The 115343-nt window shown below is 57.1% G+C and carries 105 protein-coding genes, 2 tRNA genes, 3 rRNA genes and 2 pseudogenes (1 of these 112 cut by a window edge); 61 read left to right on the forward strand and 51 right to left on the reverse strand.

Annotation, left to right across the window (positions count from 1 at the left end; translation table 11 throughout):
- A protein-coding gene (locus DG357_RS01375) for a TRAP transporter small permease (RefSeq protein WP_045260961.1) crosses the window boundary here: on the forward strand, positions 1-266 show its 3' portion. The gene continues 244 nt to the left of window position 1, outside the view; the window shows 266 of its 510 coding nt (coding positions 245-510); the start codon falls outside the window, past its left edge; it ends in the stop codon at positions 264-266.
- A gap of 10 nt (positions 267-276) precedes the next feature.
- Positions 277-1563 (forward strand): TRAP transporter large permease, encoded by a 1287-nt coding sequence (locus DG357_RS01380; protein ID WP_063438211.1) that lies wholly within the window; start codon positions 277-279, stop codon positions 1561-1563.
- A gap of 93 nt (positions 1564-1656) precedes the next feature.
- Here DG357_RS01380 and zntA read toward each other — a convergent pair whose 3' ends face one another.
- Positions 1657-3828, reverse strand: coding sequence for a Zn(II)/Cd(II)/Pb(II) translocating P-type ATPase ZntA (gene zntA / locus DG357_RS01385; RefSeq protein ID WP_088204526.1), 2172 nt, complete (start codon positions 3826-3828; stop codon positions 1657-1659).
- 76 nt (positions 3829-3904) lie between these two features.
- Positions 3905-4531 carry a lysoplasmalogenase gene (locus tag DG357_RS01390; protein WP_028015138.1) on the reverse strand — a complete coding sequence of 209 codons (627 nt, stop codon included), beginning with the start codon at positions 4529-4531 and terminating at the stop codon, positions 3905-3907.
- A 129-nt stretch (positions 4532-4660) separates the two neighbouring features.
- Between DG357_RS01390 and DG357_RS01395 the strand changes: the two genes are divergently transcribed.
- The gene (locus DG357_RS01395) at positions 4661-5017 is read left to right on the forward strand and encodes a DUF2500 domain-containing protein (protein WP_028015139.1); all 357 of its coding nucleotides are present in this window, start codon (positions 4661-4663) and stop codon (positions 5015-5017) included.
- 59 nt (positions 5018-5076) lie between these two features.
- On the opposite strand, the gene DG357_RS01400 is transcribed toward DG357_RS01395, so the two are convergent.
- A complete protein-coding gene (locus tag DG357_RS01400) occupies positions 5077-5358 on the reverse strand; it encodes a DUF1145 family protein (RefSeq protein ID WP_014882110.1) in 282 nt (93 codons plus the stop codon).
- A complete protein-coding gene (gene rsmD / locus DG357_RS01405; RefSeq protein ID WP_088204525.1) occupies positions 5342-5944 on the reverse strand; it encodes a 16S rRNA (guanine(966)-N(2))-methyltransferase in 603 nt (200 codons plus the stop codon). The genes DG357_RS01400 and rsmD overlap by 17 nt, the downstream gene beginning before the upstream one ends.
- A 127-nt stretch (positions 5945-6071) precedes the next feature.
- Here rsmD and ftsY point away from each other — a divergent pair, with 127 nt between their 5' ends.
- The 6 genes from ftsY to livJ all read left to right on the forward strand — a co-directional run bounded on the left by ftsY (position 6072) and on the right by livJ (position 13057).
- Positions 6072-7532: a signal recognition particle-docking protein FtsY gene (ftsY, locus tag DG357_RS01410; RefSeq protein WP_063943953.1), complete on the forward strand. Its 1461-nt coding sequence runs from the start codon at positions 6072-6074 to the stop codon at positions 7530-7532.
- 2 nt (positions 7533-7534) lie between these two features.
- On the forward strand, positions 7535-8206 hold the full coding sequence (gene ftsE, locus DG357_RS01415; RefSeq protein WP_003861525.1) for a cell division ATP-binding protein FtsE: 672 nt from the start codon (positions 7535-7537) through the stop codon (positions 8204-8206).
- Positions 8193-9248, forward strand: coding sequence for a permease-like cell division protein FtsX (gene ftsX / locus DG357_RS01420; protein ID WP_088204524.1), 1056 nt, complete (start codon positions 8193-8195; stop codon positions 9246-9248). Before ftsE ends, ftsX begins: the two co-directional genes overlap by 14 nt.
- Before the next feature lie 251 nt (positions 9249-9499).
- The gene (gene rpoH, locus DG357_RS01425) at positions 9500-10357 is read left to right on the forward strand and encodes an RNA polymerase sigma factor RpoH (RefSeq protein WP_028015143.1); all 858 of its coding nucleotides are present in this window, start codon (positions 9500-9502) and stop codon (positions 10355-10357) included.
- Between the two features lie 136 nt (positions 10358-10493).
- Complete coding sequence (locus DG357_RS01430; RefSeq protein WP_088204523.1) at positions 10494-11759, forward strand: 4-aminobutyrate--2-oxoglutarate transaminase; 1266 nt, start codon at positions 10494-10496, stop codon at positions 11757-11759.
- 197 nt (positions 11760-11956) lie between these two features.
- Entirely contained in the window at positions 11957-13057 is a 1101-nt protein-coding gene (livJ, locus tag DG357_RS01435; protein ID WP_072201786.1) for a branched chain amino acid ABC transporter substrate-binding protein LivJ, read from the forward strand.
- Between the two features lie 63 nt (positions 13058-13120).
- On the opposite strand, the gene panM is transcribed toward livJ, so the two are convergent.
- On the reverse strand, positions 13121-13504 hold the full coding sequence (gene panM, locus DG357_RS01440; RefSeq protein ID WP_088204522.1) for an aspartate 1-decarboxylase autocleavage activator PanM: 384 nt from the start codon (positions 13502-13504) through the stop codon (positions 13121-13123).
- A 424-nt stretch (positions 13505-13928) separates the two neighbouring features.
- On the opposite strand from panM, the gene livK reads away from it, so the two are divergent.
- From livK to ugpQ, 10 genes are all read left to right on the forward strand, one after another.
- On the forward strand, positions 13929-15038 hold the full coding sequence (gene livK, locus DG357_RS01445) for a high-affinity branched-chain amino acid ABC transporter substrate-binding protein LivK (RefSeq protein ID WP_088204521.1): 1110 nt from the start codon (positions 13929-13931) through the stop codon (positions 15036-15038).
- Between the two features lie 46 nt (positions 15039-15084).
- Positions 15085-16011 (forward strand): high-affinity branched-chain amino acid ABC transporter permease LivH, encoded by a 927-nt coding sequence (gene livH, locus DG357_RS01450; protein WP_028015147.1) that lies wholly within the window; start codon positions 15085-15087, stop codon positions 16009-16011.
- The gene (locus tag DG357_RS01455) at positions 16008-17285 is read left to right on the forward strand and encodes a high-affinity branched-chain amino acid ABC transporter permease LivM (protein WP_045631383.1); all 1278 of its coding nucleotides are present in this window, start codon (positions 16008-16010) and stop codon (positions 17283-17285) included. Before livH ends, DG357_RS01455 begins: the two co-directional genes overlap by 4 nt.
- Positions 17282-18049, forward strand: a complete 768-nt coding sequence (gene livG / locus DG357_RS01460) for a high-affinity branched-chain amino acid ABC transporter ATP-binding protein LivG (protein ID WP_028015149.1) — start codon at positions 17282-17284, stop codon at positions 18047-18049. Before DG357_RS01455 ends, livG begins: the two co-directional genes overlap by 4 nt.
- A 1-nt stretch (position 18050) precedes the next feature.
- Complete coding sequence (gene livF, locus DG357_RS01465; RefSeq protein ID WP_008500102.1) at positions 18051-18764, forward strand: high-affinity branched-chain amino acid ABC transporter ATP-binding protein LivF; 714 nt, start codon at positions 18051-18053, stop codon at positions 18762-18764.
- A 256-nt stretch (positions 18765-19020) separates the two neighbouring features.
- Positions 19021-20337, forward strand: coding sequence for a sn-glycerol-3-phosphate ABC transporter substrate-binding protein UgpB (gene ugpB, locus DG357_RS01470; protein ID WP_041911554.1), 1317 nt, complete (start codon positions 19021-19023; stop codon positions 20335-20337).
- 106 nt (positions 20338-20443) lie between these two features.
- On the forward strand, positions 20444-21331 hold the full coding sequence (gene ugpA / locus DG357_RS01475) for a sn-glycerol-3-phosphate ABC transporter permease UgpA (RefSeq protein ID WP_023618241.1): 888 nt from the start codon (positions 20444-20446) through the stop codon (positions 21329-21331).
- Entirely contained in the window at positions 21328-22173 is an 846-nt protein-coding gene (gene ugpE, locus DG357_RS01480; protein WP_088204520.1) for a sn-glycerol-3-phosphate ABC transporter permease UgpE, read from the forward strand. The genes ugpA and ugpE overlap by 4 nt, the downstream gene beginning before the upstream one ends.
- A 1-nt stretch (position 22174) precedes the next feature.
- Positions 22175-23245, forward strand: coding sequence for a sn-glycerol-3-phosphate import ATP-binding protein UgpC (locus DG357_RS01485; RefSeq protein ID WP_047362620.1), 1071 nt, complete (start codon positions 22175-22177; stop codon positions 23243-23245).
- The gene (gene ugpQ, locus DG357_RS01490; protein ID WP_088204519.1) at positions 23242-23982 is read left to right on the forward strand and encodes a glycerophosphodiester phosphodiesterase; all 741 of its coding nucleotides are present in this window, start codon (positions 23242-23244) and stop codon (positions 23980-23982) included. The genes DG357_RS01485 and ugpQ overlap by 4 nt, the downstream gene beginning before the upstream one ends.
- On the opposite strand, the gene DG357_RS01495 is transcribed toward ugpQ, so the two are convergent.
- Positions 23972-24343 carry a DUF2756 family protein gene (locus DG357_RS01495; RefSeq protein ID WP_045260950.1) on the reverse strand — a complete coding sequence of 124 codons (372 nt, stop codon included), beginning with the start codon at positions 24341-24343 and terminating at the stop codon, positions 23972-23974. The two genes, ugpQ and DG357_RS01495, sit on opposite strands and share 11 nt — an antisense overlap.
- Positions 24344-24466: 123 nt before the next feature.
- Here DG357_RS01495 and ggt point away from each other — a divergent pair, with 123 nt between their 5' ends.
- Positions 24467-26212 (forward strand): gamma-glutamyltransferase, encoded by a 1746-nt coding sequence (ggt, locus tag DG357_RS01500; RefSeq protein ID WP_074171895.1) that lies wholly within the window; start codon positions 24467-24469, stop codon positions 26210-26212.
- A gap of 48 nt (positions 26213-26260) precedes the next feature.
- Here ggt and yhhY read toward each other — a convergent pair whose 3' ends face one another.
- Positions 26261-26749 carry an N-acetyltransferase gene (gene yhhY / locus DG357_RS01505; protein ID WP_028015158.1) on the reverse strand — a complete coding sequence of 163 codons (489 nt, stop codon included), beginning with the start codon at positions 26747-26749 and terminating at the stop codon, positions 26261-26263.
- A gap of 256 nt (positions 26750-27005) precedes the next feature.
- Here yhhY and DG357_RS01510 point away from each other — a divergent pair, with 256 nt between their 5' ends.
- The 5 genes from DG357_RS01510 (at position 27006) to gntU (ending at position 31947) form a co-directional block, all read left to right on the forward strand.
- Entirely contained in the window at positions 27006-28043 is a 1038-nt protein-coding gene (locus DG357_RS01510) for an oxidoreductase (protein WP_028015159.1), read from the forward strand.
- Between the two features lie 123 nt (positions 28044-28166).
- Entirely contained in the window at positions 28167-28862 is a 696-nt protein-coding gene (locus tag DG357_RS01515) for a pirin family protein (protein WP_003861565.1), read from the forward strand.
- Between the two features lie 91 nt (positions 28863-28953).
- Complete coding sequence (gene gntR, locus DG357_RS01520) at positions 28954-29949, forward strand: gluconate operon transcriptional repressor GntR (RefSeq protein ID WP_014882133.1); 996 nt, start codon at positions 28954-28956, stop codon at positions 29947-29949.
- A gap of 126 nt (positions 29950-30075) precedes the next feature.
- On the forward strand, positions 30076-30603 hold the full coding sequence (gene gntK, locus DG357_RS01525) for a gluconokinase (RefSeq protein ID WP_045260947.1): 528 nt from the start codon (positions 30076-30078) through the stop codon (positions 30601-30603).
- A 3-nt stretch (positions 30604-30606) separates the two neighbouring features.
- Positions 30607-31947, forward strand: coding sequence for a gluconate transporter (gene gntU / locus DG357_RS01530; RefSeq protein ID WP_047366855.1), 1341 nt, complete (start codon positions 30607-30609; stop codon positions 31945-31947).
- A 102-nt stretch (positions 31948-32049) separates the two neighbouring features.
- On the opposite strand, the gene plsB is transcribed toward gntU, so the two are convergent.
- Positions 32050-34470 carry a glycerol-3-phosphate 1-O-acyltransferase PlsB gene (gene plsB, locus DG357_RS01535; RefSeq protein WP_028015161.1) on the reverse strand — a complete coding sequence of 807 codons (2421 nt, stop codon included), beginning with the start codon at positions 34468-34470 and terminating at the stop codon, positions 32050-32052.
- A 154-nt stretch (positions 34471-34624) separates the two neighbouring features.
- Between plsB and DG357_RS01540 the strand changes: the two genes are divergently transcribed.
- The 5 genes and pseudogenes from DG357_RS01540 to DG357_RS01555 all read left to right on the forward strand — a co-directional run bounded on the left by DG357_RS01540 (position 34625) and on the right by DG357_RS01555 (position 37441).
- On the forward strand, positions 34625-34993 hold the full coding sequence (locus DG357_RS01540; protein WP_014830281.1) for a diacylglycerol kinase: 369 nt from the start codon (positions 34625-34627) through the stop codon (positions 34991-34993).
- 108 nt (positions 34994-35101) lie between these two features.
- Positions 35102-35710, forward strand: coding sequence for a transcriptional repressor LexA (lexA, locus tag DG357_RS01545; protein ID WP_028015162.1), 609 nt, complete (start codon positions 35102-35104; stop codon positions 35708-35710).
- A gap of 63 nt (positions 35711-35773) precedes the next feature.
- On the forward strand, positions 35774-37111 hold the full coding sequence (gene dinF, locus DG357_RS01550) for an MATE family efflux transporter DinF (RefSeq protein WP_088204518.1): 1338 nt from the start codon (positions 35774-35776) through the stop codon (positions 37109-37111).
- Positions 37108-37182: pseudogene (locus DG357_RS23280) on the forward strand (hypothetical protein); the annotation flags it as partial. The gene dinF and the pseudogene DG357_RS23280, both read left to right, overlap by 4 nt.
- A 49-nt stretch (positions 37183-37231) precedes the next feature.
- Positions 37232-37441 (forward strand): CsbD family protein, encoded by a 210-nt coding sequence (locus DG357_RS01555; RefSeq protein ID WP_014882139.1) that lies wholly within the window; start codon positions 37232-37234, stop codon positions 37439-37441.
- 48 nt (positions 37442-37489) lie between these two features.
- Here DG357_RS01555 and zur read toward each other — a convergent pair whose 3' ends face one another.
- Positions 37490-38002 (reverse strand): zinc uptake transcriptional repressor Zur, encoded by a 513-nt coding sequence (gene zur, locus DG357_RS01560; protein ID WP_028015164.1) that lies wholly within the window; start codon positions 38000-38002, stop codon positions 37490-37492.
- A 115-nt stretch (positions 38003-38117) separates the two neighbouring features.
- On the opposite strand from zur, the gene DG357_RS01565 reads away from it, so the two are divergent.
- From DG357_RS01565 to pspG, 4 genes are all read left to right on the forward strand, one after another.
- The gene (locus DG357_RS01565; protein WP_088204517.1) at positions 38118-38606 is read left to right on the forward strand and encodes a cupin domain-containing protein; all 489 of its coding nucleotides are present in this window, start codon (positions 38118-38120) and stop codon (positions 38604-38606) included.
- A gap of 225 nt (positions 38607-38831) precedes the next feature.
- On the forward strand, positions 38832-40091 hold the full coding sequence (gene traF / locus DG357_RS01570; RefSeq protein ID WP_408608537.1) for a conjugal transfer protein TraF: 1260 nt from the start codon (positions 38832-38834) through the stop codon (positions 40089-40091).
- An 82-nt stretch (positions 40092-40173) separates the two neighbouring features.
- Complete coding sequence (gene dusA / locus DG357_RS01575) at positions 40174-41169, forward strand: tRNA dihydrouridine(20/20a) synthase DusA (protein ID WP_049137649.1); 996 nt, start codon at positions 40174-40176, stop codon at positions 41167-41169.
- Between the two features lie 135 nt (positions 41170-41304).
- The gene (pspG, locus tag DG357_RS01580; RefSeq protein ID WP_028015168.1) at positions 41305-41547 is read left to right on the forward strand and encodes an envelope stress response protein PspG; all 243 of its coding nucleotides are present in this window, start codon (positions 41305-41307) and stop codon (positions 41545-41547) included.
- Positions 41548-41731: 184 nt separating this feature from the next.
- Here the strand turns inward: pspG and DG357_RS01585 are convergent, their stop codons facing one another.
- Positions 41732-42715 (reverse strand): quinone oxidoreductase, encoded by a 984-nt coding sequence (locus DG357_RS01585; RefSeq protein ID WP_049137647.1) that lies wholly within the window; start codon positions 42713-42715, stop codon positions 41732-41734.
- A gap of 66 nt (positions 42716-42781) precedes the next feature.
- On the opposite strand from DG357_RS01585, the gene dnaB reads away from it, so the two are divergent.
- The 6 genes from dnaB (at position 42782) to DG357_RS01615 (ending at position 48410) form a co-directional block, all read left to right on the forward strand.
- Entirely contained in the window at positions 42782-44194 is a 1413-nt protein-coding gene (dnaB, locus tag DG357_RS01590) for a replicative DNA helicase (RefSeq protein WP_008503375.1), read from the forward strand.
- 16 nt (positions 44195-44210) lie between these two features.
- Entirely contained in the window at positions 44211-45290 is a 1080-nt protein-coding gene (gene alr / locus DG357_RS01595) for an alanine racemase (RefSeq protein ID WP_028015170.1), read from the forward strand.
- Between the two features lie 109 nt (positions 45291-45399).
- Positions 45400-46593: an aromatic amino acid transaminase gene (tyrB, locus tag DG357_RS01600; RefSeq protein WP_045260940.1), complete on the forward strand. Its 1194-nt coding sequence runs from the start codon at positions 45400-45402 to the stop codon at positions 46591-46593.
- 218 nt (positions 46594-46811) lie between these two features.
- On the forward strand, positions 46812-47525 hold the full coding sequence (gene aphA / locus DG357_RS01605; RefSeq protein WP_041911537.1) for an acid phosphatase AphA: 714 nt from the start codon (positions 46812-46814) through the stop codon (positions 47523-47525).
- A 112-nt stretch (positions 47526-47637) separates the two neighbouring features.
- Positions 47638-48054, forward strand: a complete 417-nt coding sequence (locus DG357_RS01610) for a secondary thiamine-phosphate synthase enzyme YjbQ (RefSeq protein ID WP_041911536.1) — start codon at positions 47638-47640, stop codon at positions 48052-48054.
- A gap of 2 nt (positions 48055-48056) precedes the next feature.
- On the forward strand, positions 48057-48410 hold the full coding sequence (locus tag DG357_RS01615; RefSeq protein WP_028015174.1) for an MmcQ/YjbR family DNA-binding protein: 354 nt from the start codon (positions 48057-48059) through the stop codon (positions 48408-48410).
- A gap of 3 nt (positions 48411-48413) precedes the next feature.
- On the opposite strand, the gene uvrA is transcribed toward DG357_RS01615, so the two are convergent.
- Positions 48414-51236 carry an excinuclease ABC subunit UvrA gene (gene uvrA, locus DG357_RS01620; protein WP_041911534.1) on the reverse strand — a complete coding sequence of 941 codons (2823 nt, stop codon included), beginning with the start codon at positions 51234-51236 and terminating at the stop codon, positions 48414-48416.
- A gap of 251 nt (positions 51237-51487) precedes the next feature.
- Here uvrA and ssb1 point away from each other — a divergent pair, with 251 nt between their 5' ends.
- Positions 51488-52018, forward strand: coding sequence for a single-stranded DNA-binding protein SSB1 (gene ssb1, locus DG357_RS01630; protein ID WP_006810470.1), 531 nt, complete (start codon positions 51488-51490; stop codon positions 52016-52018).
- Between the two features lie 60 nt (positions 52019-52078).
- Here ssb1 and DG357_RS01635 read toward each other — a convergent pair whose 3' ends face one another.
- A complete protein-coding gene (locus DG357_RS01635) occupies positions 52079-52360 on the reverse strand; it encodes a YjcB family protein (RefSeq protein WP_028015176.1) in 282 nt (93 codons plus the stop codon).
- 657 nt (positions 52361-53017) lie between these two features.
- Between DG357_RS01635 and DG357_RS01640 the strand changes: the two genes are divergently transcribed.
- The gene (locus DG357_RS01640) at positions 53018-54583 is read left to right on the forward strand and encodes an EAL domain-containing protein (RefSeq protein ID WP_028015177.1); all 1566 of its coding nucleotides are present in this window, start codon (positions 53018-53020) and stop codon (positions 54581-54583) included.
- Between the two features lie 6 nt (positions 54584-54589).
- On the opposite strand, the gene soxS is transcribed toward DG357_RS01640, so the two are convergent.
- Positions 54590-54916, reverse strand: a complete 327-nt coding sequence (gene soxS / locus DG357_RS01645) for a superoxide response transcriptional regulator SoxS (protein ID WP_008503387.1) — start codon at positions 54914-54916, stop codon at positions 54590-54592.
- A gap of 98 nt (positions 54917-55014) precedes the next feature.
- Here soxS and soxR point away from each other — a divergent pair, with 98 nt between their 5' ends.
- The 4 genes from soxR to DG357_RS01665 all read left to right on the forward strand — a co-directional run bounded on the left by soxR (position 55015) and on the right by DG357_RS01665 (position 59879).
- Positions 55015-55473: a redox-sensitive transcriptional activator SoxR gene (soxR, locus tag DG357_RS01650; protein WP_023331806.1), complete on the forward strand. Its 459-nt coding sequence runs from the start codon at positions 55015-55017 to the stop codon at positions 55471-55473.
- Between the two features lie 287 nt (positions 55474-55760).
- On the forward strand, positions 55761-56432 hold the full coding sequence (locus tag DG357_RS01655; protein WP_049137624.1) for a glutathione S-transferase family protein: 672 nt from the start codon (positions 55761-55763) through the stop codon (positions 56430-56432).
- Between the two features lie 297 nt (positions 56433-56729).
- Entirely contained in the window at positions 56730-58079 is a 1350-nt protein-coding gene (gene ghxP, locus DG357_RS01660; protein ID WP_028015179.1) for a guanine/hypoxanthine transporter GhxP, read from the forward strand.
- 153 nt (positions 58080-58232) lie between these two features.
- Positions 58233-59879, forward strand: coding sequence for a Na+/H+ antiporter (locus DG357_RS01665; protein ID WP_028015180.1), 1647 nt, complete (start codon positions 58233-58235; stop codon positions 59877-59879).
- An 81-nt stretch (positions 59880-59960) separates the two neighbouring features.
- On the opposite strand, the gene DG357_RS01670 is transcribed toward DG357_RS01665, so the two are convergent.
- Entirely contained in the window at positions 59961-60848 is an 888-nt protein-coding gene (locus tag DG357_RS01670; protein ID WP_041911529.1) for a LysR family transcriptional regulator, read from the reverse strand.
- 102 nt (positions 60849-60950) lie between these two features.
- Between DG357_RS01670 and DG357_RS01675 the strand changes: the two genes are divergently transcribed.
- Both DG357_RS01675 and DG357_RS01680 read left to right on the forward strand, forming a co-directional pair.
- On the forward strand, positions 60951-61361 hold the full coding sequence (locus tag DG357_RS01675; RefSeq protein WP_048959362.1) for a CidA/LrgA family protein: 411 nt from the start codon (positions 60951-60953) through the stop codon (positions 61359-61361).
- Positions 61354-62043 (forward strand): LrgB family protein, encoded by a 690-nt coding sequence (locus DG357_RS01680; protein WP_045261052.1) that lies wholly within the window; start codon positions 61354-61356, stop codon positions 62041-62043. The genes DG357_RS01675 and DG357_RS01680 overlap by 8 nt, the downstream gene beginning before the upstream one ends.
- A 32-nt stretch (positions 62044-62075) precedes the next feature.
- Here DG357_RS01680 and actP read toward each other — a convergent pair whose 3' ends face one another.
- The 3 genes from actP to acs form a co-directional block, all read right to left on the reverse strand.
- Positions 62076-63725 carry a cation/acetate symporter ActP gene (actP, locus tag DG357_RS01685; RefSeq protein WP_069733676.1) on the reverse strand — a complete coding sequence of 550 codons (1650 nt, stop codon included), beginning with the start codon at positions 63723-63725 and terminating at the stop codon, positions 62076-62078.
- A complete protein-coding gene (locus tag DG357_RS01690; RefSeq protein ID WP_028015185.1) occupies positions 63722-64036 on the reverse strand; it encodes a DUF485 domain-containing protein in 315 nt (104 codons plus the stop codon). The genes actP and DG357_RS01690 overlap by 4 nt, the downstream gene beginning before the upstream one ends.
- Before the next feature lie 82 nt (positions 64037-64118).
- Complete coding sequence (gene acs, locus DG357_RS01695; protein WP_041911526.1) at positions 64119-66077, reverse strand: acetate--CoA ligase; 1959 nt, start codon at positions 66075-66077, stop codon at positions 64119-64121.
- Between the two features lie 423 nt (positions 66078-66500).
- On the opposite strand from acs, the gene gltP reads away from it, so the two are divergent.
- On the forward strand, positions 66501-67814 hold the full coding sequence (gene gltP, locus DG357_RS01700) for a glutamate/aspartate:proton symporter GltP (protein WP_028015187.1): 1314 nt from the start codon (positions 66501-66503) through the stop codon (positions 67812-67814).
- Between the two features lie 80 nt (positions 67815-67894).
- Here the strand turns inward: gltP and DG357_RS01705 are convergent, their stop codons facing one another.
- The 3 genes from DG357_RS01705 to fdhF form a co-directional block, all read right to left on the reverse strand.
- The gene (locus DG357_RS01705) at positions 67895-68569 is read right to left on the reverse strand and encodes a tetratricopeptide repeat protein (protein WP_045261055.1); all 675 of its coding nucleotides are present in this window, start codon (positions 68567-68569) and stop codon (positions 67895-67897) included.
- A 121-nt stretch (positions 68570-68690) separates the two neighbouring features.
- On the reverse strand, positions 68691-68843 hold the full coding sequence (locus tag DG357_RS01710; RefSeq protein ID WP_028015189.1) for a Hok/Gef family protein: 153 nt from the start codon (positions 68841-68843) through the stop codon (positions 68691-68693).
- A 320-nt stretch (positions 68844-69163) separates the two neighbouring features.
- The gene (fdhF, locus tag DG357_RS01715) at positions 69164-71311 is read right to left on the reverse strand and encodes a formate dehydrogenase subunit alpha (RefSeq protein ID WP_080350978.1); all 2148 of its coding nucleotides are present in this window, start codon (positions 71309-71311) and stop codon (positions 69164-69166) included.
- A 257-nt stretch (positions 71312-71568) separates the two neighbouring features.
- Between fdhF and DG357_RS01720 the strand changes: the two genes are divergently transcribed.
- Positions 71569-72300 carry a response regulator gene (locus DG357_RS01720; protein WP_048960190.1) on the forward strand — a complete coding sequence of 244 codons (732 nt, stop codon included), beginning with the start codon at positions 71569-71571 and terminating at the stop codon, positions 72298-72300.
- Here the strand turns inward: DG357_RS01720 and DG357_RS01725 are convergent.
- The 6 genes from DG357_RS01725 to DG357_RS01750 are packed head-to-tail and all read right to left on the reverse strand — an operon-like array spanning position 72297 to position 78392.
- Positions 72297-73304 (reverse strand): carbohydrate kinase family protein, encoded by a 1008-nt coding sequence (locus DG357_RS01725; protein WP_088204513.1) that lies wholly within the window; start codon positions 73302-73304, stop codon positions 72297-72299. The genes DG357_RS01720 and DG357_RS01725 overlap by 4 nt on opposite strands.
- Positions 73301-74161: a ketose 1,6-bisphosphate aldolase gene (locus tag DG357_RS01730; protein WP_028015195.1), complete on the reverse strand. Its 861-nt coding sequence runs from the start codon at positions 74159-74161 to the stop codon at positions 73301-73303. The genes DG357_RS01725 and DG357_RS01730 overlap by 4 nt, the downstream gene beginning before the upstream one ends.
- Before the next feature lie 10 nt (positions 74162-74171).
- A complete protein-coding gene (locus tag DG357_RS01735) occupies positions 74172-74858 on the reverse strand; it encodes a D-lyxose/D-mannose isomerase (RefSeq protein WP_088204512.1) in 687 nt (228 codons plus the stop codon).
- 49 nt (positions 74859-74907) lie between these two features.
- Positions 74908-75849, reverse strand: coding sequence for an ABC transporter substrate-binding protein (locus DG357_RS01740; protein WP_028015197.1), 942 nt, complete (start codon positions 75847-75849; stop codon positions 74908-74910).
- A gap of 30 nt (positions 75850-75879) precedes the next feature.
- Complete coding sequence (locus tag DG357_RS01745; protein ID WP_088204511.1) at positions 75880-76875, reverse strand: ABC transporter permease subunit; 996 nt, start codon at positions 76873-76875, stop codon at positions 75880-75882.
- Complete coding sequence (locus tag DG357_RS01750) at positions 76872-78392, reverse strand: sugar ABC transporter ATP-binding protein (RefSeq protein WP_028015199.1); 1521 nt, start codon at positions 78390-78392, stop codon at positions 76872-76874. The genes DG357_RS01745 and DG357_RS01750 overlap by 4 nt, the downstream gene beginning before the upstream one ends.
- Positions 78393-78517: 125 nt before the next feature.
- Between DG357_RS01750 and DG357_RS01755 the strand changes: the two genes are divergently transcribed.
- Together DG357_RS01755 and yjdP are read left to right on the forward strand one after the other, a co-directional pair.
- The gene (locus DG357_RS01755) at positions 78518-80797 is read left to right on the forward strand and encodes a hybrid sensor histidine kinase/response regulator (protein WP_088204510.1); all 2280 of its coding nucleotides are present in this window, start codon (positions 78518-78520) and stop codon (positions 80795-80797) included.
- Between the two features lie 69 nt (positions 80798-80866).
- Positions 80867-81190 carry a DDRRRQL repeat protein YjdP gene (gene yjdP / locus DG357_RS01760; RefSeq protein ID WP_028015201.1) on the forward strand — a complete coding sequence of 108 codons (324 nt, stop codon included), beginning with the start codon at positions 80867-80869 and terminating at the stop codon, positions 81188-81190.
- A gap of 52 nt (positions 81191-81242) precedes the next feature.
- Here the strand turns inward: yjdP and phnP are convergent, their stop codons facing one another.
- The 16 genes from phnP to DG357_RS01840 all read right to left on the reverse strand — a co-directional run bounded on the left by phnP (position 81243) and on the right by DG357_RS01840 (position 92894).
- Complete coding sequence (gene phnP / locus DG357_RS01765) at positions 81243-82001, reverse strand: phosphonate metabolism protein PhnP (RefSeq protein ID WP_047366872.1); 759 nt, start codon at positions 81999-82001, stop codon at positions 81243-81245.
- Between the two features lie 9 nt (positions 82002-82010).
- Positions 82011-82445 (reverse strand): aminoalkylphosphonate N-acetyltransferase, encoded by a 435-nt coding sequence (phnO, locus tag DG357_RS01770; protein WP_088204509.1) that lies wholly within the window; start codon positions 82443-82445, stop codon positions 82011-82013.
- Complete coding sequence (gene phnN, locus DG357_RS01775) at positions 82438-82989, reverse strand: ribose 1,5-bisphosphokinase (protein WP_028015204.1); 552 nt, start codon at positions 82987-82989, stop codon at positions 82438-82440. The genes phnO and phnN overlap by 8 nt, the downstream gene beginning before the upstream one ends.
- Complete coding sequence (gene phnM, locus DG357_RS01780; RefSeq protein WP_088204508.1) at positions 82986-84122, reverse strand: alpha-D-ribose 1-methylphosphonate 5-triphosphate diphosphatase; 1137 nt, start codon at positions 84120-84122, stop codon at positions 82986-82988. The genes phnN and phnM overlap by 4 nt, the downstream gene beginning before the upstream one ends.
- Positions 84119-84799 carry a phosphonate C-P lyase system protein PhnL gene (gene phnL / locus DG357_RS01785; RefSeq protein ID WP_047366876.1) on the reverse strand — a complete coding sequence of 227 codons (681 nt, stop codon included), beginning with the start codon at positions 84797-84799 and terminating at the stop codon, positions 84119-84121. Before phnL ends, phnM begins: the two co-directional genes overlap by 4 nt.
- A 9-nt stretch (positions 84800-84808) precedes the next feature.
- Positions 84809-85564 (reverse strand): phosphonate C-P lyase system protein PhnK, encoded by a 756-nt coding sequence (gene phnK, locus DG357_RS01790; protein ID WP_088204507.1) that lies wholly within the window; start codon positions 85562-85564, stop codon positions 84809-84811.
- Complete coding sequence (gene phnJ, locus DG357_RS01795; RefSeq protein ID WP_041911512.1) at positions 85561-86406, reverse strand: alpha-D-ribose 1-methylphosphonate 5-phosphate C-P-lyase PhnJ; 846 nt, start codon at positions 86404-86406, stop codon at positions 85561-85563. Before phnJ ends, phnK begins: the two co-directional genes overlap by 4 nt.
- A complete protein-coding gene (locus DG357_RS01800; protein WP_028015209.1) occupies positions 86399-87463 on the reverse strand; it encodes a carbon-phosphorus lyase complex subunit PhnI in 1065 nt (354 codons plus the stop codon). Before DG357_RS01800 ends, phnJ begins: the two co-directional genes overlap by 8 nt.
- A complete protein-coding gene (gene phnH / locus DG357_RS01805; protein WP_028015210.1) occupies positions 87463-88047 on the reverse strand; it encodes a phosphonate C-P lyase system protein PhnH in 585 nt (194 codons plus the stop codon). The genes DG357_RS01800 and phnH overlap by 1 nt, the downstream gene beginning before the upstream one ends.
- Positions 88044-88496, reverse strand: coding sequence for a phosphonate C-P lyase system protein PhnG (phnG, locus tag DG357_RS01810; protein ID WP_028015211.1), 453 nt, complete (start codon positions 88494-88496; stop codon positions 88044-88046). Before phnG ends, phnH begins: the two co-directional genes overlap by 4 nt.
- The gene (gene phnF / locus DG357_RS01815) at positions 88497-89222 is read right to left on the reverse strand and encodes a phosphonate metabolism transcriptional regulator PhnF (RefSeq protein WP_041911508.1); all 726 of its coding nucleotides are present in this window, start codon (positions 89220-89222) and stop codon (positions 88497-88499) included. It lies immediately after the preceding gene.
- A 20-nt stretch (positions 89223-89242) separates the two neighbouring features.
- Entirely contained in the window at positions 89243-90022 is a 780-nt protein-coding gene (gene phnE / locus DG357_RS01820) for a phosphonate ABC transporter, permease protein PhnE (protein WP_028015213.1), read from the reverse strand.
- 51 nt (positions 90023-90073) lie between these two features.
- Entirely contained in the window at positions 90074-91090 is a 1017-nt protein-coding gene (phnD, locus tag DG357_RS01825; RefSeq protein ID WP_028015214.1) for a phosphonate ABC transporter substrate-binding protein, read from the reverse strand.
- A 23-nt stretch (positions 91091-91113) separates the two neighbouring features.
- Positions 91114-91902 (reverse strand): phosphonate ABC transporter ATP-binding protein, encoded by a 789-nt coding sequence (gene phnC, locus DG357_RS01830; RefSeq protein ID WP_047366880.1) that lies wholly within the window; start codon positions 91900-91902, stop codon positions 91114-91116.
- A gap of 137 nt (positions 91903-92039) precedes the next feature.
- Positions 92040-92477, reverse strand: coding sequence for a VOC family metalloprotein YjdN (gene yjdN, locus DG357_RS01835; protein ID WP_028015216.1), 438 nt, complete (start codon positions 92475-92477; stop codon positions 92040-92042).
- A gap of 81 nt (positions 92478-92558) precedes the next feature.
- A complete protein-coding gene (locus DG357_RS01840; protein WP_028015217.1) occupies positions 92559-92894 on the reverse strand; it encodes a zinc ribbon domain-containing protein YjdM in 336 nt (111 codons plus the stop codon).
- 593 nt (positions 92895-93487) lie between these two features.
- Between DG357_RS01840 and crfC the strand changes: the two genes are divergently transcribed.
- On the forward strand, positions 93488-95842 hold the full coding sequence (crfC, locus tag DG357_RS01845) for a clamp-binding protein CrfC (protein ID WP_088204506.1): 2355 nt from the start codon (positions 93488-93490) through the stop codon (positions 95840-95842).
- Entirely contained in the window at positions 95839-96714 is an 876-nt protein-coding gene (locus DG357_RS01850) for a diguanylate cyclase regulator RdcB family protein (RefSeq protein ID WP_028015219.1), read from the forward strand. Before crfC ends, DG357_RS01850 begins: the two co-directional genes overlap by 4 nt.
- A gap of 77 nt (positions 96715-96791) precedes the next feature.
- Here DG357_RS01850 and DG357_RS01855 read toward each other — a convergent pair.
- Positions 96792-97935: pseudogene (locus DG357_RS01855) on the reverse strand (IS481 family transposase).
- 124 nt (positions 97936-98059) lie between these two features.
- A complete protein-coding gene (gene kdgT, locus DG357_RS01860) occupies positions 98060-99052 on the reverse strand; it encodes a 2-keto-3-deoxygluconate transporter (RefSeq protein WP_088204575.1) in 993 nt (330 codons plus the stop codon).
- 649 nt (positions 99053-99701) lie between these two features.
- Here kdgT and proP point away from each other — a divergent pair.
- Complete coding sequence (gene proP, locus DG357_RS01865) at positions 99702-101204, forward strand: glycine betaine/L-proline transporter ProP (RefSeq protein ID WP_041911505.1); 1503 nt, start codon at positions 99702-99704, stop codon at positions 101202-101204.
- A 33-nt stretch (positions 101205-101237) separates the two neighbouring features.
- On the opposite strand, the gene DG357_RS01870 is transcribed toward proP, so the two are convergent.
- On the reverse strand, positions 101238-102191 hold the full coding sequence (locus DG357_RS01870) for a nickel/cobalt transporter (protein ID WP_088204574.1): 954 nt from the start codon (positions 102189-102191) through the stop codon (positions 101238-101240).
- Positions 102192-102688: 497 nt separating this feature from the next.
- On the opposite strand from DG357_RS01870, the gene DG357_RS01875 reads away from it, so the two are divergent.
- The 4 genes from DG357_RS01875 to rrf all read left to right on the forward strand — a co-directional run bounded on the left by DG357_RS01875 (position 102689) and on the right by rrf (position 107656).
- Positions 102689-104228, forward strand: a 16S ribosomal RNA gene (locus tag DG357_RS01875).
- Between the two features lie 85 nt (positions 104229-104313).
- Positions 104314-104389: transfer RNA gene (locus DG357_RS01880), tRNA-Glu, on the forward strand.
- Positions 104390-104571: 182 nt separating this feature from the next.
- A 23S ribosomal RNA gene (locus DG357_RS01885) occupies positions 104572-107475 on the forward strand.
- Between the two features lie 65 nt (positions 107476-107540).
- Positions 107541-107656, forward strand: a 5S ribosomal RNA gene (rrf, locus tag DG357_RS01890).
- The 16S, 23S and 5S rRNA genes sit together here with 1 tRNA gene alongside, the layout of an rRNA operon.
- Before the next feature lie 242 nt (positions 107657-107898).
- Here the strand turns inward: rrf and DG357_RS01895 are convergent.
- A tRNA-Phe gene (locus DG357_RS01895) sits at positions 107899-107974 on the reverse strand.
- A gap of 168 nt (positions 107975-108142) precedes the next feature.
- Between DG357_RS01895 and DG357_RS01900 the strand changes: the two genes are divergently transcribed.
- Both DG357_RS01900 and DG357_RS01905 read left to right on the forward strand, forming a co-directional pair.
- A complete protein-coding gene (locus DG357_RS01900) occupies positions 108143-108988 on the forward strand; it encodes an AraC family transcriptional regulator (protein ID WP_041911503.1) in 846 nt (281 codons plus the stop codon).
- 37 nt (positions 108989-109025) lie between these two features.
- Positions 109026-109616 carry a LysE family translocator gene (locus DG357_RS01905; protein WP_028015224.1) on the forward strand — a complete coding sequence of 197 codons (591 nt, stop codon included), beginning with the start codon at positions 109026-109028 and terminating at the stop codon, positions 109614-109616.
- Here the strand turns inward: DG357_RS01905 and DG357_RS01910 are convergent.
- The 5 genes from DG357_RS01910 to aspA all read right to left on the reverse strand — a co-directional run bounded on the left by DG357_RS01910 (position 109613) and on the right by aspA (position 115208).
- Positions 109613-110188: a transcriptional regulator gene (locus DG357_RS01910; RefSeq protein ID WP_028015225.1), complete on the reverse strand. Its 576-nt coding sequence runs from the start codon at positions 110186-110188 to the stop codon at positions 109613-109615. The two genes, DG357_RS01905 and DG357_RS01910, sit on opposite strands and share 4 nt — an antisense overlap.
- Before the next feature lie 49 nt (positions 110189-110237).
- Positions 110238-111941, reverse strand: a complete 1704-nt coding sequence (locus DG357_RS01915) for a protein-disulfide reductase DsbD (protein WP_088204402.1) — start codon at positions 111939-111941, stop codon at positions 110238-110240.
- Positions 111917-112240 carry a divalent cation tolerance protein CutA gene (cutA, locus tag DG357_RS01920; RefSeq protein WP_028015227.1) on the reverse strand — a complete coding sequence of 108 codons (324 nt, stop codon included), beginning with the start codon at positions 112238-112240 and terminating at the stop codon, positions 111917-111919. The genes DG357_RS01915 and cutA overlap by 25 nt, the downstream gene beginning before the upstream one ends.
- 113 nt (positions 112241-112353) lie before the next feature.
- Entirely contained in the window at positions 112354-113655 is a 1302-nt protein-coding gene (locus tag DG357_RS01925; RefSeq protein WP_008502949.1) for an anaerobic C4-dicarboxylate transporter, read from the reverse strand.
- A 116-nt stretch (positions 113656-113771) separates the two neighbouring features.
- Positions 113772-115208, reverse strand: coding sequence for an aspartate ammonia-lyase (aspA, locus tag DG357_RS01930; protein ID WP_003855923.1), 1437 nt, complete (start codon positions 115206-115208; stop codon positions 113772-113774).
- Positions 115209-115343: the final 135 nt, after the last annotated feature.

A 115343-nucleotide genomic window follows, 5' to 3' on the forward strand; every position in this document is an offset into this window, starting at 1 on the left:
GTCTGCCCGCGTCGCTGCAAAAGTTGTGTGTACGTGTGGTTGATCTGCTGATGCTGCTGATTTCCGGTCTGATGTGCTGGTACAGCTACTGGCTGTGCGTCGAGCTCTGGGAGCAGCCGGTGGCGGAGTTCCCGATCCTGACTTCCGGCGAAAGCTACCTGCCGCTGCCGATCGGGTCGGCGATTTTGATTCTGTTTGTGCTTGAACGCCTGCTCTTTGGCGCGCAGGAAAACCGTCCGGTCGTGCTGATCGGCAATCACAGTTAAGGGGTGAACAATGGATGCTTTTGTTTTGTTATTCACCCTCGCCATTTTGCTGGCGCTGGGGATGCCGGTGGCCTTCGCCGTGGGGCTGAGCGCCGTGGCAGGTGCGCTGTGGATTGATTTACCGCTGGAGGCGCTGATGATCCAGATCACCAGTGGGGTGAACAAATTTACCCTGCTGGCGATCCCGTTTTTCATCCTCGCCGGAGCGATCATGGCGGAAGGGGGCATTGCCCGACGGCTGGTTAACTTCGCCTATGTGTTTGTCGGCTTTATCCGCGGCGGGCTGTCGCTGGTGAACATCGTCGCCTCGACGTTCTTCGGCGCGATTTCTGGCTCGTCGGTGGCGGATACAGCGTCCATCGGCAGCGTGATGATCCCGGAGATGGAGAAGAAGGGCTATCCGCGCGAATACGCGGCGGCGGTCACGGCGAGCGGGTCGGTGCAGGCGATTCTGATCCCGCCCAGCCACAACTCGGTGATTTATTCCCTGGCGGCGGGGGGAACGGTCTCCATCGCCACGCTGTTTATCGCCGGCGTGCTGCCGGGGCTGCTGCTGGGGCTGTGCCTGATGATCCTCTGTCTCGGATTCGCCCACAAGCGCGGTTACCCGAAGGGTGAGAAAATCCCGTTTAAGCAGGCGGTGAAGATTTTACTTGATGCCCTGTGGGGGCTGATGACGGTGGTGATTATCCTCGGCGGGATCTTGTCCGGGATATTTACGGCGACGGAATCCGCCGCCGTGGCCTGCCTGTGGGCGTTTTTCGTCACCATGTTTATCTACCGCGACTACAAATGGAGCGAACTGCCGAAGCTGATGTGCCGCACGGTGAAAACCGTCACCATCGTGATGATTTTAATCGGCTTTGCCGCGGCGTTTGGCGCGGTGATGACCTACATGCAGCTGCCGATGCGCATCACCGAGTTCTTCACGTCGCTCTCTGATAATAAGTACGTGATCCTGATGTATCTCAACATTATGCTGCTGCTGATCGGCACGCTGATGGACATGGCGCCGATCATCCTGATCCTGACGCCGGTGCTGCTGCCGGTGACCAACGCGCTGGGGATCGACCCGGTGCACTTCGGGATGATCATGATGGTTAACCTGGGGATCGGGCTGATCACCCCGCCGGTCGGATCGGTGCTGTTTGTGGCGAGCGCGGTGAGTAAGCAGAAGATTGAAACCGTGGTGCGGGCGATGCTGCCATTTTACGGCATCCTGCTGGTGGTGCTGGGGATGGTGACGTATATCCCGGCGATATCATTGTGGCTGCCGAGGATGTTAGGGATGCAGTAACGCCGTTTTTTGCCGGGTGGCGGCTGCGCCTTACCCGGCCTACGGTTCAGAGTTGTTATTGGCCCGGTAAGGCGCAGCCGCCACCGGGCGTTTTTATTTCCGCCGTAATAATCTCAACGCGTTCGCCGTGACCAGCACCGTCGCCCCGGTGTCCGCCAGCACCGCCAGCCACAGGCCAGTCATGCCGAGCAGCGTGGTGACGAGAAATATCCCCTTCAGACCCAGCGCAATGGCGATGTTCTGGCGAATATTGGCTCGCGTCGCCCGCGCCAGGCTAATCATCTGCGCCAGCCCGGTCAGGCGGTTATGCGTCAGCGCCGCGTCGGCGGTCTCCAGCGCCACGTCGGTGCCGCTGCCCATGGCAATGCCAATGGTTGAGGCCTTCATCGCCGGGGCATCGTTAATTCCGTCACCGACCATCGCCAGCGGCGCGCGGCTATTCAGTTCGGTTACCGCGCTGACCTTGTCCGCAGGCAGTAATCCGGCCTTAAACGCCAGCCCCAGCTCGTCGGCAATCGCGGCCGCCGCGCGCGGGTTATCGCCGGTGAGGATCACGCCCTGTACGCCCAACTGATGCAGCGCCGCCACGGCGTCTTTGGCGTCATCGCGCAGAGTGTCGCGTAGTGCCAGCATGCCCTTCGACACGCCGTCCTGCATCACGGCAACGACCGTCTGCCCGGCCTGCTCTAACGCCTCAACCTGTGGATGAGAGAACGCGCCCGCCGCAACAATCAGCACTTTTTTGCCGTCGACGACGGCCTCAATCCCTGACCCGACCAGCGCCCGTTGGGCGGTTGCCGAAGGGATAGCCAGCCCGCGTCTCTGCGCTTCACGCACTATCGCCTGCGCCAGCGGGTGAGTGGAGCCCTGCTCAACGGCGGCGGCCATGATCAGCAGTTCGTCTTCGCTGATGTCCTGCGGATAGATGCCGGTGACCTGCGGCTTACCAACCGTCAGCGTGCCGGTTTTATCGAAGGCGATGTGCTGAACCTGGCTCAGCTGTTCCAGCGCCGCGCCGCCCTTAATCAGCGCCCCGCGACGTGCCGCCGCCGCCAGCCCCGAGGTAATCGCCGCGGGCGTAGAGATCACCAGTGCGCACGGGCAGCCAATCAGCAGCAGGGTCAGCCCTTTATAAATCCAGCCCTCCCACGGCGCGCCGAAGAACAGCGGTGGAATCACGGTAACCAGCAGGGCGACCAGCATGATGGCGGGGGTGTAAATCCGGCTGAAGCGGTCAATAAAGCGTTCGACCGGCGCGCGGCGCTCCTCGGCCTCTTCAATCAGCTTCAGGATACGGTCGATGGCGCTGTCACCCGGCTCGGACAGGACTTTGAGCTGCACCAGGCGGTCGACGCTGGTGGCACCGGCAGGGACTTTTTCGCCTGCCGCACGCTCCACCGGAATGGATTCCCCGGTCAGGGCGCTTTCGTCAAAGCTCGCGGTGGCGGTAACGAGAGCCCCATCGGCAGGCAGACGCCCACCCGCGGCGACTTCAATCACGTCGCCCGGTCGCAGCGTGTTGATGGCGACCGTTTCACGTTTGCCTTCATTAACCCGCGTGGCGGTTTCTGGCTTCAGCGCCATCAGCGCGCTCACCCCTTTGCGCGCCCGGCTCGCTGCCCAGCCCTCAAGCCGCTCGCCGATCAAGAACAGCAGCAGCACCATCGCCGCTTCCGCCGTCGCGCCAATGAACAGCGCGCCAATGGCCGCCACGCTCATCAACGTTTCAATGGCAAACCAGCTGCCGCTTCTCATCAGGCGTAGTGCCTGACGGGCAATCGGGAACAGCCCGACCAGGGTAGTGGCAATAAACGCCAGATTACCGAACGGGTGGTTAATCTGCTCCAGACCCCAGCTCAGGGCCATCATGATGATGAGGGTAATAAGCGGCAGGTTTTCTTTCAGGGGAGAGGTTTTTTCGGCAGGTACCGTTTCGCTGCGCAGGGCATAGCCCGCCTTGCTGACGGCGGCTTCAACCTGCTTGCTGACGTCTTTTTCGGCACTAACCAGCAGCTTTTCGGTGGCGAACAGGACCTGAACGTGGTTCACGCCCGGTACCTGCCTCACCGCGTTTTCAACTTTGCGGGCGCAGGCCGCGCAGTCCATACCGTTGACGACCCAGCTGTAGCGGTTGCCGTTTTCAGGAAGCGTTTGGATTGGTGTTTCGTACGTCCCTTCGCAGCAGCAGTCGTCTTTTGCCGGAACCGGGCTGAGCTTAAGCGCCGAGAATTGTGGGACTTTTTTTGGAATTTCTGGAGTCGACATGGCAGTCTCCGGTAATGATAATTTTCTCATTAACCGCAGCATACACTCTGGAGTCGACTCCAGAGTCAAGCGTTATTTAGATATACAATGAACGCACTATCAGGAAGTGCCCGGCGAAGTAGCAGGCGGACGAAATCGCGTTATCCGCGCGGAAGCGGCGGCGATAGTGGCTGCCCAGCCAGACGATATTACCGATTAACAGCAGCGCCGCGCCGAAGAACGCGGACATCGCCTGAGATGTCGGGCGGAAGAACCATAGTTCACCGGCCAGCCAAACCATCACCAGCGTCATGGCGATAAACGTGCATACCGGCAGACGCATCTCTTCCAGACGCGACCAGATCACCGCAATCAGCAGGGCGCCAATCACCAGCAGCACCAGCGGCAGCGGCCAGAAGAAGGAGAGCGTCATCTGGCTGGCAAAGTAGATGGTATACAGCAGATGGGAGAGGAAAAATGCCCCCACGGCATACAGCAGGCGCTGACGCGGCAGCAGGGTTAAGGCATCACCAATCAGGGAGGCACACAGCCCGGCGAGCACCAGATAGCTGATGGCGTTAAACATCGGAGCCTGCCAGGCAAGCAGCAGAAGCAACAGCAGCGTGACGGGTTTAAACAACCAGCGCTGCCAGGCTGGACCGCGATAGGACGCATCGACATAAAGCCATGCGGAAAAACAGACAGCGATAAATGACCAAAGCATATTAACTCCCTGTAACTGTTGAGGCTGAATAATCAGTTTCTGATCCAGTGTAGTGACGCGAGCGGGCGTTTGGCAATGCCGGGGCAGGCGAGGTATCCTGAATTCCGCATAATCTGATGGGATTTTTCAATGAGCAAGATGCCGCTGTTTTTCATTATCGTGGTGGCGATTATCGTCATTGCCGCCTCGTTTCGCTTCGTGCAGCAGCGCCGCGAAAAGGCGGACAACGACGCCGCGCCGCTGATGCAAAAGCGCGTAGTGGTGGCGAACAAACGCGAGAAACCGCTTAACGACCGCCGCTCTCGCCAGCAGCAGGTGACGCCTGCGGGCACCGGCATGCGCTATGAAGCCAGCTTTAAGCCGGAAACCGGCGGTCTGGAGATGACCTTCCGCCTGGAGGCGCAGCAGTACCATCAACTGACGGTGGGAGAGAAAGGCACGCTGAGCTATAAAGGGTCGCGTTTTGTAGGTTTTAGGGCTGAATAATGCGCGATCGGTCCCCTCTCCCGTGGGAGAGGGTTAGGGTGAGGGCATCACACCGCACCTTACTTCTTCACCTGCGCCTTAAACTTCTTCATCCACACCAGCAGTTCAAACACGCCGAAAATAAACACCCGCAGCTGCTGCCAGCCGGTCATCGGCGGGCCATCTTTCGGCAGGCCGTTTTTCAGCATCACCATCTGCAGGGCGTGCATGAACGAGGTGAAAATCAGCGCCACGTTAACGAAGATGTTCAACGGGCGCGGGAACGGGTGCACCAGATTCAAAATCAAAAATGCCCAGACGCCCAGCATCAGCAAGCGCCCCAGGTTAATCAGTACCGGCATCGGATCCTCCTTGTGCCTGACGGTGATACAGACGATAAGCCACCTGGCCTGCGACCTTCTCGCGGTGCAGATCCCAGTGAACGGGAACGGGTGGCAGGCCGTTTTCCACTTCGCTTTCTACATAAATCAGCGCGTCATCCGCCAGCCAGCCATTGTGCTCCAGCAGGGATAACGTCTCTTCCAGCAACCCCTTGCGGAACGGCGGGTCGACAAAGACCACGTTATGCGGCGTACCCCGCTGCGCGAGGAAGCTCAGCGTATTGGTGTTGACCACTTTCGCGTTCGTCGCCTTCAGCGTCGCCAGATTTTGCTGCAGCGTCTGCGCAACGCCGCGCTCCATCTCCAGCAGCGTGGCGCTGGCGGCGTAGCGTGACAGCGCTTCCAGCCCTAAGGCACCGCTTCCGGCGAAGCAGTCCAGGCAGTGGGCGTCTACCATTGATGGGGCAAGCCAGTTAAACAGCGTCTCGCGAACGCGGTCGGTTGTAGGGCGTAAACCGGGGCTGTCCGGCACCGGTAATTTCCGGCCTCGCCACTGGCCGCCGATAATGCGAATTTGACCGGCCGGGGCGCGGGTGGGTTTCTTCATCTCTGGAAAGCTCTGTTAACCATAGCCCTGCGATTGCGGGCGGTGATGTCAATTAAGTAAAGTGTTAGACTATTTCATCATTTTTTTAGCTTCCCTGTATATAGCGCCGCGAGGAGTGTAGTCGCAGATGGCAAAACAAAAAAAACGTGGCTTCTTTTCCTGGTTGGGTTTCGGTGAAAAAGAGCAAGAAACAGAACAGAAAACCGAAGAGCAACAGGTTGTAGAAGAGCAGTCACAGCCTGAAACGCCTGTCGAAACCGCTGCGGTTGTCGAAGCGGAAGAACCAGCGCACAGCAAAGAAGAGATTGAATCCTTTGCTGAAGAGGTGGTTGAGGTCACTGAGCAGGTTCAGGAGAGCGAGAAGCCAGAGCCGGTTATCGTAGAAACCCTTACCGAAGCGCCGCAGGCCGCTATCGAACACGAAACGCTGCCGCTGCCCGAAGAGGTTAAAGCTGAAGAGGTTTCTGCCGAAGAGTGGCAGGCTGAAGCGGAAACCGTTGAAATCGTTGAGGCGGTGGAAGAAGAGGCGGCACTTGAGCCAGAGCTGACCGACGAAGAGCTGGAAGCTCAGGCGCTGGCGGCGGAAGCGGCTGAAGAAGCGGTAATCGTCGTGCCGGTGGAAGAGCAGGCCGAAGAAGAGATCGTTCAGGAGCAGGAAAAACCGACCAAAGAAGGTTTCTTCGCGCGCCTGAAGCGCAGCCTGTTAAAAACCAAAGAAAACTTAGGTTCCGGATTTATCAGTCTTTTCCGCGGCAAGAAGATCGACGACGATCTGTTTGAAGAGCTGGAAGAGCAGCTGCTGATTGCGGACGTGGGCGTGGAAACTACCCGTAAGATCATCGCCAACCTGACCGAAGGGGCGAGCCGCAAACAGCTGCGCGACGCCGAGGCGCTGTACGGCCTGCTGAAAGACGAGATGGGTGAAATTCTCGCAAAAGTTGACGAACCGCTTAATATTGAAGGCAAAACGCCATTTGTTATTCTGATGGTTGGCGTTAACGGCGTGGGTAAAACCACCACCATCGGCAAGCTGGCGCGCCAGTTTGAGCAGCAGGGCAAATCGGTGATGCTGGCGGCGGGCGATACCTTCCGTGCGGCAGCGGTTGAGCAGCTCCAGGTGTGGGGCCAGCGCAACAACATTCCGGTGATTGCCCAGCACACCGGCGCGGATTCCGCATCCGTGATTTTCGATGCCATCCAGGCGGCGAAGTCGCGCAACGTGGACGTGCTGATTGCTGACACCGCAGGGCGTTTGCAAAACAAATCGCACCTGATGGAAGAGCTGAAGAAAATCGTCCGCGTCATGAAGAAGCTGGACGAAGATGCACCGCATGAAATTATGCTGACTATCGACGCCAGCACCGGGCAGAACGCCATTAGCCAGGCGAAGCTGTTCCATGAAGCGGTAGGGCTGACAGGGATCACGCTGACCAAACTGGACGGCACCGCGAAAGGCGGGGTGATCTTCTCCGTGGCCGACCAGTTCGGCATTCCTATCCGCTACATCGGTGTGGGCGAGCGTATTGAGGATTTGCGTCCGTTTAAGGCGGACGACTTTATTGAGGCATTATTTGCCCGAGAGGACTAACAATGATTCGCTTTGAACACGTCAGCAAGGCCTATCTCGGTGGGAGACAAGCGCTGCAGGGGGTGACGTTCCACCTGCAGCCAGGCGAGATGGCATTCCTGACCGGCCATTCCGGCGCGGGGAAAAGTACCCTGCTCAAGCTTATCTGTGGGATCGAACGGCCAAGCGCCGGGAAAATCTGGTTCAGCGGCCACGAAATTAGCCGTCTGAAAAATCGTGAAGTGCCGTTTCTGCGTCGTCAGATCGGCATGATTTTCCAGGATCACCACCTGCTGATGGATCGCACCGTTTTCGATAACGTGGCGATCCCGCTGATTATTGCCGGCGCCAGCTATGACGATATCCGCCGTCGCGTCTCTGCGGCGCTGGACAAGGTCGGGCTGCTGGACAAAGCGAAGAACTTCCCGATCCAGCTTTCCGGCGGTGAACAGCAGCGCGTGGGCATCGCCCGTGCGGTGGTGAACAAGCCTGCCGTACTGCTGGCGGATGAACCGACCGGTAACCTGGACGATGCCCTGTCCGAAGGGATTTTGCGTCTGTTTGAGGAATTCAACCGCGTAGGGGTAACGGTACTGATGGCGACGCACGACATGGGACTGATTTCCCGTCGTTCGTACCGCATGCTGACCCTGAGCGACGGGCATTTGCACGGAGGCCACGGTGAACAAGCGTGATGCAATGAACCAGATTCGGCAGTTCGGGAACCGGTTCGACCGTTTCCGTAAGCCGCAGGGCGGCGGTGACGGCAATCGTAATGCGCCTAAGCGCCAGAAAGCGGCGCCGAAACCGGCCTCCCGCAAGACCAACGTGTTTAACGAACAGGTGCGCTACGCCTTCCACGGCGCGCTGCAGGACCTGAAAAGCAAACCGCTGGCGACGTTCCTGACGGTGATGGTGATTGCCATCTCCCTGACGCTGCCAAGCGTCTGCTACATGGTCTATAAGAACGTCAACCAGGCGGCTTCGCAGTATTACCCGTCACCGCAGATCACCGTTTATCTGGATAAAGCGCTCGACGATAACGCGGCGGCGCAGGTGGTCGGGCAAATCCAGGCCGAGCAGGGCGTGGAGAAGGTGAATTATCTCTCCCGTGAAGAAGCGTTGGGCGAGTTCCGTAACTGGTCAGGCTTTGGCGGCGCGCTGGACATGCTGGAAGAGAACCCGCTGCCCGCCGTGGCGGTGGTGATCCCGAAGCTGGATTTCCAGGGTACCGATTCTCTGAATACCCTGCGCGACCGCATCACACGCATCAACGGGATTGATGAAGTGCGCATGGACGACAGCTGGTTTGCCCGTCTTGCGGCGCTGACCGGGCTGGTGGGGCGCGTGTCGGCGATGATCGGCGTGCTGATGGTGGCGGCGGTGTTCCTCGTCATCGGTAACAGCGTGCGTCTGAGCATCTTTGCGCGTCGCGATACCATCAACGTGCAAAAACTGATTGGAGCAACGGATGGTTTCATCCTGCGTCCGTTCCTCTACGGTGGCGCACTGCTCGGTTTCTCCGGTGCATTTCTTTCACTGATATTGTCAGAAATTTTAGTGATGCGGCTTTCGTCTGCCGTCACAGAAGTGGCGCAGGTTTTCGGAACTAAGTTTGATATCAGTGGCTTAGGCTTAGATGAGTGCCTGCTGTTGCTGCTGGTGTGCTCCATGATCGGCTGGATTGCCGCATGGCTGGCAACGGTTCAACATTTACGCCACTTTACTCCCGACTAATAAAAGCGTGATATAATCTTTCCCTGCACCGAGATGTTCGCTCTGCAGGGAAAGCGTCCCTGTTGTCTCTTCCCCTGTTATCATCTCCATGTCACATTTTGTGCGTAATTTATTCACTGTTGCACCTGGAACTTGTGGATAAAATCACTGTCTGATAAAAGAGTGAATGCTAATCTCGTTGCTCAAACGCTTTGGCATGGTTGTTGCCTGACGGGGACAGCCTGGACCAGAAGAAACATTGAGAGGAATGAATGACCAAAGAAATGCAAACTTTAGCTTTAGCCCCTGTTGGTAACCTGGAATCTTACATCCGGGCTGCGAACACCTGGCCGATGTTAACGGCCGAGGAAGAAAAGGAGCTTGCTGAAAAGCTGCATTACCAGGGCGATCTGGAAGCAGCGAAAAAGCTGATCCTGTCTCACCTGCGCTTTGTTGTTCACATTGCTCGTAACTATGCGGGCTATGGCCTGCCGCAGGCGGACTTGATTCAGGAAGGTAACATCGGCCTGATGAAGGCTGTACGTCGCTTTAACCCGGAAGTGGGCGTGCGACTGGTCTCCTTCGCCGTACACTGGATCAAAGCAGAAATTCATGAATACGTGCTGCGCAACTGGCGTATCGTGAAAGTCGCCACGACAAAAGCGCAACGTAAGCTGTTCTTCAACCTGCGTAAAACCAAGCAGCGTCTGGGCTGGTTCAATCAGGATGAAGTGGAAATGGTGGCGCGCGAGCTGGGTGTATCCAGCAAAGACGTCCGTGAGATGGAATCCCGTATGGCCGCGCAGGACATGACCTTTGATATGTCCTCCGACGACGACGCATCTGACAGCCAGCCGATGGCACCGGTTCTGTATCTGCAGGATAAAACCTCTAACTTTGCCGACGGCATTGAAGAGGACAACTGGGAAGATCAGGCTGCGAACAAGCTGACCCATGCGATGGAAGGCCTCGACGAGCGTAGCCAGGACATTATCCGCGCCCGCTGGCTGGACGAAGACAACAAGTCCACGCTGCAGGAGCTGGCCGACCGCTACGGCGTTTCTGCGGAACGTGTCCGTCAGCTTGAAAAGAACGCCATGAAAAAACTTCGCGCTGCTATCGAAGCGTAATTACCGCGAAGTACACCGAGAGCCCTCGAATGCAAATTCGGGGGTTTTGTTTTTTTAGCGCCCGCTCTGGCGAATTTCTCCCCCCTGGCAAACACTTACTGATGCGCTAAGCAGGCGATTTTCTCAGGGGGTCAGGGTGAAAAATAACGAACTGAATGACCGGCGTTTACAGGCGACGCCGCGCGGCATCGGCGTGATGTGTAACTTCTATGCTGATAAAGCCGAAAACGCCACGGTGTGGGACGTGGAAGGCAATGAGTACATCGATTTCGCCGCCGGGATCGCGGTGCTGAATACTGGCCATCGCCATCCCAAAGTTATCTCCGCTATCGAAAAACAACTCCACGCTTTTACCCACACGGCCTACCAGATTGTGCCGTATGAGGGCTATGTGGCGCTTGCCGAGCGCATCAACCAGCGCGTGCCGATTGACGGCCCGGCCAAAACCGCCTTCTTCTCGACGGGTGCTGAAGCGGTCGAAAACGCGGTCAAAATTGCCCGCGCGTATACCAGACGCCCCGGCCTTATCACCTTCGGCGGCGCGTTCCACGGGCGCACCTTTATGACCATGGCGCTGACCGGTAAAGTCGCGCCGTACAAGCTGGGTTTTGGCCCGTTCCCCGGTTCGGTATACCACGCTCAATTCCCTGACGATCTGCACGGCATCAGCACGGCGGAAGCATTAAAAAGCCTGGAGCGCATCTTTAAGGCGGATATCGCCCCAGACCAGGTGGCGGCCATTATTCTCGAACCGGTTCAGGGGGAGGGCGGGTTCAACATTGCGTCCGCTGATTTTATGCAGGCGCTGCGCGCCCTGTGCGATACCCACGGAATTTTGCTGATTGCCGACGAGGTGCAAAGCGGCTTCGCCCGCACCGGCAAGCTGTTCTCGATGGAACACCACTGCGTGAAGCCGGACCTGATCACCATGGCAAAAAGCCTCGCGGGCGGGATGCCGCTCTCAGCGGTATCGGGCCGCGCCGAGGTGATGGACGCGCCTGCACCTGGCGGTCTGGGCGGTACCTACGCAGGTAACCCGCTGGCGATTGCCGCGGCGCACGCGGTACTGGACGTGATTGACGAGGAAGATCTCTGCACGCGCTCGGCGCATCTCGGCCATCATCTGGTAGAAGTGCTCAACAAAGCGAAGGAAAACTGCCCGTTCATCGCCGACATCCGTGCCCAGGGCTCGATGGTCGCGGTAGAGTTTAACGATCCGCAATCCGGGCAACCGTCGCCGGAATTTACCCGTCAGGTGCAGGAGCGCGCGTTGAACGAAGGGCTGCTGCTCCTGAGCTGCGGCGTTTACGGCAACGTGATCCGCTTCCTTTATCCGCTTACCATCCCAGAAGCGCAGTTCCGCAAAGCGCTGGACATTATCTTCGCGTCGCTGACACGTTAAAGCCACCAGCCCGGCGGTAAATCCTGTCGGGCTTATCATATATTCATTTCAAATTAGCTATTCCAAAATCATAAAAATGGGGTATGTTTTAGCAGAGTATGCTGAAAAAGCGCGAACAGCACACCAATAACTGAAATAAAGCGCTGCACAACAACATCACAACAATCGTAATAACCATAATAATGGGGAATCTCAGGATGAACATGAAGGGTAAAGCGTTACTGGCAGGATGTATCGCGTTGGCATTCAGCACCATGGCGCAGGCAGATATTAAAGTGGCCGTGGTGGGCGCAATGTCCGGTCCGGTAGCACAGTACGGCGACCAGGAATTTACGGGCGCAGAACAGGCAGTTGCAGACATTAATGCTAAGGGCGGCATCAAGGGCGAAAAACTGCAGATCGTAAAATACGACGATGCCTGTGACCCGAAGCAAGCGGTCGCGGTGGCGAACAAAGTGGTCAACGACGGCATCAAATACGTTATCGGTCACCTGTGCTCCTCTTCTACTCAGCCCGCGTCTGACATCTACGAAGACGAAGGTATTCTGATGATCACCCCAGCTGCGACCGCACCGGAGCTGACCGCGCGCGGCTACAAGCTGACCCTGCGTACCACCGGTCTGGACTCCGATCAGGGCCCAACGGCGGCTAAGTACATTCTGGAAAAAGTGAAGCCGCAGCGTATCGCGATTGTTCACGACAAACAGCAGTATGGTGAAGGTCTGGCCCGTGCGGTGCAGGACGGTCTGAAAAAAGGCAATGCCAACGTGGTCTTCTTTGATGGGATCACCGCTGGCGAGAAAGACTTCTCCACCCTGGTGGCGCGTCTGAAGAAAGAGAATATCGATTTCGTTTACTACGGCGGCTACCACCCGGAAATGGGCCAGATCCTGCGCCAGGCGCGCGCGGCGGGTCTGAAAACCCAGTTCATGGGCCCGGAAGGCGTGGCGAACGTTTCCCTGTCTAACATCGCGGGTGAATCTGCCGAAGGTCTGCTGGTGACCAAGCCGAAGAACTACGACCAGGTGCCAGCGAACAAACCTATCGTAGATGCCATCAAGGCGAAGAAGCAGGATCCAAGCGGCGCGTTCGTCTGGACCACCTACGCAGCGCTGCAGTCTCTGCAGGCGGGTCTGAACCAGTCAGCCGATCCGGCTGAGATTGCCACCTGGCTGAAAGCCAACACGGTGGAAACCGTGATGGGGCCGCTCTCCTGGGACGCAAAGGGCGATCTGAAGGGCTTTGAGTTCGGCGTGTTTGACTGGCATGCGAACGGAACGGCAACTGACGCCAAATAATGCCTGGGAAAATGCGGTAGAAATTGTAGGCCGGGTAAGGCGCAACCGCCACCCGGCTTTCTTTTAGCGCTTCTCCCACCCGCTCTCCTGCGCCGTAAACCCTAACGCCTGCATAAACGCTGCCATCACGCTGCGGTCTTCCACGCCCACGTCGGCCATCCACCATGAGTTTACGTTCGGGTTTTCGCGGATCACTTCTTCAATTAAATACTGTCCCACACCGCGACGACGGGTCACGTCACGCACGCGCAGCGAGTCCAGCGCTCCCTCCGTGCCGCTCAGGGTCACGCGAACCGCGGCCAGCAGGCGCTCGTTGAAGCGCGCGGCATAAATGCGATGGTTCTCGTCGACATGCAGCGACGAAGGGGAATATTCCGGCCAGATCTTGCCCAGGTCGATATGATCCTGGTCGCTAAAGGTCACCAGACGCACGATAGTCAGTTTCATTAGCAGCTTGTCCAAATCAAATTGAGTAGAGGCAGTGTACTCAATTTATTCACTCAGCGGCTTCCTCTTTTTATTCTCATTAACCAGGTGATTAGTTTTTTAGCCATGCAATGGGCAGTGTGAAAACACATGGATCGAAAAATAAGCAGAATTTTAACCTGAATGGCAGCGATTTATTCGGCGCTTTGTACCGTTATTTTATGCTGCAAACTGCACTTTTATTTGTTTATCTCTGCCTGATTTCAGAATATTATCTTTCCTTAATCGCCTGAAAAATAGAGATTTTAGTCTGGTTTTTGACAAAAAACTGCGCTAAACCATTAAAGGCACTGGTAAAAATAGCGTTGTTCATTAAAAGTACAGAATGCTTTTTAACCATAATAAAACAAAATATAAACACGACATCACGAATGGGGATTCTGAGATGAAAAGGAACGCGAAGACATTTATCGCGGGAATGGTTGCACTGGCGATCTCGCATGCGGCCATGGCGGAAGAGATTAAAGTTGCGGTAGTCGGTGCGATGTCCGGCCCTGTTGCCCAGTGGGGTGACATGGAGTTTAACGGCGCGCGTCAGGCCATCAAAGACATCAACGACAAAGGCGGCATCAAGGGCGACAAGCTGGTAGGCGTGGAGTATGACGACGCCTGCGATCCGAAACAGGCCGTTGCGGTCGCCAACAAAATCGTCAACGACGGGATTCAGTACGTCATCGGCCACCTGTGCTCATCCTCCACCCAGCCCGCGTCCGATATCTACGAAGACGAAGGTATTTTGATGATCACTCCGGGTGCCACCAACCCGGAGCTGACCCAGCGCGGCTATCAGCACATCATGCGTACCGCCGGCCTGGACTCTTCCCAGGGACCGACCGCGGCCAAATACATCCTCGACACCGTTAAGCCACAGCGTATCGCCATCATTCATGACAAGCAGCAGTACGGCGAAGGCCTGGCGCGCTCCGTGCAGGACGGCCTGAAAAAAGGCGGCGCGAACATCGTCTTCTTCGACGGCATTACCGCAGGCGAAAAAGACTTCTCCGCGCTGATCGCCCGTCTGCAAAAAGAGAACATCGACTTCGTCTACTACGGCGGCTACTACCCGGAAATGGGCCAGATGCTGCGCCAGGCGCGCGCCACCGGTCTGAAAACCCAGTTTATGGGGCCAGAGGGCGTGGGCAACGCCTCACTGTCAAACATCGCAGGGGATTCTGCCGAAGGCATGCTGGTGACGATGCCAAAACGCTATGACCAGGATCCGGCCAACAAGGCTATCGTGGATGCGCTCAAGGCGCAGAAGAAAGATCCGAGTGGTCCATACGTCTGGATCACCTACGCGGCTGTGCAGTCTCTGGCAACCGCGCTGGAGCGTACCGGCAGCAAAGAGCCGCTGGATCTGGTGAAAGATTTAAAAGCACACGGGGCGAACACCGTGATTGGGCCGCTGAACTGGGATGAGAAAGGCGATCTGAAGGGATTTGAGTTTGGTGTCTTTAAGTGGCACGCCGACGGTTCGTCCTCGGTCGCCAAATAATTATCCCACCGCCCGGCTCACCGGGCGGGTATAAAAAGGTTTGCATATGTCCGAGCAGTTTCTCTACTTTTTGCAGCAGATGTTTAACGGCGTCACGCTGGGAAGCACCTACGCGCTGATCGCCATCGGCTATACGATGGTTTACGGCATTATCGGCATGATCAACTTCGCCCACGGCGAGGTGTACATGATCGGTAGCTACGTCTCCTTTATGATTATCGCCGCGCTGATGATGATGGGCATCGACAGCAGCTGGCTGCTGGTCGCCGCCGGGTTTGTTGGCGCGATCGTGATCGCCAGCGCCTACGGCTGGAGCATCGAACGCGTGGCCTACCGGCCGGTGCGCAGCTCCAAGCGTCTTATTGCGCTGATTTCCGCGATTGGGATGTCGATCTTCCTGCAAAACTACGTCAGCCTGACCGAAGGTTCGCGCGACGTGGCGCTGCCAAGCCTGTTTAACGGCCAGTGGATTGTGGGGGCCAGCGAAAACTTCTCTGCCTCTATTACCACGATGCAGCTGGTGATCTGGGTCGTGACCTTTGTCGCCATGCTCGCCCTGACCCTGTTCATCCGCTACTCCCGCATGGGGCGCGCCTGCCGCGCGTGCGCGGAAGACCTGAAGATGGCGAGCCTGCTCGGCATCAACACCGACCGCGTAATCGCCCTGACCTTCGTGATTGGCGCGGCGATGGCGGCGGTGGCTGGCGTGCTGCTCGGCCAGTTCTACGGCGTAATTAACCCGTACATCGGCTTTATGGCCGGGATGAAAGCCTTCACCGCGGCGGTACTGGGCGGCATCGGCAGCATTCCGGGCGCGATGATTGGCGGCCTGATCCTGGGCGTGGCGGAAGCGCTCTCCTCGGCGTACCTGAGCACCGAATATAAAGACGTGGTGTCGTTTGCCCTGCTGATTCTGGTTCTGCTGGTGATGCCTACCGGTATTCTGGGCCGTCCGGAGGTAGAGAAAGTATGAAACCGATGCATTTTGCAATGGCGCTGCTCTCTGCCGCCATGTTCTTCGTGCTGGCCAGCGTCTTTATGGGCGTCCAGCTTGAGCTGAATGGCACCAAACTCGTTGTCGATACTGCAGCTGATATTCGCTGGCAGTGGGTCTTTATCGGCACCGCCGTGGTGTTCCTGTTCCAGCTGCTGCGCCCGCTGTTCCAGAAAACGCTGAAAAATGTCTCCGGACCGAAATTCGTCCTGCCGGCGATCGACGGTACAACGGTAAAACAGAAGCTGTTCCTCGTGGCGCTGCTGGTGGCTGCCGTGGCGTGGCCGTTTATGGTGTCGCGCGGCACGGTGGACATCGCCACCCTGACCATGATTTACGTGATCCTCGGCCTCGGTCTGAACGTGGTGGTCGGTCTCTCTGGCCTGCTGGTGCTGGGCTACGGCGGGTTCTACGCCATCGGCGCGTACACCTTTGCGCTGCTGAACCACTATTACGGCCTCGGCTTCTGGACCTGCCTGCCGCTGGCGGGGCTGGTCTCTGCCGCCGCAGGCTTCCTGCTCGGCTTCCCGGTGCTGCGCCTGCGCGGTGACTACTTGGCGATTGTGACCTTAGGCTTCGGTGAAATTGTCCGTATCCTGCTGCTCAACAACACCGAAGTGACCGGTGGCCCGAACGGCATCAGCCAGATCCCAAAACCGACCTTCTTTGGCCTGGAGTTCAGCCGTACCGCCCGCGAAGGCGGCTGGGATACCTTCAGCAACTTCTTCGGCATCAAATATGACCCATCTGACCGCGTGATCTGGCTCTATCTGGTGGCGCTGCTGCTGGTGGTCATCACCCTGTTTGTGATCAACCGCCTGCTGCGCATGCCGCTGGGCCGAGCGTGGGAAGCGCTGCGCGAAGATGAGATCGCCTGCCGCTCTCTGGGCCTGAACCCGACCCGCATCAAGCTGACCGCGTTCACCATCAGCGCCGCGTTTGCCGGTTTCGCCGGCACGCTGTTCGCCGCGCGCCAGGGCTTCGTCAGCCCCGAGTCGTTCACCTTTGCCGAATCGGCCTTTGTGCTGGCGATTGTGGTACTCGGCGGGATGGGCTCGCAGTTCGCCGTTATCCTCGCGGCCATCCTGCTGGTGGTCTCTCGCGAGCTGATGCGCGACTTTAACGAATACAGCATGCTGATGCTGGGTGGTTTGATGGTGCTGATGATGATCTGGCGTCCGCAGGGTCTGCTGCCGATGACGCGTCCACAGCTGAAGCTTAAGAATGTGGAAGCGAAAGGAGAGCAGGCATGAGTCAGCCATTATTATCCGTAAACGGTCTGATGATGCGTTTTGGCGGCCTGCTGGCGGTCAACAACGTGAACCTTGACCTGCATAAAAAAGAGATCGTCTCCCTGATTGGCCCGAACGGCGCGGGGAAAACCACGGTCTTTAACTGTCTGACCGGCTTCTACAAGCCGACGGGCGGCACCATCATGCTGCGCGACCAGCACCTGGAAGGGCTACCGGGCCAGCAGATTGCCCGCATGGGCGTGGTACGTACCTTCCAGCACGTGCGTTTGTTCCGCGAGATGACGGTGATTGAGAACCTGCTGGTGGCACAGCATCAGCAGCTGAAAACCGGCCTGTTCTCCGGCCTGCTGAAAACCCCGGCCTTCCGCCGCGCGCAGGAGGAGGCGCTCGATCGTGCCGCCACCTGGCTCGACCGCATCGGCCTGCTGCAGCACGCCAACCGTCAGGCGAGCAACCTGGCCTACGGCGACCAGCGTCGACTGGAGATTGTGCGCTGCATGGTGACCCAGCCGGAGATCCTGATGCTCGACGAACCGGCGGCGGGCCTCAACCCGAAAGAGACCAAAGAGCTGGACGAGCTGATTGCCGAGTTGCGCGATCATCACGATACCACCATCCTGCTGATTGAGCACGACATGAAGCTGGTGATGGGCATATCGGACCGTATCTACGTGGTAAACCAGGGCACGCCGCTGGCAAACGGCACGCCGGAAGAGATCCGCAACAACCCGGACGTGATCCGCGCATACCTTGGTGAGGCATAAGATGGAAAAAGCGATGTTAACGTTCGACAAGGTCAATGCGCACTACGGCAAGATCCAGGCGCTGCACGACGTCAGCCTGCACATCAATCAGGGTGAAATCGTCACCCTGATTGGCGCCAACGGCGCGGGTAAAACTACGCTGCTCGGCACCCTGTGCGGCGACCCGCGCGCCACCAGCGGGCGGATTGTGTTCGATGGTAAAGACATTACCGACTGGCAGACCGCCAGAATCATGCGTGAGGCGGTGGCGATTGTCCCGGAAGGGCGCCGCGTCTTCTCCCGCATGACGGTGGAAGAGAACCTGGCGATGGGCGGGTTCTTCGCTCACCGCGATGAATACCAGACCCGCATCAAGTGGGTGTACGAACTCTTCCCGCGCCTGTGGGAGCGCCGCATCCAGCGTGCGGGCACCATGTCCGGCGGTGAACAGCAGATGCTGGCGATTGGCCGCGCGCTGATGAGCCAGCCGCGTCTGCTGCTTCTGGATGAACCGTCGCTCGGTCTGGCACCGATCATCATCCAGCAGATCTTCGACACCATCGAACAGCTGCGCAAAGAGGGGATGACCATCTTCCTCGTCGAGCAGAACGCCAACCAGGCGCTGAAGCTCGCTGACCGTGGCTACGTGCTGGAGAACGGCCGCGTGGTGCTGGAAGACACTGGCGACGCGCTGCTGGCGAACGAAGCGGTGCGGAGCGCGTATTTAGGCGGATAGGTAAAAGCAAAAAGGCAACGCAAGTTGCCTTTTTTAGTGTTTTCTCCCTCTCCCACAGGGAGAGGGCCGGGGTGAGGGCACCAGACCGCACCCAATCATGCACCTAATTCCCTTCACACAACCATCATCCCCCTGACCTTTTACTGTCACTTATCTGTAAACAAACAGTTATTTTTCTGTCATTCGAGCATGTCATGTTACCTCGCGAGCATAAAACGCGTGATATCGCGCATCCGGCACAATAAGAGAGATGACAATGACATCGTTACGACACACAGCTTTGGGTCTGGCACTGGGTCTGGCTTTTGCGACGAACGCAATGGCTGTGACCACCATTCCGTTCTGGCATTCCATGGAAGGGGAGTTGGGTAAAGAGGTTGACTCCCTGGCGCAGCGTTTCAACGACACCCACCCGGATTACAAAATTGTGCCGGTGTACAAAGGTAACTACGAGCAGAGCCTGAGCGCGGGCATCGCCGCCTTCCGTACCGGTAACGCGCCTGCGCTGTTACAGGTTTATGAAGTGGGCACCGCCACCATGATGGCCTCCAAAGCTATCAAGCCGGTGTATGAAGTGTTCAAAGAAGCGGGCATCAACTTCGATGAATCCCGGTTCGTGCCGACCGTAGCGGGTTACTATACCGATTCCAAAACTGGTCACCTGCTGTCCCAGCCGTTTAACAGCTCCACGCCAGTGCTGTACTACAACAAAGACGCCTTCAAAAAAGCCGGTTTAGATCCGGAGCAGCCGCCAAAAACCTGGCAGGACCTGGCCGAATACACCGCGAAGCTGAAAGCAGCGGGGATGAAGTGCGGCTACGCCAGCGGCTGGCAGGGCTGGATCCAGATTGAAAACTTCAGCGCCTGGCACGGCCTGCCTGTTGCCACCAAAAACAATGGCTTCGACGGCACTGACGCGGTACTCGAGTTCAACAAGCCGGAGCAGGTGAAGCACATTGCGCTGCTTGCCGATCTGAACAAGAAGGGCGACTTCAGCTACTTCGGGCGTAAAGACGAATCCACCGAGAAGTTCTACAACGGCGACTGCGCCATTACCACCGCCTCGTCCGGCTCGCTGGCGGATATCCGCCACTACGCCAAATTCAACTACGGCGTGGGCATGATGCCGTACGACGCTGACGTGAAGGGCGCGCCGCAGAACGCCATCATCGGCGGGGCGAGCCTGTGGGTGATGCAGGGTAAAGATAAGGGCACCTATAAAGGCGTCGCCGAGTTCCTCGACTTCCTGGCGAAGCCGGAAAATGCCGCCGAGTGGCACCAGAAGACCGGCTACCTGCCGATCACCAAAGCCGCGTATGACCTGACCCGCGAGCAGGGCTTCTACAGCAAAAACCCGGGCGCGGACATCGCGACGCGTCAGATGCTGAACAAGCCGCCGTTGCCGTTCACTAAAGGCCTGCGTCTGGGCAACATGCCGCAGATCCGCACCATCGTGGATGAAGAGCTGGAAAGCGTGTGGACCGGGAAGAAAACGCCACAGCAGGCGCTGGATTCCGCAGTAGAGCGCGGGAATCAGCTGCTGCGCCGCTTTGAGCAGTCGACGAAATCGTAATCTGTGATTCGCCCGGTGGCGCTGCGCTTACCGGGCCTACGACGTGCCCCATCCAGGCCGGGTAAGGCGCAGCCGCCACCCGGCATTGTTCAGGAACCCAATCTCCATGTCCTCATCTCGTCCGGTGTTTCGCTCCCGCTGGCTGCCGTACCTGTTGGTCGCGCCTCAGCTGGTCATCACCGTTATCTTCTTTATCTGGCCTGCGGGCGAAGCGCTGTGGTACTCGGTACAAAGCGTCGATCCGTTCGGGCTCTCCAGCCAGTTCGTCGGGCTGGACAACTTTACCGCGCTATTCCATGACAGCTACTACCTGGACTCCTTCTGGACGACGATGAAGTTCAGCGCGCTGGTCACCGTGAGCGGTCTTGTTGCCTCGCTGTTTTTCGCCGCGCTGGTGGATTACGTGGTGCGCGGCAGCCGCCTGTATCAGACCCTGATGCTGCTGCCTTACGCCGTGGCCCCCGCCGTTGCCGCTGTGCTGTGGATCTTCCTGTTTAACCCCGGACGCGGGCTGATTACTCACTTCCTGGCAGAGTTCGGCTACGACTGGAACCACGCCCAGAACAGCGGTCAGGCGATGTTCCTGGTGGTGTTCGCCTCGGTGTGGAAGCAGATCAGCTATAACTTCCTGTTCTTCTTTGCCGCGCTGCAGTCCATCCCGCGTTCACTGGTGGAGGCCGCCGCGATTGACGGCGCAGGGCCGATTCGGCGCTTCTTCAGGCTGTCCCTGCCGCTGATTGCCCCGGTGAGCTTCTTCCTGCTGGTGGTTAACCTCGTGTACGCCTTCTTCGACACCTTCCCGGTGATCGACGCCGCCACCGCGGGCGGCCCGGTGCAGGCGACAACGACGCTTATTTATAAGATCTACCGCGAAGGTTTTGCGGGGCTGGATCTCTCTGCTTCTGCCGCCCAGTCCGTCGTGCTGATGTTCCTCGTCATCATCCTCACGGTGGTGCAGTTCCGCTATGTTGAAAGTAAGGTGCGCTACCAATGATTGAGAACCGTCGAGGGCTGACGATTTTCAGCCATACCATGCTGATTTTAGGGAATATCGTCATCCTGTTCCCGCTGTACGTGGCCTTTGTCGCCGCCACGCTGGACACCAAAGCGGTGTTCGACACGCCGATGACGCTGATCCCGGGCGGGCATCTTTTCGAGAACATGAAAACCATCTGGACCCAGGGCGTGGGCGCCAACAGCGCGCCGTTCTGGCTGATGATGCTCAACAGCTTCATCATGGCGTTCGGCATTACGGTGGGCAAAATTACGGTGTCGATGCTCTCGGCCTTCGCCATCGTCTGGTTTCGCTTTCCGCTGCGTAACCTGTTCTTCTGGATGATTTTCATCACCCTGATGCTGCCGGTGGAGGTGCGTATCTTCCCGACGGTGGAGGTGATTGCCAACCTGAAGATGCTGGACAGCTACGCGGGCTTAACCCTGCCGCTGATGGCCTCGGCGACCGCCACCTTCCTGTTCCGCCAGTTCTTTATGACCCTGCCGGACGAGCTGATTGAGGCCGCGCGCATCGACGGTGCCTCCCCGATGCGCTTCTTCCGCGACATCGTGCTGCCGCTGTCGAAAACCAACCTTGCGGCGCTGTTTGTGATCACCTTTATCTACGGCTGGAACCAGTACCTGTGGCCGCTGCTGATTATTCAGGACGTCAACCTTGGCACCGCCGTGGCGGGCATCAAAGGCATGATTGCCACCGGTGAAGGCACCACCCTCTGGAACCAGGTGATGGCGGCGATGCTGCTCACCCTAATCCCACCCGTAGTCATTGTTTTAGCCATGCAGCGCGCGTTTGTCCGCGGCCTGGTCGATAGCGAGAAATAAGATGGCAGGTTTAAAACTTCAGGCAGTTACCAAAAGCTGGGACGGTAAAACCCAGGTCATTCAGCCGCTGACGCTCGACGTGGCGGACGGTGAATTTATCGTGATGGTCGGCCCGTCCGGCTGCGGGAAGTCCACGCTGCTGCGCATGGTGGCGGGGCTGGAGCGCGTCACGTCCGGGGATATCTGGATTGACCGCCAGCGCGTCACCGAGATGGAGCCGAAAGACAGGGGCATCGCGATGGTGTTCCAGAACTACGCCCTCTATCCGCACATGAGCGTGGAAGAGAACATGGCCTGGGGGCTGAAAATCCGCGGCATGGGCAAAGGCCATATTGACGAGCGCGTGAAAGAAGCCGCGCGCATTCTGGAGCTGGACGGCCTGCTCAAGCGCCGTCCGCGCGAGCTCTCCGGCGGCCAGCGCCAGCGCGTGGCAATGGGGCGCGCTATCGTGCGTGACCCGGCGGTATTCCTGTTCGACGAGCCGCTGTCTAACCTCGACGCCAAGCTGCGCGTACAGATGCGCCTTGAGCTGCAGCAGCTGCACCGTCGTCTGAAAACCACGTCACTGTACGTGACCCACGATCAGGTCGAAGCCATGACCCTCGCCCAGCGCGTAATGGTGATGAACAAAGGCGTTGCCGAGCAGATTGGCACCCCGGTGGAAGTGTACGAAAAACCGGCCACCCGCTTTGTGGCGAGCTTTATCGGCAGCCCGGCGATGAACCTGCTGGAAGGGCGCATCAGCAGCGCGGGCACCCACTTTGAACTGGAAAGCGGGATGGCGCTGCCGATCAACTGGTACTATCGTGGCTACGCCGGGCGTAAGATGACGCTCGGTATCCGCCCCGAGCATATTGGTTTAACCTCTCAGGCGGACGGCGGCGTGCCGCTGGTGATGGACACGCTGGAGATGTTGGGTGCAGATAACCTGGCGCACGGGCGCTGGGGCGAGCAAAAAATGGTGGTGCGCCTGGCGCATCAGGAGCGCCCGAAAGCGGGCAGCACGCTGTGGCTCCACCTGCCGGAAAACCATCTGCACCTTTTTGACGGTGAAACAGGACAACGAGTATGAGCAACTGGCCTTACCCCCACATCGTCGCCCACCGTGGCGGCGGTAAGCTGGCCCCGGAAAACACCCTGGCGGCGATCGATGTCGGCGCGCGCTACGGCCACACGATGATCGAGTTCGACGCCAAGCTGTCGAAGGACGGCGAAATTTTCCTGCTGCATGACGACAACCTTGAACGCACCAGCAACGGCTGGGGCGTGGCGGGTGAACTGCCGTGGCGCGATCTGCTGAAGGTGGACGCCGGAAGCTGGTACAGCGGCGAATTCAAAGGCGAACCGCTGCCCCTGCTGGCGGAAGTGGCCGATCGCTGTCGCCAGCACGGCATGATGGCCAACATTGAAATTAAGCCGACCACCGGCACCGGGCCGCTGACGGGCAAAGTGATTGCCCTTGCCGCGCGCGAGCTGTGGGAAGGCATGACCGCGCCGCTGCTGTCGTCGTTTGACATCGACGCGCTGGAGGCCGCACAGGCAGCTGTACCGGAGCTGCCGCGCGGGCTGCTGCTGGACGAGTGGCGTGAGGACTGGCGTGAACTGACGGGCCGCTTAGGCTGCGTCTCTATCCATCTGAACCACAAGCTGCTGGATGAGTCGCGGGTGAAAATGCTGAAAGACGCGGGTCTGCATATCCTGGTCTACACCGTCAACAAACCCCAGCGCGCAGCCGAACTGCTGCGCTGGGGCGTAGACAGCATCTGTACCGATGCGATTGACCAGATCGGCCCGAAATTTATTTATTGAGCATACTGCCGTTCTGCTGGGTCGGCAGCATATGCTGCTGACCGCTGCTTTGCGACATCCCGCCCCCTAACATCCCGCCGTTTTTATTTGGCAGCGGCTGCTCGCGCACCTGTCCCTGCTGCACGCGCTGGGTGTTGGCGTTCATCTGGTTTTGCAGGCTCTGCTGCTGCATCTGGGTCTGCGTTCTCAGCTGCTGATTGAGCATCCCTTTCTGCTGCTGTTGCTGGCTCATCATCTCGGTCTGCATGCGCTGCTGGCTCGGGATAACGTAACCCTGCTGGTTCGGGTTATTCATGGTGTTGAGTGGCTGTGCGAGCGCGGCAAACGGGATCAGCGCCGCAATAATCATCAAGCGTTTCATTGTCATTTCCTCCTCTTGAGGCCTCTCTTAAGTTTACCCTGATTTCACCATGACGATGATTTTTTAGGAGTTGTGAACCAGGCTTAAGCGGGGAATATGGATCCCTTCACCTGGAGAACAATAATGATGAAACCAACCTTCTTGCGCTGGGTCGCCATCGCCGCGCTGATGGCAGGCGGCACATTTACCGTGGCGGCCAACCCGCCCGCCGCTCCTCCCGTCTCTTACGGCGTGGAGGAGGATGTTTTTCACCCCGTGCGGGCCACGCACGGCATGGTGGCCTCGGTTGACGCGCTGGCGACCCAAGTGGGCGTCGATATTCTTAAGCAGGGCGGTAACGCGGTGGATGCAGCGGTCGCGGTCGGCTATGCGCTGGCGGTAACGCATCCGCAGGCGGGGAATCTGGGCGGCGGCGGCTTTATGATGCTGCGCACCAAAGACGGCAAAACCACGGCCATCGACTTCCGCGAAATGGCGCCTTCTCAGGCGTCCCGCGATATGTTCCTCGACGACCAGGGGAACCCGGACAGTAAAAAATCTCTGACCTCGCACCTCGCCTCCGGCACGCCGGGCACCGTTGCGGGCTTCTCGCTGGCGCTGGAAAAATACGGCACGATGCCGCTGAACAAGGTGGTGCAGCCTGCCATCAGGCTGGCGCGGGAGGGTTTTGTGGTCAATGACGCCCTGGCGGACGACCTCAAGACCTACGGCAGTGAAGTCATTCCCAATCACGAAAACAGCAAGGCGATCTTCTGGAAAGACGGTGAACCGCTGAAGAAGGGCGATAAGCTGGTGCAGAAGAATCTCGCCAAAAGCCTGGAGCTGATTGCGGAGCACGGCCCGGACGCGTTCTACAAAGGGGCGATTGCCGACCAGATTGCCGAAGAGATGCAGAAGAACGGCGGGCTTATCACCAAAGCGGACCTGGCGGAATACAGGGCGGTGGAGCGCGAGCCGATTAGCGGCACCTATCGCGGCTACGAGGTGTTCTCCATGCCGCCGCCGTCCTCCGGGGGCATTCACATCGTGCAGATCCTCAATATTCTTGAAAACTTTGATATGCACAAGTTCGGCTTCGGCAGCGCGGATGCCATGCAGGTGATGGCGGAGGCGGAAAAACGCGCCTATGCCGACCGCTCGGAATATCTCGGCGATCCGGACTTCGTGAAGGTGCCGTGGCAGGCGCTGACCAACAAGGCGTATGCAAAATCCATTGCCGATCAGATCGACATCAACAAGGCTAAGCCGTCGAGCGAGATCCGCCCCGGCAAGCTGGCGCCGTATGAAAGCAACCAGACCACGCACTTCTCGGTGGTGGATAAAGACGGCAATGCGGTGGCGGTGACCTACACGCTCAACACTACCTTTGGTACCGGGATCGTAGCGGGCAACAGCGGCATTCTGCTGAACAACGAGATGGATGACTTCTCCGCCAAGCCGGGCGTGCCAAACGTCTACGGGCTGGTCGGCGGCGATGCGAATGCGGTGGGGCCGAAGAAGCGTCCGCTGTCGTCCATGTCGCCAACCATCGTGGTGAAAGACGGGAAAACCTGGCTGGTGACCGGCAGCCCTGGCGGGAGCCGCATCATAACTACCGTGCTACAGATGGTGGTGAACAGCATCGACTTTGGCATGAACGTCGCCGAGGCGACCAATGCGCCGCGTTTCCATCATCAGTGGCTGCCGGACGAGCTGCGCGTGGAGAAGGGCTTTAGCCCGGATACCATCAAGCTGCTGGAGCAGCGCGGACAGAAGGTTGCGGTGAAAGAGGCGATGGGCAGCACCCAGAGCATTATGGTGGGGCCAGACGGCGCGCTGTTTGGCGCGTCGGATCCGCGTTCGGTGGATGATTTGACGGCGGGGTATTGATTATTCCCCTCACTCTAACCCTCTCCCCATAGGGGAGAGGGGAGTGTGTCACTTCATTCTCGCCATGAAGTACGCGTCCACATATTCGCCGTTGCGCAGGGCGTAGCGCTTGCCGGTGCCTTCAATTTCGAACCCGTGCTTTTTGTACACCGCGATTGCCGGTTCGTTATCAACAAATACCGTTAACTCAATGCGATCGACGCGCAGCCAGTTGTCGCACATATCAATCATGGTTCGCATCAGCGCGCTGGCAACGCCCCGATTTTGCCATTGCGCACCCACACAAATACCGAAATCGGCAACGTGGCTGCGACGCGGGCGTTGTGCGACGGCAATGCACAGGTGCCCGGCGACGGTCCCGTCGATACAAGCTACCAGCTGTTTAATGCCGGGCTGATCGGTTAGCCGGTCATGCCACATCTGCTCTGAGGGATGAGGAACCTGTAGCGTGTTGTGGTACACCTCCGGCTGGGCGTGGATCTGACGAATGGCATCGTAATCTCTCGGTTCAGCGTGGCGTATCACTATCTCACTCATTCCTTGTTCCTCAGTCGGTTAAAAGTCCCCTCCAACATCAATGACTTTAAAATTTGAGTCAACCGCTATTTTTTGCAAAAAGTATTGGACAAGTGCGAATGAGAATGATTATTATTGCTTTGCATTCAGGAGGACCCCTACGGGAACCTGAAAGCACGACATTGCTCACATTGCTTCCAGTATTACTTTAGCCAGCTTCTCGCTGGCTTTTTTTTTGTTATGGTTAAACTCAGTAACCTTCCAAAAGGACTGAGCCATGACACTACATTGCGCATTTATTGGATTTGGCAAAAGCACCACGCGTTACCACCTTCCGTATGTCCTCCACCGTAAAGACACCTGGCATGTGGCCCATATCTACCGCCGCCGCGCGAAGCCGGAAGAGCAATCCCCGCAGTACTCCCACATTCACTTCACCAGCGATCTCGATGAAGTATTGAATGACCCGCAGGTAAAGCTGGTGGTTGTCTGCACCCACGCCGACAGCCATTTTGACTATGCGAAACGCGCGCTCGAAGCGGGGAAGAACGTGCTGGTGGAAAAGCCGTTCACCCCGACCATTGCCGAAGCGAAAGCGCTGTTTACGCTGGCGAAAAGCAAAGGGCTGACCGTCACACCGTATCAGAACCGTCGCTTTGACAGCTGTTTCCTGACGGCGAAAAAGGCGATTGAGAGCGGCAAGCTTGGCGACATTGTGGAAATCGAAAGCCACTTCGATTACTACCGCCCGGTGGCGGAAACCCAGCCCGGCCTGCCGCAGGACGGCTCGTTCTATGGTCTGGGCGTGCATACCATGGACCAGATCATCTCCCTGTTTGGCCGCCCGGACCACGTGGCTTACGACATCCGCAGCCTGCGCAATAAAGCCAACCCGGACGACACCTTCGAGGCGCAGCTGTTCTACGGCGACCTTAAGGCTATCGTTAAAACCAGTCATCTGGTGAAAATCGACTACCCAAAATTTATCGTTCATGGCACCAAAGGTTCGTTCATTAAGTACGGCATTGACCAGCAGGAGACCAGCCTGAAGGCCAACATCATGCCGGGCGAACCGGGCTTTGCGGCGGACGATTCCGTGGGCGTGCTGGAGTATGTGAACGATGAGGGCGTAACGGTCAAAGAAGAGCTGAAACCGGAAACCGGCGACTATGGCCGCGTCTACGATGCGCTGTATGAAACCCTTACCAGCGGCGCGCCGAATTACGTCAAGGAATCTGACGTTCTGACCAACCTTGAAATCCTTGAACGGGCCTTCGAGCAGGCTTCTCCTGCCACGGTAACCCTCGCGAAATAAGCAAAAACGGCTCCTCTGGGCTTGTTCATAATTTTTGAACAGAGGAGTCAATTTTCACCCTCTATGATCCCCGACCGTTTGAGTCCACACTTACTCCATCGAAACGAACTGAGGGTGAAAACAATGATCTACTTACGCAAAGCAAACGAACGCGGTCACGCAAATCATGGCTGGCTGGACTCATGGCATTCATTCTCGTTTGCCGACTACTACGACCCGAACTTCATGGGCTTCTCCGCGCTGCGCGTGATTAACGACGACGTGATTGATGCAGGCCAGGGCTTCGGTACCCACCCGCACAAAGACATGGAAATCCTGACTTATGTGCTGGAAGGGGCGGTTGAGCACCAGGACAGCATGGGCAACAAAGAGCAGGTGCCGGCGGGCGAGTTCCAGATTATGAGCGCGGGTACCGGGGTGCGTCACTCTGAGTACAACCCGAGCAAAACGGAAAAACTGCACCTGTATCAAATCTGGATCATTCCAGAAGAGACCGGCATCACGCCACGCTACGAGCAGCGCCGCTTCGACGCGAAACAGGGCAAACAGCTGGTGCTGTCCCCGGACGCGCGTGAAGGTTCCCTGAAAGTGCATCAGGATATGGAGCTGTACCGCTGGGCGCTGGCGAAAGACGAGCAGTCCGTGCACCAGATTGCCGCCAACCGCCGCGTCTGGATCCAGGTGGTGAAAGGGGAAGTGTCTATCAACGGCACCAAAGCCACCACCGCCGATGGTCTGGCCGTCTGGGATGAGCAGGCGCTCTCCGTGCACGCCGACAGCGAAAGCGAAATCCTGCTGTTTGACCTGCCTCCGGTCTAAATAATTTCTCAACCTTCCCTTTAAACGGGGAAGGTTGAGCTTTGTCCGTGATAAACTGAGCAAATCTCTCACTTCAAGATTTCTCAGGACGATGAAAAAGAAACGCCCCGTACTTCAGGATGTCGCCGATCGCGTCGGTGTGACCAAAATGACGGTCAGCCGTTTTTTACGTAACCCGGAACAGGTTTCCGTGGCGTTGCGTGGCAAGATTGCCGCCGCCCTTGATGAACTGGGTTATATTCCCAACCGCGCCCCCGATATTCTCTCCAATGCGACCAGCCGTGCGGTGGGCGTTCTGCTTCCTTCCCTGACCAACCAGGTTTTCGCTGAAGTTCTGCGCGGCATTGAAAGCGTCACCGATGCGTTTGGCTACCAGACCATGCTCGCTCACTATGGGTACAAGCCGGAACTGGAAGAGGAACGTCTTGAATCAATGCTTTCCTGGAACATTGACGGCCTGATTTTAACCGAACGTACCCACACTGCCCGCACGCTCAAAATGATTGAAGTCGCCGGTATTCCGGTGGTGGAGCTCATGGACAGCCAGTCGCCATGCCTCGACATCGCCGTTGGGTTCGATAACTTTGAAGCGGCTCGTCAGATGACAGCGGCGATCATCGCCCGCGGTCATCGTCATATTGCCTATCTGGGTGCGCGTCTTGATGAACGTACTATCATCAAACAGAAGGGATACGAGCAGGCGATGCTCGACGCAAATTTAACCCCGTACAGCGTGATGGTGGAGCAGTCCTCATCTTACACCTCGGGTATTGAGCTGATGCGTCAGGCACGACGCGAGTATCCGCAACTGGACGGTATTTTCTGTACCAACGATGACCTTGCGGTCGGTGCAGCGTTCGAATGCCAGCGTCTGGGGTTGAAGATCCCTGAGGATATGGCGATTGCCGGCTTCCACGGCCACGATATTGGTCAGGTGATGGAGCCGCGTCTGGCGAGCGTTCTGACACCGCGTGAACGCATGGGCCGCATTGGCGCAGAACGCCTGCTGGCGCGCATTCGTGGAGAGACGGTTACCCCTAAAATGTTAGATTTAGGTTTCACCTTGTCACCGGGTGGATCTATTTGAACTGACAAATTTGAAGTAGCTCACACTTATTCACTTCGCGCACGTTTGGATATTGCTTCTCTTTTGCCCCAGCAGGACAATGTTACCGATAACTGTTACCCGTAACAATTGACTGAGGGACACCCTTTGAGCACGACTAATCACGATCACCACGTTTACGTCCTGATGGGCGTGTCCGGTAGCGGTAAATCTGCCGTGGCGAGCGAAGTGGCGCATCAACTTCAGGCTGCGTTTCTTGATGGTGACTTCCTCCATCCGCGCAGCAACATCATGAAAATGGCTTCCGGCGAGCCGCTGAACGACGACGACCGCAAACCGTGGTTGCAGGCGCTGAATGACGCCGCGTTCGCGATGCAGCGCACCAACAAAGTTTCCCTGATCGTCTGCTCCGCGCTGAAAAAAACCTACCGCGACCTGCTGCGCGACGGCAATCCGAACCTCTCGTTCATCTACCTGAAAGGCGATTTCGGGGTGATTGAAAGCCGTCTGAAAGCGCGTAAAGGCCACTTCTTTAAAACCCAGATGCTGGTGACGCAGTTCGAAGCGCTTCAGGAGCCGGGTGAAGATGAAAAAGACGTCTTAGTGGTTGATATCGATCAGCCGCTGGAAGGTGTTGTAGCCAGCACCATCGAGGTCATTAACAAAAGGCAGTAAGTTTTGAGTACATTAACGCTAGTTTTGACAGCAGTGGGTTCGGTATTGCTGCTGCTGTTTTTAGTGATGAAGGCGCGTATGCACGCCTTCGTTGCTTTGATGGTGGTTTCTATTGGTGCAGGTCTCTTTTCCGGTATGCCGCTCGACAAGATCGCCGCGACGATGGAAAAAGGGATGGGAGGCACGCTGGGCTTCCTGGCGATTGTGGTCGCGCTGGGCGCGATGTTTGGCAAGATTCTGCATGAGACGGGCGCGGTCGACCAGATTGCCGTCAAAATGCTCAAATCCTTCGGGCACAGCCGCGCGCACTACGCGATTGGCCTGGCCGGTCTGATTTGCGCACTGCCGCTGTTCTTCGAAGTGGCGGTGGTGCTGCTCATCAGCGTCGCCTTCTCCATGGCGCGCCATACCGGCACTAACCTCGTGAAGCTGGTCATTCCCCTGTTTGCGGGCGTGGCGGCGGCTGCGGCGTTTCTGCTGCCCGGGCCTGCCCCTATGCTGTTGGCCTCCCAGATGCACGCGGACTTTGGCTGGATGATCCTGATTGGCCTGTGTGCGGCCATCCCGGGGATGATTATCGCCGGTCCGCTGTGGGGCAATTTCATCAGCCGTTACGTTGAGCTGCACATTCCGGACGACATCACCGAGCCGCACCTGGGCGAAGGCAAAATGCCGTCATTCGGCTTTAGCCTTTCTTTGATCCTGCTCCCGCTGGTGCTGGTGGGCCTGAAAACCATCGCCGCGCGCTTTGTGCCGGTCGGTTCTGCCGCGTACGAATGGTTTGAGTTCATCGGTCACCCGTTCACGGCGATTCTGGTGGCGTGTCTGGTGGCGATTTACGGCCTGGCGATGCGCCAGGGTATGCCGAAAGACCGCGTGATGGAGATCTGTGGTGCCGCGCTGCAGCCTGCGGGTATTATCCTGCTGGTGATCGGTGCCGGCGGCGTGTTCAAGCAGGTGCTGGTGGATTCCGGCGTGGGCCCGGCTCTGGGTGAAGCACTGACCGGAATGGGCCTGCCGATTGCGGTAACCTGCTTCGTGCTGGCTGCGGCGGTGCGTATCATTCAGGGGTCTGCAACCGTGGCGTGCTTAACCGCCGTGGGTCTGGTGATGCCGGTAATTGAACAGCTCAACTACTCCGGTGCGCAGATGGCCGCGCTGTCTATCTGCATCGCGGGCGGTTCGATTGTCGTCTCGCACGTTAACGACGCTGGCTTCTGGCTGTTCGGCAAGTTTACCGGTGCGACCGAAGCGCAAACGCTGAAAACCTGGACGCTGATGGAAACCATCCTCGGCACCACCGGGGCCATTGTCGGGATGATTGCCTTTACGCTGCTCAGCTAAATGCAATGATTTAACAAGGCAAAAAAGGCCCGGTAGCGTCATCGCTTACCGGGCCTTTTTTATTATCCAGGGCATCAGGCCGGGCCATAACCCGGCATTGTGTTACTCGCCCTGCGTCGCGCTCTCAATCGTCAAGCGCACATCCGACGTAATCAGTTCAGCCAGCATCTGGTAAACCTTCAGCGTCTCTTCTGGCTCGGCATCGCCCGTATCGCTGATGAAGCCTTCGTCACGCAGCGTCAGCACCAGCGAGCTGAAGACCGCTTTGTCGAAGAATTCCGGGGCGTTAATGCCGTGCAGAACGGACAGGCGCTGCGCCAGCGTCCGGCTCTCTTTCTCCAGCGTGCCGCGGTTGATCGACGGGTTCGCGCTCAGCAGCCAGAACGTAATGGCGTAGCGCTGCAGCGTTTCGCGCGCACCGGCCGCCAGCAGTTGCAGGGTACGGGAGCGTGACGGATTGATGTGCAACTCGTCGTTCGCAACGGTGATCAGCCCCTGACGGCGCAGCTCTTCCGTCAGTTTATCCAGCTCAACGGCCAGTTCTTCCTTGCTCCAGCGCAGGAATAGCTCCGCTTTAAGCATTGGGTAGAGCGTCTCAACGTGGCGCAACAGCTCCTGACGTGAAATACGGCGATGCTGGGTGATAATGGCCGCCATGAGCGACGGCAGCATCAGCATATGAGCGATGTTGTTGCGGTAGTACGTCATCAGTACGGCCTGCTCGCGCGGCAGAATGATGATATCGCCGATCGTATCTTTCTCGACTTCGAACTTGTTCATCTGCAGCGCGTGATCGATAAGCTCGCTGGCGGTAGCAGAAGGGGCTGTCGAATCAACCGAGTATGGCACGTTGCGCATCATGTCCAGATAGCAGTCCAGCTGCTCCGTGAGCTGTTCACGGGTCAGGGAACGCTGACGTGAAGCCAGCAGCGCCGTACAGCACAGGTTCATCGCATTGGCCGCACCGGCGTTGTTAATGCGCACCATCAGTTCGGACGCGATACCGTTCACCGTTGGCGTCAGCCAGGCCGGACGCACCGCTTCGATAGGATCGATAGACTCGCGCCAATCCGGAACATGATGGTTCAGATACGTCATCAGCGGCATCGGCTCGCCAAAGTTTACGTAGCCCTGACCCAGGTTGCGTAACTTGCTCAGGCCGCGCAGCATCTGCGGCAGGCTCTCTTTTTCTTTGGTCGCACCGCGCAGCTCTTTGGCGTACGTGCCAACTTCCATCACGTGCTCATAGCCAATGTAAATTGGCACAAGCGTGATTGGACGCGTACCGCCGCGCAGCATCGCCTGAATGGTCATCGACAGCGTGCCGGTCTTCGGATCGAGCAGACGACCGGTACGGGAGCGCCCGCCCTCAACGAAGTACTCTACGGAGTAGCCGCGGCTGAACAGCTCGCCTAGATACTCGCGGAACACGGTGGAGTAGAGCTTGTTGCCCTTGAAGGTACGACGAATAAAGAACGCGCCCAGGCGGCGGAAAATCGGGCCTGCTGGCCAGAAGTTCAGGTTAATACCGGCGGCAATGTGCGGCGGTACCAGTCCCTGGTGATAGAGCACGTAGGAGAGAAGCAGGTAGTCCATGTGGCTGCGGTGGCAGGGGACATAGACAATCTCATGACCATCGTGCGCCAGCTGACGTACACGCTCAGCGTTATGCACGTTGATGCCCTGATACAGGCGGTTCCAGGTAAAGCCGAGAATACGATCGGACAGGCGAATCATCTCGTAGGAGAAGTTCGCTGCGATCTCTTCCATCAGCGCAATGGCGTTCTGCTGGGCTTTCTCATGGGAAATTTTCTTGCTGCGCGCTTCGTCTTCAACGGCGCGGGCGATCGCTTTGGAGGCCAGCAGCTTGTTGAACAGGTCCTGACGCGCCGGAAGACGTGGCCCTACGGCCGCCAGGCGCTGACGGGCGAAGTGCATACGTGCCACGCGCGCCAGTTTTTGCGCGATGATCTTGTCAGTGCCGTGCTCGTCCGCCATTCGGCGAAGGGAGACGGAAGGGGAGAAGCGCACAAAGCTGTCGCGTCCCAGCCAGGAGACCGCGAAGAATTTCTGGATGCCGTTAAGCATGCGCAGCGGCGGGTTCTCTTCGCCTTTTTCGCGGCCCGGACGGCGACCAAACATCACCGATACCGGCACCATCTGTACATCCAGGTCAGGATTGCTGCGGTGCAGGTCGAGATAGTCGTGGAACAGCTTGATGGACTCTTCTTTCGGTGTGTAATAGGTAAACACGCGCGGCCCGCCGTGAATGAACACGTAGCGCGGCAGCAAAGTGCCGTCAACTTCCAGTGGTTCAAGTGGATCGGGTAAATCATGCGCCAGACACTGGGCACGGAGCGTTAGCAGGTCTGCCTTAGAGTTATAAGGCAAAACGTACATAATAGGGCGCGACGTATCGAGCCCCAGTTCCAGCGCGGGTTCTGCTGGGATAGACTTGCTTTTTACCAGTATGCTTAATGGTAAATTAAGTAATTTGTAGTAAATTCGTGGCCAGCCGGACATAAACGATGTAAAGCCTCTGGTTAATAATGCAATTGCGGCGCAAGGATAACAGAAAGCGCGCAAAATTTCTGTTGTTACCCGTCATACTTCAGGCGGCAGCGAAACGCGCTGCAGCTCCTGTTACTGACGCTCTTTTTTAAAAAAGGTTCTTTTAATGGCCAATAATACCACTGGGTTGACGCGTATCATCAAAGCCGCCGGCTATTCATGGAAAGGTTTCCGTGCCGCGTGGGTCAATGAAGCTGCTTTTCGCCAGGAAGGTGTCGCCGCTATCGTCGCGGTTATCATCGCCTGTTTCCTTGATGTAGATGCCATTACCCGCGTGCTTCTCATCGGTTCCGTACTTCTGGTGATGATAGTGGAAATTCTCAATAGCGCTATTGAGGCCGTGGTCGACCGGATCGGCTCTGATTTTCACGAGCTCTCTGGCCGCGCGAAAGATATGGGCTCCGCCGCTGTCCTGCTGGCGATTATCACCGCAGCCATTACCTGGGTCACGCTGCTTTGGTCACATTTCCGATGATGCTCGAGGAATAATTAAGTCCCTGGTTTTTTGTGCAGTTTTTGGTTCCAAAATCGCCTTTGACTGTATATACTCACAGCATAACTGTATATACACCCAGGGGGCGGAATGAAAGCATTAACGACCAGGCAGCAAGAGGTGTTTGATCTCATTCGGGATCATATCGGCCAGACGGGTATGCCACCCACGCGTGCGGAAATCGCGCAGCGTCTGGGTTTCCGTTCTCCGAATGCTGCCGAGGAACACCTGAAAGCGCTGGCGCGTAAGGGTGTGATTGAGATTGTGTCAGGCGCGTCGCGTGGTATCCGCCTGCTGGTGGAAGAAGAGACGGGCATTCCGCTGATAGGCCGCGTTGCTGCAGGTGAACCGCTGCTGGCACAACAGCATATTGAAGGTCACTACCAGGTCGATCCTGGTATGTTCAAGCCGAGCGCTGATTTTCTGCTGCGCGTTAGCGGGATGTCGATGAAAGACATCGGCATTCTTGATGGCGACCTTCTGGCCGTTCACAAAACGCAGGATGTGCGAAACGGCCAGGTGGTGGTTGCGCGCATTGATGACGAAGTGACCGTTAAGCGCCTGAAAAAACAGGGTAACACTGTTCAGCTGTTGCCCGAAAACAACGAGTTCACCCCGATTGTGGTCGACCTCCGCGAACAGAGTTTCTCTATTGAAGGTCTGGCTGTTGGCGTGATTCGTAACGGCGAATGGCTGTAATCTCTTCCTGACAGGCTACGCTTCCGCTGTAGCCTGCTTCATTTACCCTTCCCGGTATCTCTCATGTCACTGCTGACGGCATCTGATAAGGCATTGTGGCGTCTTGCCCTGCCGATGATTTTCTCCAATATCACCGTGCCCTTGCTGGGTCTGGTCGATACGGCCGTTATTGGTCATCTCGATTCCCCTGTTTATCTTGGCGGCGTGGCGATTGGCGCGACGGCAACCAGCTTCCTGTTTATGCTGCTGCTCTTTTTGCGTATGAGTACTACCGGGCTCACGGCACAGGCGTATGGTGCGAAAGATCCGTTACGTCTGGCGCGTGCGCTGGTGCAGCCGCTGATCCTGGCGCTTGGCGCGGGGGTACTCATTGTTTTACTGCGCACGCCCCTGATAGACTTTGCGCTCCATGTTGTTGGTGGCAGCGAGGCGGTACTGGAGCAGGCGCGTCGCTTCCTGGAAATCCGCTGGCTCAGCGCGCCCGCTTCGCTGGCAAACCTGGTTCTGCTGGGTTGGTTACTGGGTGTGCAATACGCCCGTGCGCCAGTGATTTTGCTGGTCGTGGGAAACCTTCTCAACATTGTGCTCGATCTCTGGCTGGTGATGGGCCTGCATATGGACGTGCGCGGGGCGGCACTGGCGACGGCGATTGCCGAATACGGAACCTTACTCATTGGGCTGTGGATGGTCTGGCGCGTGATGGCCCTGCGCGGGATATCCCTCGTAATGCTGAAAACCGCATGGCGCGGCAATATCCGTAAACTGCTGGCGCTCAACCGTGACATCATGCTGCGCTCGCTTCTGCTACAACTCTGTTTTGGCGCATTGACGGTTTTTGGTGCCCGTCTTGGGCCTGAGATCGTCGCGGTGAATGCGGTCCTGATGACATTGCTGACGTTTACCGCCTACGCGCTGGATGGCTTCGCCTACGCCGTTGAGGCGCATTCCGGGCAGGCGTACGGCGCGCGGGAAAGTGGCCAGCTTAGGGATGTCTGGCGGGCAGCCTGTCGACAAGCGGGACTGGTCGCGCTGGCGTTTGCACTGATTTATGCCTGTTTTGGCCGTGACATTATTGCATTACTCACTTCGATCCCGGCTTTACGTGAACTGGCGGACCACTACATCGTCTGGCAGGTGATCTTGCCGGTGGTGGGGGTGTGGTGTTATCTGCTGGACGGCATGTTTATCGGTGCGACGCGCGGAGCGGAAATGCGCAACAGTATGGCGGTTGCGGCGGCGGGGTTTGGTTTGACGCTGCTGACGCTTCCGTGGCTGGGTAATCACGGTTTGTGGCTGGCGCTTGCGGTCTTTCTCTCCCTGCGCGGCCTCTCGCTTGCCTTTATCTGGCATCGCCACTGGCAAAATAATACCTGGCTTCCTTCCCGTCACGATATATCGTGACGGTTAAAGATTCCGAATATGAAATCAACTGCCGAATCCTCAACTACAATTATTATCACGTCCAGCAGAAAAGAACGTAACGGACGTTACGACCCGACGCTTAACTAAGAGGACACGATGATGAATAAAGACGAAATCGGCGGCAACTGGAAGCAGTTCAAAGGTAAAGCGAAAGAACAGTGGGGTAAGCTGACTGATGACGATATGACCGTCATTGAAGGCAAGCGCGATCAGCTTGTCGGTAAAATTCAGGAACGTTACGGCTACGCGAAAGATCAGGCGGAAAACGAAGTCAAAGACTGGGAAACCCGTAACGACTACCGCTGGTAACGCTGAATAACCCACAGAGGCGGCTTAAGAGCCGCCTTTCTTTTGCTGCTAACGCGGCTTTTTCTTTATCAGAATTGAGTGGTCGTGCTGACACGCATCCTGATGTCGACAGGCTTCCACCTCAACGCATGCAGAACACAGCCCGTGCGCTTCAATCACGTTATGACGCAGGGCAAAACCCATTTTTGCCGCCAGCGTGTGCATAATGTCCTCTACGCCTTCCGCTCCCTCTTCTTTCACTACGCCGCAACGATCGCAGATAAACATGGCCGATGTATGCGTTGGCTGATCGAAAAGATGGCACAGGACATAGCTGTTTGTGGATTCAACTTTATGCACAAACCCTTGTTCCAGCAGGAAATCCAGCGCGCGATACACCGTGGGCGGTTTAGCCTGCGGCTCGCTTTCGCGGAGCAGGTCGAGTAGATCGTAGGCGCTGATCGCCCCCTGTTGCAGGCTCATCAGGCGCAAGACTTCAAGGCGCTGCGGGGTCAGGCGCACATTGCGTTGCGCGCACAGCTTTTCGGCCTGCGCTAACAGCTCTTTTGTGGACTTATCCATTTAGCACCTCGGATGTTCTGGGAGATAAAACCCTCACTTTATCATGTTCTGGCAAAAACACCGATATCCGCCAGGCTGTGCTATACCTGACGCATCGCAAACCGGGAATGTAACAATGAAAAAACCAGACTGTATCAAGCACTGGCGCGACGTAGAAAGGCCAGATGACGCCACCTACCCCGACAGTAACGAGCTTTTTTCCATCGGATCGCCGCTGGCGCGCAGCCTGGGCCTCAGGCGTATAGGCATTCATCATGAACGTTTACCACCGGGACGTCGGACGTCCTATCCCCATGCGGAAAGTGACGAAGAAGAGTTTATCTACGTGCTTGAGGGCTATCCTGAAGCCTGGATTAATGGCTATTTGTGGAAACTCGAACCCGGAGACAGCGTGGGCTTTCCCGCCGGAACGGGGGTGTGCCACACCTTTATCAACAACACAGAGGAAGAGGTTCGGCTACTGGTGGTGGGGGAGGCCAACAAGAAGCACAACCGCATCTACTATCCGCTCAATCCGGTTTATGCCGCCACGCGGGAAGATCGCTGGGTAGACCATCCGCCACAGTTTTTTGGGCCGCACGATGGAAAACCTGGGAAAAAATAATTTCCTCTTCTATAAATATTGAGGGCCGTCACAAATTACAACAGGCCGTAAGGAAGTTTTACTTAGGGAATGAATTAGCGGGTCTTTTTATCTTTATTCACAGCAATAGTTCGCGCCTGTTTGGGGGATAACAGACAGGGGTTATTTCATAACAGACTATAAGACGGGCATACTGTGAAAAAACATTTTAAATTTTCGGTGGTTAGCATCGCTGTCTCCTTGTTTATGGCAAATCAGGCGGGAGCAGCCAATACCTGGACAGAATCACGTAGCGACGCGATGGGGGGCACCGGCGTTGCTTCGGGCAGTTATGGCAGTGGGGCGTTAATCAACCCCGCGCTGCTGGCAAAGGCAAAGCCGGACGATGACGTGACGGTCATTTTGCCGTCCGTTGGGGTGCAGGTAACGGATGAGGACAATCTTCAGGATGAGATTGATACCATCAACGACAAAATCAATCACTACAAGGATGTGGTTGATAATCTTACGCCAATTCAGGTCATCACTAATCCTTTAGGCTCCATCAACCAGTTCCAGGGCGCGGCCAAAGATTTGGCTGATGAGCTGGACTATCTCAAGGGCAAAACCGCTCGCGCGACGGCAGGGGCAGGGCTTGCGGTGAGTATACCTAACGATGTGCTTTCCGTGGCCTTTATGGCGAAAGGGTACGCCCATGGCCGGGTAAGTTCGTCTATCGACCAGCAGGATATTGATTATCTGCGCGGTATTCAAAGAAGCAATCTGGTGGCTGCCGGCGTTGCCCTGGACGCTGCGCTGAACGGCACGGACCAGATCACTAAAAACCTCAACTCAACGGCGTCCGGTCGGGCGGCGATTATCTCCGACTACGGTATTGCCGTTGCCCGCCAGTTTGACCTTGGCGGCGTTCCGGTTTCCGTGGGCGTGACGCCAAAACTGCAAAAAAGCTGGATCTATAACTACACCACCTCGATCTACGATTACGACAGTAATAAGTGGAACGATAGCCGCTACCGTACAGACGATACCGGCTTTAACGTCGATGCCGGTATTGCCGCTGATTTTGGCGAAAACTGGACGGTCGGCGTGAGCGGGCAAAACCTGATGTCGCGCGATATCGACACCAAAGATATCCGCATCCGCAACGGGCGTACGGGGGAAGTGGTGAGCTATAAAGACACCTACCAGATCCGTCCGCTGGTGACCGCGGGCGCTGCCTGGCACAACGATCTGGTGACCCTGACCGCCGATGGCGATCTGACCGAAACCAAAGGATTTAAGAGCGAAGATACGTCGCAGTATGTTGGGGTCGGTGCTGAAGTGACTCCGCTGAGCTGGCTGGCGGTGCGTGCCGGTTATCGTGCGGATATGAAAGGGAACGACAGCAACGTCTTTACCGGCGGTGTCGGTTTCGCGCCGTTCAATACCGTTCATGTTGACCTGATGGGCCTGTATGGCGAGGACGAAACCTGGGGCGCAGGAGCTCAGCTGAGCATGACGTTCTAAAGTACACCGGAGGCGCTGCGCCTCCGGCTTTTCTTTGTGCTATAGTAGCGCCCCTTTTCCACCAGATGCTTAAAACTTCGCCATGTCGTCAGAACACCAGACCGCTTTTCCTGCACACCGTTTCTCTATTGCGCCGATGCTCGACTGGACGGACAGACACTGCCGCTATTTCCTGCGCCAGCTCTCCCGCCATACGCTGCTGTACACCGAAATGGTGACCACGGGCGCAATTATTCACGGTAAGGGCGACTACCTGGCATACAGTGAAGAAGAGCATCCGGTTGCGCTGCAGTTGGGGGGCAGCGATCCGGTCGCGCTGGCCCAGTGTGCAAAGCTGGCGGAAGAGCGCGGCTACGACGAGATCAACCTGAACGTTGGCTGCCCTTCCGACCGCGTGCAAAACGGCATGTTCGGCGCCTGTCTGATGGGCAACGCACAGCTGGTGGCGGACTGCATCAAAGCGATGCGCGATGTGGTCTCCATTCCGGTGACGGTCAAAACCCGTATCGGCATCGACGACCAGGACAGCTACGAATTCCTGTGCGATTTCATCAATACGGTGTCAGGGAAAGGCGAGTGTGAGATGTTTATCATCCACGCCCGCAAAGCCTGGCTTTCAGGCCTTAGCCCGAAAGAGAACCGTGAGATCCCGCCGCTGGACTACCCGCGCGTGTACCAGCTGAAACGTGATTTCCCGCACCTGACGATGTCAATCAACGGCGGCATCAAGTCTCTGGAAGAGGCCAAAGCGCACCTTGAACATATGGATGGCGTGATGGTCGGGCGCGAGGCGTATCAAAATCCGGGCATTCTGGCGACCGTCGACCGCGAAATCTTTGGCGTTGCAGGCGCAGACACCGACCCGGTTGCCGTCGTGCGTGCCATGTACCCTTACATTGAGCGCGAGCTGAGCAATGGCACCTATCTTGGCCACATCACCCGCCATATGCTTGGCCTGTTCCAGGGTATTCCGGGCGCGCGCCAGTGGCGTCGCTACCTCAGTGAGAACGCGCATAAAGCCGGTGCCGATATTGAGGTGCTGGAACATGCGCTGCGGCTGGTGGCGGATAAGCGATAATTTCGCTAAAAGATCGTCAAATTCACCACGCTCTGCGGATCCTCGCGGGGCGTTTTGCTTTAAGAACAATAGGTTAGCTTTGGCATGATTCTTGTAATGATTGCAGCATCATTCGGGAACTCGTGGGAGAGCACCATGCTTGAACTACTTTTTGTGATTGGCTTTTTTGTCATGCTGATGGTCACGGGCGTGTCGCTGCTCGGCATTCTGGCCGCGCTCGTTGTGGCTACGGTAGTTATGTTTATCGGCGGATTATTTGCCCTGACGATCAAACTGCTGCCGTGGCTGCTGCTGGCTATCGCCGTGGTGTGGGTAATACGGGCGATTAAAGCGCCAAAACTGCCGACTTATCAGCGCAATAACCGCTTCCGTTACTAAGGTATTGAGGGGTTCGTCACATACTTGTAACTTTTCCGGCAGCATGGCTTAGAACAGAATAGGATTTACTTATCGAATCTGTCACTATGGCTGCCGCTACAGAATTCATCGAGCTGTACCCTACATACAGCCGAACTAAAAAAAGAAAGGGCTTCCCACGGGAAGCCCAATTTCTTTTTGGGGGTCAGGGAATTAGCAAACTTGAACCCTGCGTCGCCCGGCTTTCCAGCACCTCATGCGCGCGCTGCGCATCGGTTAGCGGGTATTTCTGCGCATCCGCCACATCCACCTTAATCACGCCGCTGGCTATTAGCGAGAACAGCTCGTTGCTGGCTTCCTCCAGTTCTTCCCGGTTGGTGATGTAACCCTGCAAAGAAGGGCGCGTCACGTACAGCGACCCTTTCTGATTCAGAATGCCGAGATTGACGCCGGTGACAGCGCCTGAGGCGTTACCAAAGCTCACCATCAGCCCGCGACGCTGCAGGCAGTCCAGCGACGCTTCCCAGGTGTCTTTCCCCACCGAGTCATACACGACGCGTACTTTTTTGCCGCCGGTGATCTCTTTTAGCCGCTCGACGATGCTCTCTTCCCGATAGTTGATCACCTGCCACGCGCCCGCGTCCAGCGCACGCTGGGCTTTTTGCGCACTGCCTGTGGTGCCGATCAGCTTCGCGCCTAAGGCTTTCGCCCACTGGCAGGCAATCAGCCCCACGCCACCGGCGGCAGCATGAAACAGGAACTGCTCATCGGGCTTAATTTCGTAGGTTTTGCGCAGCAGGTAATAGACCGTCAGCCCTTTCAGGAAGGAGGCCGCCGCCTGCTCAAAGGAGATGGCGTTAGGCAGCAGGGCGGCTTTATCCGCCGGGACGTTGTGGATGGAGCTGTAAGCGCCCAGGGCAGACTGTGCATACACCACACGATCGCCTTCTTTAATGTGCTTAACCGCACTGCCCACTTTGCTGACGATGCCGGCCGCTTCAGTGCCCAGGCCGCTCGGCATTGACGGAGGCGGGTAGAGCCCGCCGCGAATATAGGTATCAATGTAGTTAATGCCGATGGCTTTGTTTTCAACCTGAATTTCGTTCTCGCCAGGCGCAGCGGGGGTAAACTCCACCGCTTTCAGCACTTCAGGACCGCCGTGTTTCTGGAACTCAATGCGCGTTGCCATGCTCCCTCCGTAAGAAAAATATGGTAATCTTTCGACCCACTCTTTATCTCGGTAACTCCATTCACTATGGCAGGAAACAAACCCTTCAACAAACAGACTGAACCTCGCGAGCGTGATTTCCAGGTCGCAGGGTTAAAAGTCCCGCCGCACTCGATTGAAGCGGAACAGTCGGTGTTGGGCGGTTTAATGCTGGATAACGAACGCTGGGACGACGTCGCCGAGCGTGTAGTGTCTGAAGATTTCTACACCCGTCCGCACCGCCATATCTTTACCGAAATGGCGCGCCTGCAGGAGTCCGGCAGCCCGATTGACCTGATCACGCTCGCGGAATCGCTGGAGCGTCAGGGGCAGCTGGACAGCGTCGGCGGCTTTGCCTACCTGGCAGAGCTGTCAAAAAACACGCCAAGTGCGGCGAACATCAGCGCTTACGCCGACATCGTGCGCGAACGTGCCGTCGTCCGCGAGATGATCTCGGTAGCGAACGAAATCGCCGAAGCCGGATTCGACCCGCAGGGCCGCACCAGCGAAGACCTGCTCGACCTTGCTGAGTCCCGCGTCTTTAAAATCGCCGAAAGCCGTGCCAACAAAGATGAAGGCCCGAAAAACATCGCCGACGTGCTCGACGCCACCGTTGCGCGTATAGAGCAGCTTTTCCAGCAGCCGCACGACGGCGTGACCGGGGTGAACACAGGCTATGACGATCTCAACAAAAAAACGGCGGGTCTTCAGCCGTCGGATTTGATTATCGTCGCGGCGCGTCCGTCGATGGGTAAAACGACATTTGCGATGAACCTCGTCGAAAACGCGGCGATGTTGCAGGATAAGCCGGTGCTTATTTTCAGTCTCGAGATGCCCTCGGAGCAGATTATGATGCGTTCTCTGGCATCCCTGTCGCGCGTGGATCAGACCCGCATCCGTACCGGCCAGCTCGACGACGAGGACTGGGCGCGCATCTCCGGCACCATGGGCATTTTGCTGGAAAAACGGAACATCTATATCGATGACTCCTCCGGCCTGACGCCGACGGAAGTGCGCTCCCGCGCGCGCCGCATCGCCCGTGAACACGGCGGCATCGGCCTTATCATGATCGACTACCTTCAGCTGATGCGCGTCCCGTCGCTCTCCGACAACCGTACGCTGGAAATTGCAGAGATTTCCCGCTCGCTCAAGGCGTTAGCTAAAGAGCTTCACGTGCCGGTAGTGGCGCTGTCGCAGCTTAACCGCTCCCTGGAACAGCGTGCAGACAAACGCCCGGTCAACTCCGACCTGCGTGAATCCGGCTCCATTGAGCAGGATGCCGACTTAATCATGTTCATCTACCGTGATGAGGTCTATCACGAGAACAGCGACCTGAAAGGGATCGCCGAAATTATTATTGGTAAGCAACGTAACGGCCCCATCGGTACGGTACGTCTGACCTTTAACGGACAGTGGTCGCGTTTCGACAACTATGCCGGTCCTCAATATGATGATGAGTAATTTCTAAGGAATTCAAATGCAAGCGGCAACTGTTGTTATTAACCGCCGCGCTCTGCGACACAACCTGCAACGTCTGCGTGAACTGGCGCCCGCCAGCAGGCTCGTTGCAGTCGTGAAAGCGAACGCTTACGGACACGGTCTTCTTGAGACCGCGCGAACGCTCCCCGATGCCGACGCCTTTGGCGTCGCCCGTCTCGAAGAAGCTCTCCGCCTGCGCGCAGGCGGCATTACGCAACCGATTCTGCTCCTCGAAGGTTTTTTTGAAGCCTCAGATCTGCCGACCATTGCAGACCAGCAGCTGCATACGGCTGTCCATAACGAAGAACAACTGGCCGCGCTGGAAACGGCTGAACTGAGCGAGCCGGTCACCGTCTGGATGAAGCTCGATACGGGCATGCACAGGCTGGGCGTGCGTCCGGAAAACGCGGAGGCGTTTTATCAGCGTTTGTGCCAGTGCAAAAATGTGCGTCAGCCGGTCAATATCGTCAGCCACTTCGCCCGTGCCGATGAGCCCGAATGTGGCGCAACCGAGCAGCAGCTTGATATCTTCAACACCTTCTGCGAAGGCAAGCCGGGAATGCGCTCCATTGCGGCATCCGGCGGCATTCTGCTGTGGCCGCAATCCCACTTCGACTGGGCGCGTCCGGGGATTATCCTGTATGGCGTTTCCCCGCTTGAGAATAAACCCTGGGGGCCGGACTTAGGCTTTAAGCCGGTGATGTCGCTGGTATCAAAGCTGATTGCCGTGCGGGAGCACAAAGCGGGCGAGCCGGTGGGTTACGGCGGTACCTGGACCAGCGAGCGCGACACGCGGCTTGGCGTGGTGGCGATGGGCTACGGCGACGGCTATCCGCGCGCGGCACCAACGGGCACGCCGGTGCTGGTCAATGGTCGTGAAGTGAAAATTGTCGGCCGCGTGGCGATGGACATGATTTGCGTGGATCTTGGGCCCGGCGCGCAGGATAAAGCGGGCGACGATGCGGTGATGTGGGGTGAAGGTCTGCCCGTCGAGCGCATTGCTGAGATTACAAAAGTAAGTGCTTACGAACTTATTACGCGTCTGACGTCGCGGGTGGCGATGAAATACATCGACTGAGCTTTAACGGGATGCGATGCATCCCGCTTCTGTTAACATCCCCTCGATCTTATTCCGCTTCCGGTTTATTGTTGAAAACCCTGCCTCATAATAATCCGGAGAACATCGCGTGTTTCAGAAAGTAGACGCCTACGCCGGCGACCCTATTCTCTCCTTAATGGAGCGTTTCAAAGAAGATCCTCGCAGCGATAAAGTGAACCTCAGCATTGGTCTGTATTACAACGAGGATGGCATCATTCCTCAACTGAAAGCCGTTGCCGAAGCCGAAGCACGTCTTAACGCAACCCCGCACGGTGCTTCGCTTTATTTGCCGATGGAAGGGTTAAACACCTACCGTAATACGATTGCGCCGCTGCTGTTTGGTGCGGACCACGCGGTGCTCGCGCAAAAGCGCGTGGCGACTATCCAGACGCTGGGCGGCTCGGGTGCGCTGAAGGTAGGCGCAGATTTCCTGAAAAAATATTTCCCGGATTCCGGCGTGTGGGTCAGCGACCCGACGTGGGAAAACCACGTGGCCATCTTTGAAGGTGCGGGCTTTAAGGTCGAGACCTATCCGTGGTTCGACAGCGAAACCAACGGCGTGCGCGTCGAAGCGCTGCTGGAAAAACTGAACACCCTGCCGGCGCGCAGCATCGTGCTGCTGCACCCATGCTGCCATAACCCGACCGGGGCGGACCTCACCAATGCCCAGTGGGATGCGGTGATCGAGGTGCTGAAGGCACGTAATTTGATCCCGTTCCTCGACATCGCCTATCAGGGCTTTGGCGCGGGCATGGAAGAAGATGCTTACGCCATCCGCGCCGTTGCCAGCGCCGGGCTGCCAGCGCTGGTCAGCAACTCCTTCTCAAAGATCTTCTCTCTCTACGGCGAGCGCGTTGGCGGTCTGTCCGTGGTGTGTGAAGACGCCGAAGCCGCGGGGCGCGTTCTCGGCCAACTGAAAGCGACGGTCCGCCGTATTTACTCCAGCCCGCCGAACTTTGGTGCGCAGGTGGTGGCGACCGTTCTGGGCGACGAACAGCTGAAAGCCACCTGGCTTGCGGAAGTGGAAGCGATGCGCAAGCGCATTCTGTCGATGCGTCAGGAACTTGTTAACGTGCTGAAAGAGGCGGTGCCGGGGCATAACTTCGACTATCTGCTCAAGCAGCGCGGGATGTTCAGCTATACCGGACTGAGCGCGGCACAGGTCGATCGCCTGCGTGACGAGTTCGGCGTCTACCTGATCGCCAGCGGCCGTATGTGCGTGGCGGGCCTGAATGCCGGCAACGTCCAGCGCGTGGCGCAGGCGTTTGCTGCTGTAATGTAAATGCTCACTAACCCAGCCCTCTCCCCGTGGGAGGGGGCTGGGGTGAGGGCATCAGACCGCATAAACACGTCCCCCGGCACTTTGTGATCGTCTTCTTTTTATTCATCTTTATAAGTAAAAACTCCTTTCCTTCCCCTCCCGCCGGGGTTATGGTCGGATAGATTTTTGACCATCCACTCAAAATATAAAGATAACAAACTGAATATTCAGGGGAAAATATGCGCAAGATCACACTGGCGCTCAGCGCCGCCTGCTTATTGTTCTCGCTTAATAGCGCCGTCGTCGCGCGAGCTTCCGCACCGACGCCGCTTTACACCGGCACCACCGCCGCCATCCTTGCCGAGCAGGCACCCATTCACTGGGTTTCCGTGGCCCAAATCGAAAACAGCCTGATGGGCCGCCCACCAATGGCCGTGGGCTTCGACATTGACGATACCGTGCTGTTCTCAAGCCCTGGCTTCTGGCGTGGCAAGAAAACATATTCTCCGGACAGCGAAGCGTATCTGAAGAACCCGGAGTTCTGGGAAAAAATGAATAACGGCTGGGATGAGTTCAGCATTCCGAAAGAGGTGGCCCGCGCGCTGATCGCCATGCACGTTAAGCGCGGCGACAGCATTTACTTTGTCACCGGCCGTAGCCAGACCAAAACGGAGACCGTCTCCAAAACCCTGCAGGACGATTTTCAGATCCCGGCAGCCAGCATGAATCCGGTCATTTTTGCCGGTGATAAAGAGGGACAAAACACCAAAACCCAGTGGCTGGAGCAGAAAAACATCAAAGTGTTCTACGGTGATTCGGATAACGACATTACCGCGGCGCAGGATGTGGGGGCCAGAGCGATCCGGGTGCTGCGTGCCTCTAACTCGACCTATCGACCGCTGCCGATGGCAGGCAAGTTTGGCGAGGAGGTGATTGTTAACTCCGAGTATTAGTTCTTGAGCGGCGGGTTTGATTCTTTTTTGAACAAATCCGCCGCTGCGGGTTTTACCTTTCGCCTTCTTGCTGCACACTTAGAAAGATTCATCTTTCAGAACGGAGCAGCTCATGTGGTATCAACAGACCCTGACCTTAAGCGCTAAACCCCGCGGGTTTCACCTTGTGACGGACGAAGTCATCGGGCAACTCCGCGACCTGTCGCGCGTCAAAACGGGTTTACTGCATCTGCTGCTTCAGCACACGTCAGCCTCCCTCACGCTTAATGAAAATTGCGACCCTACCGTCCGGTCTGATATGGAACACCATTTCCTGAAGACGGTTCCGGACAACGCCCCCTACGAGCACGATTATGAAGGCGCAGATGACATGCCTTCGCATATCAAATCTTCTCTGCTGGGCGTATCGCTGATGCTGCCGGTTCATAACGGGCGGCTAATGCTGGGAACGTGGCAAGGGATCTGGCTGGGAGAACATCGCATTCACGGTGGTTCGCGTAAAATTATCGCAACGCTACAAGGGGAATAAAGATGACAATTTCGGAGATACTTCAGTACTGCATGAGCAAGCCTGGCGCGGAACAAAGCGTTCACAGCGACTGGAAAGCCACGCAGATCAAAGTGGGAGACGTGCTGTTTGCGATGGTGAAAGAGGTTGAAGGGCGTCCGGCGGCGTCGCTGAAAACCAGCCCGGAACTGGCGGACCTATTACGTCAGCAGCATGATGATGTGAGGCCGAGCCAGCACCTCAATAAGGCGCACTGGAGTACCGTTTATCTGGACGGCTCGCTGCCCGGCTCGCAAATTTACTATCTGGTGGATGCGTCCTACAAGCAGGCGGTTGAGCTGCTGCCGGAAGCGACCCGACAGCAGCTCTCCGTGTAACAATTACAGCAACGGTTTAAGGAAGCGCGCGGTGTGCGAGGCTTCGCACTCTGCAACGGTCTCTGGCGTACCGGAGACGAGGATTTCACCCCCGCCGCTGCCGCCTTCCGGGCCGAGATCGACAATCCAGTCCGCGGTTTTAATCACGTCAAGATTATGTTCGATGACCACAATCGTGTTGCCCTGATCGCGCAGCTGATGCAGCACCTCAAGCAACTGCTGGATATCCGCAAAGTGCAGGCCGGTGGTCGGCTCATCCAGAATGTAGAGCGTCTGGCCGGTACCACGCTTGGACAGCTCGCGCGCCAGCTTCACGCGCTGCGCCTCACCGCCGGACAGGGTTGTTGCTGACTGCCCCAGGCGAATGTAGGTCAGGCCTACGTCCATCAGCGTCTGCAGCTTACGCGCCAGCGCAGGGACGGCGTCAAAGAACTCGCGCGCCTCTTCGATGGTCATGTCCAGCACTTCGTGGATGGTCTTGCCTTTGTATTTAATCTCCAGCGTTTCGCGGTTATAGCGCTTGCCTTTGCACTGGTCGCACGGCACGTAGATATCCGGCAGGAAGTGCATCTCAACCTTGATCACGCCGTCGCCCTGACACGCTTCACAGCGGCCGCCGCGCACGTTAAAGCTGAAACGTCCTGGCGTATACCCGCGCGAACGCGCTTCCGGTACGCCTGCGAAGAGTTCACGTACGGGCGTGAAGACGCCGGTATAGGTCGCCGGGTTGGAACGCGGCGTACGGCCAATCGGGCTCTGGTCGATGTCGATAACCTTGTCGAAATGCTCCAGCCCCTGAATATCGCGGTACGGTGCAGGCTCGGCCAGCGTCGCGCCGTTCAGCGCCGTCTGCGCAATCGGGAACAGCGTATCGTTGATCAGCGTCGATTTACCGGAACCGGACACGCCGGTAATGCAGGTAAACAGGCCAACCGGCAGCGTCAGGGTGACGTCCTTCAGGTTGTTGCCGCGCGCCCCTGTGAGCTTCAGCACTTTTTCCGGGTTCGCCGCGACGCGCTGTTTTGGCACTTCAATTTTGCGCTTGCCGCTCATGTACTGGCCGGTCAGCGACTCGGGCACCGCCATAATGTCCTTCAGCGTACCTTCCGCCACCACCTGGCCGCCGTGCACGCCCGCGCCCGGGCCGATGTCGATCACGTGGTCTGCGGCGCGAATTGCGTCTTCGTCGTGCTCCACCACGATTACCGTGTTGCCGAGATTGCGCAGGTGGATCAGCGTGCCGAGCAGACGCTCGTTGTCGCGCTGGTGCAGGCCGATGGACGGTTCATCCAGCACGTACATCACGCCGACTAAGCCCGCGCCAATCTGGCTCGCCAGACGGATACGCTGGGCTTCACCGCCGGAGAGCGTTTCTGCCGAGCGGGAAAGCGTCAGGTAGTTCAGGCCAACGTTCACGAGGAACTTGAGGCGATCGCCGATCTCTTTCAGCACTTTTTCGGCGATTTTCGCACGCTGGCCGGAAAGCTTCAGGTTGTTGAAGAAGTCCATTGCGTGGCCGATGCTCATGTCTGAGATGGTCGGCAGCGCCGTGTTTTCCACAAACACGTGACGCGCTTCACGGCGCAGACGCGTGCCTTCGCAGGTGGCGCAGGAGCGGTTGCTGATGAACTTCGCCAGCTCCTCGCGCACCGCGCTGGATTCGGTCTCTTTGTAGCGGCGCTCCATATTGTGCAGCACCCCTTCGAACGGGTGGCGACGCACGGAGGTATCGCCGCGATCGTTCATGTATTTGAACTCGATGTTCTCTTTGCCGGAACCGAACAGGATCACTTTGTGCACGTTCGGGCTCAGGCTCGCCCACGGCGCTTCAACGTCGAATTTGTAGTGCTCCGCCAGCGACTTCAGCATCTGGAAGTAGTAGAAGTTACGCTTATCCCAGCCGCGAATCGCACCGCCCGCGAGCGACAGCTCGGGGTTCTGGATCACGCGATCCGGATCGAAATACTGCTGCACGCCCAGACCGTCACAGGTCGGGCACGCGCCCGCCGGGTTGTTGAACGAGAACAGGCGCGGTTCCAGCTCGCGCATGCTGTAGCCGCAAATCGGGCAGGCGAAGTTGGCGGAGAAGAGCAGCTCTTCCGCTTTCGGGTCGTCCATGTCGGAGACCACGGCCGTGCCGCCAGAGAGTTCCAGCGCGGTTTCAAAGGATTCAGCCAGACGCGTGGCGAGATCGTCACGCACCTTAAAGCGGTCAATCACCACTTCGATGGTGTGTTTCTTTTGCAGCTCAAGCTTTGGCGGATCGGACAGGTCACACACTTCGCCGTCGATACGGGCGCGGATATAGCCCTGGCTTGCCAGGTTCTCCAGAGTTTTGGTGTGCTCGCCTTTACGCTCTTTGATGATCGGTGCCAGCAGCATCAGGCGTTTGCCTTCCGGCTGCGACAGCACGTTATCCACCATCTGGCTCACGGTCTGTGCCGCCAGCGGGACATCGTGGTCCGGGCAGCGCGGCTCACCCACGCGGGCATACAGCAGACGCAGGTAGTCGTGAATTTCGGTAATGGTACCGACCGTTGAACGCGGGTTATGTGAGGTAGACTTCTGCTCAATAGAGATAGCAGGCGATAACCCTTCAATATGATCGACATCCGGTTTTTCCATCAGCGACAGGAACTGACGCGCGTACGCAGAAAGTGATTCGACGTAACGACGCTGTCCTTCGGCATACAAAGTGTCGAAAGCCAGTGAGGATTTGCCAGACCCCGAAAGCCCGGTCACGACGATGAGTTTGTCGCGAGGGATTATGAGGTTGATATTCTTGAGATTATGGGTGCGGGCGCCCCGAACTTCGATCTTATCCATTCACCTTTCCCGGTTGGAACACGGATTGCCTGGTTTGTTTGAAGGACAAACGGCTGTCAGAAACGGCTAATTATGACACAAAATGACCTGTTTGAATATACAGTATTGGAATGCATTTTCTGATTCACTGTGTAACAATGTTGAGTTCGCGGGAGAACTCTGGAACGTGCTACGCAACTATCAAAGTGCAGCATGGAAATGGTACACTCGCGCGTTTACACTATTAAGAAACGTATTCAGGAGACACGAACATGGCCAGCAGAGGCGTAAACAAGGTGATTCTCGTCGGTAATCTGGGCCAGGACCCGGAAGTACGCTACATGCCGAGTGGTGGCGCAGTTGCCAACATTACGCTGGCTACTTCCGAATCCTGGCGTGATAAAGCGACCGGTGAAATGAAAGAGCAGACCGAATGGCACCGCGTTGTGCTGTTTGGCAAACTGGCAGAAGTAGCCGGTGAGTATCTGCGTAAAGGTTCTCAGGTCTATATCGAAGGCCAGCTGCGTACCCGCAAATGGACCGACCAATCCGGTCAGGAAAAATACACCACGGAAGTGGTGGTGAACGTGGGCGGCACCATGCAAATGCTGGGTGGCCGTCAGGGCGGTGGCGCACCGGCAGGTGGCGGTCAGAACCAGCAGCAGGGTGGTTGGGGTCAGCCTCAGCAGCCGCAGGGCGGCAACCAGTTCAGCGGCGGCGCGCAGTCTCGTCCGCAGCAGCAGTCTGCTCCTGCTCCGTCTAACGAACCGCCAATGGACTTCGACGACGATATCCCGTTCTGATCAACGGATGCTAAAACAAAAAACCCAGACATCGTCTGGGTTTTTTTATTGCTGAAGGGATCAGGTAATCACCATCGGCCAGTCTGGTGGGGTGTGGTTCATCGCCTCAACCATCACCACTTTTATATTTTCCCAGACCGCGGCCATATCCAGCAGGGTAATGCCCAGCAGGCCCGTTGCGAACCAGCAGGCCGCGCCAAGCCCTAGCAGGGTACTTATGACGGCAAGACCCGCGTAGTCGGATTTACGAAACTGAATGTTCAGCGTGCTGGCTAAAAACATCAAAACCGCGCTCAACAAGGGCCAGCGCAGGAGAACCATGCTGGTAGTAATGGTTGCCATAAAACCCATCCTCTACAAAACAGACGAACTGAATGAAACAGTGTTTCTCGTTACACAATATGTGTGAACTATATCACATTTGTTGATTTATTCGCCAGTGCCTGCGTAGCCAAAAAAGGGGATTTTATTACCCGGAAAAAAGAGCATGCGGTTCGGGACCGCCTTCGGACAGGGGGGAGGCGGATCCACAACGCGCTGAGGTAATCCCGTCGGGTAAGTAGGGAAGAGCATCTGGAGGCAGAGAGACGGCCAGCCGTGCCGTTTTTAGGGGGCGCATTATTTTCTGATAATATTGTGGTGATGTCTGATTATTTATAAAACAACGAACAAAATATACCCGCAGAAATAGGATAAAACGTCACGTTGGTGTTGTACTTTTTTCATGCCGCCAGAAGTTTTGCTTAATCAGCGATCCTCTGTTGTGTTCTCTTCAAACCTCCCGTACGCGATGGATAATTATTTTCCTTAATTAAAACGGAACGAATACTTACAGTTTAGCTTACGGGAAAATATTATCGTCATAACGAAATTTAAGATTTTTAATACTAAAAGTCAGTTGCTAACTTCGCATGATTCATGCAACGTAATCACCTGTTTAACAAAGCATCCGGCCTTCATTACTACAGGCGTACAACATGCAGGGATATAGGGCGGGAAATGAATCGTAGCGCGCGGCGCAAAATGCTCAGAGTGGTAGGGATCATCATGGTAGTTATGCTGCCGGTGATGCTTGCTTTATGGTTTGCCCAGCTACGAGCCGAGTCGGAAACGAGCGCTCAGCTACGGACATTTGCTGAACTGGCTTTAGACAAAACAGAACTGGTAATTCAACAAGTTGAACTGGCCAGGGGCGAGGCAGAAAAATATCAGGGTGAACGTTGTACGCCGGAACATCGTCAATATATGTTGAACGTTGTTCGTGGCCGCCTGTTTGTCGCCGATTTAATTTATGCGGAAGGTCAGAATTTTCTTTGTTCGACCGTTTTTACACCGGATCAACCCTACGTCATTCCGGTCGCTAATTACACGCGTAAACCTGACGTTGCTATCTATTATTTTCGCGATACGCCATTTTATACTGGCTATAAAATGACATATATGCAGCGCGGAAATTATGTCGTGGTGGTCAATCCGCTTTCTTACAGTGAAGTGATGTCTACCGATCATTCCCTCGCATGGGGGGTATACGACACGGTAACTAATGCCTTCTTTTCCGTCAGCCAGAAAGCCAATGCGACTTTATTAAATTCGATGATTCGGGATAAGGAATCGGTATTTCAAAAAGATAACCGTTTCTATACTGTCGTGAAATCGACAAATCGGCCTATTGCCGCCATCGTGTCGACGTCAGATAAACGTTTTTATGAAACGCTCTATCACCAGGCGACGTTGACGCTACCGCTGGGAATGATCTGCAGCATTATTATTTTGCTGGTGTGGTCCCGCACCCATCGTGAGCTTAATTCGCCGGGGCGCTTACTGCACCGGGCGCTGAACAAGCGCCAGCTTTGTGTGCACTATCAGCCGATTATTGATATCAAGAACAACCAGTGTGTGGGGGCAGAGGCGCTGTTGCGCTGGCCTGGTTTCAATGGGCAGGTAATGAGCCCGGCTGAGTTTATTCCGCTTGCGGAAAAAGAGGGAATGAGCGAGCGGATCACGGATTATGTCGTTGAGGAGGTATTCAGCGATCTGGGCCATTTCCTGGCGGCGCATCCGCATCTCTATATTTCGATCAACCTGTCGGCCACGGACTTCCACTCCTCGCGGCTGATCGCCATGATTTCTGACAAGGCCCGGCACTACGCCGTACGCGCCCAGCAAATTAAAATCGAAGTGACGGAACGCGGCTTTATCGATGTGCCAAAAACCACGCCGGTGATTCAGGCCTTCCGTCAGGCGGGCTATGAAGTGGCGATCGATGATTTCGGGACCGGTTATTCCAACCTGCACAACCTCTACTCGTTGAACGTGGATATTCTGAAAATCGATAAATCGTTTATCGACACCTTAACCACCAACAGCACCAGCCACCTGATCGCCGAGCATATTATCGAGATGGCGCAAAGCCTGCGGCTTAAAACCATTGCGGAAGGGGTTGAGACGGCTGAGCAGGTGAGCTGGCTGTTGAAGCGCGGCGTTGAGTTCTGTCAGGGATGGCACTTCGCGAAAGCGATGCCGCCCCAGGAGTTTATGACCTGGCAGCAGCAACCTTTGCACTGATATGCATTAATTCAACTGGTGGCGATAATCGCTCGGCGTACGGTCAAACTCGCGGCGAAACACGCGGGAAAAGGTTTGTTGCGAGACATAGCCAAGATCCATCGCGATATCAAAAATCGGCCGCTGCGTTGAGCGTAACGCCTGCGCCGCCAGCAGGAGCCTGCGCTGACGAATGTACTCCCCCAGCGTCTGGTGCATGACCGTGCGGAACATTCTCTGTAAATACCATTTCGAATAGCCCGATTTTTTTGCGACCACATCAATGTTCAACGGTTGGTCGATATGATCGTCAATCCATTCAATAAGTGTCTGAATAATTTGCTGATGCGACATAAGGTTGCCCCTCTGTAGATACAACTTTCTCGGTTGATTCGTCGTTTTCTCTGCGGGGGAGTATAATTCCTCAAGTTAACTTGAGGTAAAGAGGTTTTATGGAAAAGAGATTGCCGCGCATTAAAGCGCTTTTAACCCCCGGCGAAGTGGCAAAGCGAAGCGGCGTTGCGGTATCGGCGCTCCACTTCTATGAAAGCAAAGGGTTAATTAAAAGCATCCGTAACGGCGGAAACCAGCGCCGCTACACCCGTGACGTGCTCCGCTACGTGGCGATTATCAAAATTGCGCAACGCATCGGCATTCCCCTGGCGACGATCGGTGAGGCATTCGGCGTGTTGCCGGAAGGGCACACGCTTAGCCCGAAAGAGTGGAAAGAGCTTTCGTCCCAGTGGCGTGAAGAGCTGGACAGGCGTATCCACACGCTGGTGGCGCTGCGTGACGAGCTGGACGGCTGTATCGGCTGCGGCTGCCTGTCCCGTAGCGACTGCCCGCTACGTAACCCTGGCGACAGGCTGGGCGAGCAGGGGACCGGGGCGCGACTGCTGGAGGAGGATTGAGTTCTTGCGGCAAAAAGCATAATAAAGAACTAAAGCGCCACTAAGGGCGCTTTAGTTTTTCCCGGTCTTTGTCTTTCTCTCTATCCCGCTGGTTCACGGGAGGGTTTCCCCCGACATCAGCACCCCTCGTGTCGAGCTGGTTGGGGAGGTTCCGGATTGTGCTGACACTTTAATTCTATGCAAGACCCGTTTTTTCGCCAGCCGCGCTAGCCGTTTTTTAGACGAAATTTTTTCGCGGTGTTGTTCGATTTTCTATAGTTAAAAAGTATGAATAACAGGAGAAAATCATGCTCACGGTACATCACCTTAACCAGTCGCGCTCGCACCGCGTGATCTGGGCGCTGGAAGAGCTCGCCCTGCCTTATGAGATTGTTCACTACCAGCGCGAAAAGAACATGCTGGCACCCGACTCCCTCAAAAAGGTGCATCCGTTGGGCAAATCGCCGGTCATTGAAGATAACGGGCTGATCCTTGCGGAGTCAGGCGCCATTCTGGAGTATCTGCAGGAAACCTATGATGCCGAATCGCGGCTGAAGCCTTTAGACCCCGCGCATAAGGTGCAATACCGCTTCTGGCTGCATTACGCAGAAGGGTCGCTGATGCCGCTGCTGCTCATGAAGCTGGTCTTCAGCAGCCTGGGCAAGCCGCCCGTGCCGTTTGGCATCCGAACGCTGGGCAAGGCGCTGGGGCAGGGGGTACAGAAAGCGTATCTCAACCCCCAGCTGGAGACCCATGCGCGCTTTATTGACTCACATCTTGCTAAAAACAGCTGGTTTGCCGGAGAGACGTTAAGCATGGCCGACATTCAGATGAGCTTCCCCCTCTTTGCCCTGCTGGCGCGCGGCGGCATTGCTAATCTGCCGCATATTCAGGCATGGAAGCAAAAAGTGGAAACGAGTCCTGGCTGGCAAAGAACCCTGCAACAAGGTGGCCCGTTAACGATCCCGGGCGAGGATTGAAATGTAAACAAATTGCGCATAGACGATAACGTTTGCGCATCCTCTGTTTATTTCTTCATCGTCATAAGTGAATTTTAGCGAAAAACGACAAAGTTCAGTTGAAAAGGGCGGGTATTAGGCTGGATAATCGTTTGCCTTAATTTGACCACCCGTTTTATAAGCGCGGAGCTAAACGTTTGCTTTTTTTGTGACGCCCTTTCGTCGCAAACGCAACACACGGATTTGACGTTTTAGCTGGCAGCGGTGTCTCCACCACGCTTATGGACGTTCTATAAAAACTCTCAGGGGATGTTTTCTATGTCTACGCCATCTGCGCGTACCGGCGGTTCACTTGACGCCATGTTTAAAATTTCGGCTCGTGGCAGCACCGTGCGCCAGGAAGTCGTTGCCGGTCTGACCACGTTTCTGGCGATGGTTTACTCCGTCATCGTGGTGCCGGGCATGCTGGGCAAGGCGGGCTTCCCGCCTGCGGCTGTCTTTGTCGCCACCTGCCTGGTGGCCGGCGTGGGCTCCATCGTAATGGGCCTGTGGGCGAACCTGCCGCTGGCGATTGGTTGCGCCATCTCTTTGACCGCCTTTACCGCGTTTAGTCTGGTGCTGGGCCAGCAGATCAGCGTACCGGTTGCCCTCGGCGCCGTGTTCCTGATGGGCGTACTGTTTACCGTTATTTCTGCCACCGGCATCCGTAGCTGGATTTTGCGCAACCTGCCGCAGGGCGTGGCGCACGGCACCGGTATCGGTATCGGCCTGTTCCTGCTGCTGATCGCTGCCAACGGCGTGGGTCTGGTCATCAAGAACCCGCTGGACGGCCTGCCGGTAGCGCTCGGTCATTTCGCGAGCTTCCCGGTCATTATGTCGCTCATCGGTCTGGCGGTGATTATCGGCCTGGAAAAACTGAAGGTGCCGGGCGGCATTTTGCTGACCATTATTGGCATTTCTATTGTCGGCCTGATTTTCGATCCGACCGTTCACTTCTCCGGTATTTTCGCCATGCCGTCGCTGAGCGATGACAAAGGCAACTCCCTGATCGGCAGCCTGGATATCGTCGGCGCGCTGAACCCGGTGATCCTGCCAAGCGTGCTGGCGCTGGTGATGACCGCGGTATTTGACGCCACCGGTACCATTCGCGCGGTGGCCGGTCAGGCCAACCTGCTGGATAAAGACGGTCAGATTATTGATGGCGGCAAAGCGCTGACCACCGACTCCCTGAGCAGCGTCTTCTCTGGTCTGGTGGGTGCGGCGCCTGCGGCGGTGTATATCGAATCTGCAGCGGGTACGGCGGCAGGCGGTAAAACCGGCCTGACGGCCATCACCGTTGGCGTGCTGTTCCTGCTGATCCTGTTCCTCTCTCCGCTCTCCTACCTGGTGCCTGCGTATGCGACCGCGCCAGCGCTGATGTACGTCGGCCTGCTGATGCTGAGCAACGTGGCGAAAATCGATTTTGCGGACTTCGTGGATGCGATGTCCGGCCTGATTACCGCAGTGTTTATCGTCCTGACCTGTAACATCGTGACCGGCATTATGATCGGCTTTGCCTCGCTGGTGATTGGCCGCCTGGTCTCCGGTGAGTGGCGCAAGCTGAACATCGGCACCGTGGTGATCGCCGTTGCGCTGGTGGCGTTCTACGCGGGCGGCTGGGCAATCTAAATTATCCATTGATGCGAAAACGGGTGGCTCAGGCCGCCCGTTTTTATTTTCAGGACTCATCCCGTTGCCTTTTGCGTTACTCTGGAGAGGATAGAATAAGAGGCACGACGCCTCAGGTTTGGCTTAAAAAGAAACACAGCAAACAGGGAACGCATGGAAATTTTCTTCACAATACTCATCATGACCCTTGTGGTCTCATTATCCGGGGTGGTTACACGCGTACTGCCCTTCCAGGTCCCCCTGCCTTTAATGCAAATAGCCATCGGCGCGCTGCTGGCGTGGCCGACGTTCGGTCTGCACGTGGAGTTCGATCCGGAACTGTTCCTCGTGCTGTTTATCCCGCCGCTGCTGTTTGCCGATGGGTGGAAAACGCCGACGCGCGAATTTCTTGAGCACGGGCGAGAGATCTTCGGCCTGGCGCTGGCGCTGGTGGTCGTTACCGTGGTCGGGATTGGTTTCCTGATCTACTGGGCCGTACCGGGTATCCCGTTAATTCCCGCCTTTGCGCTGGCCGCCGTGCTGTCGCCGACCGACGCCGTGGCCCTTTCCGGCATTGTGGGAGAAGGGCGCATTCCGAAGAAAATAATGGGCATTTTGCAGGGCGAGGCGTTGATGAACGACGCTTCCGGCCTGGTGGCTCTGAAGTTTGCCGTGGCGGTAGCCATGGGCACCATGGTCTTTACCATTGGTGGCGCGACCCTGGAATTCTTCAAGGTGGCGATTGGCGGTATTCTCGCGGGCTTCGTGGTGAGCTGGCTGTACGGTCGTTCGCTGCGCTTCCTCAGCCGCTGGGGCGGCGATGAACCGGCGACGCAAATCGTTCTGCTGTTCCTTCTGCCTTTTGCCTCTTACCTTATCGCTGAACATATCGGCGTGTCGGGCATTCTGGCGGCGGTAGCGGCGGGGATGACCATCACCCGTTCCGGCGTGATGCGCCGCGCGCCGCTGGCGATGCGCCTGCGCGCCAACAGCACCTGGGCGATGCTGGAGTTTGTCTTTAACGGCATGGTCTTCCTGCTGCTGGGCCTGCAGCTGCCGGGCATCATGGAATCCTCGCTGATCGCGGCGGAGGCGGATCCAAACGTTGAAGTCTGGATGCTGTTTACCGATATCGTGCTGATCTACATGGCATTAATGCTGGTGCGTTTCGGCTGGCTGTGGACGATGAAAAAGTTCAGCGTCCGCTTCCTGACCAAAAAGCCGATGGAGTTCGGGTCCTGGACCACGCGCGAGCTGCTGATTGCCTCCTTCGCGGGCGTACGCGGGGCGATAACCCTCGCCGGTGTGCTCTCTATTCCGCTGCTGCTGCCGACGGGCGACGTCTTCCCGGCGCGCTACGAGCTGGTGTTCCTGGCGGCGGGCGTGATTCTCTTCTCGCTGTTTGTCGGCGTGATTATGCTGCCGATTTTACTCCAGCACATTGATGCCGGTGACTCGACCCAACAGCACAAAGAGGAGCGGATAGCCCGTGCGGCGACGGCAGAAGTCGCGATTGTCGCCATTGAGAAGATGGAGGAGCGTCTGGCTGCCGATGCCGAAGAGAACATTGATAACCAGCTGCTGAAGGAAGTCAGTTCACGCGTGATTGGTAATTTGCGCCGTCGTGCTGACGGACGTAACGACGTGGAAAGCTCGCTGCAGGAAGAGAACCTCGAGCGTCGTTTCCGCCTGGCGGCGCTGCGCTCCGAGCGTGCCGAGCTGTATCACCTGCGCGCCACGCGTCAGATCAGCAACGAGACGCTGCAAAAGCTGCTGCACGATCTGGACCTGTTAGAAGCGCTGTTGATAGAGAATCAGTAGCGCGTTGTTGCCCGGTGGCGCTGCGCTTACCGGGCCTACATTCGAACCGTAGGCCGGGTAAGGCGAAGCCGTCACCCGGCACTATTCAGACCGCACCCAAAACCCCTCACAACATTGCAGCCACGCCTGTGCGCTGTGCGACAGATACACCCCTTCACGCCAAATCATCCCCAACTGCCAGTGCAAGTCACTCTCCAGCGGGATCCAGCGCAGCGTGTTTTTATCCAGCCGCTCGCAGATCGGCTGCGGCAGAATGGCAATTCCCACGCCCGCCTGCACCATTGCCGCCAGGAAATCCCACTGGCCGCTGCGCACCGCAATGCGGGGCTTCACGTTATGGTGATTAAACAGGGTCATCAGCTGGCGGCTTAAGGCGAAGTCTTCGTTGTAGATCAGCAGCGGGTGTTCGCCGAGCAGATCGGGCTTCACTGAGTCTATCTTCAGCCAGTCGCCGGAGCGGGGCACCAGCACGCACAGTGGATGGCTGAACAGCGGCAGCGTTGCCAGCCCGCTCTCTTCCTCCACGGGAAGGGCCGTCATCGCCACGTCCAGCTCGCCGTTGATCACCGCCTGCTGCACGGTCAGGCCGCCAAACTCAGATATTTTAAGCTCAACGCCGGGGTAGCGCTGGCGGAACAGGCTTATCGGCCCGGCCATCATCATGCCAACCATCGGCGGAATGCCGAGCCGCAGCAGACCTTTCGTCAGGTGGTTGATGTCCGCAAGCTCGGCCTCAAGCTGGCGAAACTCCGCCAGGATCGCCAGCCCGCGCTCGAACACCACGCGTCCGGTATCGGTCAGCAGCAGCTTGCGTCCGTCGCGGATCAGCAGGGTACAGTTCAGCTCGTCTTCGAGGTTTTTCAGCATCTTGCTGATGGTTGGCTGGGTAACAAACAACTTCTCCGCTGCGCGGGTAAAACTTTGCTGGCGAACCACCTCGACAAAATAGCGCAGCGTTCTTATGTCCATGATTATTCCTCGAAACTATACCTTCGATGATTTTAATTCATTTCAGTCGATGACGTACGCTCACTATACTGGCGCCTCGTCTCATTTCTGAGGAAAACCCCCATGGCCGTGGCGTTAAGCCGTGTTACGCCTGCCGTTGTGCAACGACTCCAGGTACCAGTTCAGGTACTGCTCTACGCGGGACTGTTTATTTTTGCGGAATATCTTGTCGACTGGCTGCACCTGCCTTTACCCGCCAACCTGGTAGGGATGGTGCTGATGCTGGTGCTGATCCTCTGCCGCGCGTTGCCCCTCAGCTGGGTGCGCGCCGGCGCGCGCTGGCTGCTGGCGGAGATGCTGCTGTTCTTCGTTCCGGCCGTGGTGGCGGTGGTGAACTATGCGCAGCTGCTGATGGTCGACGGCTGGCGCATCTTCACGGTTATTGCCCTGAGCACGCTGATGGTGCTGGGTGCCACCGCCTGGGTGGTGGATAAGGTGTACCGGTTCGAAATCAGCAGGCAAAAGCATGACTAACTTTCAGATAAGCGTGCTGTGCCTGATCGTGACGGTCGCCATCTACTTTGCCAACAAGCGCCTGTACCGCCGCTTTCGCACGCTGCCGCTGATGCCGCTGGTCTTTACGCCGATCCTGCTGGTGCTGATGCTGGTCTTCGGCCATATCTCCTGGCAGAACTACATTGGTGAATCCCACTGGCTGCTGTGGCTGCTCGGCCCGGCAACCATCGCTTTTGCCGTACCCGTTTATGAAAACCTGGCCATTATCAAACGCCACTGGATGTCGCTCAGCGCGGGCGTCGTCACCGCGACGGTGGTGGCGGTCTGTAGCTCCGTCTGGCTGGCGCGGCTGTTTACCCTCTCCGATGAAATTCAGCGCAGCCTGGCCGTGCGCTCGGTGACCACGCCGTTTGCGCTGGCGGCCGCCAAACCGCTCGGCGGGCAGCCGGACCTGGTGGCGCTGTTTGTGGTCGTCACCGGCGTATTCGGCATGGCGGTGGGGGATGTGCTGTTTCTGCGGCTGTCCATTCGGGAAGGGATGGCGAAAGGAGCAGGGTTTGGCGCGGCATCTCATGGGGCAGGCACGGCGCGTTCGTATGAGCTGGGTCAGCAGGAAGGGGTCGTTGCAAGCCTGGTGATGATGCTCTCGGGCGTGACGATGGTGCTGATTGCGCCGCTGGTGGCGTGGGTGATGTTTTAAGCTCCCCGGCCAGCGTGACCGGGGAGAAAGGCTTAGTGTGCGCGGCCCTGCTCAACGCCGAGGCCGGTTTGTGAGCGGATAAACTGGGCGCGGAATTTCTCACGCTCCAGGTTACCCTCCGGCGAGTTGTCGGTAGCCGAGAAGATCCAGATACCGATAAACGCCACGGCAATGGAGAACAGCGCCGGGTACTCGTACGGGAAGATAGCGCTTTCGTGACCGAGGATCTGCACCCAGATGGTCGGGCCGAGGATCATCAGAATTACCGCTGTCAGCAGGCCGAGCCAGCCGCCTATCATCGCCCCACGGGTGGTCAGTTTGGACCAGTACATGGAGAGCAGAATGATTGGGAAGTTACAGCTTGCCGCAATTGAGAAGGCCAGTCCCACCATAAAGGCGATGTTCTGCTTCTCAAACAGGATCCCCAGCAGAATAGCGACCACGCCCAGCACCAGCACGGTGATTTTGGAAACCTTCAGCTCGTCGCGCTCGCTCGCGCCTTTACGGAAGACGTTGGCGTAGAGGTCGTGCGATACCGCAGACGCGCCCGCCAGCGTCAGCCCGGCGACCACCGCAAGGATGGTGGCGAAGGCCACGGCGGAGATAAAGCCGAGGAACAGGTTGCCGCCCACCGCGTCGGCCAGGTGCACCGCCGCCATGTTGTTACCGCCAATCAGCGCGCCCGCCGCGTCTTTAAACGCTGGGTTCGCGCCCACCAGCATGATCGCGCCGAAGCCGATGATAAAGGTCAGGATGTAGAAGTAACCCATAAAGCCGGTGGCGTAGAAGACGCTCTTACGCGCTTCACGCGCGTCTGACACCGTGAAGAAACGCATCAGAATGTGCGGCAGGCCAGCGGTACCAAACATCAGGCCGAGACCGAGAGAGAGCGCGGAGATCGGATCTTTCACCAGCCCGCCCGGGCTCATTATCGCTTCTCCTTTCGGGTGGACAGCCATCGCTTCGGTGAACAGGTTATTGAAGCTGAAGCCGACGTGCTTCATCACCATAAAGGCCATAAAGCTCGCGCCGAACAGCAGCAGTACGGCTTTGATGATCTGCACCCAGGTGGTGGCCAGCATGCCGCCGAACAAAACGTACATCACCATCAGCACGCCCACCAGCACCACCGCGACGTGGTAGTTCAGGCCAAACAGCAGTTCGATAAGCTTGCCCGCGCCCACCATCTGGGCGATCAGATACAGCGCCACCACCACCAGCGAGCCGCAGGCGGAGAGGGTACGAATCGGCCCCTGCTTCAGGCGATAGGATGCCACGTCAGCGAAGGTGTAACGTCCCAGGTTGCGCAAGCGTTCGGCAATCAGGAACAGAATGATCGGCCAGCCGACGAGGAAGCCGAGGGAGTAGATCAGGCCGTCATAGCCGGAGGTGTACACCAGCGCGGAGATCCCGAGGAACGAGGCGGCGGACATAAAGTCACCCGCAATCGCCAGGCCGTTCTGGAAGCCGGTAATGTTGCCGCCCGCAGTGTAGTAATCGTTACGGGAGCGAACGCGTTTCGACGCCCAGTACGTAATGTACAGCGTCAGCACCACGAAAATCAGGAACATGATAATCGCCTGCCAGTTGGTTGGCTGGCGCTGTACCTCGCCGGTAATGGCATCCGCCGCGTGGGCGGCAAAGGGAAGTGTGGCGGCTAGCGCCGTCAGGATTCGCTTCATGATGCTTTTACCTCTTGCAGTACCGCTTTATTAAGACGATCGAACTCACCGTTCGCGCGCCAGACGTAGACGCCGGTCAGCACAAACGAAATCACGATCACGCCAATGCCAATGGGGATACCGCGCGTCACGCTGGTGCCCTCATGTAACGGGGTGCCCAGCCAGTGCGGCGCAAAGGCGATCAGCAGAATAAAGCCGACATAGATAATCAGCATGATGATGGAAAGGGTGAAGGCAAACCGTTGCCGCTTATCGACGAGCTCCCTGTAGTGCGCACTATTCTCTATCTGCTGACAAATATCGTTATTCATCACAGAAATCTCCAGAGGTAAGGTTGGTTTGTTTTATCCCCTCTCCCCTATGGGGAGAGGGTGAGGGGAGAGGGAGAAAACACTAGGATGGCATTGCGATGGCCTGCTTCTCTTCGAGCAGTTTGTCCACCACGCCAGGATCGGCAAGCGTTGAGGTATCGCCGAGGTTGCTGGTATCGCCTGCCGCGATTTTGCGCAGGATACGGCGCATAATCTTGCCGGAACGGGTTTTCGGCAGCGAGTCTGTCCAGTGCAGTACGTCCGGCGTGGCAAGCGGGCCAATCTCTTTACGTACCCAGTTGCGCACCTCGGTATACAGCTCCGGCGACGGCTCTTCACCGTGGTTCAGGGTGACGTAGGCGTAGATCGCCTGGCCCTTGATGTTGTGAGGAATGCCGACCACCGCCGCTTCGGCAATCTTCGGATGCGACACCAGCGCGGACTCAATCTCTGCCGTACCCAGACGGTGGCCGGAAACGTTCAGCACGTCGTCCACGCGTCCGGTGATCCAGTAATAACCGTCTTCATCCCGGCGCGCGCCGTCGCCGCTGAAGTACATGTTTTTAAAGGTCGAGAAGTAGGTCTGCTCGAAGCGCTCGTGATCGCCAAACAGCGTGCGCGCCTGGCCCGGCCAGGAGTCTGTGATCACCAGGTTACCCTCGGTAGCGCCTTCCTGCGGATTACCTTCGTTATCCACCAGCGCAGGCTGCACGCCGAAGAACGGACGGGTTGCCGAGCCGGCCTTCAGCTGCGTGGCGCCCGGCATTGGGGTGATCATGAAGCCGCCGGTTTCGGTCTGCCACCAGGTGTCCATCACCGGGCACTTCTCGTTACCGATTTTCTTCCAGTACCACTCCCAGGCTTCCGGGTTGATGGGCTCGCCCACGGAGCCGAGGATGCGCAATGAGGAGCGGTCAGTGCCCTCGATGGCCTTATCGCCTTCCGCCATTAACGCGCGGATCGCCGTTGGCGCGGTGTAAAGAATGTTGACCTGGTGCTTATCGACCACCTGACACATGCGCGCCGGGGTCGGCCAGTTCGGTACGCCCTCAAACATCAGCGTCGTTGCGCCGCAGGCCAGCGGGCCGTACAGCAGGTAGCTGTGTCCGGTGACCCAGCCCACGTCGGCGGTACACCAGTAGATGTCGCCCGGATGGTAGTCGAAGACGTATTTAAAGGTGGTGGCCGCATAGACCAGATAGCCGCCGGTGGTGTGCAGTACGCCTTTCGGTTTACCGGTTGAGCCGGAGGTGTAAAGAATAAACAGCGGATCTTCCGCGTTCATCTCTTCCGGCTGATGCTGGTCGCTCGCTTTTTCAATCAGGTCGCTCCACCACAGGTCACGCCCCTCGTGCCAGTCGATCTTGCCGCCGGTACGCTTGAGGACAATGACGTTATTGATGGATTTGACGTTCGGGTTTTTCAGCGCTTCATCGACGTTTTTCTTCAGCGGAATACCGCGCCCGGCGCGTACGCCCTCGTCGGCGGTGATCACCAGCTTCGAGTTCGAGTCAACGATGCGCCCGGCAACCGCTTCAGGGGAGAAGCCGCCGAAGATGACGGAGTGGATCGCGCCAATACGCGCGCAGGCGAGCATAGCTACTGCCGCTTCCGGCACCATCGGCATGTAGATCGCCACCACGTCTCCTTTTTTAATCCCCTGGTCCAGCAGCACGTTGGCGAAGCGGCAGACGTCGCGGTGCAGCTCTTTATAAGAGATATGTTTGCTCTGAGAGGCATCGTCGCCTTCCCAGATAATGGCCGTTTCGTTGCCGCGTTCGGCAAGATGGCGGTCCAGGCAGTTCGCCGCCAGGTTCAGCGTGCCGTCTTCATACCATTTAATGGAGACGTTGCCTGGCGCGAAAGAGGTATTCTTCACCTTCTGATAAGGTTTGATCCAGTCAAGGATGTGACCCTGCTCGCCCCAGAAGGCGTCCGGGTTGGTAACAGATTGCTGATATTTCTCGTGGTACTGCTCCGGGGTGATCAGGCAACGGTCCGCAATGTTTGCGGGAATGTCGTGTTTGTGTATTTGGCTCATGGCTTTTTTTCTCCTTGTAAGATGTTAATAATATGTCGCAAAAACGTTAATAGTAGGGGCTTTACAAGCTTTGTTTAGTATTTGGGCGACAGATCACGCATTGTTTGAACAGGTTGAAAATTGAGCGAATGAAACTTTGAAGAGAAATAATTCACGATGCCGATTATTCACAATTCTTTATAAAAAAGCGTTTTTATAACAAAAGGTTATTTATCAGAATTATGACAAACTCGCGTCATAACCGCTTTTGATAGTGAAATGCGTCGTTCTTTAAGGCTTGCGCAACAGGTCGTGCAAATGATACTCATACGCCGCGTTAAAAAATCCCATAAACCAACGCAACACAATTCATACCCTTTCAGTATGTCTCCATATTCATGCAGTTTTGCTGGTGCGGAGATTTCATTGAGGAAGTCAGTTTCTATGAAAAATTTGAAAGTCAGCCTGGCCTGGCAGATCCTGCTGGCCCTTGTGCTGGGCATCTTGCTGGGCAGTTATCTTCATTATCATAGCGACAGCCGCGAGTGGCTGATTGCGAACCTGCTCTCTCCGGCAGGCGATATTTTTATTCATCTGATTAAGATGATTGTGGTGCCCATTGTGATCTCGACGCTGGTGGTCGGTATCGCGGGCGTCGGCGATGCGAAGCAGTTAGGCCGCATTGGCGCGAAAACTATTCTCTATTTCGAAGTGATCACCACGGTTGCGATTATCCTCGGCATAACGCTGGCGAACGTATTCCAGCCAGGCTCCGGGATCGATATGTCGCAGCTGGCGACGGTGGATATTTCGAAATACCAAAGCACCACCGCTGACGTGCAGAGCCATTCCCACGGTCTGATGGGGACTATCCTGTCGCTGGTGCCGACCAACATCATTGCTTCCATGGCGAAAGGCGAGATGCTGCCGATCATCTTCTTCTCGGTGCTGTTTGGTCTGGGGCTCTCCTCCCTGCCGGCAACGCACCGTGAGCCGCTGGTGACCGTGTTCCGCTCTATCTCCGAAACCATGTTCAAAGTGACCCACATGGTGATGCGCTACGCGCCGGTTGGGGTGTTCGCGCTTATCGCCGTGACTGTGGCGAACTTTGGTTTTGCCTCCCTGTGGCCGCTGGCGAAGCTGGTGATCCTGGTGCACTTCGCCATTCTGTTCTTCGCGCTGGTGGTGCTGGGGATTGTGGCGCGCCTGTGCGGGCTGAGTATCTGGATCCTGATCCGCATCCTGAAGGATGAACTGATTCTGGCGTACTCCACCGCAAGCTCTGAGAGCGTGCTGCCGCGCATTATTGAGAAGATGGAAGCGTACGGTGCGCCAGCGTCGATAACGAGCTTCGTGGTGCCGACCGGCTACTCCTTTAACCTGGATGGCTCGACGTTGTACCAGAGTATTGCGGCGATCTTTATCGCGCAGCTGTACGGCATTGACCTGTCGCTGTGGCAGGAGATCGTACTGGTTCTGACGCTGATGGTGACCTCAAAGGGCATCGCAGGCGTGCCGGGCGTCTCCTTCGTGGTGCTGCTGGCGACGCTGGGCAGCGTGGGTATACCGCTGGAAGGCCTGGCGTTCATCGCCGGTGTGGACCGTATCCTCGATATGGCGCGTACGGCGCTGAACGTGGTGGGTAACGCGCTAGCGGTGCTGGTTATCGCCAAGTGGGAACACAAATTCGACCGTAAAAAAGCGCTGGCGTATGAACGCGAAGTGCTGGGTCGTTTTGATAAGACGGCTGACCAGTAACATCCTAAGCCCGGTGGCGCTGCGCTTACCGGGCCTACGGGTTTTGTAGGCCGGGTAAGGCGAAGCCGCCACCCGGCACGTTATTCTCCGCTCAACGCATCAAACTCCTCACACCCCGTATCAAACCCTTCGGTACAGCTCAGGTTTAGCCAGTAGAGCGCTTTCTGCTTATTCGGCGTGATAAAGCCTTTCTCACCCTGCTGGAACAGCATTCCTGCCCAGTACTCCGCATAGCCCGTACGTGACAGGGACGAGCTGCGCTTAAACCATGACGCCGCCTGTACGTCATCCTGCGGCACCTCTACGCCGTTGGCATAAATCAGCCCCAGCAGCAGCTGCGCATCGACCGCCGAGTCGTTGTCGATATCTTCGGCCGCCGTTTGCAGGAGCTTGATGGCCTGAGGATAGTCGGTTTTACCCGCCTGCGTGTTCACCATAATACGCGCCAGCATAATCGTGCCGCGCTTGCTGCCGGCGATGGTGGCCTGCTGCGCCAGCGCTTTAGCCTGAGCGTAATCCCCCTGCGTAAAGAGGATCTGCGAGAGTAACCCCATGGCGTCGACATCACCGCCTTTCGCGGCTTTCTCGGCCCACAGCGCTGCCTGCTTTCTGTCACCGGAGCTGAAGTAGGTATCGGCGAGATAATACTGAGCGCGGGCATCGCCGGCTTCCGCCTGCTTCTGATACTGGCTGCCTATCTCATCCGCGCGGGCGAACGACGTAAAAAATAACAACAACAGAAAAATGGCTTTCATGGATTCTTATCATCTGGGTACACGCCGCGCAGTATAATCGCGGTAGCAAAAGAAAAAAATGGGTGCATTAAGACCTCAGCATCCTACAAGCCGGGCGAAACCGTGGTTTCGCCCGTAGAGGTTAGCCTGCCACGCAGGCTAATTTCGCCGCCACCTCCTGATGTTCACTCTTTATTGAAAACTCGCACAGTCTACCGCGAGTAATAAAGGTAAATATCACTATCGTCAGGCAGATAATAAAGACGATGCCTAACGCAGTTTTTAATGGCGTCATGCCTTTTACTCCTTGTCAAAAAAAGAATAAGAGGCTACTCTCAACCTGTTGGTAGTTGAGGGGTAGCCTCGGGTGAATGAAAATTTCCCGGGGCTTTCCACTTTCTGTCCCTCAACAATGCTCAAGACAGAAAGTCTTAAGCACCCGCCGCACATCTTATCCTTCTGAATTAAAATGCAAAGATGTAATTCTGTTCTGCGCGAATTACATTATTTTGCGAGCCGCTTTCCAGAATAATAATTTATATTTTTAATGTTTTAAGCGGAAATAAAAAGGGAGTGAATAACTCACTCCCTTTATTCAACGATTAATTAACGGCTTCAACCCATTGCGCTTTCACGCAGCCGTGCTTTCAGCTTGTTATATTCGTCGATCACATACTGTTCCGCCGCGTGCTGATCCGCAATCGGCTCCACGTTGACGGCGCAGTATTTATACTCCGGCGTTTTAGTTATCGGGCTGAGGTTCTCCGTCACCAGCTCGTTACAGGCACCAATCCACCACTGGTAGGTCATATAGACCGCCCCTTTGTTTGGACGGTCGCTGACCTGCGCGCGGGTAATGATGCGGCCTTTGCGCGAATTCACCCACACCAGCGCTTCATCCTCAATGCCGAGGCGCTCCGCATCGGCGGTGTTGATCTGCGCGTAGCCCGGTTCGTCCGCCAGCGCCGCCAGCGCGGCGCAGTTGCCGGTCATCGAACGGCAGGAGTAGTGGCCTACTTCACGCACGGTAGAGAGCACCATCGGGTATTCGTCGGTGAGTTTATCGATCGGCGCAACCCAGTCGCAGGTGAAGAACTGCGCCAGCCCGTTCGGGGTGTCAAATTTCTCTTTAAAGAGATACGACGTCCCCTGGTCGGCCTCCGACTCGTCCCGGCACGGCCACTGGATGTAGCCCAGCTCACCCATTTTTTCATAGGTTGCCCCATAAAAGTCCGGGCACAGATGCCGCAGCTCGTCCCAGATCTCCTGGGTGTTGTTGTAGTGCATCGGGTAGCCCATGCGGGTGGCGATTTCGCTGATGATCTGCCAGTCCGTTTTCAAATCCCACTTCGGCTCGACCGCCTTAAAGAAGCGCTGGAAGCCGCGGTCCGCCGCCGTGTAGACGCCTTCATGCTCGCCCCAGGAGGTTGACGGGAGAATCACATCCGCCGCCGCCGCGGTTTTGGTCATGAAGATATCCTGGACAATCACCAGCTCCAGATCCTCAAAGCCTTTGCGCACCGCAGACAGCTCGGCGTCGGTCTGGAGCGGATCTTCACCCATGATGTAGGCCGCCCGCACTTCACCGTGCGCCGCGCGGTGCGGCAGCTCGCTGATGCGATAGCCGGTGTGTGCCGGCAGGCTCTCCACGCCCCAGGCCTTCGCGAACTTCTCGCGGTTTTCCGGGTACTTCACGTACTGGTAGCCCGGATACGTGTCCGGCAGCGCGCCCATGTCGCAGGCACCCTGGACGTTATTCTGGCCGCGAACCGGGTTAACGCCGACGTGCGCTTTGCCCAGATTCCCGGTCAGCATCGCGAGGCTGGTCAGGGATCGCACGGTTTCCACGCCCTGGTAGAACTGAGTTACGCCCATGCCCCACAGGATGGCGGCGGTTTTCGCTCCGGCATACATCCGTGCCGCCTGGCGGATCTCCTGCGCGCTCACGCCGGTTATTGCCTCTACCGACTCCGGCGTGTAGCCTTCGACAATTTTCCGGTACTCTTCAAACCCTTCCGTACGCGTGGCGACAAACGCCTGGTCGTACAGGTTCTCCTCAATAATGACGTGCCCCATCGCATTCAACAGCGCGATATTCGAGCCGTTTTTCAGCGCAATGTGCATATCCGCAATGCGCGCGGTTTCGATTTTGCGCGGATCGCAGACGATGATTTTCGCCCCGTTCTGTTTAGCGCGAATCACGTGGTTCGCGACGATAGGGTGAGAATCCGCCGGGTTATAACCGAAAATAAACACCAGATCGGTGTTATCTATCTCATTGATAGCATTACTCATTGCGCCGTTACCGACCGACTGGTGCAGACCTGCAACCGATGGGCCGTGTCAGACGCGAGCGCAGCAGTCGACGTTATTGGTACCAATAACGGCGCGCGCGAATTTTTGCATCACATAGTTGGTTTCATTCCCGGTCCCGCGTGAGGAGCCGGTGGTCTGAATGGCATCCGGGCCATACTTGGCCTTAATGGCACTCAGGCGCGTGGCGACGTAATCCAGCGCCTCGTTCCAGGAGACGGCTTCCAGCTTGCCGCCGCGCTCGCGGCGGATCATAGGGTTTTTCAGGCGCGGGGTGAGGATTTGTGTATCGTTAATAAAATCCCAGCCGTAATACCCCTTCAGGCACAGCGTGCCCTGGTTGGTTTTCCCCTGCGCGGCCTCCGCCCGGACGATTTTGCCGTTATCGACCACCAGGTGGATCTTGCAACCTGAGGCACAATAAGGGCAAACCGTGACGACTTTTTTCATCAGTCTGCTCCAGTTAATCAAATCTTTCGCACTGACTAATGCAGCTTCTATGCCATGTTTTTAGTGGGGTTACTCACCGGCTTTACGGTGCATTCCCGGCGAAATCTCTGACGAAAAGCAGACAATCGTCAAAATTGACGTGTCGAATGAGCGGCGGATGTGACATGGGTTGAATTTCCGTCACGGAAAAATCCATTTCACTGGAGCCGACGGCAGAATGGTTCAGACTTAACATAATCCCCTGACGGAAGCATATGATGAAACCGGCGATTCTGGTGGTTGATGACGATATGGCAGTGTGTGAACTGCTGCAGGATGTGCTGAGCGAGCATGTCTTTAGCGTGCTTGTCTGCCACAACGGCCAGGATGCGCTGCGACAGGTCCAGCAGGAGCCGGCTATCGCCCTTGTTCTGCTGGATATGATGCTGCCGGACATCAACGGCCTGCAGGTTTTGCTGCAGCTGCAAAAGCAGCGCCCGGCGCTACCGGTGATCATGTTAACCGGGCTGGGCAGTGAATCAGATGTGGTGGTGGGGCTGGAGATGGGGGCTGACGATTATATTGGCAAACCGTTTAATCCACGCGTGGTGGTGGCTCGCGTTAAGGCCGTGCTGCGTCGTACCGGAGCGCTGGCAGCCGAAGCGCCGATGCCACGTGCGGCGGGGATAACCTTCAACGACTGGACGCTGGACACCGCCCGCTGTGAACTGATTGATCCGCAGCGTAACGCCGTGCCACTGACTCAGGGTGAATATGGCCTGCTGCTGGCGCTCACGCAAAATGCCCGCCGGGTACTGAGCCGCGAGCAGCTGCTTGAGCTCACCCACAGCGAAAGTACCGAGGTATTCGACCGCACGATTGACGTGTTGATCATGCGCCTGCGGCGAAAAATCGAGGTCAACCCGCATCAGCCTAAGCTCATCAAAACCATGCGCGGTCTGGGCTACGTTTTTGCCGCCGATGTGTCTCATAGCGAGAAAGCGGCCTAAGTATTCTCTTTAATAAACAGCTGCAGCTCGGCCAGCGTTTTCGCGCCGTCAATCGCATTGGCCGCCAGCAGGCTTGCCCGCGCGCAGGCGTGCGCCAGATAAATACTTTCTGTCAGCGGCAGCGATTCATGGCAGCCGTATAAAAAGCCCGCGCAAAAGGCATCGCCCGCGCCGACGCTGCCGATAATCTCGTTCTGCTCCAGCTTCCACGACGGAACCCATCGGCCTGCTTCTCCCGGTGTTTCACCCCATGCCCCTTCCGGGCAGTGGATTACCACCCGCTGACGAACGCCTGCCGCCAGCAGCTGCGCCGCGGCATCGGCGATATGGGCGATGTTCAGGGCATCGTTGCCGTCGCGCATCTCCAGCCCGCTAAATTCACCGGCCTCGAGCTCATTAATCACCAGATAATCCAGATGGCGCAGGGCAGGGAGTACCAGCGGCTGATAGCGCGGGTCGCCCTTGCGGGACACCAGGTCAAGGGAGGTTTCATACCCTTGCTCGCGCATCTGCGCCAGCAGCCGCGCGCTGCGGGTGCCAAATTCGTCATCTGGCATATCCAGGCTGTCGAGCAGCAGCAGGTAGCCGAGATGGAAGATCTTCATCGATCCATCGAGACGATCGAAGGCGGGAAGATCCAGCAGACGGTTGGCGCCCGGCGAGTGGAAAAAGGTGCGCTGCCCGCTGGGATCGGTCATCACCTGCGACATGGAGGTTGGGGCGAAGGTGGTGCGCTGTACGCGCTGGCGGTTGACGTGGTACTGGTCGAGCATTGCCAGAATGTAGTCCCCGTCGCCGTCTTCCCCGATCAGCCCCACCGCCTGCAGCGGCAGGCCGGCGTGCATTTTCGCCAGCGTCAGCAGCACGTTGAGCGGCGCGCCGCCGGTGGAGCGTTCGCTGTGGGTGATTTCCGCCAGCCAGCCGCGCTCCGGCCACTGCACGATCTGGTGAACGTGATCCACCAGCATGTTGCCTGCGGCGATGATGCCTTTGCGTTCCATTATGCCTGCCCCGCGCTGCCGAAGATGCGCATCTGCTCGGCGACCGTATCGGTTATCGCCTCTTCTATCCCCAGCAGCAGTTCGGCAAACTCATCGTACAGCGGCTGGCGGTTCGCCATACGCTGCTCAACGGCGGCGAGCGCGGCCTGCGACATGCCGGTGTAGAAGTTGATTTTATGAATGCCCAGCTCGATGGCGCGGCGGAAGTCGGCATCGCTAATCCCGGAGCCGCCGTGCAGTACCAGCGGCAGCCCCGTCTGCTGACGAATGGCGTCCAGGCGCGGGAAATCGAGCTTCGGCTCGCCTTTGTATTTGCCGTGCGCGTTGCCGATGGCGACCGCCAGCGCGTCGATGCCGGTCTTATCGACAAACTCCCGCGCCAGCTGCGGGTCGGTAAAGAACGCTTCATCCGCATGTCCGTACAGCGCGCCGCCTTCATCCCCGCCGACCGCGCCCAGCTCCGCCTCCACCGAGACGCCCACCGCGTGGCACATCTTCACCACTTCCCGGGTCTGGCGAATGTTCTCCTCGTAGCTCAGCGTCGAGCCGTCGAACATCACCGAGCTAAACCCCAGGCGCAGGGCGCGCACGACGGCCTCGAAATGCAGGCCGTGGTCGAGATTCAGCACTACGGGAATATCATGACGGGCGGCTTCGAACTTGACCGCTTCGACCAGCGAATCCAGGGAAACATACTTAAAGTGCACTTCGGCGATGTTGATGATAAACGGCGAGCGTTCCTGCTTTGCGGCGGCAAACAGCGCGCGCAGGAAATGGGAGTCGAGCACGTTGAACGCGCCCAGCGCGTAGCGGTGTTTCCTGGCGTGCTCAAGACCGTCGGCAAGAGAAATCAGTGGCATCATTCACTCCTTATCTCCGAAACAGGTTGTACTCGTTGCACAGCACCAGCACCGCCGGTTCGTCTTCTTCGATGTTGTTATAGCGGGCAACGGGCTGCAAAAAGTGGTTGTCGTGCTCGTCGTCATTCACCGACGACACTTCGCCCACCAGCACGTCGCCAAAGCCGCGTTCGCCCCAGAAGCTGTGATACAGGCCGGGCGTGAGACAGATGCTTTCTCCTGGTGTGAGGCGCAGCTGGCTGCCGGGGGCGTGGGTTTGCCGACAGCCGTCAATCGTGACGGTCACGTCGGTGTTTTCGGTCTCCTCATGCATCCCGGCATTCCATAACTCAATGATCAGGTTCCCGCCGCCCCGGTTAATGATGTCCTCCCGCTTGCGCCAGTGAAAATGCATCGGCGTCACCTGGCCGTCGCGCACGTGCATGATTTTTTCGGCGTAGCATTTCTCATACGGCACGCCGTTGGGGGAGCCGTTGCGCAGGGTAAACAGCGTCAGACCCTGTGCGGCGAAATTGTTGCCGCCGAAAGCGGTCACGTCCCAGCCGAGCTTGAGGTCAAACACTTCCTGCCACGCTGCCTGGTCAAGCTGCTGCCATTTTGTGGGTGGAAAGCTGGCAAACGGCGGGAGATGCACGTCGTGCATGGAAAAGAACTGCCGCGTGTGGCCGAGGATTTCATTGATGTCGGAGCGTTTCATGGGGACTCCTTGAAAACAGTTCCCTCTCCCTGTGGGAGAGGGAAAAGGATCATTTAACCGTCCACCCCTTATACGTGCCGACGTTCTTTTTATCGATCATCGTCACCGGGATCAGCACAGGCTCTTTCGGCGCAGGTTTGCCCTGCAGAATGTCATAGCCGATCTCCACCGCCTTCGCCGCCATCACCTGCGGATCCTGCGCCGGGGTCGCCACAAACAGGGAGTTTTCGCGCTTCAGCGCCTCTTCACCGTCCGGGGAACCGTCCACGCCGACGATAAAGAACTCGTTGCGCTGGGCCTGTTTCGCCGCCAGATCGGCGCCGATCGCGGTCGGATCGTTAATCGCGAATACGCCGTCGATCTTCGGATTGGCCGCCAGCAGGGAGGTCATCACTTCCAGCCCGCCTTCACGACTGCCTTTGGCATTCTGGTTGTCCGAGAGCACCTTGATGTCCGGATGTTTTTTGAATTCCGTCTGGCAGCCTTCCACGCGGTTCTGCACCGCGGAGACCGGCGGTCCGTTGATGATCACCACGTTGCCTTTGCCTTTCAGGCGGTCGGTAATGTACTTACAGGCCATTTCCCCCGCCTGGGTATTATCGGAGGTGATGGTCGCATCGGCCCCTTCCGCCGCCACGTCCACCGCCACGACCACGATCCCCGCTTCTTTGGCTCGCTTCACCGCCGGGCCGATCCCTTTGGAATCCGCAGCGTTGAGGATGATCATGTCCACCTTCGCGGCGATGAAGTTATCGATCTGCGACACCTGCTGGCCCAGATCGTACCCGCTGGAAACCAGCGTCACCTTGACGTTATCGCCAGCCAGCTTGCGTGCTTCCAGCTCGGCACCTTTGGTGATCTGCACGAAGAACGGATTAGCCAGGTCGCCCACCGTCACGCCGATGGACTTCAGATCTTTTGCCTGCGCAAACGGCGTTGCGGCCAGCAGGGCGCCAGCACAGAGCGCGGTCACTAAGGGTTTCAAACGCATCTTGTCTTCCTCGCTTGTAGGGTATTGTTGTTATGCACTTTGATGATGTCGGGTACGGTATTTGTCGATTAGCACCGCTATGATGATCACCGCCCCTTTGATCACCAGCTGCCAGAAGTAGGAGACGCCCATCAGCGTCATGCCGTTGTTGAGGGTGGCTATGATCAATGCCCCCACCAGCGTGCCGGTGATCGTGCCGATCCCGCCGACGAAGCTGGTGCCGCCGAGGATCACCGCCGCAATCGCATCTAACTCGTAACCCGTGCCGAGGTTGCCGTTGGCGCTGTAGAGGCGCGAGGCGCTCATCACCCCGCCGAGGCCGGAGAGCAGGCCGCTCATGCCGTAGACAAACAGCAGCACCAGCCAGACCTTGATGCCGGTTAAGCGCGCCGCCTGCATGTTGCCGCCGACCGCGTAGATATGAACGCCGAGCGTGGTGCGGCGCAGGATGAACCAGCAGATAGCGATGACCGCCAGGGCAATGACTACGAGCCACGGAATCGGGCCGAGATAGTTATTGCCGATCCACTCGAAGCTGATGCTGGAGTTAATCACCGTGGTGCCGTCCGCCAGCAGATACGCCGCGCCGCGCAGCGCCGTATAGGTGCCGAGCGTGACGATAAACGGCGGCAGCCCGGCGAAGGCCACCAGCGCGCCGTTGAACAGCCCCAGCCCCATGCCGAGCATCAGCGCCGCCGGAATGGAGAGCATCGCGAATTCAGGAATAAGCGAGACCACCATCGCCGCCACCGCCGTGGTGCCGAGAATCGAGCCCACGGAGAGGTCAATCCCGCCGGTCAGGATGATGAAGGTCATTCCCGCCGCCAGCACGATGTTGATCGACGCCTGACGGGTAATGTTGAGCAGGTTACTTTCGGTAAAGAAGTTCGGGGCGATAAAGCCAAACACCGCCACAATCAGGATTAAAATCGGCAAAATGCCGACCGTTTGCATCAGATCGCTCATCAGCATTTTTTTGGCGGAGGCGGATTTCGCCACCTGCTGCGGATGGGTTGGAGTTGTCATGATTGCACCGCCTGATGATGTGTGTCGTTCACGCCGGTTGCCAGCGTCATAATATTTTCCTGAGAGATGTCGCGCCCGTGCAGTTCACCCGCAATGCTGCCTTCCCGCATTACGTACACCCGGTCGCTCATCCCCACCACTTCCGGCAGCTCGCTGGAGATCATCAAAATCGCCACGCCCTTGCGCGCCATCTGGTTCATGATGCGGTAGATCTCGCTTTTGGCACCGACGTCCACCCCGCGCGTGGGTTCGTCGAGAATCAGAATGCGCGGGCCAATCGCCACCCAGCGGGAGATCAGCAGCTTTTGCTGGTTGCCGCCGGAGAGCCCGCCCGCGCGCACCTGAGAATGGGGCACGCGGATGTTAAGCAGGGCGATAGCATCATCGGAAATGGACTGGGCTTTTTTGCGGTTAAGCATGCCGAAGGTGGCGTCGCGCTCCAGCGTCGCCATGGTGATGTTCTCCTGCGCCGCCAGCTCCAGAAACAGCCCCTGCTCCTTGCGGTTCTCGGTGAGAAAACCAATCCCGTTTTCAATAGCCGCGCGCGGGGAGTGGATCACCACCGGCTCGCCGTCGACCTCAATCATCCCGCCGGTGGCCTTGCGCACGCCGAAAATCAACTGCGCCAGCTCGGAGCGTCCGGCCCCGACCAGCCCCGCCAGCCCGACGATTTCACCGGAGCGCACCTGCAGGCTGCATGGCTGCACTTTTTTACCGTCGGTGAGGTGGTGCACGTTGAGACGCGGGCTGCCGAGAGGGATATCGCGCTCTTTGTTGAACAGATCGCTGAGCGGGCGGCCCACCATCATCTTCACCAGTTCAGACGCGTTCAGCTTGTCGCGCGTCAGGCTGCCGACGTACTGCCCGTCGCGCAGAACGCTCACGCGGTCAGAGAGTTCATATACTTCCGCCATGCGGTGGCTGATATAGATGATCGCCATCCCTTCATCGCGCAGGCGCAAAATCAGTTCAAACAGGCGATGGGTTTCGCGGGAGGAGAGGGCGGCGGTGGGTTCGTCCATCACCAGGATGCGGCTGTTGCGGTGCAGCGCGCGGGCGATTTCCACCTGCTGCTGCTCGGCGATGGTCAGCTTCATCACCAGGTCGGTGGCGCTGAACTGCGCGCCGAGACGGTCAATCACCGCCTGCGCCTGGGCGGCCATCTCCTTGCGCTGCACCAGCCCGCCGCGCGACAACTCGCTGCCGAGGAAGATATTTTCCGCGACGGTCAGATTGGGGGCGAGCTGCATCTCCTGGTAAATCAGGGTAATGCCTGCGGCCAGCGCGTCCTTCGGCCCTTTGATGTGAAACGGCTGGCCGTCGATCAGGATCTCGCCGCCGGTGGCGGTATAGGCCCCCGCGAGGATCTTCATCAGCGTGCTTTTTCCCGCGCCGTTTTCCCCCATCAGCGCGTGGATCTCACCGGGGAAGACCGTCAAATCCACGCCCTTGAGCGCGTGGAAATTGCCAAAGGTTTTGGCAATGTGGCGCATCTCTAAAACCGGGGTTCTGCTCATGGCGGATCTCCTGTGAATGTCGATATCTGCACTTCATCACAGGTGCGTAAATGCAAAATGTCAGAAGCTGTTCATATTTGTCATAGTTATGAATAGCGAATGTGGATCACAGTTACGGAGTCAACATGCCTTCACGCCCCCCGTTCTTCTCCAGCGCCCGCGGTCGCCTGCTGATATTTAACCTGCTGGTGGTCGCCGTCACGCTGATGGTGAGCGGCGTGGCGGTGCTCGGCTTTCGTCATGCCAGCCAGATTCAGGAGCAGGTCCAACAGCAAACGCTGGACGACATGACCGGGAGCATGAACCTCGCGCGCGACACGGCCAACGTGGCAACGGCGGCGGTGCGGCTTTCGCAGGTGGTAGGGGCGCTGGAGTACAAAGGCGAGGCCGAGCGGCTGAAGCAGATGCAAACGGCGCTGCGCCGCTCGCTGGAACAGCTGGCGGATGCCCCGCTGGCGCAGCAGGAGCCGGCGCTGGTGGCGCGGATTATTCGCAGAAGCAATGAATTACAGCAAAGCGTAACGGGGATGCTGGAGCGCGGGCAAAAGCGGCATCTTGAGCGTAACGCGCTGCTGAGCTCGCTCTATCAAAGCCAGAGCTATTTACGCCATCTTCAGAACATCAACCGTCGCTTCGGCAGCAACGTGCCGGACGCGCGGCAGCTGATGGAGATGGATCGGCTGATCGCGGCCGCGATTGATACACCTTCGCCGCGTGCTACCGTTCAGCAGCTGGACGCCGTGACCGCCACGCTGCCCCGAAGCGCCATACAGCCGGTCGTGGAGGGCGTTCTGCCCGATTTTAACGCCGAGCTGCGCAAGCTTGCCCCGCTGTCGAAGCAGCTGGAGGAGAGCGATCTGTCCATCAGCTGGTATATGTTCCACATTAAGGCGCTGGTGGCGATCCTTAATAGCGATATTAATCAGTACGTTGAGCAGGTGGCGCAGGTTTCCCGGCTTCGCACGGCCCAGAGCCATCACGAGTTGCAATCCATCAGCGTGTTTATCAGCATCTTCGCCGTGCTGGCGCTGATCATCACCGGCTGCGCCTGCTGGTATATCTACCGCAATCTGGGCTCCAACCTGACGGCCATCTCCCGGGCGATGTCGCGACTTGCCCACGGTGAACAGGATGTTTCTGTTCCTGCGCTGCAGCGGCGCGACGAGCTGGGCGAGCTGGCGCGCGCGTTTAACGTTTTTGCCCGCAACACCGCCTCGCTTGAGCACACCACGCGTCTGCTGAAAGAGAAAACCACGCAGATGGAGATCGACCGCATCGAGCGTCAGGGGCTGGAAGAGGCGCTGCTGCACAGCCAGAAGATGAAGGCCGTCGGACAGCTGACCGGCGGGCTGGCGCATGATTTTAACAACCTGCTGGCGGTGATCATCGGCAGCCTTGAGCTGACAGACCCCGAATCAAACGACGCACCGCGCATTACCCGTGCGCTGAAGGCTGCCGAACGCGGCGCGCTGCTGACCCAGCGCCTGCTGGCGTTTTCCCGCAAACAGTCCCTGACGCCGCATGCAGTAGAGATGCTGCCCCTGCTGGAAAACCTTCGGGAACTGATGCGCCACTCGCTGCCCGCCACGCTTTCCCTGGAGATTGAAGCGCAAACCCCGGCATGGCCCGCGTGGATTGACGTCAGCCAGCTGGAAAACGCCATTATCAACCTGGTGATGAACGCCCGGGATGCGATGGAAGGCCAGAGCGGGGCGATCAAAATTCGCACCTGGAACCAGCGCGTGACCCGCAGCGACGGACGCAGGCAGGATATGGTAGCGCTGGAGGTCATCGATCGCGGCAGCGGGATGTCGCAGGAGGTGAAATCCCGGGTTTTTGAACCGTTCTTCACCACCAAGCAGACCGGGAGCGGAAGCGGGCTGGGCCTGTCGATGGTGTACGGTTTTGTGCGTCAGTCCGGGGGGCGGGTAGAGATCGAAAGCGCGCCGGGACAAGGAACGACCGTGCGGCTCCACCTCCCGCGCTCGACGCTGCCCGCCGTTTCGGAGGATGAAGCGCTGGCTGCCACAACGTCCGTGGATAACGAGCGGCTTGTACTGGTGCTGGAAGATGAGGCGGACGTTCGCCAGACCCTGTGCGAACAGCTGCATCAGCTTGGCTACCTGACGCTCGAAGCGGACAGCGGCGAGCAGGCCCTGAGCATGCTGGCGGCGTCGCCGGATATTGGCATGTTTATCAGCGATCTGATGTTGCCCGGAAGCCTGAGCGGGGCCGAGGTGATTAACCATGTGCGCAGCCATTATCCGCAGCTTCCGGTGCTGCTGATCAGCGGGCAGGATTTGCGCCCGGCGCATAACCCGCAGCTGCCGGACGTTCCGTTACTGCGTAAGCCGTTTACCCGCCAGCAGCTGGCGCAGGTGCTGCGGAAGGTGATGGTAATTTGAGATTCCTCCGCTACCCCGGTTCCCAGCCATTCATTACCGTAAGGCCAGTTCCCCTGCGAGTCTGGCCTTATGAAACGTTACTCTACCGTCCTGTTATTTGGTCTGCTGACTTTAACCAGCCAACTGGCGCATGCCGATGTGATTGATGACGCCATTGGCAACATTCAGCAGGCGATCAACGATGCCTACAACCCCAGCAGCAGCCGTAATGACGATGACGACGATCGTTACGACCGCAGCCGTCAAATCGACAGCCGACAGTACGACGATCGTCGTCGGCAGCTCGAAGACAGACGCCGCCGCTTAGACGAGCGTCAGCGCCAGCTGGACGACGACAGGCGTCGGTTAGAAGAGGACGAGCGCAGGTTGGAAGACGATTACGATCGCGGCTAAGTGCGGCCTGTTGCCCTCACCCCAACCCTCTCCCACGGGAGAGGGAGAAAACCTAATCCAGCACAAGTACCATCCCGTCATATCCCGCTTCAATGCCGTCCGGCAGCGGGTTATCCATCATCCATGCGTCAAACTGATGGCTAATGTGCGTCAGGATCACCTGCGGACAGCCAATCACCTCGTTCAGGGCAATCACCGTATTTAAATCACTGTGGTTGCGCGGTGTCTCCGGACGCGGTTCATGGCTGCAGTCGATGATTATCGCCTGTGGCTGATTGTTGAGCAGAAACGTCACCGTTTTATCCGGCAGCCCGGCGGTATCAGAAAGCCACGCCACGCGGCTATGGGCCGATTCCAGCAGATACCCGAAGGTCAGTTTTGAATGGTTGAGCGGCAGCGGCGTGACCCGCAGCCCCTGCAGCTCAAACATCACGAACGGCTTGACCGTGTGGCTGAAATCCAGAATACCGGGGTGTTTAAACAGGTCGTCACAGCCCGCTTCATCCGGCGGGCCGAAGACCGGGATGGTTGCGCCCACGCCCCAGCGCAGGGGGAACAGCCCCTGGACGTGATCCATATGATAGTGCGTGAGCAAAAACTGCTGGAAGCTCCCCGCCGGCCAATCGTCCATCAGGTGCGGAATGCCCGCATCCAGCAGGGTGACAGCATCGTTGAATTTGACCACCGCGCTACAGGGGCGACGGCGATAGTTGTCCTGCAGGCGCGCCCTGCGACACGCCGCGCAGTCGCAGCCAAAGACCGGGACCAGCTGTGCGCTTCCGGTTCCCGTTAACGTGATGGTCAGACTCATAACGCACCTCTACAGCGGTTTGGTGAAGCGAAAATGGCTCTGCGTATATCCTTCGCGAACGTAAAAGCGGTGGGCGTCCGTGCGCTTCACGCTGGTGGAGAGCTCCGTTAGCTCGGCGCCGGCCTCTCGTGCCACCCCTTCCGCCCAGGCCAGCAGCTGGCTGCCCACCTTTAATCCGCGCGCCTGCGGCATCACCACCAGCTCTTGGATCTCGCCGATCCAGCGGGCATGATGCAGGTGAAACTGCATGTGCAGGCCGATCATGCCGACGACCTGTCCGTCCAGCTCGGCAAGCTGGTAGCGCATGTTGTGATCCTGCAGATTGGCAAGATAGCCAGCGTGAAACGCCTGGTGGTCAAATTCACACTGCTTAAGCTCGCAGATCAGAGCGTAAACGATTTGCGCGTCGTCGGCGGTGGCGGGGCGAAGCTGGCAGTCAGGCATGCTGTCTCTCCTTCTGGCGAATAAGCGATAAAAAGGTCTCGACTGACTGTAGCAAACTTCCGTCGTTATTGAGGACATGACAGCCCGACGGAGTGTAGCGCGCCGCACGTTCCAGCCGCTGGTCGATCTCACGCGCATTTTCGCGCCCCCGGCTTTGCAGGCGGCTGCGCAGAATATCCGGAGAAACCTGCAAACAGACCGGCAGCAGCGCCGCTTCGTACCGGGCTTTTGCCTGCGGCAGATGCGCGCGCGAGCCGTTAACCAGCACGTCGAAGCCTGCGTGCAGCCAGAGGTCGATCTCGATGCCGACGCCGTAATAAAAGCCGTTCGCGTGCCAGCTCAGCGCCAGCAGATTTTGCCCGGCGCGGGTAAAAAACTCCTGCTCGCTCAGGGCGATATGGTTTTCACTGCCAGCGTTCGCCGCGCGGGTAATGTAGCGGTGCGCCACCAGCAGCTGTGAATGTTCCCGCTGCCGTAATGCCGACAGCAGGCTGTCTTTTCCCGAGCCGGACGGGCCCATTAACCAGATGAGTCTTCCCATCAGAACACCCTTTTTCCCTGACGCCAGACGTGGTCGATATGAACGTGCTCGCCCTTGCGGTGCGCCAGCACCAGGTCTGCCCGTTTGCCTTCGGCAATCTCACCGCGGTCGTGAAGGTTGAGCGCGCTGGCCGGGTTTTTCGTCACCAGTCGAATCGCCTGCGGCAGCGTAAAGCGGTTGTCCTCGTCGTCTGCAACGCGGAAGGCCGCGTCCAGCAGGCTGGCGGGGTAGTAGTCAGACGAGAGGATATCCAGCAGGCCGAGGGAAGCGAGTTTGCTTGCCGCCACGTTGCCGGAGTGCGATCCGCCGCGCACGATGTTCGGCGCGCCCATCAGCACGTTCATGCCGTGTTTGCGCGATGCCTCTGCCGCCTCGAACGTGGTGGGAAATTCGGCGATCACGCTGCCAAGCTGGTGGGATTCGCGTACGTGATCGTGAGTGGCATCGTCATGGCTGGCCAGCGCAATGTTGCGGTCCCGACACATCGCGGCAATGGAGAGACGGTTCGGCTGCGACCATTGTGCCGCAAGCGCCAGCTGCTCTTCTTCGTAGCGCGCCATCTCCGCGTCGTTGAGCGAGTATTTGCCCTGATAGTATTCGCGATATTTTTCAATGTTGGCGAACTGGCGCTGCCCCGGGGAGTGATCCATCAGGGAGACCAGCGAGACCGGCTCGCGCCCGACCAGCTTTTCAAACAGCGGCAGGGTGGTGTGATGCGGCAGCTCGCAGCGCAGGTGCAGGCGGTGCTCGGCGCGGTTGAGGCCGCGCTTTTGCGTCTCCTCTACGGCGTTGATCATCTTTTCCAGATTTTCCAGACGATCGCCGCCGTCGCGCACGTCGCCGATCGCCACCGCGTCCAGCACCGTGGTGATGCCGCTGGCGACCATCAGCGCGTCGTGGCTGCTCATCGCCGAATGGGCGGGCCAGTCCACCTTCGGGCGCGGGGTGAAGAATTTATCCAGATTATCGGTATGCAGCTCAATCAGCCCCGGCAGCAGCCAGCCGCCTTCGCCGTCCATCGCTTCAGGAGAACGGCTTTGGGTTTCGGCAAAGGCGCGGATGACGCCGTCCTGGATTTCAACCGAACCCTTCACGACCTCATTTTCCAGCACCAGCCTGACATTATTGATAATCATGCGTTTGTCCCCATCGGGTGCAGCCTGTCCGCTACGCGATTGCGGACGGCGTCGTCGTGGAAGATCCCGACGATCGCCGCCCCGCGCGCTTTGGCCTGTTCGATCAGCGCTATCACCGCTGCGCTGTTTTTAGCGTCGAGCGAGGCGGTGGGTTCATCCAGCAGTAATATCGGATAGTCGACGATAAACCCGCGCGCGATATTCACGCGCTGCTGCTCGCCGCCGGAAAAGGTCGACGGGGCGAGGTGCCACAGGCGCTCCGGCACGTTGAGGCGCGTCAGCAGGCTGGCGGCCCTGGCGGCGCAGGTTTCGCGCGGCACGCCGAGATCCAGCAGGGGCTGCATCACCACATCCAGGGCGGAGATCCGCGGGATCACCCGCAGGAACTGGCTGACCCAGCCGATCGTTGAGCGGCGCACTTCCAGCACCTTGCGCGCCGGGGCCTGAACCAGATCGACCCACTCTTCGTTATGGCGAATATGGATGTGGCCTTCGTCCGGTAAATAGTTGGCGTACAGGGAGCGCAGCAGGGTCGATTTACCGCTGCCGGAGTGGCCGTGCAGCACCACGCATTCACCCTGACTCACCTCAAGCGAGGCGTTTTGCAGCACCGGCAGGCGCACGCCATTTTGCTGGTGGAGCACAAAGGTCTTACTGACATTTTCAACGTGGATCATGTTGGCCTCTCAATTCTGTAATACCGACGACACCAGCAGCTGGGTGTACGGAAGATGTGGATCGTCGAGCACGCGGTCGGTCAGCCCACTTTCCACCACCTGACCCTGCTTCATCACCAGCAGGCGGTCCGCCAGCAGGCGCGCAACGCCCAGATCGTGGGTGACAATCACCACCGCCAGGTTCAGCTCCACCACCAGGCCGCGCAGCAGGTCGAGCAGGCGGGCCTGCACGGAGACGTCCAGCCCGCCGGTGGGTTCATCCATAAATACCAGCTTTGGATGGGTGACCAGATTGCGGGCAATTTGCAAACGCTGCTGCATACCGCCGGAAAAGGTGGTTGGCAGGTCGTCAATGCGCGAGGCGGGGATCTCCACCTCCTCCAGCCAGTGCTGTGCGGTGGCGCGGATGTTGCCGTAGTGGCGCGCGCCGGTGGCCATCAGCCGTTCGCCGATATTGCCTCCCGCCGACACCTGACGGCGCAGGCCGTCCATCGGGTGCTGATGCACCACGCCCCACTCGGTGCGCAGCAGGCGACGGCGCTCGGCCTCGCTTATGTCGTAGAGGGAGCGTCCCTGATACAGGATCTCGCCGTGTTGCGGCGTCAGACGCGCGGAGATGGACTTCAGCAGGGTGGTTTTGCCGGAGCCGGACTCGCCGACAATGCCCAGCACTTCGCCCGGCCACAGCTCGAACGACACGTCGCTGAAGCCTTTTCCCGGCGCATAAAGGTGGGTCAGGTTATTAACCGAAAGCAGCGGTTTCATTGGCCGTTCGCCTCGCTCTGTTGGCGGCAGTAATCGGTGTCGGAGCAGACAAACATCCGTTTGCCCGTATCGTCCAGCACCACTTCATCGAGATAGCTGTGTTTGGATCCGCAGATGGCGCACGGCTCGTCCCACTCCTGCACCGTAAACGGGTGATCGTCGAAATCCAGGCTTTCGACACGTGTATACGGCGGTACGGCGTAGATGCGTTTTTCACGTCCGGCACCAAAGAGTTGCAGGGCAGGCATCATGTCCATCTTCGGGTTATCGAATTTTGGGATCGGTGACGGGTCCATGACGTAGCGCCCGTTGACCTTCACCGGGTAGGCGTAGGTGGTGGCGATATGGCCGAAGCGGGCGATGTCTTCATACAGTTTGACCTGCATGATCCCGTACTCTTCCAGTGCGTGCATGGTGCGGGTCTCGGTTTCGCGCGGCTCGATAAAGCGCAGCGGCTCCGGGATCGGCACCTGGAAAATCAGAATCTGATCTTCCGTCAGCGGAGTCTCCGGAATTCGGTGGCGGGTCTGGATCAGCGTCGCGTCTTCGGTTTTTTCGGTGGTGTTGACGCCCGTCACGCGCTTAAAGAAGTTGCGGATCGACACGGCGTTGGTGGTATCGTCCGCGCCCTGGTCGATAACCTTCAGCACGTCCGCTTCGCCAATCACGCTGGCGGTGATCTGAATGCCGCCCGTGCCCCAGCCGTACGGCATCGGCATTTCACGGCCACCAAACGGCACCTGATAGCCCGGAATAGCCACCGCTTTTAAAATGGCGCGGCGGATCATGCGTTTAGTTTGCTCATCCAGATAGGCAAAGTTGTAGCCGCTTAAGTTAGCCATTGGCGCGCTCCCGTTGCAGGCGTTTCAGCAGTTCCAGTTCGGCCTGGAAATCGACGTAGTGCGGCAGCTTGAGGTGCGAGACAAAGCCTGCGGCCTCGACGTTGTCCGCGTGGGCCAGTACGAACTCTTCGTCCTGCGCCGGGCCGGCAATGTGCTCGCCGTAGTCCGGCGCCTGCAGGGCGCGGTCAACCAGCGCCATCGCCATCGCCTTGCGCTCGCCGAGGCCAAACACCAGCCCGTAGCCGCGGGTAAAATGCGGGTCTTCATTCTCTGGCGCGACGAAACCGTTGACCATTTCGCACTCGGTCATCAGCAGTTCGCCGACGTTCACCGCAAAACCCAGCTCTTCCGGCACGATTTCGACGTCGAGATAGCCGCTGCGGATCTCTGCCGCGAACGGGTGGTTGCGCCCGTAGCCGCGCTGTGTGGAGTAGGCCAGCGCCAGCAGATACCCTTCGTCGCCGCGCATCAGCTGTTGCAGGCGGGACGAGCGTGAGCACGGGTAGACCGGCGGCGTGCGGGTGACGTCGTCCGGCGTGGCGCCAGTGTCTTCTTCCGCTTTCGCCAGCCCCTGGTTTGCCAGCAGGCTGAAGACGTGCGGAGACGGTTCCTGTTCGACGTCTGAAGTGCTGAGCGTTGGGGCTTCGCCGTTCGCCAGCAGCGTGAAGTCCAGCAGACGATGGGTGTAGTCGTAAGTCGGGCCAAGCAGCTGGCCGCCGGGAATGTCTTTATAAACGGCAGAGATTCGGCGCTCCAGGCGCATTTCCGCCGTGTTCACCGGCTCGCTGACTGCCAGACGGGGAACGGTGGTGCGCCAGGCGCGCAGCAGGAAGATGGCTTCCACGTTATCGCCGCTGGCCTGCTTGAGCGCCAGCGCTGCAAGCTCGCGGTCAGCAACGCCGCCCTCGGTCATCACGCGGTCAACCGCGAGGTTAAGCTGTTGCTCAATTTGGGCGACGCTCAGCTCGGGAAGCTGTTCATCGCCCCGGCGTCTGTGCTCCTGTAAGGCATGAGCGGCGGCGATCGCCTTTTCGCCTCCTTTGACGGCTACGTACATCAGCACACCTCCACGTGGGTAGTCCGCGGGATTGCCAGCAGGCGCTCCCCGCAGGTCAGGATCAGGTCAATGCCGAGCGGGAACGGGTGCGGGCGCTCGGTCAGCTCATGGATGATGCACTCCGGTAGCTGGGGCGCGACCATCCGCTCGTCGGCGATGCCTGCGCCCGTCAGGCGAAGCATGCGGCCACCGCTCAGGCTGGAGACCTGCAAAATCAGCGTGGCGCTGGTTTCCGGTGCGACGGCGCTGCCTTCGCTCAGGGCGTTAAGCTGTTCATGGCTGATCTGTTCGTCGGCCACGGCAAAGACCGCCTGCTGGGGCTGCTCGACCAGCGGCGCGCTGGTGTGAAAGCGCAGGTTCTGGCTGGCGATATCGTTCAGCAATGCGCCTGACAGCCATACCGGGGTGTCGTTGTCCGCCAGCGTCAGCAGCACGCTGGTGGAGGCGAGGTTCAGCGGCAGCCAGCCCTGCGAGAGCTGGTGCAGCGAGACGATCACGCCGGGCTCGCTCATGGCTTTCAGCAGGCGACGGAAACTCTGTTGGGCATCCTGGACGGCCAGGGTAAAAGCAGGTTGAAGCGTCATGCGTTGTCTCCGCGAACGAGCGTAAAGAAGTCGACCCGGCTGGTGTTCACTTCGGCCTGACGCGCGGCAAGGCGTGCGGCGCGGTCGGCTTCCAGCGGGGCAATAAGGGTTTCCATTAACGTCTGGAAATGCGGGTGTTCCTGTAAAAGCGCGTCGATCACCGCGCAGCGCTCGGCGTGCGTTTTGTCTCGCCCAAGTACGTAGCTATAACCCAGCGTGCCGCTGTTAAGGCGGATAGCCGCGCGGGTGAGGGTGGCATCGCCGGCGAAGAAGCGCTCGCCGGTGCCGCCCATGCGTGCCTGGATCTGCACCAGGCCGATCTCCGGCGCGCGGATCGTGTCGTAGTCCGGCGTCAGGCCGAGTGCGTTCATGCGGGCGGCCAGCGCAGCAGGCTGGCTATGGGCCAGCACGCGCATCCAGCGCTGTCGGGTGGAGGTGTCGAAGTGCATTCAGTGCTCCATGGTGAATTCAATCATGTCGGCGCGGGTCAGGCTGACGGAGTATTCCGTCGCGTTGATCTCGCCGTCACGGTGGTTGAGGGTGCGCACGCAGAGCAGCGGGGCCATGTTGGGGATCTCCAGCACCTTGCTCTCTTTCGCCTGTGCACGGCGGGCGCTGATGCGCGTCTGGGTGCGTTTGAGCGCGATACCCGTCGCGTCCTGAAGGAAATCATGCAGGGAACCGCTGGCGAAATGTTGCAGCACGGGCCAGAGGGTGAGGTCCGCGAAGTAGTGGTCAATCTGGCAGACCGCCACGCCGTTGACCCGGCGCAACGTACGCAGGTGTACGACGTTGTCACCCTCCTGAATCCCGAGCGCATCCGCCACGTGGCGGGAGGCCGGGCGCAGAACCGAGAGCAGCTTTTCGCTGGTTGGATGGCTACCCTGATCCAGCAGATTCTGGCTAAAACGCGCCTGGGCGTTGAGCGGGTAGTCAAACGGGCGCATCAGCACCAGCACGCCAACGCCCTGACGGCGCTGGACCCAGCCGCGCTCCACCAGCTGGTCAATGGCGCGGCGCAGAGTGTGGCGGTTCACCTCGTAGCGGTCGGCAAGCTGCTGCTCGGCGGGCAGGTAGTCACCGCAGCGGTAATGCGTGCGCAGCTCCACTTCGAGCCTGGCCGCAATCTCTTGCCAGCGGGTAGGGTAACTGGTCGGATGTCTGGATAAGTGCATACCAATCAAAGCCTCGCTAATCAGATGAAGTGCTTACGCAAGCGTTGAGAGAGGAAATCCAGCAGGCTGACGGTGACGATGATAAGCACCATCAGGGCGCAGGTTTGCTGGAACTGGAAACCGCGAATCGCTTCCCACAGGGTGACGCCAATCCCGCCTGCGCCCACCATACCGACCACGGTGGCGGAACGAACGTTGGACTCGAAGCGGTACAGCGAGTAGGAGATCAGCAGCGGCATCACCTGCGGCAGGACGCCGTAGAGGATCTCTTCGATTTTGTTGGCGCCGGTTGCGCGAATACCTTCCACCGGGCCGGGCTCGATGGCTTCGACCGCTTCCGAGAGCAGCTTGGAGAGCACGCCGGTGGTGTGGATGAACAGCGCCATCACGCCCGCGAACGGACCCAGGCCAACGGCGACCACAAATAGCATCGCAAAGACCATTTCGTTGATGGCGCGACAGGCGTCCATCAGGCGACGCATCGGCTGGTATACCCACCACGGCACGATGTTTTCGGCGCTCATCAGGCCGAACGGAATGGAGAGAACGACGGCGAGGGCGGTGCCCCAGACGGCGATTTGCAGGGTGATGGCCATTTCGCTGAGGTAGTCCTGCCACTGGCTGAAATCCGGCGGGAAGAAGTCGGCGGCGAAGGTCGCCATGTTGCCGGAATCTTTGAAGAGCAGCAGCGGATCCATCTCCGCGCCCTTCCAGGAGATAACGAGTACCGCCAGCAGGATGGCCCAGCTTATGAGCGAGAACCAGCTGCGCTTCGGCGGCGGGAGGGTGATGGTTTGCATGTTGGCTCCTTAATCTGTTCCCCCTCTCCCCCAAGGGAGAGGGGACTTGTGTTACTGCACCGCTTTATTCACGCTCGTCATCGCACCCAGCGCGGCGGTCAGGCGGTCGAGGTCTTCCAGCTGGGCCTGGATTTCAGAGACTTTGCTGGTCTTCTCCTCTTCCTTCAGCCCTTTGTTGTCCTTCACGGCCTGCATCTGCTTAAACAGCGCCAGCTGGCGAATCGGGACCAGCTGCAGATCGCTGGACGCGCGGAACGGTGCCCAGCCCAGACGTTCCAGAACCGCTTTCTCTTCCGGCGTTTTGCCGTAGTTCATAAAGAAGTCGTAGACCTTGTCCTTGGTGCTTTCGGAGAGATTTTTGCGCCAGACGATCGGATCGCCGGGGATCAGCGGGGATTTCCAGATGACCTTTAGCTCTTTCAGCTTGTCCGGCGCGGAGGTTTTCAGCTTGTCGAGGTTTTCGGTGTTGTTGGTGGCAACGTCCACCTGCTTGTTCGCCACGGCCAGCGCGTTGGTTTCGTGGCTGGCGTTTACGGTGCGCTTAAAGTCGCTGGCGGAGATGTTGTTTTTCGCGAAGACGTAGTAGCCAGGGACGAGGAAGCCGGAGGTGGAGTTCGGATCGCCGTTACCAAAGGTCAGATCTTTGCGTTTGGCGATCATGTCGTTGAGGTTGTTGATCGGGCTGTCTTTGTTCACGATCAGCACGCTCCAGTATCCTGGAGAACCATCTGCCGCAACGGTCTGGGCAAAGACCTGACCGTTGGCGCGGTCCACCGCTTCCATGGCGGAAAGGTTGCCGTACCAGGCGATGTCCACTTTGTTAAAGCGCATCCCCTGAATGATGCCCGCGTAGTCCGGGGCGAAGAAGGCGTTCACTTTGATCCCCAGTTTGGTTTCCATATCTTTCAGGAACGGTTCCCACTGCGGCTTCAGGTTTTGCTGTGATTCCGTTGAAATGATGCCAAAGTTCAACGCTTTTTCCTGCTCTTCGGCGTACGCCGGGCTTAACAGGGTGCTGATGCTGAACATGCTGGTGAAGGCCAGCGCGGCAACGGCTTTGTAGTTCATTTCCATTCCTCGTTATCGGGACGTTAAGCAGCCTGCGCGCGTTCTTCGACGCGGTTTACGCTGCGGTAGAGATGGTCAAAACGTTCGTTATCAAACTGATGGCTGGCGCCATCGAAGAACACGTGGCCCTGACGCAGGGCGACGATGCGCTCGCAGTAGCGCAGGGCGTAATCCACCTGATGCAGCGTCACCACCACGGTGATGCCGTCGTTCTGGTTGATGTCGCGCAGGGTTTCCATCACGATGCGGGCCGACTCCGGATCCAACGAGGCGATGGGCTCATCGGCGAGAATGATTTTGGCTTTCTGCATCAGGGCGCGGGCGATAGCGACGCGCTGCTGCTGCCCGCCGGACAGCGTGGACACGCGCTGGTGGGCGAAGTGCGCCATGCCGACGCGGGTCAGCGCCTGTAAGGCCTCCTGCTTCTGTGATGGGGAGAACCAGCGCAGGCAGGTGCGCCAGAACGGGGTGCTGCCGAGCGCGCCAATCAGCACGTTCTCCAGCACCGTCAGGCGGTTCACCAGGTTGAACTGCTGAAAGATGTAGCCCGTCCGGGCGCGGCTTTCGCGAATATCGCTCGCCAGACGGCCTGCATGCTGCACGGTGTTACCCAGCAGCTCGACGCGGCTTTCCGGCGTTTTATCGCAGGTAATAAGGCCGCTTAAGTGACGCAGAAGGGTGGATTTTCCTGAACCTGACGGCCCCAGCAGCGCCACCATTTCGCCCTGCTGGACGGTCAGATCAACGGCATGCAGCGCCTTGTTGTGATTGAAGGTCTTGCTCAGTTTCTCGACGCGGATAACAGTGTGCATGTGCTGGGCCTCACGATAAATGTGGCCTCATGCTGGCGCATCAATATGACATTTGGGTTAAGTGCAGGTTGCGGGAGTTTGAAGAGTTGAGGGGAGTTTGATGACAGGCGGAGGCAGACCGCCCACCGCCCGAAAAATTAGTGCTGCTGCTTAACGACGTTAATCATCCACGGCACGCCGTACTTGTCGGTGACCTTACCGAAGCCGTGCGCCCAGAAGGTTTCCTGCCAGGCCATGTCGATATTCCCGCCATCGGCAAGGTTGTCGAACCAGCGCTTGCCTTCTGACACATCCTGCGTGTCGAGTACCAGCGTGAAGCCCGCGTACTGTGCGCTGCTGCCCGGCGGCAGCCCGTCGCTCATCATGATATCGCTGCCCGCAATGCGAACGTTGGAGTGAGCGATAGCCGAATCCGGAAACTGCATGCCGGACGGACAGCCTTCTTCGCTGTTATCGCTTTTTGGCATTTCGCCGAAGGTGATTTTATAGAGGAGTTCTGCGCCGACGGCCTGCTGATAGAAGGCGGTAGCCTCTGCACAGTTGCCGGCAAAAGAGATGTAGGGACTTAACGGCATAATCTTTACCTCACGTAAGAAAAGCCCGTTAAGTGTAGTTCCCGAAAGCCCGGTAAGCGAAGTGCTACCGGGCGGGTTAAATCAGTTCTTTTTCACGAACTCAGATTTCAGTTTCATCGGACCGAAGCCGTCAATTTTGCAATCGATATTATGATCGCCTTCCACCAGACGGATATTCTTCACTTTGGTGCCGATCTTCAGCATGGAAGAGCTGCCTTTCACCTTAAGATCTTTCACCACGGTGACGCTGTCGCCATCCGCCAGCAGATTACCGTTGGCATCTTTGACGACCAGCGCATCAGCGTCCTGCGCTGGCTCGGCATCATTCCATTCGTGTGCACATTCCGGGCAGATGAACATGCCATTATCTTCGTAGGTGTATTCAGAATTGCATTTTGGGCAGTGTGGGAGTTGCATGTCGGTATCCTCAAAAGTGTTAACGCGCTGGAAAGTGCCAGCTAAATGACGGCAGAGTGCCGAAAAAGGCGGCAAGTATAACGCAAATCCACACTTTTGTCGGTGCTATTGTGAATTTAAAAAACGCAGAAAATGTGTTGCGAGTGACACTTACTGTCAGTCAGCTAAGCGATGCTAACGTCATTAACACGGTGGAAAGAGAAGTCGCTAAATATATCGAATATTTTATTGCGGCAAATTGCTACGCACCTTCATTTCGGATAAGGTGAAGCAACGCATTGTTATTTATCTTCGAACTTTACTGCCATGCATTTCTTATGTTGGCGGCCTATCCCTCTCTTTTTAGGTGGGTAAATAATGATGATATATCCTGAAGCTTCTTAAAATGGGCCAGGCTTTTTATCTTTTGGCTTTCAGGCCTTGAGGAGAGCTTTACACGCCATGCAGGGATAGCCATTTATTTCTGATTATCTTCAATTAGTTATATTTTGGTGAACATGTTTTCCACACGTGATCATATAAGCCTGAACATCATAATTAATACAAGTGGCTTAATAAAAGTAATAAATTTGCGTTAAGGAAAGGCTTTTATCATGCACACACAGACCATTTTTGAATTAAGTCAGGAAGCTGAGCGTTTGTTACAGCTTGCCCTGCAAAATCTCGATACCCTGAAATCAATGCCGACAGCGAAGCTGGAGAGCACGACGGCTGCTATTACAGGTGAAAAGAACAACGTGCTGCCTTTGCATTTTAGTGCGCGCGGCGTCGAAGCGCAGCAGGCAACGCTGAATAATGAATTACGCAAAATAACACGTCTGGAAATGGTTCTGGCTATCGTTGGCACGATGAAAGCGGGGAAATCGACCACCATTAATGCCATTGTGGGTACCGAAGTGTTGCCGAACCGCAACCGCCCAATGACGGCGCTGCCTACGCTGATCCGTCATACGCCAGGTCAGAAAGAGCCGGTGCTCCACTTCTCACATGTCTCTCCTATTGATGATTTGATTCACCTGCTGCAGAAAAAGCTTGGCGATTACGATCGCGGCAAGCTGGCTCTGCAACTGGAAATTGATAAGGACATGAATACGCTGCTGGAGCGTATTGAGAAAGGCGAGGCCTTTGAAAAGCATCATCTCGGGGCGCAGCCAATATTTCATTGCCTGAAAAGTCTCAATGACCTGGTGAGGCTCTCCCAGGCGCTGGGCGTGGCGTTTCCGTTCTCTGAATACGCGGCCATCGAACATATTCCGGTGATTGAAGTGGAGTTCGTGCATCTTGCGGGTCTGGATGCGCACCTCGGGCAGCTGACGCTGCTCGATACCCCCGGCCCCAATGAGGCCGGACAACCGCATCTGCAAAAAATGCTTAGCGAACAGCTAGCCCGCGCGTCGGCGGTGCTGGCGGTGATGGATTATACCCAGCTTAAATCTATTTCTGATGAAGAGGTCCGTCAGGCTATTTCGGTTGCGGGGAAATCAGTGCCTCTGTATGCGCTGGTGAATAAATTCGACCAGAAGGATCGCAATAGCGACGATGAAGAGCAGGTCAGGGCGATGATCTCCGGTACCTTAATGAAAGGCACTATTTCGCCTGGCCAGATCTACCCTGTTTCCTCTATGTGGGCATATCTGGCAAACCGCGCCCGCAACGAGATGAATGCCCGTGGACGCCTGCCGGATCATCAGGAGCAGCCCTGGGTGCAGGATTTTGCCGAAGCCGCACTCGGACGCCGCTGGCGTTCGGCGGACCTGGACGATATAAACCATATCCGTCACGCAGCCGATTTGCTCTGGGAAGATTCGCTGTTTGAACAGCCGATACGCAAACTGATTTACGCCGCCTATGCCAATGCCTCGCTATTCGCGCTGCGCTCGGCCTCGCATAAGCTGCTCAACTACGCGCAAAATGCACGGGAGTATCTCGACTTCCGCTATCAGGGGCTGACGGTGGCCTTTGAGGCGCTGGAACTGAACATCGCGCGTCTTGAAGAGGATATGGCGCTGCTGCAGACGCGCCAGAGCGCGGTGAGCGATGAGGTGAAACATGAAGTTGACCAGGCGCTGAACGCGACCGCGGACTTTATGGAGGCCGAAAAATCGGCGCTTCACCAGGCCGTGGGCCATGTGTTCAGCCCTCAAAATATTCTTGATTTGGCAGGCGTTGAGCGGCTGAATCGCCGCAGTGACAAACTGCAAGAGCGGGAACCGCTGGTTCTGGATGATGAAGGTCAGGCGCAGATCGTCCTGAGTAAAATTCGCTCCTCCTGTGAACTCATCATGCTGGATGCGCAGGCAAAAATTGCCCGGGAGCTGGCGTTACGCTTCGATCAGCTGGAATCTACGCTGGCGCGCTCGCTGAATGACGCTATCCGCCCCATTGAAACGCGTATAAAAGAGCATCTGAGCCATGCCGGCTTCCGGGCGCGGATCAGCTTCCCGGCTTTTCAGGCAAACCAGCTTGATTTCAATACGCGCGCGCTGTTTAACGATGCCATTGCACAGGATAACCGCCCGGCAGGTCAACTTTCCGCCGGGAGCAGTATGCGTGAAACCGTTTCGCGTTGGCTCAATAATCCGGGCTGGGGCTGGGATGAGTACGTGGTCACGCGCACGCACTATGTTATCGACATTGCGCAACTGCATGACAAATTTAAGCAACATATTGATCAGTTTTGTGAACAAATACGTAAAGCTTTGTCCGCGCAGGTCGATGTCTCTGTTACGGCCGGAATGGCGACGTTCTTTGCAGAATTTTCGTTATGCCTGACCGGGTTACAGGAAAGCTTGCGTGATAGCCTCGCAGTGCGTCAACAAAATGAGCATTCAACCCGAGCGCTCAGCCAGCTGTTGAAGCAAAGCATTTCGACTGCGACGTGGATTCAGGAAGATACCCGACTGTTACGCGATGACATTCAAACTCTATTCGCAGCAGAGCAACCATGACAACACAGCTACTGGACGGTCCCGGGCGGACGCTGGAGTGTATTCATCCCAGGTTTATGGTCGATCTTGTGCAGGGCGTGGACGCGGCGCGCCATCCCCATCTGGGGCCGCAGCAGCTGCAGTTTCGTGAACGTTTGACTCAGGAGATCATGACGCATACCCGGCTACGGCCCTGGGCGATGGCGGGAATGCTTAACGAGAACGCGGCCCTGCGCCTGGGGCTGGCGGAAAAACTCGCCGGCATGTTGGATCCGGGCCATCTTGCGCTGACGCTGATGGCCGATAAACTGACGGCACTGTGCCAGCAGGCTCACCTGCGCGCTCAGCCATCTCCCGGCCTGCTTGAACAGTATGCGGAGCTCTCCTCTCATTTTACCCAACGTGCCGCCTATAAAGAAAAGGCGCTGACCCAGCGTGGACTGACGGTACAGGCGGGCGAGCACAGTGAACAAATTTTCACCCGCTGGCGAGCCGGTCACTATGATGGCTGGTCTTTAGCCGGGCGCTGCTTCATTGTTCTGGAAGAGCTGCGCTGGGGAGCATTTGGCGATGCCTGCCGTCTGGCGAACAACGATGTGTCGGCAATGCTCAAGGATAATTTACGCAGCATGGCCGCCAACTACCTCGCGCAGGGCATCAATGCGTCTCCCACAACGCGCCATTTCTATCATCAATGGCTGACCACACCCGCTTCGGCGGGTTTAATCGATCACAAAGACATGCTGGGCTGGCTGGGCGACTGGTGTCAGGCGGATATACACCCGGTGAGTTGGTCAGTGACGCAAAACTGGCAGACTGTCGCGCTGGGTATGCCGAGGCTGTGTTCGGCAAAACGGCTGGTGGATGCAATGGTGGAAGAGATTTTTGGTTGAACCCCACATCCTGACCCTCTCCCCTGTACAGTCCGGGGACATGGTAGACAGGTGTTCGGGGACATGGTGAACACTTTTTAACATCCTTTACCCATGGTGATCGACTTTTTCTTCAGGTCGATCACCCCCACTTTCGTGCTGTACCACCACACTTCATAGCAGCCGTCATCCTGTGTCTCCCTCAGCCCGACCCGTTCTCCCCTGAACGCCTTGCCTGCGCTCAGACTGACACCCTGTATGCTCAGCTTTCCGCTGACATCCACTTTCCTGACCTTCACGCCTTCATCGTACTCAGGTGGCGTTACGCTGCCGCTGTACTGCCGGGCAGACGGCTGATAACGCGAGGCCGGTACCGCCATATCCAGCGCCTCGTGCGGGCGTTCAAGGTTGTACACCGTGCGCCAGTGATCGAAAGCGCGCTGCAGCTCTCCGCTGTCCGCGAACCATTTTCCCTGCAGCACTTCCGCCTTCAGGCTGCGGTGAAAAACGCTCCAGCTTGCCTGCGTCTGCGGATGATAAGGCCGGGGAGTGCCCCACCCGGATACCGTGGCGCATCAGCCACAGCTCCAGCGCCGTCCAGGTGCCGGTGGTGTCGCCCCACGGTGAGCCGTTGTCCATCGTCATCCTGTCCGGCAGGCCGTAGCGTTCAAACGCGCTGACCAGCTGCTGCTGCACGGTCTCGCGCCGTTCATCGGTACAGTGCGCCAGGCACAGGGAAAAACGGGAGTGGTCGTCCAGCAGGGTGAGCGGATGGCAGCGGCCACCGCCAAAGGGAAAGTGGCCCTTAAAATCCATCTGCCAGAGCCGGTTCGGCGCGTCATGTTCGAAGCGTCCCGTAGCCGGAACGCCCGGTGATGCGCCCGGCAGCAGACCGTGACGGGCCATCAGATTATGGACGGTGCTGAAGGCGGGCATACGGTGCCCCTGGTCTTCAAGCCAGCGCTTAATCTTGCGGGCGCCCCAGCGTTGATGACGGTCATGCGCCATGCGCAGCAGGGCCGTGATGTCGTCAGATGAGCGGTTCGGGGAATGATGAGGTGCGCGGGAGCGGTCCTGAAGACCGGAGGCACCTTCCTCAGCCCAGCGCTGAAGCCACTTGTAGCCGGTGGCAGGAGAAATGCCGAACTGACGGCAGAGGAAACGGATGTTCGCCCCGTCCTGCGAGGCGAACAGTACAAACTCGGTACGTAATGACATGGTATCTCTCGCATCCCAGGGCATAAGTGACTCCATAAACGGGTTCTTATGCCTCAGTTGTAAGTGTCTACCATGTCCCCGAACAAGTGTTCACTATGTCCCCGGACCGTACACCCCCCAGGGGAGAGGGGATGGCTGGCGCGGTGCGTTAGTGATTCATTTCTAACGGTTTCGGTTCAGGCGGGATCTCTTGCACATTTCCGTAGCGTTTCGCGTATAGCGCCGTGATGATGGGCACCAGGATTGCGGTGACAATCACGCTGGCGGCAACCAGTGCCGTCGCGGACGCGGCCACCGGTTCGAAGGCCGGGTTAATCTGGGCGATAATCACCGGGTTTGCAACGGCAGCGCCTGCGGCTGAAGAGGCGGCGACGCCCGCCGTGCCGTTTCCTCCCCCGATTACGCGGTCAGCAATGATCAGCGGAATACCGGTGATGATGATAACCGCGACACCCAGCACAATCCCCAGCAGTCCCGTATCCAGAATCACGTTCAGGTTGATGGTGTTACCCAGCGCAAAGCCAAAGAATGGGATCAGCACCGGCGTGGCTTTGCTGAAGAAATCACGCAGATCGTGATCCAGATTGCCCAGCGCGAAGCCGATCAGGAATGGCAGGATCGCGCCGACAAAATGATGGGGCTCAAAAGAAGCCAGGCCAGCGGACCCCAGGATCAGCATCGTCATGAGCGGGCCGGACTCCAGAGACATCAAAACAAACGCGCCGGACTCCTCTTTCGTTCCGTACTGGTTCATCAGGCTGGCATACAGCCCGCCGTTGGTCATGTCCATCGCCGAGACAATCGCCAGGACGGATAACCCGGCGAAGAAACCGGTCTGAATTCCATTTTCAGGAATGAACATCGCGCATATCATTGCGACCACCCAGGCAACCGCTATTTTGGTTATCACCAGCGTTCCGGATTTGCGTAATACGGTACCGGTTGCCCGCAAATTAATGGATGCGCCGATACAAAAGAACCAGACCGCCAGGATGGGAACGGTACCCGTAATCATCCCCTTTGTGAAACCACCAAAATAAGCCCCGGTTTCAGGTGCTAATGTATTCAGAATAGCACCGAGTACCAGCGGCACCAGCATCATACCACCCGGTATGCGTTCTATCGTGGCTTTAATCTTCATCTCTAACCCTCACAATTTCGCCTCTCATGGTGAGCGGCAGGTGCGAATAAAAAAATCAATAAATTCAATTTGATGAAGGGTGCTCTTGATGATTGGTTTGTGATAACCCTGCACCGAAATTCAGTTAGCGCTCTCGTTTCCTCTCGTCAGAAAACATGCGTCGCTATGTTTCAGGAATTATCATGCGATCGATGGAATATTGATTCAATGAAAATAAAACGGTGTTTTAGTTATCTTCATCACATATTGAATGTAAACTTTACGGCGCGTTGTGAGAGCTGAAAATTTATGTAAATCTCTTGTAAAAAATATGGCTTTTTATTCTGTTGGGAAAAGAAAAAGGATGAGGCCGAAAATGGGGGCTCTGGAAGGTTGAGAAAGTACTTATTTGCGGTAGTTGACAAAAACTGTCTTCACCTGACGCAGTATAAATATATGTGTGAAGTTGATCACAAATATAAACGCTGGTAGGGTAAAAAGGTCATTAACTGCCCAGACAGGCGTCAACAGGTTCGGTTGTATCGACGGAAAACGTCAATGTAAGTAAACCTGCTACGCTTGAAGATGGAGGTTCGCACGGAGCGGATCTCGGGTTCACAGAGTGCGAGTTGGCTGTGGAACGGACAGGGCTAAGTCTACGAGGAAAGCTATGCTAAGAAGGAAAAAGGTTAAACCCATTACGCTTCGCGACGTCACCATTATTGATGACGCTAAACTGCGTAAAGCGATCACCGCCGCCTCGCTCGGTAATGCGATGGAATGGTTTGATTTCGGTGTCTACGGCTTTGTTGCCTATGCATTAGGTAAAGTGTTCTTCCCCGGTGCTGACCCAAGCCTGCAGATGATTGCCGCGCTGGGTACATTCTCCGTTCCTTTCCTGATCCGCCCGCTGGGTGGTCTGTTCTTCGGTATGCTCGGTGACAAATACGGTCGCCAGAAAATACTCGCTATCACCATTGTCATTATGTCGATCAGTACGTTCTGTATCGGCCTAATACCGTCCTATGCCACGATCGGCATCTGGGCACCTATTCTGCTGTTGCTCTGTAAGATGGCGCAGGGCTTCTCCGTCGGGGGCGAGTATACCGGGGCGTCGATCTTCGTCGCGGAGTATTCCCCTGACCGTAAGCGCGGCTTCATGGGCAGCTGGCTGGACTTCGGTTCGATTGCCGGGTTTGTGATGGGTGCGGGCGTTGTGGTTCTGATTTCAACCGTGGTCGGTGAGGAGAACTTCCTCGACTGGGGCTGGCGTATCCCGTTCTTTATCGCGCTCCCGCTGGGTATTATCGGTCTTTACCTGCGACATGCGCTGGAAGAGACACCTGCGTTCCAGCAGCACGTTGAGAAACTGGAGCAGGGCGACCGCGAAGGGCTGCAGGACGGCCCGAAAGTGTCCTTTAAAGAGATCGCGACAAAGCACTGGCGCAGCCTGCTGACCTGTATTGGTCTGGTGATTTCCACCAACGTCACTTACTACATGCTGCTGACCTACATGCCGAGCTATCTGTCGCATAACCTGCACTACTCGGAAGATCACGGCGTGCTGATTATTATCGCCATCATGGTGGGTATGCTGTTTGTACAGCCGATTATGGGTCTGCTGAGCGACCGCTTTGGCCGTCGACCGTTTATCATCCTGGGTAGCGTAGCGCTGTTCGCGCTGGCGATCCCGGCGTTTATTCTGATCAACAGTAACGTGCTGGGTCTGATTTTCGCGGGTCTGCTGATGCTGGCGGTGATCCTGAACTGCTTTATCGGGGTGATGGCATCCACATTACCTGCGATGTTCCCGACGCACATTCGTTATAGTGCGCTGGCGGCGGCGTTCAACATCTCCGTTCTGATTGCCGGCCTGACGCCTACGCTTGCCGCCTCTCTGGTGGAAAGCACGCAGAACCTGATGATGCCAGCCTACTACCTGATGGTTATTGCGGTAGTCGGCCTGGCGACCGGCCTGACCATGAAGGAGACGGCGAACCGTCCTCTGAAAGGGGCGACGCCTGCGGCATCTGATATTCAGGAAGCGAAAGAAATCCTGCGCGAGCACTACGATAACGTTGAGCAAAAAATTGAGGATATCGACGCAGAGATTGAAGAGCTACAGAAGAAACGCTCCCGTCTTGTTGATCAACATCCACGCATTAACGAGTAATAAAGAAACCCGCCAACGGCGGGTTTTCTTTTATTAGCATCCGGCGGCGATGTAGTCGCCGTTGGCGCTAATGGGGATGACGGTCAGGAACAGGACGGTCGCGAACAGGATCAGGATGATACCTCCGGCAATTTTAACTGCCGGCACCAGCCATCTGAACGCGCTATCTCCCCCGAACCAGGCCACCGTGCGTTCACGGGCATAACGAACCGCCAGTGATAGCCCCATAATAGAGAGTGCCGTTCCTAAAGACATGGTCATAACGGCCGCCATTCCCCAGGTGACAATGCCCAGCGCGTTCGAAAACATCAGAATCATGATTGCACCGCTGCACGGACGTGCGCCAATCGCCAGAATGACGCCCAGACGCGTTTTCCAGTCACCTTGTGTCAGATCTGCGCCCACGCCGTGATGACCACATCCACAATGTTCATCGTGCTGATGAAGGGGAGTGATGGCTGAGATCCTCATTCTTTGAGGCCGCAGGCTTTTCAGCGCCTGGTAAATGATGAAAGCACCAAACGCGCCAATCAGCACGGCGCTTATCTTCTCGACATACCAGCGGCTGATGCTGATATCCCCTGACGCGAGGTTAAATCCTACTGCCAGAATAAAGACAAACAGAATGGCGCTGACGCCCTGCATCAGGCTGCCAAGAAAGGGAACGGTGCGTGCGGCCAGTTCGCTCTCCTTATTTGTGCTCAGGTAGGTTGTCACGATGAACTTCCCGTGCCCCGGCCCGATGGCGTGAAGGACGCCATAAAAGAAAGCGCCTGTTAAGAGCCATAATCCACCGCTGTACTGGTTGTTATTAAGCTGCAGGAGATACATCACCAGATAACGGTGCAGCGTAATCTGCGTGGCAAGGCACCACTGGATAAAGGCGTTCCAGTGCGTATGCAGCGTAAAAGCGGCGAAGAGGATGGTCAGCAGCATCAATCCGGCCGTAGGGAGGCGCCAGTCGCGAGGCAGGCGTTGTGTATTCATCAGGGGGAGCTCTGCGGAGAAGAATATTTGCCGCTAGTATAGTTGATCTTCTCTTTCAGTTCGCAGGATCGCATCAGGATCTTGCTGTAATTGTGGATAAGTCTGTGCGTAAAAGGGTATAAGGCGGGGTTTTGCTGGGGAATGCAGCAGTCAGTCATTTTTTTGCAACTTTTCTGTTGCGGGCTGCGGAGAACTCCCTATAATGCGCCTCCATCGACACGGCGGATGTGAATCACTTCACAGTTAACCCGGTCGGTTGAAGAGAAAAAATCCTGAAATAACGGGTTGACTCTGAAAGAGGAAAGCGTAATATACGCCACCTCGCAACGGTGAGCTGAAAGCCGCGTTGCAACTGCTCTTTAACAATTTATCAGACAATCTGTGTGGGCACTCAAAGTGACATGGATTCTTAACGTCGCAAGACGAAAAATGAATACCAAGTCTCTGAGTGAACATGCGTAATTCATTACGAAGTTTAATTCACGAGCATCAAACTTAAATTGAAGAGTTTGATCATGGCTCAGATTGAACGCTGGCGGCAGGCCTAACACATGCAAGTCGAACGGTAGCACAGAGAGCTTGCTCTCGGGTGACGAGTGGCGGACGGGTGAGTAATGTCTGGGAAACTGCCTGATGGAGGGGGATAACTACTGGAAACGGTAGCTAATACCGCATAATGTCGAAAGACCAAAGAGGGGGACCTTCGGGCCTCTTGCCATCAGATGTGCCCAGATGGGATTAGCTAGTAGGTGGGGTAACGGCTCACCTAGGCGACGATCCCTAGCTGGTCTGAGAGGATGACCAGCCACACTGGAACTGAGACACGGTCCAGACTCCTACGGGAGGCAGCAGTGGGGAATATTGCACAATGGGCGCAAGCCTGATGCAGCCATGCCGCGTGTATGAAGAAGGCCTTCGGGTTGTAAAGTACTTTCAGCGGGGAGGAAGGCGATAAGGTTAATAACCTTGTCGATTGACGTTACCCGCAGAAGAAGCACCGGCTAACTCCGTGCCAGCAGCCGCGGTAATACGGAGGGTGCAAGCGTTAATCGGAATTACTGGGCGTAAAGCGCACGCAGGCGGTCTGTCAAGTCGGATGTGAAATCCCCGGGCTCAACCTGGGAACTGCATTCGAAACTGGCAGGCTAGAGTCTTGTAGAGGGGGGTAGAATTCCAGGTGTAGCGGTGAAATGCGTAGAGATCTGGAGGAATACCGGTGGCGAAGGCGGCCCCCTGGACAAAGACTGACGCTCAGGTGCGAAAGCGTGGGGAGCAAACAGGATTAGATACCCTGGTAGTCCACGCCGTAAACGATGTCGACTTGGAGGTTGTGCCCTTGAGGCGTGGCTTCCGGAGCTAACGCGTTAAGTCGACCGCCTGGGGAGTACGGCCGCAAGGTTAAAACTCAAATGAATTGACGGGGGCCCGCACAAGCGGTGGAGCATGTGGTTTAATTCGATGCAACGCGAAGAACCTTACCTACTCTTGACATCCAGAGAACTTTCCAGAGATGGATTGGTGCCTTCGGGAACTCTGAGACAGGTGCTGCATGGCTGTCGTCAGCTCGTGTTGTGAAATGTTGGGTTAAGTCCCGCAACGAGCGCAACCCTTATCCTTTGTTGCCAGCGGTTAGGCCGGGAACTCAAAGGAGACTGCCAGTGATAAACTGGAGGAAGGTGGGGATGACGTCAAGTCATCATGGCCCTTACGAGTAGGGCTACACACGTGCTACAATGGCGCATACAAAGAGAAGCGACCTCGCGAGAGCAAGCGGACCTCATAAAGTGCGTCGTAGTCCGGATTGGAGTCTGCAACTCGACTCCATGAAGTCGGAATCGCTAGTAATCGTGGATCAGAATGCCACGGTGAATACGTTCCCGGGCCTTGTACACACCGCCCGTCACACCATGGGAGTGGGTTGCAAAAGAAGTAGGTAGCTTAACCTTCGGGAGGGCGCTTACCACTTTGTGATTCATGACTGGGGTGAAGTCGTAACAAGGTAACCGTAGGGGAACCTGCGGTTGGATCACCTCCTTACCTTAAAGAACCTGCCTTTGTAGTGCTCACACAGATTGTCTGATGAAAAGTAAGCAGCAAGGCGTCTTGCGATTGAGACTTCAGTGTCCCCTTCGTCTAGAGGCCCAGGACACCGCCCTTTCACGGCGGTAACAGGGGTTCGAATCCCCTAGGGGACGCCACTTGCTGGTTCGTGAGTGAAAGTCACCTGCCGTCATATCTCAAAACTGACTTGCGAGTCACGTTTGAGATATTTGCTCTTTAAAAATCTGGATCAAGCTGAAAATTGAAACGACACATCTTAATGGTGTGTTCGAGTCTCTCAAATTTTCGCAATCAGAAGTGAAACATCTTCGGGTTGTGAGGTTAAGCGACTAAGCGTACACGGTGGATGCCCTGGCAGTCAGAGGCGATGAAGGACGTGCTAATCTGCGAAAAGCGACGGCGAGGTGATATGAACCTTTGACCCGTCGATGTCCGAATGGGGAAACCCAGTGTGTTTCGACACACTATCGTTAACTGAATACATAGGTTAACGAGGCGAACCGGGGGAACTGAAACATCTAAGTACCCCGAGGAAAAGAAATCAACCGAGATTCCCCCAGTAGCGGCGAGCGAACGGGGAGCAGCCCGGAGTCTGAATCAGCTTGTGTGTTAGTGGAAGCGTCTGGAAAGTCGCACGGTACAGGGTGACAGTCCCGTACACGAAAATGCACAGGTTGTGAACTCGAAGAGTAGGGCGGGACACGTGGTATCCTGTCTGAATATGGGGGGACCATCCTCCAAGGCTAAATACTCCTGACTGACCGATAGTGAACCAGTACCGTGAGGGAAAGGCGAAAAGAACCCCGGCGAGGGGAGTGAAAAAGAACCTGAAACCGTGTACGTACAAGCAGTGGGAGCACCTTCGTGGTGTGACTGCGTACCTTTTGTATAATGGGTCAGCGACTTATATTCTGTAGCAAGGTTAACCGTATAGGGGAGCCGCAGGGAAACCGAGTCTTAACTGGGCGTTAAGTTGCAGGGTATAGACCCGAAACCCGGTGATCTAGCCATGGGCAGGTTGAAGGTTGGGTAACACTAACTGGAGGACCGAACCGACTAATGTTGAAAAATTAGCGGATGACCTGTGGCTGGGGGTGAAAGGCCAATCAAACCGGGAGATAGCTGGTTCTCCCCGAAAGCTATTTAGGTAGCGCCTCGTGAACTCATCTTCGGGGGTAGAGCACTGTTTCGGCTAGGGGGCCATCCCGGCTTACCAACCCGATGCAAACTACGAATACCGAAGAATGTTATCACGGGAGACACACGGCGGGTGCTAACGTCCGTCGTGAAGAGGGAAACAACCCAGACCGCCAGCTAAGGTCCCAAAGTCATGGTTAAGTGGGAAACGATGTGGGAAGGCACAGACAGCCAGGATGTTGGCTTAGAAGCAGCCATCATTTAAAGAAAGCGTAATAGCTCACTGGTCGAGTCGGCCTGCGCGGAAGATGTAACGGGGCTAAACCATGCACCGAAGCTGCGGCAGCGACGCTTATGCGTTGTTGGGTAGGGGAGCGTTCTGTAAGCCGTTGAAGGTGTGCTGTGAGGCATGCTGGAGGTATCAGAAGTGCGAATGCTGACATAAGTAACGATAAAGCGGGTGAAAAGCCCGCTCGCCGGAAGACCAAGGGTTCCTGTCCAACGTTAATCGGGGCAGGGTGAGTCGACCCCTAAGGCGAGGCCGAAAGGCGTAGTCGATGGGAAACAGGTTAATATTCCTGTACTTGGTGTTACTGCGAAGGGGGGACGGAGAAGGCTATGTCAGCCGGGCGACGGTTGTCCCGGTTTAAGCGTGTAGGTGTGTGTTCCAGGCAAATCCGGTTCACTTTAACACTGAGGCGTGATGACGAGGCACTACGGTGCTGAAGTGATAAATGCCCTGCTTCCAGGAAAAGCCTCTAAGCATCAGGTAACACGAAATCGTACCCCAAACCGACACAGGTGGTCAGGTAGAGAATACCAAGGCGCTTGAGAGAACTCGGGTGAAGGAACTAGGCAAAATGGTGCCGTAACTTCGGGAGAAGGCACGCTGATATGTAGGTGAAGTCCCTGCGGACGGAGCTGAAATCAGTCGAAGATACCAGCTGGCTGCAACTGTTTATTAAAAACACAGCACTGTGCAAACACGAAAGTGGACGTATACGGTGTGACGCCTGCCCGGTGCCGGAAGGTTAATTGATGGGGTTAGCGGCAACGCGAAGCTCTTGATCGAAGCCCCGGTAAACGGCGGCCGTAACTATAACGGTCCTAAGGTAGCGAAATTCCTTGTCGGGTAAGTTCCGACCTGCACGAATGGCGTAATGATGGCCAGGCTGTCTCCACCCGAGACTCAGTGAAATTGAACTCGCTGTGAAGATGCAGTGTACCCGCGGCAAGACGGAAAGACCCCGTGAACCTTTACTATAGCTTGACACTGAACACTGGTCCTTGATGTGTAGGATAGGTGGGAGGCTTTGAAGCGTGGACGCCAGTCTGCGTGGAGCCGTCCTTGAAATACCACCCTTTAATGGCTGGTGTTCTAACGTGGACCCGTGATCCGGGTTGCGGACAGTGTCTGGTGGGTAGTTTGACTGGGGCGGTCTCCTCCCAAAGAGTAACGGAGGAGCACGAAGGTTAGCTAATCCTGGTCGGACATCAGGAGGTTAGTGCAATGGCATAAGCTAGCTTGACTGCGAGAGTGACGGCTCGAGCAGGTGCGAAAGCAGGTCATAGTGATCCGGTGGTTCTGAATGGAAGGGCCATCGCTCAACGGATAAAAGGTACTCCGGGGATAACAGGCTGATACCGCCCAAGAGTTCATATCGACGGCGGTGTTTGGCACCTCGATGTCGGCTCATCACATCCTGGGGCTGAAGTAGGTCCCAAGGGTATGGCTGTTCGCCATTTAAAGTGGTACGCGAGCTGGGTTTAGAACGTCGTGAGACAGTTCGGTCCTATCTGCCGTGGGCGCTGGAGAATTGAGGGGGGCTGCTCCTAGTACGAGAGGACCGGAGTGGACGCATCACTGGTGTTCGGGTTGTCATGCCAATGGCACTGCCCGGTAGCTAAATGCGGAAGAGATAAGTGCTGAAAGCATCTAAGCACGAAACTTGCCCCGAGATGAGTTCTCCCTGAGACTTTAAGTCTCCTGAAGGAACGTTGAAGACGACGACGTTGATAGGCCGGGTGTGTAAGCGCAGCGATGCGTTGAGCTAACCGGTACTAATGAACCGTGAGGCTTAACCTTACAACGCCGAAGCTGTTTTGGCGGTGAGAGACAGATTTTCAGCCTGATACAGATAACAGAATTTGCCTGGCGGCTTTAGCGCGGTGGTCCCACCTGACCCCATGCCGAACTCAGAAGTGAAACGCCGTAGCGCCGATGGTAGTGTGGGGTCTCCCCATGTGAGAGTAGGGAACTGCCAGGCATCAATCAAGAAGAACCCCGTACCGTAAGGTGCGGGGTTTTTTGCTTTGTGCGCCGGAAAATGCCGGATGGCGGCTTCGCCTTATCCGGCCTACAGGTTTTGCAGGCCCGGTAAGCGCAGCGCCACCGGGAAATGCTAACCGCACGATCTTACCGGGAAGAGATAGAGGGGTATAAATAAGGTAAGGTTTTGATAAACGCAGAAAAGCAAAAACCCAGCCATAGGCTGGGTTCTTTAAATAGTGGTGCCCGGACTCGGAATCGAACCAAGGACACGGGGATTTTCAATCCCCTGCTCTACCGACTGAGCTATCCGGGCAACGGAGCGCATTAAACCGCAATCGCGCCTTATCGTCAACATTATTTCAGGAAAAGCTGTTCAACTGCTTAAGTTTGCGGCAATCTGTACGTTTTCACCGTGAAAATGCACAAATCTTCCAGACAATACCGGGCCGTGCGGCAATGCTGATGACAACAGGAGGGCAGTATGGCAAACGACTGGCTTGAGCTCCGTCAGCATGCGGATACCGGCATTGAAACGATTAAAGCGCACTTCGAAGGCCATGCCTTCGATCCCCACTGGCACGATAGTTATCTGGTCGGGATTACCCTTTCAGGCACCCAGCAGTTCCACTGTCGTCGCGAACGCCACCGCAGCCATCCTGGTGATGCGTTCTTACTGGAGCCGGGCGAAATTCACGACGGCGACGCGCCTGTGGAAGGAGGCTTTACCTATCTCACCTTCTATCTTGACGAGCAGTGGCTGACGCGTACCCTCCGTGGATTATATGAAGCCACGCCGGATCGCTACTCGCTTCACTTTGCTCAAACGCTAACGCGAGAACCTCAGCTGGTCCGTTCTATCGGCGAGACGTTTAACGCGTTGCATAGCGATGAGATGAAAATTGTTCAGCAGAGCACAATGGATAAGCTGCTCTCTCAGATCACCTCCCATTGCCACTGGCGTAAGAAACTCCCGTCGCAGCTACAGAGCGCTGCCGTGGCGCACCGCGCACGCGACTATCTTTATGCGCATATCGGCGAGAACGTGGGGTTGTCAGACCTTGCGCGCGAGACGGGCACGGATCGCTTTACGCTGACGCGCTGCTTTAAGCGCGAGTTCAACCTGGCACCGCACGCCTGGCTTATTCAACTGCGTCTGGCAAAGGCGCGACAGCTGCTGGCGCACGGCGAACAGCCTGTTAATGTGGCTACAGCGCTCGGTTTTGCCGACCAAAGCCATCTGGGACGCTGGTTCCAGCGTGCATACCGCATTTCCCCTGCCCACTACCGCCGGTTGTGCACAAACCTTCCAGACGTTTCCAGAAAATAGCGGCACAGTAATGGCTCTAATAAAAAAGGAGCCATCTGTGAGTCTGATGCCTTATCTGCTGTTTGCCTTTGTCGCGTCGATAACGCCCGGCCCGACGAATATCCTCGTTCTCACTAACAGCCAGTACTTTGGTGTGAAAAATACCATTCCCGCCATTTTGGGGGGATGTATTACGGCGAGTCTGATTGTGCTGATATCGGGTGCCGGCGCCGGGGAGGTGCTGCGTCAGTTTCCTCTGATACGCCAGGCAATGAGTTGGGCGGGCGTGCTGTGGCTAACCTGGATGAGCTGGCAACTGTATCGGGCACCTGCGGCGAATCTTTCTGAGAAGACGCCTCATCGCTTCACCGCGCAAGCCGCAGCGCTGCTGCAGATGGTGAATCCGAAAACGTGGATGATGGCGCTGGCGGTAGTGAGCCTTTTTGCTCCCGCGAGCATTCATCCGTTAAGAGATATTGCGCTGATGGCGCTATGGTTCTTACTGATTTCTGTGATGTGCCTGATGTGCTGGGCGTGGCTGGGGAAGGCGGTAAACCGGGTGTTTCGCACCACCGTGGCGATGGTGCGGTTTCAGCGCCTGATGGCGCTATGTCTGCTCGTCTCCGCCTGGGCGGGCATGCTGGTCTAGGTTAACGCCCCGCCCATACGACACTGGGCAAAGCGCAGAATGTCTTCCGCCAGGCGGTGCGCCGTATCCACATCGGCCTGGCTACGGTTCACCAGCATGCGGCTCAGACAACCCTCCAGTACGAGCTCCATCTGCTTAGCGACCATTGCCGGGTCATCCACTTCAAGCGTTGTCAGCAGTTCGTGGGTGAAGTCATGCGCCGCACGTTTTTGCTGATCCGCCAACTGATGTATTGGATGGCCAGGATCGGGATAAAACGTACAGGCAGCAATAAACAGGCAGCCTGGATAACGATTGTTGCTGACGCACTCTGTCAGGGCGGTGTAGCGCGCTAACAGTTTTTGCTCGGCGGTCAGCTCTTCATTCAACATTAGCTGCCTGCGCCAGATATCCACCTGCTGGCTAAGATAGCGTAGGGCATCATAAAGCAGCGCCTCTTTATCCGGCCAGAAGCGCTTAAGCTCATCCAGAGGGTAATCGATACGGTCGGCTACCATCTCAAGCGTGGTGCTGGCGATCCCTTGAATCTCAAGTAGTTGCAGGGCTTGTCCCAGTACGTCTTCGCGTTGCACGGTTATCTCCTCCGCTATTCCCAACGGTATGTCCCGTCTAAAGTGTTGTTTACGGTTGGCGATTGCGCAAATGCGCGCTGAATGCCGGTGCGTCCATAAACCCGGTTACACGCTGTTCTGGCAGTTCTTCCCCCTGCTCATTGAAGAACAGAATGGTTGGCAGCCCGAGTACGGTAAGGTGTTTAAGCAGGGCCTTATCCTGCGCATTGTTGGCTGTGACGTTTGCCTGCAGGAGTACCGTCTCTTTCAGGGCATTTTGCACCTGAGGATCGCTAAAGGTGTATTTTTCAAACTCTTTGCAGGCAACACACCAGTCGGCATAGAGGTCGAGCATCACCGGTTTGCCTTTTGCCTGCGCCAGCGCGCTGTTGAGCTCATCGACGTTCTTAACGTGTATAAAGTTTAAATGTGCCTGCGTCTGGCCCACAGGCGAGCCGAACGCCCAATCCTGAAGCGGGCGCACGCTCACCAACGCGGCGGCGAGCAGGAGAATTTGCACCAGACGCATCCACGCTTTTTTTGCCCCCAGGCTGACGATAAACGCCCAGGAGAAGAACGCCACGCCGAGCATGGCCCACAGGCGCAAACCCCACGCGTCACCCATGATGCGCTCCAGCAGGAACACCGGGAGCGCCAGGATGACAAAGCCGAACGCGGTTTTCACCGTCTCCATCCACGGGCCGCTCTTCGGCAGCAGGCGGTTGCCAAACACCGTCACCAGTATCAGCGGCAGGCCCATCCCCAGCGCGTAAAGATACAGCGTACCCCCGCCGAGCCACATATTACCGCTCTGGGCGATGTACAGCAGGATAGCGCTCAGCGGTGCTGTAGTGCAGGGGGAACAAATCAACCCGGCGATGGCGCCCATTGCGAACACGCCGCCCGCAGAGCCACCCTGCTGGCGATTGCTCATCAGCGTTAAGCGGGTTTGCAGCGAAGAGGGCAGCTGAAGCGTGAACAGGCCAAACATCGACAGCGCAAGCAGAATAAATACGGCTGACAGGCCGATTAGCACGTAAGGGTGCTGAAGCGCTGCCTGGAACTGCAGTCCGGCCGCGGCGACCACGAGGCCGAGCGCGGTATAGGTGAGCGCCATGCCCTGCACATAAATAAAGGCCAGGAGCAGCGCCCGGGCGGTAGAAAGACGCTGTTTGCCGCCCAGAACAATCCCGGAGATAAGCGGGTACATCGGCAGGACACAAGGGGTAAAGGCAATGCCGATACCAATCAGTAAGGCCCAAAGTGCTGAGAACGGCAGAGCAGAAGCAGCTTCGCCTTCATCCCTCACCCTGGCCCTCTCCCCTGAGAGGAGAGGGGAGGCAGCCGCTTTAACTTCAGTAAGCGGAACGACCTTCGTTTCAGGAGGGTAGCAGAAGCCCGCGTCGGCACAGCCCTGATACGTAACCGTCAGCGTGGCATCTTTATCCGCCTGATTCACCGTGACGGGCACGCTTAAGCGCTGGCGATAAATTTCACTTTTACCGTAGAACTCGTCCTCATGCCATTCGCCAGCGGGCATCTGCAATGCGCCAACGTTAGCCTTTGCCGGCATGATGCTGACCTGCTTGCGGTAGAGGTAGTAACCCTCTTTCACCTGCCAGGTCAGATTGAGATCGTGCTGGTTTTGCTGAAAGTCGAAAATGAACGCCTGGTCGGCGGGAATAAAGTTCGAACGGCCGGGCGCGTCAAACAAACCGGCAAATACTGACGTGCTGCACAGCAGCAGGATCAGCGTAAAGAAGCGTTGAGCCATGAGAGATAGTCGTTATCGCCGTGGACCACTGGCAGCACCAGCAGCTCCGGGGTTTGATAAGGATGATGAGACTTGAGGCAGTCAAGGAGCGCCTGCTGATTCGCCAGATTGGTTTTGAGCAACATCTGGACTTCATACTCCTGCTCCAGCTTGCCTTCCCAATAATAAAGGGAGGTCGCGCCGGGGAGCAGCGTGACGCAGGCTGCCAGTTTTTCGGCCAGCGCTTTGGCGGCGAGATCCTGGGCAGAGGCTTCATCAGGGGCGGTACACAGTACGACAACAGCATCAGGCGTGTTCACAAGTCGACCTCCTCATCACGAAAGTCTTCACTATATCACGCCATGCGATTGGTCATTAATGAAACGGGCCGCAGAGCGGCCCGATTTTAACTATTTTTACAGCGGCTAACCGTTTACAGCACAATGCCGCCAATGATAAAGCCGAGGACGACGCAAAGCGTAATCGCCACCACGCCCGGGATCAGGAACGCGTGGTTAAACACGTACTTACCGATGCGGGTTGAGCCGGTATCGTCCATCTCAACCGCGGCCAGCAGGGTTGGGTAGGTTGGTAGCACGAACAGGGCGGAAACGGCCGCAAAAGAGGCAATCGCCGTCAGCGGCGTCACGCCCAGCATCAGTGCCGCAGGCATCAGCGCTTTGGTGGTGGCAGCCTGAGAGTAAAGCAGCGTCGCGGCAAAGAACAGTACCACCGCCAGCAGCCACGGGTAGTTGTGCAGCAGGTCGCCGGCAACGGTCTGGATATCGCTGATGTGTGCTTTCACGAAGGTGTCACCGAGCCACGCCACGCCCAGTACGCACACGCAGGCGCTCATACCGGATTTGAAGGTGCTGGCGTTCAGCACTTCGCTGGTGTCGATTTTACAGGTGATGCTAATCAGCGTGGCGATGGTCAGCATGAATACCACAATCGCTTCGTTACGCGGCAGCACCGGGTTTTGGATCAGCCCCACGGTGTCGCTGATGGCGGTCGCGTAGAACATCACGGCGACGATACCGATCAGGAACAGCAGCACGGAGCGTTTCGCGTGCGGCTTCAGCTCGAAGACCTGGCTACCGCGCAGGCTCACTTCACCTTTTGCCAGACGCTCCTGGTAAACCGGATCGTCTTTCAGCTCGGCACCCAGGAAGTTACACAGCACGGCGGTAATCATCACCGCAATCAGCGTGACTGGAATACAGATCGCCAGCAGCGTCAGGTAGCTCACGCCCATCGGCTCAAGGATACCCGCGAAGAAGACCACGGCGGCTGAGATTGGCGACGCGGTGATCGCAATCTGCGACGCCACCACGGCAATAGAAAGTGGACGAGACGGGCGAATCCCCTGTTCTTTTGCCACCTCGGTGATCACCGGCAGCGTGGAGAACGCCGTGTGGCCGGTTCCCGCGAGAATGGTCATAAACCAGGTCACCAGCGGGGCAAGGAAGGTGATGTATTTCGGATGGCGGCGCAGCATGCGCTCCGCCAGGCTCACCAGGTAGTCCATACCGCCTGCCACCTGCATGGCCGCAATAGCGGCAATAACCGCCATGATGATTTCGATAACGTCAAAAGGGATTGCGCCGGGTTTAATCTGAAAGATAAGGGTAAGTACGAGCACCCCGAGACCGCCGGCAAAACCAATGCCGATACCCCCGAGCCGCGCGCCCAAATAAATCGCCAACAGGACGATGACGAGTTCTGCTCCAAACATAAAGACCTGCCTTGCTTATTAACAAGTTGATATTGAATTGTTGTATTTAGGTAACGCCTAAAAAGAAAAAAGGCACGTCACAAGTGACGTGCCTTTCGGAAGCCTAGCCTGAACTGTTACTGTTCGCTTTCATCGGTATATCGTTTCGCTTTATATGCCGGATGCATCAGGTTCTGGGCCGAGAAGATATCGTCCAGCTCGGCTTCGGTCAACAGTCCACGCTCCAGCACGACTTCACGCACGCTCTTACCGGTTTCGGCGCAAATCTTACCAACGATGTCACCGTTGTGGTGGCCGATGAACGGATTGAGGTAAGTAACGATCCCGATGGAGTTATAAACATAGCCTTCACAGACTTCTTTATTCGCGGTGATGCCGTTAATGCATTTTTCCAGCAGGTTGTAGCAGGCGTTAGTCAGGATGTGAATGGATTCAAACATCGCCTGGCCAATCACCGGCTCCATCACGTTCAGCTGCAGCTGACCGGCTTCGGAGGCCATGGTCACGGTAGTGTCGTTACCAATCACCTTGAAGCAAACCTGGTTCACCACTTCTGGCACTACCGGGTTAACTTTGGCTGGCATAATGGAAGAACCCGCCTGCAACTCTGGCAGGTTGATTTCGTTCAGGCCAGCGCGCGGGCCGGAGGAGAGCAGGCGCAGGTCATTACAGATTTTGGACAGTTTCACCGCCAGACGTTTCAGGGCGCTGTGTACCATTACGTACGCGCCGCAGTCGGATGTGGCTTCAATCAGGTCTTCCGCAGGCACCACAGGCAGGTTAGACACTTCCGCCAGCTTCTGAACTGCCAGCTGCTGATAGCCATCCGGGGTGTTCAGACGCGTACCGATGGCGGTGGCGCCCAGGTTCACTTCCAGCAGCAGCTCGGAGGTGCGCAGCAGGTTTTTGGTCTCTTCGTTAAGCAGCACGTTAAACGCGTGGAATTCCTGACCGAGGGTCATTGGCACCGCGTCCTGCAGCTGGGTACGGCCCATTTTCAGAATGTCCTGGAACTCAACGGCCTTACGCTGGAAGCCATCGCCCAGCTGGTTGATCGCGTCGACCAGTTTGACCACGGAGGCATACACCGCGATACGGAAGCCGGTTGGGTAGGCGTCGTTGGTGGACTGGCATTTGTTAACGTGGTCGTTCGGGTTGAGGTACTGGTATTCACCTTTCTGGTGGCCCATCAGCTCAAGGCCGATGTTTGCCAGTACTTCGTTGGTATTCATGTTGACGGAGGTACCCGCGCCGCCCTGATAGACGTCAACCGGGAACTGGTCCATGCATTTGCCGTTGTTCAGCACTTCATCGCAGGCAGCGATAATCGCATTTGCCGCGCTTTTAGGAATGGTTTGCAGCTCTTTGTTCGCCAGCGCTGCGGCTTTCTTCACCATCACCATGCCACGGACAAACTCAGGGATATCGCTGATTTTGCTGTTGCTGATGTAGAAGTTTTCAATCGCTCTCAGAGTGTGAACACCATAGTAGGCATCCGCTGGAACTTCCCTGGTACCCAACAAGTCTTCTTCGATACGAATGTTGTTTAACATGTGAACCTTCTTTTCAAGCTGCCGATGGATTGTACTAAACACACAACATATATGTGGTTTTGAATATTTTCTGACCGACGATTATTCCCTCAATCGGCCAGATGTTCGAGATCATATGCTGATGATAGCGAATTG

The organism is Enterobacter bugandensis (assembly GCF_900324475.1).
GTDB classification, from domain to species: domain Bacteria; phylum Pseudomonadota; class Gammaproteobacteria; order Enterobacterales; family Enterobacteriaceae; genus Enterobacter; species Enterobacter bugandensis.

Bases quoted from the DNA above. Each gene is read 5' to 3' on its own strand.
- DG357_RS01380 (WP_063438211.1), top strand. From the start codon at position 277: ATGGATGCTTTTGTTTTGTTATTCACCCTCGCCATTTTGCTGGCGCTG.
- zntA (WP_088204526.1), bottom strand. From the start codon at position 3,828: ATGTCGACTCCAGAAATTCCAAAAAAAGTCCCACAATTCTCGGCGCTT.
- DG357_RS01390 (WP_028015138.1), bottom strand. From the start codon at position 4,531: ATGCTTTGGTCATTTATCGCTGTCTGTTTTTCCGCATGGCTTTATGTC.
- DG357_RS01395 (WP_028015139.1), top strand. From the start codon at position 4,661: ATGAGCAAGATGCCGCTGTTTTTCATTATCGTGGTGGCGATTATCGTC.
- DG357_RS01400 (WP_014882110.1), bottom strand. From the start codon at position 5,358: ATGCCGGTACTGATTAACCTGGGGCGCTTGCTGATGCTGGGCGTCTGG.
- rsmD (WP_088204525.1), bottom strand. From the start codon at position 5,944: ATGAAGAAACCCACCCGCGCCCCGGCCGGTCAAATTCGCATTATCGGC.
- ftsY (WP_063943953.1), top strand. From the start codon at position 6,072: ATGGCAAAACAAAAAAAACGTGGCTTCTTTTCCTGGTTGGGTTTCGGT.
- ftsE (WP_003861525.1), top strand. From the start codon at position 7,535: ATGATTCGCTTTGAACACGTCAGCAAGGCCTATCTCGGTGGGAGACAA.
- rpoH (WP_028015143.1), top strand. From the start codon at position 9,500: ATGACCAAAGAAATGCAAACTTTAGCTTTAGCCCCTGTTGGTAACCTG.
- livJ (WP_072201786.1), top strand. From the start codon at position 11,957: ATGAACATGAAGGGTAAAGCGTTACTGGCAGGATGTATCGCGTTGGCA.
- panM (WP_088204522.1), bottom strand. From the start codon at position 13,504: ATGAAACTGACTATCGTGCGTCTGGTGACCTTTAGCGACCAGGATCAT.
- livK (WP_088204521.1), top strand. From the start codon at position 13,929: ATGAAAAGGAACGCGAAGACATTTATCGCGGGAATGGTTGCACTGGCG.
- livH (WP_028015147.1), top strand. From the start codon at position 15,085: ATGTCCGAGCAGTTTCTCTACTTTTTGCAGCAGATGTTTAACGGCGTC.
- DG357_RS01455 (WP_045631383.1), top strand. From the start codon at position 16,008: ATGAAACCGATGCATTTTGCAATGGCGCTGCTCTCTGCCGCCATGTTC.
- livG (WP_028015149.1), top strand. From the start codon at position 17,282: ATGAGTCAGCCATTATTATCCGTAAACGGTCTGATGATGCGTTTTGGC.
- livF (WP_008500102.1), top strand. From the start codon at position 18,051: ATGGAAAAAGCGATGTTAACGTTCGACAAGGTCAATGCGCACTACGGC.
- ugpB (WP_041911554.1), top strand. From the start codon at position 19,021: ATGACATCGTTACGACACACAGCTTTGGGTCTGGCACTGGGTCTGGCT.
- ugpA (WP_023618241.1), top strand. From the start codon at position 20,444: ATGTCCTCATCTCGTCCGGTGTTTCGCTCCCGCTGGCTGCCGTACCTG.
- ugpE (WP_088204520.1), top strand. From the start codon at position 21,328: ATGATTGAGAACCGTCGAGGGCTGACGATTTTCAGCCATACCATGCTG.
- DG357_RS01485 (WP_047362620.1), top strand. From the start codon at position 22,175: ATGGCAGGTTTAAAACTTCAGGCAGTTACCAAAAGCTGGGACGGTAAA.
- ugpQ (WP_088204519.1), top strand. From the start codon at position 23,242: ATGAGCAACTGGCCTTACCCCCACATCGTCGCCCACCGTGGCGGCGGT.
- DG357_RS01495 (WP_045260950.1), bottom strand. From the start codon at position 24,343: ATGAAACGCTTGATGATTATTGCGGCGCTGATCCCGTTTGCCGCGCTC.
- ggt (WP_074171895.1), top strand. From the start codon at position 24,467: ATGATGAAACCAACCTTCTTGCGCTGGGTCGCCATCGCCGCGCTGATG.
- yhhY (WP_028015158.1), bottom strand. From the start codon at position 26,749: ATGAGTGAGATAGTGATACGCCACGCTGAACCGAGAGATTACGATGCC.
- DG357_RS01510 (WP_028015159.1), top strand. From the start codon at position 27,006: ATGACACTACATTGCGCATTTATTGGATTTGGCAAAAGCACCACGCGT.
- DG357_RS01515 (WP_003861565.1), top strand. From the start codon at position 28,167: ATGATCTACTTACGCAAAGCAAACGAACGCGGTCACGCAAATCATGGC.
- gntR (WP_014882133.1), top strand. From the start codon at position 28,954: ATGAAAAAGAAACGCCCCGTACTTCAGGATGTCGCCGATCGCGTCGGT.
- plsB (WP_028015161.1), bottom strand. From the start codon at position 34,470: ATGTCCGGCTGGCCACGAATTTACTACAAATTACTTAATTTACCATTA.
- DG357_RS01540 (WP_014830281.1), top strand. From the start codon at position 34,625: ATGGCCAATAATACCACTGGGTTGACGCGTATCATCAAAGCCGCCGGC.
- lexA (WP_028015162.1), top strand. From the start codon at position 35,102: ATGAAAGCATTAACGACCAGGCAGCAAGAGGTGTTTGATCTCATTCGG.
- dinF (WP_088204518.1), top strand. From the start codon at position 35,774: ATGTCACTGCTGACGGCATCTGATAAGGCATTGTGGCGTCTTGCCCTG.
- DG357_RS01555 (WP_014882139.1), top strand. From the start codon at position 37,232: ATGAATAAAGACGAAATCGGCGGCAACTGGAAGCAGTTCAAAGGTAAA.
- zur (WP_028015164.1), bottom strand. From the start codon at position 38,002: ATGGATAAGTCCACAAAAGAGCTGTTAGCGCAGGCCGAAAAGCTGTGC.
- DG357_RS01565 (WP_088204517.1), top strand. From the start codon at position 38,118: ATGAAAAAACCAGACTGTATCAAGCACTGGCGCGACGTAGAAAGGCCA.
- traF (WP_408608537.1), top strand. From the start codon at position 38,832: ATGGCAAATCAGGCGGGAGCAGCCAATACCTGGACAGAATCACGTAGC.
- dusA (WP_049137649.1), top strand. From the start codon at position 40,174: ATGTCGTCAGAACACCAGACCGCTTTTCCTGCACACCGTTTCTCTATT.
- pspG (WP_028015168.1), top strand. From the start codon at position 41,305: ATGCTTGAACTACTTTTTGTGATTGGCTTTTTTGTCATGCTGATGGTC.
- DG357_RS01585 (WP_049137647.1), bottom strand. From the start codon at position 42,715: ATGGCAACGCGCATTGAGTTCCAGAAACACGGCGGTCCTGAAGTGCTG.
- dnaB (WP_008503375.1), top strand. From the start codon at position 42,782: ATGGCAGGAAACAAACCCTTCAACAAACAGACTGAACCTCGCGAGCGT.
- alr (WP_028015170.1), top strand. From the start codon at position 44,211: ATGCAAGCGGCAACTGTTGTTATTAACCGCCGCGCTCTGCGACACAAC.
- aphA (WP_041911537.1), top strand. From the start codon at position 46,812: ATGCGCAAGATCACACTGGCGCTCAGCGCCGCCTGCTTATTGTTCTCG.
- DG357_RS01610 (WP_041911536.1), top strand. From the start codon at position 47,638: ATGTGGTATCAACAGACCCTGACCTTAAGCGCTAAACCCCGCGGGTTT.
- DG357_RS01615 (WP_028015174.1), top strand. From the start codon at position 48,057: ATGACAATTTCGGAGATACTTCAGTACTGCATGAGCAAGCCTGGCGCG.
- uvrA (WP_041911534.1), bottom strand. From the start codon at position 51,236: ATGGATAAGATCGAAGTTCGGGGCGCCCGCACCCATAATCTCAAGAAT.
- ssb1 (WP_006810470.1), top strand. From the start codon at position 51,488: ATGGCCAGCAGAGGCGTAAACAAGGTGATTCTCGTCGGTAATCTGGGC.
- DG357_RS01635 (WP_028015176.1), bottom strand. From the start codon at position 52,360: ATGGCAACCATTACTACCAGCATGGTTCTCCTGCGCTGGCCCTTGTTG.
- DG357_RS01640 (WP_028015177.1), top strand. From the start codon at position 53,018: ATGAATCGTAGCGCGCGGCGCAAAATGCTCAGAGTGGTAGGGATCATC.
- soxS (WP_008503387.1), bottom strand. From the start codon at position 54,916: ATGTCGCATCAGCAAATTATTCAGACACTTATTGAATGGATTGACGAT.
- soxR (WP_023331806.1), top strand. From the start codon at position 55,015: ATGGAAAAGAGATTGCCGCGCATTAAAGCGCTTTTAACCCCCGGCGAA.
- DG357_RS01655 (WP_049137624.1), top strand. From the start codon at position 55,761: ATGCTCACGGTACATCACCTTAACCAGTCGCGCTCGCACCGCGTGATC.
- ghxP (WP_028015179.1), top strand. From the start codon at position 56,730: ATGTCTACGCCATCTGCGCGTACCGGCGGTTCACTTGACGCCATGTTT.
- DG357_RS01665 (WP_028015180.1), top strand. From the start codon at position 58,233: ATGGAAATTTTCTTCACAATACTCATCATGACCCTTGTGGTCTCATTA.
- DG357_RS01670 (WP_041911529.1), bottom strand. From the start codon at position 60,848: ATGGACATAAGAACGCTGCGCTATTTTGTCGAGGTGGTTCGCCAGCAA.
- DG357_RS01675 (WP_048959362.1), top strand. From the start codon at position 60,951: ATGGCCGTGGCGTTAAGCCGTGTTACGCCTGCCGTTGTGCAACGACTC.
- DG357_RS01680 (WP_045261052.1), top strand. From the start codon at position 61,354: ATGACTAACTTTCAGATAAGCGTGCTGTGCCTGATCGTGACGGTCGCC.
- actP (WP_069733676.1), bottom strand. From the start codon at position 63,725: ATGAAGCGAATCCTGACGGCGCTAGCCGCCACACTTCCCTTTGCCGCC.
- DG357_RS01690 (WP_028015185.1), bottom strand. From the start codon at position 64,036: ATGAATAACGATATTTGTCAGCAGATAGAGAATAGTGCGCACTACAGG.
- acs (WP_041911526.1), bottom strand. From the start codon at position 66,077: ATGAGCCAAATACACAAACACGACATTCCCGCAAACATTGCGGACCGT.
- gltP (WP_028015187.1), top strand. From the start codon at position 66,501: ATGAAAAATTTGAAAGTCAGCCTGGCCTGGCAGATCCTGCTGGCCCTT.
- DG357_RS01705 (WP_045261055.1), bottom strand. From the start codon at position 68,569: ATGAAAGCCATTTTTCTGTTGTTGTTATTTTTTACGTCGTTCGCCCGC.
- DG357_RS01710 (WP_028015189.1), bottom strand. From the start codon at position 68,843: ATGACGCCATTAAAAACTGCGTTAGGCATCGTCTTTATTATCTGCCTG.
- DG357_RS01720 (WP_048960190.1), top strand. From the start codon at position 71,569: ATGAAACCGGCGATTCTGGTGGTTGATGACGATATGGCAGTGTGTGAA.
- DG357_RS01730 (WP_028015195.1), bottom strand. From the start codon at position 74,161: ATGCCACTGATTTCTCTTGCCGACGGTCTTGAGCACGCCAGGAAACAC.
- DG357_RS01735 (WP_088204512.1), bottom strand. From the start codon at position 74,858: ATGAAACGCTCCGACATCAATGAAATCCTCGGCCACACGCGGCAGTTC.
- DG357_RS01740 (WP_028015197.1), bottom strand. From the start codon at position 75,849: ATGCGTTTGAAACCCTTAGTGACCGCGCTCTGTGCTGGCGCCCTGCTG.
- DG357_RS01745 (WP_088204511.1), bottom strand. From the start codon at position 76,875: ATGACAACTCCAACCCATCCGCAGCAGGTGGCGAAATCCGCCTCCGCC.
- DG357_RS01750 (WP_028015199.1), bottom strand. From the start codon at position 78,392: ATGAGCAGAACCCCGGTTTTAGAGATGCGCCACATTGCCAAAACCTTT.
- DG357_RS01755 (WP_088204510.1), top strand. From the start codon at position 78,518: ATGCCTTCACGCCCCCCGTTCTTCTCCAGCGCCCGCGGTCGCCTGCTG.
- yjdP (WP_028015201.1), top strand. From the start codon at position 80,867: ATGAAACGTTACTCTACCGTCCTGTTATTTGGTCTGCTGACTTTAACC.
- phnP (WP_047366872.1), bottom strand. From the start codon at position 82,001: ATGAGTCTGACCATCACGTTAACGGGAACCGGAAGCGCACAGCTGGTC.
- phnO (WP_088204509.1), bottom strand. From the start codon at position 82,445: ATGCCTGACTGCCAGCTTCGCCCCGCCACCGCCGACGACGCGCAAATC.
- phnM (WP_088204508.1), bottom strand. From the start codon at position 84,122: ATGATTATCAATAATGTCAGGCTGGTGCTGGAAAATGAGGTCGTGAAG.
- phnL (WP_047366876.1), bottom strand. From the start codon at position 84,799: ATGATCCACGTTGAAAATGTCAGTAAGACCTTTGTGCTCCACCAGCAA.
- phnK (WP_088204507.1), bottom strand. From the start codon at position 85,564: ATGAAACCGCTGCTTTCGGTTAATAACCTGACCCACCTTTATGCGCCG.
- phnJ (WP_041911512.1), bottom strand. From the start codon at position 86,406: ATGGCTAACTTAAGCGGCTACAACTTTGCCTATCTGGATGAGCAAACT.
- DG357_RS01800 (WP_028015209.1), bottom strand. From the start codon at position 87,463: ATGTACGTAGCCGTCAAAGGAGGCGAAAAGGCGATCGCCGCCGCTCAT.
- phnH (WP_028015210.1), bottom strand. From the start codon at position 88,047: ATGACGCTTCAACCTGCTTTTACCCTGGCCGTCCAGGATGCCCAACAG.
- phnG (WP_028015211.1), bottom strand. From the start codon at position 88,496: ATGCACTTCGACACCTCCACCCGACAGCGCTGGATGCGCGTGCTGGCC.
- phnF (WP_041911508.1), bottom strand. From the start codon at position 89,222: ATGCACTTATCCAGACATCCGACCAGTTACCCTACCCGCTGGCAAGAG.
- phnE (WP_028015213.1), bottom strand. From the start codon at position 90,022: ATGCAAACCATCACCCTCCCGCCGCCGAAGCGCAGCTGGTTCTCGCTC.
- phnD (WP_028015214.1), bottom strand. From the start codon at position 91,090: ATGAACTACAAAGCCGTTGCCGCGCTGGCCTTCACCAGCATGTTCAGC.
- phnC (WP_047366880.1), bottom strand. From the start codon at position 91,902: ATGCACACTGTTATCCGCGTCGAGAAACTGAGCAAGACCTTCAATCAC.
- yjdN (WP_028015216.1), bottom strand. From the start codon at position 92,477: ATGCCGTTAAGTCCCTACATCTCTTTTGCCGGCAACTGTGCAGAGGCT.
- DG357_RS01840 (WP_028015217.1), bottom strand. From the start codon at position 92,894: ATGCAACTCCCACACTGCCCAAAATGCAATTCTGAATACACCTACGAA.
- crfC (WP_088204506.1), top strand. From the start codon at position 93,488: ATGCACACACAGACCATTTTTGAATTAAGTCAGGAAGCTGAGCGTTTG.
- DG357_RS01850 (WP_028015219.1), top strand. From the start codon at position 95,839: ATGACAACACAGCTACTGGACGGTCCCGGGCGGACGCTGGAGTGTATT.
- kdgT (WP_088204575.1), bottom strand. From the start codon at position 99,052: ATGAAGATTAAAGCCACGATAGAACGCATACCGGGTGGTATGATGCTG.
- proP (WP_041911505.1), top strand. From the start codon at position 99,702: ATGCTAAGAAGGAAAAAGGTTAAACCCATTACGCTTCGCGACGTCACC.
- DG357_RS01870 (WP_088204574.1), bottom strand. From the start codon at position 102,191: ATGAATACACAACGCCTGCCTCGCGACTGGCGCCTCCCTACGGCCGGA.
- DG357_RS01900 (WP_041911503.1), top strand. From the start codon at position 108,143: ATGGCAAACGACTGGCTTGAGCTCCGTCAGCATGCGGATACCGGCATT.
- DG357_RS01915 (WP_088204402.1), bottom strand. From the start codon at position 111,941: ATGGCTCAACGCTTCTTTACGCTGATCCTGCTGCTGTGCAGCACGTCA.
- DG357_RS01925 (WP_008502949.1), bottom strand. From the start codon at position 113,655: ATGTTTGGAGCAGAACTCGTCATCGTCCTGTTGGCGATTTATTTGGGC.
- aspA (WP_003855923.1), bottom strand. From the start codon at position 115,208: ATGTTAAACAACATTCGTATCGAAGAAGACTTGTTGGGTACCAGGGAA.